Annotated in this window: 105 protein-coding genes and 2 pseudogenes (1 of these 107 running past the window's edge); 59 read left to right on the top strand and 48 right to left on the bottom strand. The window is 58.7% G+C overall.

From position 1 onward, the window contains the following. Nucleotides 1-946 carry the 5' portion of a glycerol-3-phosphate transporter gene (gene glpT / locus AB5Y97_RS05430; RefSeq protein WP_005337540.1) on the bottom strand. The gene continues 413 nt to the left of window position 1, outside the view, so 946 of the gene's 1,359 nt are visible here — the first part of the coding sequence; the start codon lies at nt 944-946; its stop codon lies off the left edge, out of view. A 489-nt stretch (nt 947-1,435) separates the two neighbouring features. On the opposite strand from glpT, the gene AB5Y97_RS05425 reads away from it, so the two are divergent. The 4 genes from AB5Y97_RS05425 (at nt 1,436) to AB5Y97_RS05410 (ending at nt 6,472) form a co-directional block, all read left to right on the top strand. Further along, nucleotides 1,436-2,284: an MIP/aquaporin family protein gene (locus AB5Y97_RS05425; protein WP_005350866.1), complete on the top strand. Its 849-nt coding sequence runs from the start codon at nt 1,436-1,438 to the stop codon at nt 2,282-2,284. A gap of 54 nt (nt 2,285-2,338) precedes the next feature. Further along, nucleotides 2,339-3,841 (top strand): glycerol kinase GlpK, encoded by a 1,503-nt coding sequence (gene glpK / locus AB5Y97_RS05420; RefSeq protein WP_005337546.1) that lies wholly within the window; start codon nt 2,339-2,341, stop codon nt 3,839-3,841. A 227-nt stretch (nt 3,842-4,068) separates the two neighbouring features. Then, nucleotides 4,069-6,045, top strand: coding sequence for a methyl-accepting chemotaxis protein (locus AB5Y97_RS05415; protein WP_274160253.1), 1,977 nt, complete (start codon nt 4,069-4,071; stop codon nt 6,043-6,045). Nucleotides 6,046-6,238: 193 nt separating this feature from the next. Then, on the top strand, nt 6,239-6,472 hold the full coding sequence (locus tag AB5Y97_RS05410; protein WP_019446771.1) for a hypothetical protein: 234 nt from the start codon (nt 6,239-6,241) through the stop codon (nt 6,470-6,472). A gap of 171 nt (nt 6,473-6,643) precedes the next feature. Here the strand turns inward: AB5Y97_RS05410 and AB5Y97_RS05405 are convergent, their stop codons facing one another. Then, nucleotides 6,644-7,546 (bottom strand): LysR substrate-binding domain-containing protein, encoded by a 903-nt coding sequence (locus tag AB5Y97_RS05405; RefSeq protein ID WP_274160254.1) that lies wholly within the window; start codon nt 7,544-7,546, stop codon nt 6,644-6,646. A 191-nt stretch (nt 7,547-7,737) separates the two neighbouring features. Here AB5Y97_RS05405 and AB5Y97_RS05400 point away from each other — a divergent pair, with 191 nt between their 5' ends. The 3 genes from AB5Y97_RS05400 (at nt 7,738) to dkgB (ending at nt 9,923) form a co-directional block, all read left to right on the top strand. After that, entirely contained in the window at nt 7,738-8,142 is a 405-nt protein-coding gene (locus AB5Y97_RS05400; RefSeq protein WP_368157329.1) for a DUF6404 family protein, read from the top strand. 615 nt (nt 8,143-8,757) lie between these two features. Further along, entirely contained in the window at nt 8,758-9,054 is a 297-nt protein-coding gene (locus AB5Y97_RS05395; protein WP_069526686.1) for a putative quinol monooxygenase, read from the top strand. Between the two features lie 65 nt (nt 9,055-9,119). Beyond that, a complete protein-coding gene (gene dkgB / locus AB5Y97_RS05390; RefSeq protein WP_274160256.1) occupies nt 9,120-9,923 on the top strand; it encodes a 2,5-didehydrogluconate reductase DkgB in 804 nt (267 codons plus the stop codon). A 141-nt stretch (nt 9,924-10,064) separates the two neighbouring features. Here dkgB and AB5Y97_RS05385 read toward each other — a convergent pair whose 3' ends face one another. Further along, the gene (locus AB5Y97_RS05385; protein ID WP_274160257.1) at nt 10,065-11,075 is read right to left on the bottom strand and encodes an HAD family phosphatase; all 1,011 of its coding nucleotides are present in this window, start codon (nt 11,073-11,075) and stop codon (nt 10,065-10,067) included. Nucleotides 11,076-11,426: 351 nt separating this feature from the next. Here AB5Y97_RS05385 and AB5Y97_RS05380 point away from each other — a divergent pair, with 351 nt between their 5' ends. Together AB5Y97_RS05380 and AB5Y97_RS05375 are read left to right on the top strand one after the other, a co-directional pair. Then, nucleotides 11,427-12,605: an MFS transporter gene (locus tag AB5Y97_RS05380; protein ID WP_201995468.1), complete on the top strand. Its 1,179-nt coding sequence runs from the start codon at nt 11,427-11,429 to the stop codon at nt 12,603-12,605. Between the two features lie 167 nt (nt 12,606-12,772). Next, the gene (locus tag AB5Y97_RS05375) at nt 12,773-13,444 is read left to right on the top strand and encodes an NAD(P)H-dependent oxidoreductase (protein WP_201995467.1); all 672 of its coding nucleotides are present in this window, start codon (nt 12,773-12,775) and stop codon (nt 13,442-13,444) included. Nucleotides 13,445-13,557: 113 nt separating this feature from the next. Here AB5Y97_RS05375 and AB5Y97_RS05370 read toward each other — a convergent pair whose 3' ends face one another. From AB5Y97_RS05370 to AB5Y97_RS05335, 8 genes are all read right to left on the bottom strand, one after another. Next, the gene (locus AB5Y97_RS05370) at nt 13,558-14,166 is read right to left on the bottom strand and encodes a DoxX family protein (RefSeq protein ID WP_064338242.1); all 609 of its coding nucleotides are present in this window, start codon (nt 14,164-14,166) and stop codon (nt 13,558-13,560) included. Then, nucleotides 14,163-14,957, bottom strand: a complete 795-nt coding sequence (locus AB5Y97_RS05365) for a putative DNA-binding domain-containing protein (protein ID WP_266135076.1) — start codon at nt 14,955-14,957, stop codon at nt 14,163-14,165. Before AB5Y97_RS05365 ends, AB5Y97_RS05370 begins: the two co-directional genes overlap by 4 nt. Continuing rightward, nucleotides 14,950-15,807: a DUF692 domain-containing protein gene (locus AB5Y97_RS05360; RefSeq protein WP_201995465.1), complete on the bottom strand. Its 858-nt coding sequence runs from the start codon at nt 15,805-15,807 to the stop codon at nt 14,950-14,952. The genes AB5Y97_RS05365 and AB5Y97_RS05360 overlap by 8 nt, the downstream gene beginning before the upstream one ends. After that, nucleotides 15,795-16,124, bottom strand: a complete 330-nt coding sequence (locus AB5Y97_RS05355) for a hypothetical protein (protein WP_201995464.1) — start codon at nt 16,122-16,124, stop codon at nt 15,795-15,797. The genes AB5Y97_RS05360 and AB5Y97_RS05355 overlap by 13 nt, the downstream gene beginning before the upstream one ends. Continuing rightward, entirely contained in the window at nt 16,117-17,076 is a 960-nt protein-coding gene (locus AB5Y97_RS05350) for an MBL fold metallo-hydrolase (protein ID WP_042081514.1), read from the bottom strand. The genes AB5Y97_RS05355 and AB5Y97_RS05350 overlap by 8 nt, the downstream gene beginning before the upstream one ends. A gap of 149 nt (nt 17,077-17,225) precedes the next feature. Next, complete coding sequence (gene cydX, locus AB5Y97_RS05345; protein ID WP_005337572.1) at nt 17,226-17,336, bottom strand: cytochrome bd-I oxidase subunit CydX; 111 nt, start codon at nt 17,334-17,336, stop codon at nt 17,226-17,228. Nucleotides 17,337-17,352: 16 nt separating this feature from the next. Beyond that, entirely contained in the window at nt 17,353-18,492 is a 1,140-nt protein-coding gene (gene cydB / locus AB5Y97_RS05340) for a cytochrome d ubiquinol oxidase subunit II (protein ID WP_201995462.1), read from the bottom strand. Then, a complete protein-coding gene (locus AB5Y97_RS05335) occupies nt 18,492-20,063 on the bottom strand; it encodes a cytochrome ubiquinol oxidase subunit I (RefSeq protein WP_368157328.1) in 1,572 nt (523 codons plus the stop codon). Before AB5Y97_RS05335 ends, cydB begins: the two co-directional genes overlap by 1 nt. A 122-nt stretch (nt 20,064-20,185) precedes the next feature. Here AB5Y97_RS05335 and AB5Y97_RS05330 point away from each other — a divergent pair, with 122 nt between their 5' ends. Then, complete coding sequence (locus AB5Y97_RS05330; protein WP_274160263.1) at nt 20,186-21,604, top strand: PLP-dependent aminotransferase family protein; 1,419 nt, start codon at nt 20,186-20,188, stop codon at nt 21,602-21,604. Nucleotides 21,605-21,674: 70 nt separating this feature from the next. Here AB5Y97_RS05330 and AB5Y97_RS05325 read toward each other — a convergent pair whose 3' ends face one another. Then, nucleotides 21,675-22,313: a tellurite resistance TerB family protein gene (locus tag AB5Y97_RS05325; RefSeq protein WP_368157327.1), complete on the bottom strand. Its 639-nt coding sequence runs from the start codon at nt 22,311-22,313 to the stop codon at nt 21,675-21,677. Between the two features lie 138 nt (nt 22,314-22,451). On the opposite strand from AB5Y97_RS05325, the gene AB5Y97_RS05320 reads away from it, so the two are divergent. Both AB5Y97_RS05320 and rsmS read left to right on the top strand, forming a co-directional pair. Continuing rightward, a complete protein-coding gene (locus AB5Y97_RS05320) occupies nt 22,452-22,919 on the top strand; it encodes an acyl-CoA thioesterase (protein WP_139410503.1) in 468 nt (155 codons plus the stop codon). Between the two features lie 94 nt (nt 22,920-23,013). Next, nucleotides 23,014-23,169 carry a pleiotropic regulatory protein RsmS gene (gene rsmS, locus AB5Y97_RS05315; RefSeq protein ID WP_005337582.1) on the top strand — a complete coding sequence of 52 codons (156 nt, stop codon included), beginning with the start codon at nt 23,014-23,016 and terminating at the stop codon, nt 23,167-23,169. A gap of 76 nt (nt 23,170-23,245) precedes the next feature. Here the strand turns inward: rsmS and AB5Y97_RS05310 are convergent, their stop codons facing one another. Further along, on the bottom strand, nt 23,246-24,088 hold the full coding sequence (locus tag AB5Y97_RS05310; RefSeq protein WP_368157326.1) for a LysR family transcriptional regulator: 843 nt from the start codon (nt 24,086-24,088) through the stop codon (nt 23,246-23,248). A gap of 176 nt (nt 24,089-24,264) precedes the next feature. Here AB5Y97_RS05310 and AB5Y97_RS05305 point away from each other — a divergent pair, with 176 nt between their 5' ends. Further along, a complete protein-coding gene (locus tag AB5Y97_RS05305; RefSeq protein ID WP_368157325.1) occupies nt 24,265-25,527 on the top strand; it encodes a cyanate transporter in 1,263 nt (420 codons plus the stop codon). A gap of 80 nt (nt 25,528-25,607) precedes the next feature. On the opposite strand, the gene rluF is transcribed toward AB5Y97_RS05305, so the two are convergent. After that, nucleotides 25,608-26,624 carry a 23S rRNA pseudouridine(2604) synthase RluF gene (gene rluF / locus AB5Y97_RS05300; RefSeq protein ID WP_368157324.1) on the bottom strand — a complete coding sequence of 339 codons (1,017 nt, stop codon included), beginning with the start codon at nt 26,622-26,624 and terminating at the stop codon, nt 25,608-25,610. Continuing rightward, complete coding sequence (locus tag AB5Y97_RS05295) at nt 26,614-26,736, bottom strand: hypothetical protein (RefSeq protein ID WP_265177348.1); 123 nt, start codon at nt 26,734-26,736, stop codon at nt 26,614-26,616. The genes rluF and AB5Y97_RS05295 overlap by 11 nt, the downstream gene beginning before the upstream one ends. A 343-nt stretch (nt 26,737-27,079) precedes the next feature. Between AB5Y97_RS05295 and AB5Y97_RS05290 the strand changes: the two genes are divergently transcribed. Further along, nucleotides 27,080-28,669 carry an alpha/beta hydrolase gene (locus AB5Y97_RS05290; protein WP_368157323.1) on the top strand — a complete coding sequence of 530 codons (1,590 nt, stop codon included), beginning with the start codon at nt 27,080-27,082 and terminating at the stop codon, nt 28,667-28,669. Between the two features lie 221 nt (nt 28,670-28,890). On the opposite strand, the gene AB5Y97_RS05285 is transcribed toward AB5Y97_RS05290, so the two are convergent. The 3 genes from AB5Y97_RS05285 to AB5Y97_RS05275 form a co-directional block, all read right to left on the bottom strand. Next, complete coding sequence (locus AB5Y97_RS05285) at nt 28,891-29,259, bottom strand: VOC family protein (RefSeq protein ID WP_005337594.1); 369 nt, start codon at nt 29,257-29,259, stop codon at nt 28,891-28,893. Between the two features lie 133 nt (nt 29,260-29,392). After that, the gene (locus tag AB5Y97_RS05280; protein WP_368157322.1) at nt 29,393-29,686 is read right to left on the bottom strand and encodes a hypothetical protein; all 294 of its coding nucleotides are present in this window, start codon (nt 29,684-29,686) and stop codon (nt 29,393-29,395) included. Between the two features lie 130 nt (nt 29,687-29,816). Then, nucleotides 29,817-30,293: a very short patch repair endonuclease gene (locus AB5Y97_RS05275; protein WP_021230647.1), complete on the bottom strand. Its 477-nt coding sequence runs from the start codon at nt 30,291-30,293 to the stop codon at nt 29,817-29,819. Between the two features lie 118 nt (nt 30,294-30,411). Between AB5Y97_RS05275 and AB5Y97_RS05270 the strand changes: the two genes are divergently transcribed. Further along, a complete protein-coding gene (locus AB5Y97_RS05270; RefSeq protein ID WP_080660189.1) occupies nt 30,412-31,821 on the top strand; it encodes a DNA cytosine methyltransferase in 1,410 nt (469 codons plus the stop codon). 40 nt (nt 31,822-31,861) lie between these two features. Here AB5Y97_RS05270 and AB5Y97_RS05265 read toward each other — a convergent pair whose 3' ends face one another. After that, entirely contained in the window at nt 31,862-33,085 is a 1,224-nt protein-coding gene (locus AB5Y97_RS05265) for a type II restriction endonuclease (RefSeq protein WP_368157321.1), read from the bottom strand. Nucleotides 33,086-33,394: 309 nt separating this feature from the next. Between AB5Y97_RS05265 and rsxA the strand changes: the two genes are divergently transcribed. From rsxA to gloA, 8 genes are read left to right on the top strand one after another with little or no spacing between them, the layout of a single operon-like run. Further along, nucleotides 33,395-33,976: an electron transport complex subunit RsxA gene (gene rsxA / locus AB5Y97_RS05260; RefSeq protein WP_005337600.1), complete on the top strand. Its 582-nt coding sequence runs from the start codon at nt 33,395-33,397 to the stop codon at nt 33,974-33,976. Nucleotides 33,977-33,978: 2 nt separating this feature from the next. Further along, nucleotides 33,979-34,557 carry an electron transport complex subunit RsxB gene (rsxB, locus tag AB5Y97_RS05255; RefSeq protein WP_139493998.1) on the top strand — a complete coding sequence of 193 codons (579 nt, stop codon included), beginning with the start codon at nt 33,979-33,981 and terminating at the stop codon, nt 34,555-34,557. A 14-nt stretch (nt 34,558-34,571) separates the two neighbouring features. After that, nucleotides 34,572-37,280 (top strand): electron transport complex subunit RsxC, encoded by a 2,709-nt coding sequence (rsxC, locus tag AB5Y97_RS05250; protein ID WP_368157320.1) that lies wholly within the window; start codon nt 34,572-34,574, stop codon nt 37,278-37,280. Between the two features lie 11 nt (nt 37,281-37,291). Further along, on the top strand, nt 37,292-38,344 hold the full coding sequence (rsxD, locus tag AB5Y97_RS05245; RefSeq protein ID WP_005337606.1) for an electron transport complex subunit RsxD: 1,053 nt from the start codon (nt 37,292-37,294) through the stop codon (nt 38,342-38,344). A gap of 43 nt (nt 38,345-38,387) precedes the next feature. After that, nucleotides 38,388-39,020 (top strand): electron transport complex subunit RsxG, encoded by a 633-nt coding sequence (gene rsxG, locus AB5Y97_RS05240; protein WP_159157190.1) that lies wholly within the window; start codon nt 38,388-38,390, stop codon nt 39,018-39,020. A gap of 24 nt (nt 39,021-39,044) precedes the next feature. Then, nucleotides 39,045-39,797, top strand: a complete 753-nt coding sequence (locus AB5Y97_RS05235; RefSeq protein WP_201298862.1) for an electron transport complex subunit E — start codon at nt 39,045-39,047, stop codon at nt 39,795-39,797. Between the two features lie 13 nt (nt 39,798-39,810). Further along, nucleotides 39,811-40,452, top strand: coding sequence for an endonuclease III (nth, locus tag AB5Y97_RS05230; protein WP_159157191.1), 642 nt, complete (start codon nt 39,811-39,813; stop codon nt 40,450-40,452). A 56-nt stretch (nt 40,453-40,508) separates the two neighbouring features. Further along, on the top strand, nt 40,509-40,922 hold the full coding sequence (gene gloA / locus AB5Y97_RS05225; protein ID WP_005347113.1) for a lactoylglutathione lyase: 414 nt from the start codon (nt 40,509-40,511) through the stop codon (nt 40,920-40,922). Between the two features lie 85 nt (nt 40,923-41,007). Here gloA and AB5Y97_RS05220 read toward each other — a convergent pair whose 3' ends face one another. Then, complete coding sequence (locus tag AB5Y97_RS05220; RefSeq protein ID WP_174218718.1) at nt 41,008-41,883, bottom strand: OmpA family protein; 876 nt, start codon at nt 41,881-41,883, stop codon at nt 41,008-41,010. A gap of 265 nt (nt 41,884-42,148) precedes the next feature. Here AB5Y97_RS05220 and AB5Y97_RS05215 point away from each other — a divergent pair, with 265 nt between their 5' ends. The 5 genes from AB5Y97_RS05215 to AB5Y97_RS05195 all read left to right on the top strand — a co-directional run bounded on the left by AB5Y97_RS05215 (nt 42,149) and on the right by AB5Y97_RS05195 (nt 46,627). Continuing rightward, a complete protein-coding gene (locus tag AB5Y97_RS05215; protein WP_368157358.1) occupies nt 42,149-43,072 on the top strand; it encodes an autotransporter domain-containing protein in 924 nt (307 codons plus the stop codon). 782 nt (nt 43,073-43,854) lie between these two features. Beyond that, nucleotides 43,855-44,241: a hypothetical protein gene (locus tag AB5Y97_RS05210; protein ID WP_274160272.1), complete on the top strand. Its 387-nt coding sequence runs from the start codon at nt 43,855-43,857 to the stop codon at nt 44,239-44,241. An 87-nt stretch (nt 44,242-44,328) separates the two neighbouring features. Beyond that, complete coding sequence (locus tag AB5Y97_RS05205; protein ID WP_274160273.1) at nt 44,329-44,712, top strand: hypothetical protein; 384 nt, start codon at nt 44,329-44,331, stop codon at nt 44,710-44,712. Between the two features lie 191 nt (nt 44,713-44,903). Next, the gene (locus AB5Y97_RS05200) at nt 44,904-45,731 is read left to right on the top strand and encodes a phospholipase D family protein (protein ID WP_274160274.1); all 828 of its coding nucleotides are present in this window, start codon (nt 44,904-44,906) and stop codon (nt 45,729-45,731) included. 23 nt (nt 45,732-45,754) lie between these two features. Further along, a complete protein-coding gene (locus AB5Y97_RS05195) occupies nt 45,755-46,627 on the top strand; it encodes an NERD domain-containing protein (protein WP_368157319.1) in 873 nt (290 codons plus the stop codon). Nucleotides 46,628-46,700: 73 nt separating this feature from the next. Here AB5Y97_RS05195 and AB5Y97_RS05190 read toward each other — a convergent pair whose 3' ends face one another. The 4 genes from AB5Y97_RS05190 to dapB all read right to left on the bottom strand — a co-directional run bounded on the left by AB5Y97_RS05190 (nt 46,701) and on the right by dapB (nt 54,013). After that, complete coding sequence (locus AB5Y97_RS05190) at nt 46,701-47,852, bottom strand: DUF1615 domain-containing protein (protein WP_040067843.1); 1,152 nt, start codon at nt 47,850-47,852, stop codon at nt 46,701-46,703. Between the two features lie 296 nt (nt 47,853-48,148). Next, nucleotides 48,149-51,373: a carbamoyl-phosphate synthase large subunit gene (carB, locus tag AB5Y97_RS05185; RefSeq protein ID WP_368157318.1), complete on the bottom strand. Its 3,225-nt coding sequence runs from the start codon at nt 51,371-51,373 to the stop codon at nt 48,149-48,151. Nucleotides 51,374-51,393: 20 nt separating this feature from the next. Next, a complete protein-coding gene (carA, locus tag AB5Y97_RS05180; RefSeq protein WP_368157317.1) occupies nt 51,394-52,530 on the bottom strand; it encodes a glutamine-hydrolyzing carbamoyl-phosphate synthase small subunit in 1,137 nt (378 codons plus the stop codon). Between the two features lie 670 nt (nt 52,531-53,200). Continuing rightward, nucleotides 53,201-54,013, bottom strand: a complete 813-nt coding sequence (gene dapB / locus AB5Y97_RS05175; RefSeq protein ID WP_005347132.1) for a 4-hydroxy-tetrahydrodipicolinate reductase — start codon at nt 54,011-54,013, stop codon at nt 53,201-53,203. A 273-nt stretch (nt 54,014-54,286) separates the two neighbouring features. Here dapB and AB5Y97_RS05170 point away from each other — a divergent pair, with 273 nt between their 5' ends. The 5 genes from AB5Y97_RS05170 to serA all read left to right on the top strand — a co-directional run bounded on the left by AB5Y97_RS05170 (nt 54,287) and on the right by serA (nt 60,313). Beyond that, nucleotides 54,287-55,267, top strand: coding sequence for an alpha/beta hydrolase (locus tag AB5Y97_RS05170; RefSeq protein WP_368157357.1), 981 nt, complete (start codon nt 54,287-54,289; stop codon nt 55,265-55,267). A gap of 423 nt (nt 55,268-55,690) precedes the next feature. Continuing rightward, a complete protein-coding gene (locus tag AB5Y97_RS05165; protein ID WP_368157316.1) occupies nt 55,691-57,025 on the top strand; it encodes a Na+/H+ antiporter NhaC family protein in 1,335 nt (444 codons plus the stop codon). Between the two features lie 319 nt (nt 57,026-57,344). Next, on the top strand, nt 57,345-57,941 hold the full coding sequence (locus AB5Y97_RS05160; RefSeq protein WP_005337635.1) for a 5-formyltetrahydrofolate cyclo-ligase: 597 nt from the start codon (nt 57,345-57,347) through the stop codon (nt 57,939-57,941). A gap of 161 nt (nt 57,942-58,102) precedes the next feature. After that, on the top strand, nt 58,103-58,756 hold the full coding sequence (rpiA, locus tag AB5Y97_RS05155) for a ribose-5-phosphate isomerase RpiA (protein ID WP_005353106.1): 654 nt from the start codon (nt 58,103-58,105) through the stop codon (nt 58,754-58,756). Nucleotides 58,757-59,080: 324 nt separating this feature from the next. Beyond that, the gene (gene serA / locus AB5Y97_RS05150) at nt 59,081-60,313 is read left to right on the top strand and encodes a phosphoglycerate dehydrogenase (RefSeq protein WP_005337639.1); all 1,233 of its coding nucleotides are present in this window, start codon (nt 59,081-59,083) and stop codon (nt 60,311-60,313) included. An 83-nt stretch (nt 60,314-60,396) separates the two neighbouring features. Here the strand turns inward: serA and AB5Y97_RS05145 are convergent, their stop codons facing one another. Then, nucleotides 60,397-60,777 (bottom strand): diacylglycerol kinase, encoded by a 381-nt coding sequence (locus tag AB5Y97_RS05145; protein WP_064341903.1) that lies wholly within the window; start codon nt 60,775-60,777, stop codon nt 60,397-60,399. A gap of 144 nt (nt 60,778-60,921) precedes the next feature. Here AB5Y97_RS05145 and AB5Y97_RS05140 point away from each other — a divergent pair, with 144 nt between their 5' ends. Beyond that, the gene (locus AB5Y97_RS05140) at nt 60,922-61,986 is read left to right on the top strand and encodes a 3-deoxy-7-phosphoheptulonate synthase (RefSeq protein ID WP_005353109.1); all 1,065 of its coding nucleotides are present in this window, start codon (nt 60,922-60,924) and stop codon (nt 61,984-61,986) included. Nucleotides 61,987-61,992: 6 nt separating this feature from the next. After that, on the top strand, nt 61,993-62,451 hold the full coding sequence (gene aac(6') / locus AB5Y97_RS05135) for an aminoglycoside 6'-N-acetyltransferase (protein ID WP_335837688.1): 459 nt from the start codon (nt 61,993-61,995) through the stop codon (nt 62,449-62,451). 22 nt (nt 62,452-62,473) lie between these two features. On the opposite strand, the gene AB5Y97_RS05130 is transcribed toward aac(6'), so the two are convergent. The 3 genes from AB5Y97_RS05130 to AB5Y97_RS05120 form a co-directional block, all read right to left on the bottom strand. Further along, the gene (locus tag AB5Y97_RS05130; RefSeq protein ID WP_335837706.1) at nt 62,474-63,271 is read right to left on the bottom strand and encodes an ATP-binding cassette domain-containing protein; all 798 of its coding nucleotides are present in this window, start codon (nt 63,269-63,271) and stop codon (nt 62,474-62,476) included. Between the two features lie 53 nt (nt 63,272-63,324). Then, a complete protein-coding gene (gene btuC / locus AB5Y97_RS05125) occupies nt 63,325-64,332 on the bottom strand; it encodes a vitamin B12 ABC transporter permease BtuC (protein WP_368157315.1) in 1,008 nt (335 codons plus the stop codon). A gap of 95 nt (nt 64,333-64,427) precedes the next feature. Then, nucleotides 64,428-65,159: a transporter substrate-binding domain-containing protein gene (locus tag AB5Y97_RS05120; RefSeq protein WP_335837686.1), complete on the bottom strand. Its 732-nt coding sequence runs from the start codon at nt 65,157-65,159 to the stop codon at nt 64,428-64,430. A 112-nt stretch (nt 65,160-65,271) separates the two neighbouring features. Here AB5Y97_RS05120 and AB5Y97_RS05115 point away from each other — a divergent pair, with 112 nt between their 5' ends. Beyond that, the gene (locus AB5Y97_RS05115; protein WP_005337656.1) at nt 65,272-65,628 is read left to right on the top strand and encodes a DMT family protein; all 357 of its coding nucleotides are present in this window, start codon (nt 65,272-65,274) and stop codon (nt 65,626-65,628) included. 58 nt (nt 65,629-65,686) lie between these two features. Continuing rightward, nucleotides 65,687-66,826 carry a type IVa pilus ATPase TapW gene (gene tapW / locus AB5Y97_RS05110; RefSeq protein WP_005353124.1) on the top strand — a complete coding sequence of 380 codons (1,140 nt, stop codon included), beginning with the start codon at nt 65,687-65,689 and terminating at the stop codon, nt 66,824-66,826. Nucleotides 66,827-66,919: 93 nt separating this feature from the next. On the opposite strand, the gene AB5Y97_RS05105 is transcribed toward tapW, so the two are convergent. Further along, on the bottom strand, nt 66,920-67,369 hold the full coding sequence (locus AB5Y97_RS05105) for an isoprenylcysteine carboxylmethyltransferase family protein (protein ID WP_335829123.1): 450 nt from the start codon (nt 67,367-67,369) through the stop codon (nt 66,920-66,922). Between the two features lie 173 nt (nt 67,370-67,542). On the opposite strand from AB5Y97_RS05105, the gene alr reads away from it, so the two are divergent. Further along, nucleotides 67,543-68,769: an alanine racemase gene (alr, locus tag AB5Y97_RS05100; RefSeq protein ID WP_021230622.1), complete on the top strand. Its 1,227-nt coding sequence runs from the start codon at nt 67,543-67,545 to the stop codon at nt 68,767-68,769. Between the two features lie 62 nt (nt 68,770-68,831). On the opposite strand, the gene AB5Y97_RS05095 is transcribed toward alr, so the two are convergent. The 7 genes from AB5Y97_RS05095 to AB5Y97_RS05065 form a co-directional block, all read right to left on the bottom strand. Beyond that, nucleotides 68,832-69,776 carry a TerC family protein gene (locus AB5Y97_RS05095; RefSeq protein ID WP_005353134.1) on the bottom strand — a complete coding sequence of 315 codons (945 nt, stop codon included), beginning with the start codon at nt 69,774-69,776 and terminating at the stop codon, nt 68,832-68,834. Nucleotides 69,777-70,078: 302 nt separating this feature from the next. Beyond that, the gene (oppF, locus tag AB5Y97_RS05090) at nt 70,079-71,074 is read right to left on the bottom strand and encodes a murein tripeptide/oligopeptide ABC transporter ATP binding protein OppF (protein ID WP_005337666.1); all 996 of its coding nucleotides are present in this window, start codon (nt 71,072-71,074) and stop codon (nt 70,079-70,081) included. After that, nucleotides 71,075-72,055, bottom strand: coding sequence for an ABC transporter ATP-binding protein (locus AB5Y97_RS05085; RefSeq protein WP_005337668.1), 981 nt, complete (start codon nt 72,053-72,055; stop codon nt 71,075-71,077). It abuts the gene before it with no gap. A gap of 54 nt (nt 72,056-72,109) precedes the next feature. Beyond that, nucleotides 72,110-73,021 carry an oligopeptide ABC transporter permease OppC gene (oppC, locus tag AB5Y97_RS05080; RefSeq protein ID WP_005337670.1) on the bottom strand — a complete coding sequence of 304 codons (912 nt, stop codon included), beginning with the start codon at nt 73,019-73,021 and terminating at the stop codon, nt 72,110-72,112. Nucleotides 73,022-73,035: 14 nt separating this feature from the next. Then, nucleotides 73,036-73,956, bottom strand: a complete 921-nt coding sequence (oppB, locus tag AB5Y97_RS05075; RefSeq protein WP_005337672.1) for an oligopeptide ABC transporter permease OppB — start codon at nt 73,954-73,956, stop codon at nt 73,036-73,038. A 98-nt stretch (nt 73,957-74,054) separates the two neighbouring features. After that, complete coding sequence (locus AB5Y97_RS05070; protein WP_368157314.1) at nt 74,055-75,674, bottom strand: ABC transporter substrate-binding protein; 1,620 nt, start codon at nt 75,672-75,674, stop codon at nt 74,055-74,057. Between the two features lie 279 nt (nt 75,675-75,953). Then, complete coding sequence (locus AB5Y97_RS05065; protein WP_005337678.1) at nt 75,954-76,589, bottom strand: YchE family NAAT transporter; 636 nt, start codon at nt 76,587-76,589, stop codon at nt 75,954-75,956. 840 nt (nt 76,590-77,429) lie between these two features. Here AB5Y97_RS05065 and adhE point away from each other — a divergent pair. From adhE to AB5Y97_RS05050, 3 genes and pseudogenes are all read left to right on the top strand, one after another. Beyond that, complete coding sequence (gene adhE / locus AB5Y97_RS05060; RefSeq protein WP_019446648.1) at nt 77,430-80,096, top strand: bifunctional acetaldehyde-CoA/alcohol dehydrogenase; 2,667 nt, start codon at nt 77,430-77,432, stop codon at nt 80,094-80,096. 49 nt (nt 80,097-80,145) lie between these two features. Next, nucleotides 80,146-80,289 (top strand): annotated as a pseudogene (locus AB5Y97_RS05055) (PT domain-containing protein); the annotation flags it as partial. Next, nucleotides 80,219-80,365, top strand: a pseudogene (locus tag AB5Y97_RS05050) (PT domain-containing protein); the annotation flags it as partial. The pseudogenes AB5Y97_RS05055 and AB5Y97_RS05050, both read left to right, overlap by 71 nt. A gap of 339 nt (nt 80,366-80,704) precedes the next feature. Here the strand turns inward: AB5Y97_RS05050 and AB5Y97_RS05045 are convergent. The 3 genes from AB5Y97_RS05045 to AB5Y97_RS05035 all read right to left on the bottom strand — a co-directional run bounded on the left by AB5Y97_RS05045 (nt 80,705) and on the right by AB5Y97_RS05035 (nt 83,598). Then, nucleotides 80,705-81,445 (bottom strand): YebC/PmpR family DNA-binding transcriptional regulator, encoded by a 741-nt coding sequence (locus AB5Y97_RS05045; RefSeq protein WP_005337681.1) that lies wholly within the window; start codon nt 81,443-81,445, stop codon nt 80,705-80,707. A 102-nt stretch (nt 81,446-81,547) separates the two neighbouring features. After that, nucleotides 81,548-83,314: an aspartate--tRNA ligase gene (gene aspS, locus AB5Y97_RS05040; protein ID WP_201904252.1), complete on the bottom strand. Its 1,767-nt coding sequence runs from the start codon at nt 83,312-83,314 to the stop codon at nt 81,548-81,550. 32 nt (nt 83,315-83,346) lie between these two features. Continuing rightward, nucleotides 83,347-83,598, bottom strand: a complete 252-nt coding sequence (locus AB5Y97_RS05035) for an FmdB family zinc ribbon protein (RefSeq protein WP_005337686.1) — start codon at nt 83,596-83,598, stop codon at nt 83,347-83,349. Nucleotides 83,599-83,760: 162 nt separating this feature from the next. Here AB5Y97_RS05035 and AB5Y97_RS05030 point away from each other — a divergent pair, with 162 nt between their 5' ends. The 6 genes from AB5Y97_RS05030 to AB5Y97_RS05005 all read left to right on the top strand — a co-directional run bounded on the left by AB5Y97_RS05030 (nt 83,761) and on the right by AB5Y97_RS05005 (nt 89,957). Then, nucleotides 83,761-84,609, top strand: coding sequence for a DUF72 domain-containing protein (locus tag AB5Y97_RS05030; RefSeq protein WP_201945955.1), 849 nt, complete (start codon nt 83,761-83,763; stop codon nt 84,607-84,609). A gap of 275 nt (nt 84,610-84,884) precedes the next feature. After that, nucleotides 84,885-85,631 carry a carboxy-S-adenosyl-L-methionine synthase CmoA gene (gene cmoA / locus AB5Y97_RS05025; RefSeq protein WP_005353159.1) on the top strand — a complete coding sequence of 249 codons (747 nt, stop codon included), beginning with the start codon at nt 84,885-84,887 and terminating at the stop codon, nt 85,629-85,631. Next, a complete protein-coding gene (cmoB, locus tag AB5Y97_RS05020) occupies nt 85,628-86,605 on the top strand; it encodes a tRNA 5-methoxyuridine(34)/uridine 5-oxyacetic acid(34) synthase CmoB (RefSeq protein WP_368157313.1) in 978 nt (325 codons plus the stop codon). The genes cmoA and cmoB overlap by 4 nt, the downstream gene beginning before the upstream one ends. Nucleotides 86,606-86,657: 52 nt before the next feature. After that, the gene (locus tag AB5Y97_RS05015; RefSeq protein WP_005337698.1) at nt 86,658-87,446 is read left to right on the top strand and encodes an ATP-dependent zinc protease; all 789 of its coding nucleotides are present in this window, start codon (nt 86,658-86,660) and stop codon (nt 87,444-87,446) included. 3 nt (nt 87,447-87,449) lie between these two features. Continuing rightward, nucleotides 87,450-88,988, top strand: coding sequence for an inactive transglutaminase family protein (locus AB5Y97_RS05010; protein ID WP_005337699.1), 1,539 nt, complete (start codon nt 87,450-87,452; stop codon nt 88,986-88,988). Between the two features lie 3 nt (nt 88,989-88,991). Beyond that, a complete protein-coding gene (locus AB5Y97_RS05005; protein WP_005353164.1) occupies nt 88,992-89,957 on the top strand; it encodes an alpha-L-glutamate ligase-like protein in 966 nt (321 codons plus the stop codon). A gap of 313 nt (nt 89,958-90,270) precedes the next feature. Here AB5Y97_RS05005 and AB5Y97_RS05000 read toward each other — a convergent pair whose 3' ends face one another. Beyond that, nucleotides 90,271-90,873, bottom strand: coding sequence for a peroxiredoxin C (locus AB5Y97_RS05000; protein WP_005337701.1), 603 nt, complete (start codon nt 90,871-90,873; stop codon nt 90,271-90,273). A gap of 146 nt (nt 90,874-91,019) precedes the next feature. On the opposite strand from AB5Y97_RS05000, the gene AB5Y97_RS04995 reads away from it, so the two are divergent. From AB5Y97_RS04995 to AB5Y97_RS04985, 3 genes are all read left to right on the top strand, one after another. Then, entirely contained in the window at nt 91,020-91,928 is a 909-nt protein-coding gene (locus AB5Y97_RS04995) for a hydrogen peroxide-inducible genes activator (RefSeq protein WP_005337702.1), read from the top strand. Between the two features lie 194 nt (nt 91,929-92,122). Further along, the gene (locus AB5Y97_RS04990) at nt 92,123-92,572 is read left to right on the top strand and encodes an NlpC/P60 family protein (RefSeq protein WP_201945952.1); all 450 of its coding nucleotides are present in this window, start codon (nt 92,123-92,125) and stop codon (nt 92,570-92,572) included. A 311-nt stretch (nt 92,573-92,883) separates the two neighbouring features. Next, on the top strand, nt 92,884-93,060 hold the full coding sequence (locus AB5Y97_RS04985) for a hypothetical protein (RefSeq protein ID WP_005337704.1): 177 nt from the start codon (nt 92,884-92,886) through the stop codon (nt 93,058-93,060). 168 nt (nt 93,061-93,228) lie between these two features. On the opposite strand, the gene dsdC is transcribed toward AB5Y97_RS04985, so the two are convergent. Continuing rightward, entirely contained in the window at nt 93,229-94,173 is a 945-nt protein-coding gene (gene dsdC, locus AB5Y97_RS04980; RefSeq protein WP_201945950.1) for a DNA-binding transcriptional regulator DsdC, read from the bottom strand. A 224-nt stretch (nt 94,174-94,397) separates the two neighbouring features. On the opposite strand from dsdC, the gene dsdX reads away from it, so the two are divergent. The 3 genes from dsdX to AB5Y97_RS04965 all read left to right on the top strand — a co-directional run bounded on the left by dsdX (nt 94,398) and on the right by AB5Y97_RS04965 (nt 97,568). After that, complete coding sequence (gene dsdX / locus AB5Y97_RS04975; RefSeq protein WP_368157312.1) at nt 94,398-95,735, top strand: D-serine transporter DsdX; 1,338 nt, start codon at nt 94,398-94,400, stop codon at nt 95,733-95,735. Nucleotides 95,736-95,751: 16 nt separating this feature from the next. Further along, nucleotides 95,752-97,083, top strand: a complete 1,332-nt coding sequence (locus tag AB5Y97_RS04970; RefSeq protein ID WP_201945946.1) for a D-serine ammonia-lyase — start codon at nt 95,752-95,754, stop codon at nt 97,081-97,083. Nucleotides 97,084-97,391: 308 nt separating this feature from the next. Next, complete coding sequence (locus AB5Y97_RS04965) at nt 97,392-97,568, top strand: hypothetical protein (RefSeq protein ID WP_005337712.1); 177 nt, start codon at nt 97,392-97,394, stop codon at nt 97,566-97,568. A 72-nt stretch (nt 97,569-97,640) separates the two neighbouring features. On the opposite strand, the gene icd is transcribed toward AB5Y97_RS04965, so the two are convergent. Together icd and AB5Y97_RS04955 are read right to left on the bottom strand one after the other, a co-directional pair. Then, nucleotides 97,641-98,894, bottom strand: coding sequence for an NADP-dependent isocitrate dehydrogenase (icd, locus tag AB5Y97_RS04960; protein WP_368157311.1), 1,254 nt, complete (start codon nt 98,892-98,894; stop codon nt 97,641-97,643). A gap of 156 nt (nt 98,895-99,050) precedes the next feature. Further along, nucleotides 99,051-99,926 (bottom strand): AraC family transcriptional regulator, encoded by an 876-nt coding sequence (locus AB5Y97_RS04955; protein WP_167566435.1) that lies wholly within the window; start codon nt 99,924-99,926, stop codon nt 99,051-99,053. A gap of 129 nt (nt 99,927-100,055) precedes the next feature. On the opposite strand from AB5Y97_RS04955, the gene manA reads away from it, so the two are divergent. From manA to AB5Y97_RS04935, 4 genes are all read left to right on the top strand, one after another. Then, a complete protein-coding gene (manA, locus tag AB5Y97_RS04950; protein WP_201945943.1) occupies nt 100,056-101,255 on the top strand; it encodes a mannose-6-phosphate isomerase, class I in 1,200 nt (399 codons plus the stop codon). A 503-nt stretch (nt 101,256-101,758) separates the two neighbouring features. Further along, nucleotides 101,759-103,651 carry a PTS fructose transporter subunit EIIC gene (locus tag AB5Y97_RS04945; RefSeq protein WP_201945942.1) on the top strand — a complete coding sequence of 631 codons (1,893 nt, stop codon included), beginning with the start codon at nt 101,759-101,761 and terminating at the stop codon, nt 103,649-103,651. A gap of 233 nt (nt 103,652-103,884) precedes the next feature. Further along, nucleotides 103,885-104,637, top strand: coding sequence for a DNA/RNA non-specific endonuclease (locus AB5Y97_RS04940; protein WP_075115225.1), 753 nt, complete (start codon nt 103,885-103,887; stop codon nt 104,635-104,637). 313 nt (nt 104,638-104,950) lie between these two features. Continuing rightward, nucleotides 104,951-106,054 carry a YdcF family protein gene (locus tag AB5Y97_RS04935; protein ID WP_058058856.1) on the top strand — a complete coding sequence of 368 codons (1,104 nt, stop codon included), beginning with the start codon at nt 104,951-104,953 and terminating at the stop codon, nt 106,052-106,054. An 82-nt stretch (nt 106,055-106,136) separates the two neighbouring features. On the opposite strand, the gene AB5Y97_RS04930 is transcribed toward AB5Y97_RS04935, so the two are convergent. Then, nucleotides 106,137-106,511 carry a DUF805 domain-containing protein gene (locus AB5Y97_RS04930; protein WP_005337730.1) on the bottom strand — a complete coding sequence of 125 codons (375 nt, stop codon included), beginning with the start codon at nt 106,509-106,511 and terminating at the stop codon, nt 106,137-106,139. A 367-nt stretch (nt 106,512-106,878) separates the two neighbouring features. Here AB5Y97_RS04930 and AB5Y97_RS04925 point away from each other — a divergent pair, with 367 nt between their 5' ends. Further along, nucleotides 106,879-108,804, top strand: coding sequence for an FAD/NAD(P)-binding protein (locus AB5Y97_RS04925; protein WP_201945940.1), 1,926 nt, complete (start codon nt 106,879-106,881; stop codon nt 108,802-108,804). Next, nucleotides 108,801-110,006, top strand: a complete 1,206-nt coding sequence (locus tag AB5Y97_RS04920) for a cytochrome c (protein ID WP_201945938.1) — start codon at nt 108,801-108,803, stop codon at nt 110,004-110,006. Before AB5Y97_RS04925 ends, AB5Y97_RS04920 begins: the two co-directional genes overlap by 4 nt. A gap of 87 nt (nt 110,007-110,093) precedes the next feature. On the opposite strand, the gene AB5Y97_RS04915 is transcribed toward AB5Y97_RS04920, so the two are convergent. The 4 genes from AB5Y97_RS04915 to AB5Y97_RS04900 form a co-directional block, all read right to left on the bottom strand. Then, nucleotides 110,094-110,429 carry a DUF3634 family protein gene (locus AB5Y97_RS04915; RefSeq protein ID WP_005353195.1) on the bottom strand — a complete coding sequence of 112 codons (336 nt, stop codon included), beginning with the start codon at nt 110,427-110,429 and terminating at the stop codon, nt 110,094-110,096. Nucleotides 110,430-110,535: 106 nt separating this feature from the next. Continuing rightward, a complete protein-coding gene (locus tag AB5Y97_RS04910; RefSeq protein WP_368157310.1) occupies nt 110,536-111,504 on the bottom strand; it encodes a nucleoside hydrolase in 969 nt (322 codons plus the stop codon). 222 nt (nt 111,505-111,726) lie between these two features. After that, the gene (locus AB5Y97_RS04905) at nt 111,727-112,020 is read right to left on the bottom strand and encodes a hypothetical protein (RefSeq protein ID WP_005353197.1); all 294 of its coding nucleotides are present in this window, start codon (nt 112,018-112,020) and stop codon (nt 111,727-111,729) included. A gap of 192 nt (nt 112,021-112,212) precedes the next feature. Beyond that, nucleotides 112,213-113,481 (bottom strand): IS4-like element ISAeme4 family transposase, encoded by a 1,269-nt coding sequence (locus AB5Y97_RS04900; protein ID WP_041206016.1) that lies wholly within the window; start codon nt 113,479-113,481, stop codon nt 112,213-112,215. Between the last annotated feature and the right edge of the window lie 101 nt (nt 113,482-113,582).

The following is a 113,582-nucleotide window of genomic DNA, read 5'->3' as shown; positions in this document are numbered from 1 at the left end:
TCTTGTCAGAGATCCAGCCACACAGCAGGGTGCCCGGAATACCGGCCCACTCGTAGAGGAAGTAAGCCCAGGAGGAGTTGTCGACGGTGAAGTGCTTGGCCTCTTTCAGGTAAGTTGGCGCCCAGTCCAGCACACCGTAACGAATGAGGTAAACGAAAGCGTTGGCGATCGCGATGTACCACAGCAGTTTGTTGTGCAGCACGTACTTGACGAAGATCTCCTTGGCGGAAAACTCCTGCTCGTGGCTCTCGTTGTAATCCTTCGGATAGTCGTTCTTGTACTCCTCGATGGGAGGCAGACCGACCGATTGCGGGGTATCACGCATCACGAAGAAGGCGATCACCGCGATGGCGGCCGCCGCTGCCGCAGGCACATAGAAAGCGCTGCGCCAGTCGTTGAACCAGCCCATCCCGAGGATAAACAGCGGGCCAATCATGCCGCCACCCACGTTGTGGGCCACGTTCCAGACCGCAACCACTTCACCGCGCTCTTTCTGTGACCACCAGTGCACCATGGTGCGACCGCAGGGCGGCCAGCCCATGCCCTGTGCCCAACCGTTCAGGAACAACAGCACAAACATGATGGCAATGCTGGAGGTGGCCCAGTGCATGGTACCCATCATGAACATGATGGCAGCCGAGAGCAGCAGACCGGCGGAGAGGAAGTAACGGGCGTTGGAACGGTCGGAGACGTTCCCCATCAGGAACTTGGACAAACCGTAAGCGATGGAGACCCCGGAGAGCGCGAAACCGAGATCACCACGGGAGAAGCCCTGCTCGATCAGATAGGGCATCGCCAGACTGAAGTTTTTCCGTACCAGATAGTAGCCGGCGTAACCGAAGAAGATCCCGAAAAACACCTGCCAACGCATGCGTTTGTAGAAGGGGTCGACCTTGTCAGCCGGGAGCCTGTCGATGTGCGCCGCAGGCCTGAAGAGACTAAGCATGTTCTGCTTCCTTATTGTTGTTATGGGCGGTTGAGGATGCCCTGACCATTCCGACGAATCATGTGAGTCCGCTGATTCGTAAGCGAGCCTATTGTGCTCATATGCGCTCATTTAATCTGTGATGCATGCTCAAATATTGCAGTTTTATTACAAATAAAAGCTCCAAATGAGAAATCACTCAGCAAGCGCCAGCCCTTGTGTGGCAAGGGCTGTGAGCTACCCCCTAAGTGGTAACTGGCGGTAATCAAGATGCTTTACGTCACATTTTCTTAGCAATGAGTGGGATCTTGTCCACATTTCCTATGGAGGGGGGATGGTGAAATTATTGGGAAGGGTTATTTTCTGTCACGACCGATAACGAGCGCAAACGAGCATAACGTTTGCGCAAGACGCAAAAACAACAAGGAAACGTTTTCGGCAGCAACGGATAGACACAAAAAGATAAAACGGAACATCAAACCTCTACGGGTGGATATAAGGAACAAAAGTATGAGCATACAAAGACCCAATACCCTGCTTGGCGAGTGCATCGCCGAGTTTATCGGAACCGGCCTGCTGATATTTTTCGGCGTCGGATGTGTGGCGGCACTGGTGCTGGCAGGCGCCAACTTCGGGCAGTGGGAAATCTCCATTACCTGGGGTCTGGGTGTGGCCATCGCCATCTATGTGACCGGCGGCATTTCAGGTGCCCACCTCAACCCGGCTGTAACCCTGGCGCTGATGACCTTCTGCGGGTTCGACAAGCGCAAAGTGGTACCCTACATCATCGCCCAGATGGCCGGTGCCTTCTGCTTCGCCGCCCTTGTCTATTTCCTTTATGGTAACCTTTTCACCCAGTGGGAAGTGACCCATAACGTGGTGCGCGGCAGCGTCGAGAGCCTCGGCACCGCCGGGATCTTCTCCACCTACCCCAATGCCCTGCTGACCAATATGCAAGCTTTTGCCGTCGAGTTGGTGATCACCGCCGTCCTGATGCTGGGCATCATGGCGCTGGGTGACAACAACAACGGCGCTCCCAAAGGTTTCGCAGCCGCTCTGCTGATCGGTATCCTGATCGCGGTGATCGGCGCCTCCCTTGGCCCGTTAACCGGTTTTGCCATGAACCCGGCCCGTGACTTTGGTCCGAAACTGTTCGCGTTCTTTGCTGGCTGGGGTGATGTTGCCCTGACCGGTGGTCGTGACAACCCCTACTTCTGGGTTCCGATCCTTGGCCCCATCGTTGGCGCCCAGATTGGTACCGCTCTGTATGTCAAAGTGCTGGCTCCCTGCGTCCCGGGCAACCGTGTCGTCACCACCGAGCAAGCGACCCAAACCGCCAAAGAAGAGGCTGCCGCATAAGAGCGGCCCCCTCCAACGTATAAAAACGTGGAAAATAGAAACGTGGAGAACATCATGTCTGCTGAAAAGAAATATGTCGTCGCTCTGGACCAGGGAACCACCTCTTCCCGCGCCATCGTGTTTGATCAGGATGCCAACATTGTCGGTACCTCCCAGCGCGAATTCACCCAGCACTACCCGAAAGCGGGCTGGGTAGAGCACGACCCGATGGAGATCTGGGCGACCCAATCCTCCGTCTTTACCGAAGTGCTGGCCAAGACCGGCCTGCGCAGCGAAGAGATCGCCGCCATCGGTATCACCAACCAGCGTGAAACCACAGTGGTATGGGAAAAGGCCACCGGCAAGCCCATCTACAACGCCATCGTCTGGCAGTGCCGCCGCACCGCCGCCATCTGCGAAGAGCTGAAAGCGCGCGGTCTGGAAGAGTACGTTCGCGAAAACACAGGTCTGGTGCTGGATGCCTACTTCTCCGGTACCAAGGTGAAGTGGATCCTCGACAATGTGGAAGGTGCCCGCGAGAAAGCGATGAACGGTGAGCTGCTGTTCGGCACCATCGATACCTGGCTGGTCTGGAAGATGACCAATGGCGAAGTGCACGTCACCGACCCGACCAACGCCTCCCGTACCATGCTCTACAACATCCGCGAGCTGAAGTGGGACGAGAAGATGCTGGACGAGCTGGGCATCCCCATGTCAATGCTGCCGGAAGTGAAACCATCTTCCGAGGTCTATGGCTACACCACCCGTGGCGGCGGCTCCCGCATCCCCATCGCCGGTATTGCCGGTGACCAGCAGTCTGCCCTGTTCGGCCAGCTCTGCTTTGAAAAAGGGATGGCCAAGAACACCTACGGCACCGGCTGCTTCATGCTGATGAACACCGGCACCGAGCCGGTTCGCTCCAGCAACGGCCTGCTGACTACCGTTGCCATCGGCCCGAAAGGGGAAGTGAACTACGCGCTGGAAGGTGCAGTGTTCATGGGCGGCGCCACCATCCAGTGGCTGCGTGACGAGCTGAAGATCATTCACGATGCCCGCGATACCGACTACTTCGCCTCCAAGGTGGGTGACACCAACGGCGTCTATCTGGTGCCTGCCTTCGTCGGTCTGGGTGCGCCCTACTGGGATCCGTATGCTCGCGGCACCATGGTCGGCCTGACCCGTGGCGCCAACCGCAACCACATCATCCGTGCAGCGCTGGAATCCATCGCCTATCAGAGCCGCGATGTGCTGGATGCCATGCAGCAGGACTCCGGCATCAAGCTGGCAGCGCTGAAAGTAGACGGCGGCGCCGTAGCCAACGACTTCCTGATGCAGTTCCAGGCTGACATGATGCACACCCCGGTGGTACGTCCGACCCGCATCGAGACTACCGCCATGGGCGCCGCCTTCCTGGCAGGTCTGGCAGTCGGCTTCTGGAAGAGCTCGGACGAGCTGGAAGACAAATTCAGCGTGGACCGCGAGTTCATCCCGCAGATGGACAGAGACGATCGCGCCAAACGTTACAGCGGCTGGCAAAAAGCGGTTGAGCGTTCACGCCGTTGGGCTGAAGAGGATTGATCGGGCACCCGACATTCCGTTGAGATAAACACCCAAGAGGCCGACCGCTATGTCGGCCTCTCTTTTTATGCTTTCCCTTGCCGCTTTCTGCCCCCCTTCCCCGCTCATTGCTCCCTCCTGTTTTTCTGCCGCCCTCTGTTGTCATCATCCACCACAACGCAATTGAGTTATCTATCTATAATCATCATCTGGGTCGCATATGCGACCTTATTTATGAGGAGAGCGATATGGAGAGGGCGATACACCGTTTTACACTGCACTCACTCTGGTCAGGGCTCGGGATCCGCACCCGGATCCTCGCTGGCGTAGCGATACTGATGGCCATCGCCATCAGCTGCATCACCTTGATCCTCGAGCAGATATCCCACAGTCAGGCCCAGCAGCGGGTCGAACGCTACGAGCTGCCAAGCAGTGTGGATCGCATTGCCAACCAGCTGACAGCGCAGCTTATCCAGCACCTGACCGAGGCGCAGGCGCTGGCCAGCAACCGTTTTGTCATCGACTGGCTGACCGCTGGCATGCCAGAACAAGAGTGGCCCGCCATGGAGCGCTACTTTGAGGATCTGCAACGGCGGATCGGCGGCAACGTCTTTATCGCCCCCCGCCAGAGCAACACCCTGATCAACTTCAGCGGCGGCCCCATCGCCCAGAAATCGCTGAGCGAATCAGACCCGAAAGATGGGTGGTTTTTCGGCTTTCTCAAACGCAGCAAACCCTATGAGCTGAACCTCGACATCTCGGATTTTGACAAGCGCGCCTCCCTCTATATCAACACCGCCGTCACCCACGAGGGCAAGACCCTGGCGGTGGCAGGTACCTCCATCGACATGAGTGCCCTGAGCAAGCTCATTAGCGGCTACCGGATCGGCAAGAGCGGTCAGGTCTATCTGGCGGACATGGAGGGCAATATCGAGATCCACCCCGAGCAGGAGGTGGAGGGGGCCGCCCACCACCAGCAATCCTTCCTCGATACCGTCAAACGGCTTATTCCCAATGCCCGGGAACAGGTGGCCGTAGAGGCGCTAACACTGGAGGGGCAAACCTACCTCATCGCGGTACGTTACATCCCCACCCTTAACCGGCTGCTGATTGGCGAGATCAACAGCGCCGAGCTGGAAGAGGGCCTGCAGGAATCCCGCCAGCTCATCATCATGGTATCGCTCGCCATCGGCGGGATCGCCATGCTGGCCTCCGCCTGGCTGGCTCACTCCATCAGTCGCCCGATTCGTCAGGCAGCCGATGGCATGCATCACATCACCGCCGATCGGGATCTGGCGACCCGCCTCGACTTCTCTGACGAGTCGGAGCTGGGCATGATGGCCCAGAGTTTCAATCAGCTGATCCTGAGCCTGAACCAGAGCTTCTCCCGCTTCCAGCAGTCAGGCAGCGCCCTCTCCGCGCAGTCGTCCCAATCCATGCAACAGGCCCAGGCACTGGCAGGAGAAGCATGCCAGCAGGCCCAGAGCATTCAGGAGCTGACCACTGTGGTCACCACCATCGGCGACAACGCCGAGCAGATCGCCAGCCGCTCTGAAGGGGTCAACGACGTAACCCAACGCATCGCCAACCATATGCTCAGCATCGAGCAGGATGTGACCCAGAGCGCCGCGCAACTCGACAGCTTGCGCAGCAGCATCGGCAGCTCCTCGGCGCTGCTCGATGAGGTGGTGAAAGACAGCAACAACATTACCCAGATCATGAATCTCATCCGCGATGTCTCGAACCAGACCAACCTGCTGGCCCTCAATGCGGCCATCGAAGCGGCCCGTGCGGGGGATATGGGACGGGGCTTTGCGGTGGTGGCCGACGAGGTACGCCAGCTGGCGGTGCGTACCCAGACCGCCACCAAGGATGTGCAGGATCTTATCTTGCGCCTGCAGGAGGGAACCCGGCAGGCCAGCAGCTCGATGGCAGACTCCCGCAACCTGAGCGAAGAGGGATACAACCGGATGCATCAGGCCAGAGAGGTGCTGGTGGATGCCACCAGCCAAATCAACCAGACCGCCCTCGAGATCAACGAGATCAGCTTACTGGCGCAGGCGCAGAATCAACAGATGGGGCAAGCCAGAACTGCGCTTGACGAGCTGGCCATGGTGGCCGAACACCAGCGGGAACACGCGCAGGAGAGCAATGCCGCCAGCCGCGAACTGTTCGAACTGGCCAAAGCCATCGACGAGCAGATCCGCCAATACCGGATTGGCTAGGCCCGGCGCTTCCCTCTCTCCCTCTCAATAACCAAGACGCCACCACAGGGTGGCGTTTTCATTTTGCAAATCATTTTGCCTGCGCTCTCGAAACGGGAATGACGACAAAAATCGCAAGGCATTGATAATTAACATGAAAAAATGTGGAATGGCCATTGCTTAGTGATATCAGACTCAACAGAGGGATATCGCCATGAAACCGACCACCAATCAAGCGCCCGTAGCCCACGTCGCCACTCAAAAAGAGACACTGACCCCCCGCGAAGGCACCTTCCTGATGATGGTGGCCCAACTGGTGGTGCTCACCTGCATCGTACTGGCCGCCACCGTCGGCGGCCTCTCCTGGCAGTGGACCCTGCTGCTGGCCATTCCACCGGTGATCGGCGGCGCCCTGCTCAGCCGGGTATGGGGCAAACTGCCCCGCTAACTGCGCTTCAGCTCACACACCTTCCCGAACCGGCGGCCGACCCTCAAGTCGGCCGTCTGTTTATCTGCCACCTAGCTAATGCTGATTGGCCGCAACGAAGGCTCGGCTTGTTCTTCGCCAAGCAAACCGCAGCGACGAACCGTTCAAACAAACCGCACAAACCAACCTGAACTACAGGGTATAGCTGCCCAACTGCTCTTTGAGAAAATCGAGCCAGACCCGCAGTCGGATATCCCGCTGGGCATCGGAGTAGAAGACTGCATTGATGGGGCGCGAGGCGCCGCTGTTACTGCGGGCCAGCACCTCCACCAGCGCGCCGCTCTCCCGATCCGGCCCGGTCATGAAATCTGACAGACAGACGATCCCCTGCCCCGCCAACGCCAGCTGACGCAAGGTTTCGCCGCTGCTGGCTCGCAGGCTGGGGGTAATGGCAAAGCGATCCCCCTGCTCGGCACTGAGCAGCGGCCAGTGGTTGAGGTGATCGGGATGCAAAAAGCCGAGCAGCTCGTGACCGCTCAGCAGATCCGCCGGTTGGCGCGGGGTGCCGCGCTCGCTCAAATAGCCGGGAGAGGCCAGCAGCCGCAGCCGCGAACGGCCAAGGGGCAGCGCGCGCAGGGAGGAGTCGGTCAGCTCGCCGATGCGGATGGCCATGTCCACCCGCCGCTCCATCAGATTGATAAAGCCCTCCGAGCTGTGCAGCTGCAACTCGATGGCAGGGTAGCGGCGGCGAAACTCGCCGATGATCGGCACCAGCCGGTGCAGGATAAAGGGGGTGGCCGCATCGACTCTCAACACCCCTTCGGGTTGTTCCCGGCGCATCAGCAGATGCCCCTCCGCCTCGCTCATCTCGGTCAGGATCTTCACCGCCCGCTGATAGAACCAGCTCCCCTCCTCGGTCAGGCTGACCCGGCGGGTGGTGCGATTGAGCAGCACGGTGGAGAGCTTCTCCTCCAGCCGCTTGATACCGCGACTCACCACAGAGTTATCCATGCCGAGGTTCTCCGCCGCCTGGCGAAAACTGCCCGCCTCCACCACCGCCACAAACAGGGTCAGCTCATCAGAATGGGTCTTCATTGCTGTTATCCGGACAAGAGTAATGGGTCTTTATAGGCGCAGCCGCTGTGGATTGGCAAGCGTGCTCAGAGAGACGATCTTGTTTTTCGAAGAGAAATAACCAGAGAGAATCACTATCTCTCATCCTGTTTAATCAGTAGAATGCAATCAAAAGGAATCGTATGAAGCCATGTTATCAAGGAGATACATTAATGGAGTTTGAAGAACGGCTGGCTATTGCCCATCAACTACTGGCTGACAGTGGCCTCAAGGAATTTCACTACAATCCGTGGCTGTTCAAATTGCTGCGTAAACTCGGCGTCCCCGTCAAGCCGCCTTATTACGCGGGCTGGCTTACCAATTTCCTCTGTTCCGGCCTCTCTATTGCGCCGTTATGGGGTCTGATTATGTGGACATTCGTCTGGCATCCAGAGGGAAGGGATCTTTTATCAGCCCTGTTCAACACAGCCATGTTCGCTGGCGTATTTGGTCTTTTCACCTTAATTGGACTCTGGCTCAAGCGCCGGCAGCTTGGATTGACCCCATGGGAGCAGTTGAAGCACCAGCACATCAGTGAAGGCACAGAGAAGAAGGTTAAAGCTCCTGCTGCCGATTGAAACTGGGTGCAATACAGGCTCTGAAGAGCACACTTTCACAGACTCGGACTCTCACCTTGCCAGATTTCGTTAAATTTTTTATCAGCTTTTCAATTAACTGCCTCATCCAAACCGCCATTGGCCTCTTGGTTCTCGCCTACAGGCTTTTCCGCCACCACAATGGCAACTGGCGCAGCTATCGACGAAGCTGGGATCCTCTCCCTCTATTTGCCTCCATTTTCCTTGGCATGGTGATCGCAAAAAAGCTTCATCCGGCCATCATGGCAGCCTTGTAGTGATTGGCCATAGCTTGGACGTTCAATCAAGTAGTTCACCAGATGATCTCACAGTTGTGCCCTCACTGTGAGATAAGCAGTGGATCAAAGCGTCCATACGGGCCAGTAATATCTCTTTGCGGGTTTTAGGTGGTTTGCCATTGAACGCGCAATCAGCGAAGGTGAGCTGGTGACTCATGCAGAAACAGGGGTGTTGACTACAAATTCAGACAATCATTCATAAAAATTTCTCACTACTGCTATTGCTGCTCTCCCCCCAATACTGTTTTGCGACCAGCGCCCTGTTTCCAGCAAGTCACGGCAGGCATACTGACCCTTCGTTTTTGCCAAGGAGGCTCAGATGTCATCACCCGTGATTGTGATTGCCCAGCTTGAAGCCAAACCCGAATTCGCCCCCCAGTTTCGCGCCGCCCTTGAGCCACTGATTGCGGCCACCTTGCAAGAGGCGGGCTGCCAACGCTATCAGCTGCATCAGGACTTGGACAATCCAAACAGCTGGATGCTCTACGAAGTGTGGGAGAGCGAAGCGGCCCTCACTGCCCATCAGGGGCAGCCCCACTTTACCGAATTTGTCGCCAAGGCCGAGCCCTGGTTTGCCAGCAGCACCATTCGCCGCTATCAGCCGCTGGGCGCCTGACTGGCCCTTACGCCGCTTACCATTCAGCCCGTCAAGGGCCAACCACCACCCCATTGAGGAACGAGATGATCAATATGCCACCCATGGGTCTGGGCACCTTCCGCCTGAAGGGCGAGCCGCTGCTTGCCACCCTGACCAACGGTCTGGAGCTGGGCTATCGCCATATCGATACCGCCCAGATCTATGACAACGAAGCCGAGGTCGGCGACGTGCTGACCCGCAGCACTGTTGCCCGTCACGAGATCTACCTGACCACCAAGGTGTGGACCAGCGAGTTTGGCCCGGGCAAGCTGATCCCGAGCCTTGAGGTGAGCCTGGAAAAACTGGGCACCGACTATCTGGATCTGGCGCTGATCCACTGGCCCTCCCCCAAGGATGAGGTGCCGATGGTAGTCTATCTGGAGCAGCTGGCCGAGGCCAAAACACAAGGCCTGACCCGGGAGATCGGGGTCTCCAACTTCACCGTGGCCCAGCTCAAACAGGCTATCGAGATTTTGGGGCCAGGGGCCATCGCTCACCAGCAGATCGAGGTTCATCCCCTGCTGCAAAACCGCAAGGTGGTCGAGTTCTGTAAAGCCCAGGGTATCGCCGTCACCGCCTATATGCCGCTCGCCTATGGCAAGGTGCTCGCCGAGCCGCTCTTGATGGAGATTGGCAAGCGCCACGGGGTATCGGCGGCGCAGGTGTCGCTGGCCTGGCTGCTGGCGCAGGAGATGACAGTGATCCCGAGCTCCACCAAGCGGGAGAATCAGGCCGCCAATCTGGCCGCTCTCGATATCACCTTGAGCAGCGAGGAGATGGCCGCCATCGCCACGCTGGATCGGGGCGAGCGCTGCGCCAATCCCGACTTTGCCCCCGCATGGGACTGACGCGAAAGAAAGGCTGGCTCGCCAGCAAGCCAGATAAAACAGGGAGAGCATCATGCTCTCCCTGTCTCTTTTCTTGCCTCACGCTTTGCAGCGCTTGCTGAACGTCCAACCGCCATATTGATGCCAGATGCAGCCCCGCAATCAGGGCGCGTTCTGGCAAAGGGCGGGATCGAACACTTGCTTCCAGTCTGATTTCATATCGACCACCACCCAACCCCGTGCTTTTGCCTGCACCAGCCCATCGATCAGTTTGCCACTGGCAGGCGGATGACTGTCGTAGGCATATTCGCGCTTGGCATCGGTGTGGTGCACCAGCAGACCAAAAGTGTGGTAATCCGGGTTAGTCGAGGTGTATTGCAGCATGGGCACGTCGCCATCGCTGTTACCAAAGGCGCCGACCGGACGCTGCCCCATAAAGAGGTGAATGGCGGCCGGTTTCGCCTTGCTGTCATCGAAATAGGCGCCGTTCATGGTCTTGCGGATCTCGCTGCCCTCCCCGGTCAGGGCAAACTCGCCGAGGGTAAAGGAGCCAATCACCTGCTGGGGTGGGATGCCATACATCTGCTCGGACATCACCCGCATAAAATCGACGCCGCCGCCGGAGACAATCCAAGTCTGAAAGCCATTGTCACGCAGATACCCCAGTAGTTGCTTCATCGGCAGATACCCGAGTTGATCGTAGTGGCAGCCAAAACGGGGATCCTTGCTGCTGTTGACCCAGCGAGTGACCCGCTCGGCAAACTCGGTGGTGGTCATGCCGCTGTGGGTCAGCCCCACCAGCTTGGCGAGCCCCTTCTCCCCCGATTTGGCCACGGCCTTGAGGTCGTTGTTCAGCACTGCCACGACGATGGGGTCGGCCTTCCACTCCGGGTGTTCCGGTGCCAGGCGCTTGATCTCGTCCATCGCAAACTGCAGCTGATAGGTCATGGGCGCTTCCGGCCAGAGGGTGCCGTCATTGTCAAACACCACATGGCGCTTCTCTGGCGGAATAAAAGTGGCCTGCTGCTGATCGGTGGCATTGGTCACCCAGCGGGTGATCGCCTGCTTGGCCGCCGTGTCATTCCAGGCAGAGAGGGGATCGCTCTGGCCAGCCTGTACCGCAAAGGCGACGCACAGCAGCAAAAGAGAGGAGAGTCGGTTCAATGTCATCATGTTACCTGTCAGCTGGATATTGCCTGTCTATTGCCTGTAGATGAAAGCGCACGGCCATCACAACACCGGCGCACATGGGTTCAACACACACGGGGTTCACAGGGAAAATCCTATGGCGGCCAGCTTGTACTGGAGCTTAAGCAAGCTCAGAAAAGGAGCAGCGGTCATCCCGTTCTGCGAGGCAGATCACTGCGTTGCGCTCACGCATCGGGCAACACAATCTCCTCCCACTCATTGCCATTGCTGCTTATTTGGCAAAAGTAATTTGATATCACCGTCATTTTTGCCAACAAAACCCATCGGCATACTGGCGCCATTCTCCCGTCGGGAGTCCCTAACCAAGGAGTTGTTATGCCACTGGCGTTATTTGCCCTTACCCTGAGTGCCTTTGCGATCGGCACCACCGAATTTGTGATCGTGGGGCTTATCCCCACCATTGCCGAGCAGCTCAATGTCTCGCTTCCCTCGGCGGGCCTTCTGGTCAGCCTCTATGCCCTTGGCGTAGCCATCGGCGCCCCCGTGCTCACAGCGCTGACCGGCAAGGTGCCGCGCAAGTGGCTGCTGGTAGGGCTGATGGCGCTCTTTACCGCCGGCAACCTGCTGGCCTGGCAGGCCCCCGGTTACGAGAGCCTGATTGTGGCCCGCATCCTGACCGGATTGGCGCACGGGGTCTTCTTTTCGGTAGGCAGCACCATCGCCACGGGTCTTGTGGCCAAAGAGAAGGCAGCGAGCGCCATCGCCATCATGTTCAGCGGCCTTACCGTGGCGCTGGTGACAGGCGTACCGCTCGGCACCTGGATTGGTCAGGTCTTTGGCTGGCGTGAAACCTTTCTGGTGGTAAGCCTGCTGGGCCTCATCGCCATGGTGGGTAGCCTGCTGCTGATCCCGGGCAACCTGCCCAAGGGAGCAGCCTCGACCATCCGCGAGCAACTCTCGGTACTGACCAAGAAGCCGCTGCTGCTGGTCTACGCCAAGACCGCCCTCGGTTATGGCGGCGCCTTCACCGCTTTCACCTTCCTCGCCCCCATCCTGCAGCAGGTGAGCGGCTTTAGCGCCGGTGCGGTGAGCCTGATCCTGCTGGTGTACGGGGTATCGGTCGCCATCGGCAATATCTGGGGTGGCAAGCTGGCCGACAAGATGGGTCCCCTGCCGGCGCTCAAGCTGCTGTTTGCCGGTCTGGCGCTGGTGCTGCTGGCCCTCACCTTCACCGCCCCCCATCCGGTGCTGGCCGTGCTGACCGTGCTGGTGTGGGGCGCCTTTGCCTTCGGCAACGTGCCGGGTCTGCAGGTGCTGGTGGTCAAACAGGCCGAGCTGCACACCCCCAAGGCGGTGGATGTGGCCTCCGGCCTCAATATCGCCGCCTTCAACGTTGGCATCGCGCTGGGCTCCGTCGTCGGTGGCCTGGTGGTGGAGCACCTCGGCCTGATGCACACCCCCTGGATCGGCGCCCTTATCGTACTGCTGGCCTACGGACTGACCCATGTCAGCGAGCGCCGCGAAGCCGTCCGGCTCGCCGCCTGTCAGGCATAAGCTGCGCCAGCAGGCGTCACGCAAGGGCGTGGCGCCTGCTGCAATCGGTGCGGCAGGCTTCTATGCTGTGACACAGCGTCAACCCGGCAACTATTTCAGCAACTGTTTCAGTCACTTTTTCAGTAACCAAGCCTGTCACCCTCGCATCATTTGCCACGGAGTCTGTTATGAAGGTGCTTATCGTCTATGCCCATCCCGAACCCAAAAGTTTCAACGGTGCCCTCTTCTGCCACGCCATCAGGGCGCTGGAGCAGGCGGGCCACACGGTGATGACCAGCGATCTCTATGCCATGGGCTTTGATCCCGTCTCGGATCGGCGCAACTTCACCGCCGCCAGCGATCCCGATTTTCTCAAGCTGCAGCTTGAAGAGCTGGCTGCCACCGAGCAGGGCAGCTTCGCCCCGCTGCTGGAGCAGGAGATGCAAAAGCTGGAGGCGGCCGATCTGCTGATCTTCCAGTTCCCGCTCTGGTGGTTTGGTCTGCCCGCCATCCTCAAGGGGTGGGTGGATAGAGTCTTTGCCATGGGGCGGGTCTACGGTCAGGGTCATATCTACGAGAGCGGCAAGTTTCGCGGCAAGCGGGCGTTGCTGAGCCTCACCACCGGCGGCCCTACCGAGACCTATCTGCCCGACGGCTTCAACGGCGATATCGACGGGGTGCTGCGCCCCATCCAGCGCGGGATCCTGCAATTTGTCGGCTTCGATGTGCAGCGCCCCCATATCTGTTATGCACCGGTGCGGGTCTCGCAAGAAGAGCGGGAAGCCTGGCTCGCTCAGTGGGCCGAGCGCCTTGGCCAGATTGAGCAGGAGTCCCCCATCGCAGTCGGCCGCTACCAGTAGCGGCTGACGCAGCTGACACTCTCCCCACACAGCACAAAAACAGCGAGCGGCCCTCGGCCGCTCGCTGTTTTTCACGCTCTGTCGTTATGGTTTTTGTTATCCGTGGGCAAGCCTTATGCCGCCTGTTGCACGCCTGCTTTGCCGGTCACGGCACGTTTGAGCCAGTAGTCGAGGCTGACGTAGCGGCCCCCGCCGTAAACCAGCAGCACCAGCAGCATCACGAAGTAGGTGGCGGCAAACTCCATCCCGTTGTTGAGCATCACGGGATCCCCGAGCTCCGTGATGTAGTTGTAACGACCGGGGAAGTTCGCCGCCAGCCACTCGATAAAGCCGTTGAGGCGCAAGGTGGCCTCCATGCTGCCGGTGGCGATGGCATCCCAGCCGTGCTTCCAGTGCACCATGGCACTCGCCACGCTCATCAGAAAGATGGTGGGAATGGCCATGATGCGGGTAAAGAGGCCAAGGGCGATGCAGATGCAACCCAGCACCTCGGTGCCCGCCGCCAGAAAGGCGAGCAGGGTCGGGAACGGCAGGTTGAGCCCTCCTTCCGAGACCGGGGCACCAAACCAGGCGACCGTGCCGGCAAACCCCATCACCTTGGAGTGGGCCCCCACATAGATGACCGGAATGAGATAGAGGCGAATGGCCAGCAGGGCCAGAAAATCGAGCCGCTTGCACTGGGCTACCGCCCGCTCGTACCACTGGATCAGGGTGTTGTTCATGGGAATTCTCCTTGGTGTTTGCTAAATGAGGGCAAGGGAGTGCCAGTCTGGCGCTCACCGACGGGCAAGGTCAGCAGACCCAGCCGGTGAAAATGGCGTGCCCACTCGCTCAGATCAAAGTCGCTGCGAACCTGTTGTACCTGTTGCAGGAACGCGGCTTGGGTGATCCCCGGTTGCTGTTGCAGCAACTGGATCAGCGCCACGTCCCATTCGCGCAACCGCTGGGTCACCACCTGATGCTCCGGGCTGCGAAACAGGCCATAGAAGTGGTTGCCCTGCCGGGTCGGCACCACGCCGCTGCGACGAATGGCAAAGGGGAGCTCAAGCAGTTGCAGGGTGGGATTGAGCACAAGCGGACTCTCCGCCGTCACCTCAACCCCCGATATAACTTGCGGCACCACCCCTTCATCAATCTCGACACAGAGGCAGGCCCACTCGTACTCCAGCAGCGCCAGCCGCTGCTTGGGCCAGTTGAGAGAGCCCTCACTGTGGCGATGCTGCACATAGCGGACAAACTCGGTGGCGATATGGTGAAACTCGGGGGTCTCGGCGCCGTGCTGGATAACAAAGCCCTCCACCAGCAGCCACCTGTCCACCGGCGCCCAATGAGCGTGGGTGAGCACAAAGGCACTCTCCAGCACCGACTCCACATTGGCACGCACGCTGCGGGCATAGTGGCTGGCGATGCCATCCTGCGGCAGCCGCACCCGGCTCGCCAGCCAGGCGGTCTGCAGCTGCATCCGCTGCGGCGCCGTTTTGGGCGCAGTGATCAGAGATAACCGTCTACCCATAACGCACCTCCCGCACCTGACTGTCGATCGCCTCGCAACAGGCGCCGTGCACCCGCGCCAGCTCGGCCTCCAGCTCTGCCAGCGGTGGCAGATGGTGATCCCGCTCCAGCAGCAGGGGGCGCAGGCCGTGGGTCTGCACCGTATAACGGGCCAGCGCTACCACCGCCTCGCACACCGGTTTGCCATGGGTATCCAGCAAGGTGCCATCCGCCTCTTCCAGATGACCGGCGATATGAAAATAGCTGATCGCACTGCTCGGCAGCCCGGCAATCATCCGCTTGGGGCAGTAACCGTGGTTGCGGCTGTTCACAAAGACGTTGTTGATATCGAGCAACAGCTCGCAGCCGCTGCGCGCCACCAGCTCGGCGAGAAAATCCTCCTCCGGCATCTCGTGGTCATAGCCGTGGTAGTAGGAGATATTTTCCAGCACCAGCGGGCGGGCCAGCGCCTCCTGCACCTGCGCGATCCGCTCGGCCAGATAGGGGATGTTCTCCCACTGGCGCGGCACCGGTAGCAGTTCGTAGAGATAACCCTGCTGGTCGCGGGAAAAGCTCAGGTGCTCGCTGTAGATCTCGATGCCGAACTCGTCCAGAAAGGTGCGGATCTGGCTGAGCAGGGTGCGATTGAGGGGCTGGCAATCGCCGAGGGAGAGGCTGAGGCCGTGGGCCACCAGCGGGTACCGCTCGGCGATCCGGTGCAACTGCTCGCGCCTGGCGCCGCCGATGGCCATCCAGTTCTCCGGCGCCAGCTCGAGAAAGTCGATGCCGGGGCGGACGGGGCCGGAGCAGAGCGCATCCAGATGCTCCTGACGCAGCCCGATCCCCCGACTGCGGGAGCTTATTGGCCGCATACCCCCTCCGTCATCTTGCTGCCCTGGCTGGATGTATTGCCATCAATCCCCTCTCCCACCACGCCACACTTGCCATCGCGAGCGCGCACCAGCCGCCCCTGCGGATCACTGTCGAGGGCCTGCTTCTCGAAGCGCTTCTCGGTGCCGCACTTGCCCGCCGCACACTTGCCGCCGTGCTGTTCGCTGGGGGCGGCCTTGACCGGCGCATCGCTCGGGGTGGCCGCCAGCGCCAGCCCCGGAGTGAGGGCAATCAGGCTGGTCATGGCGATGGAGAGGGTCAGTTTGCCGGTGGTTTTGTTGCTGCTTGAGTTACTCATGGGCGGACTCCTTGACGGATGAAACGGGGTAGCTGGAGAGATCGCGGGCGGCCACGATCTGGCCGTGGAACTGCTGTTTGACGATGGCCATCGCCTCTTTCTTGTGATTGAGGCCGACCCCCATCCAGTGGTTGAGCACCAGCAGCTTGGGGTTCACCTCGGCGGCAATCTTGGCCACCACCGACGGCTTGGCGTGAAGCGAGGCGGAGACAGGGTCGGCCCCTTCGTGGATGGCGAGCGGCATCACCAGAATGTCGGCCCCCTTGGCAAACGGCACAAAGGCCGGGTTGCTGCCGTTCTGATCTGCAGAGATAACGATGGTTCCCTCGGCGCTCTCGATGCGATAGGCCAGACAGGGCACGTCACCGTGAGGGATGCCGAGGGCGGTGATGGTCAGCCCATCCTGCTGATAGACGGTGTGGGGCTGCGGGCTCTGGTAGGGCACATCGTGCAAGGTGATGGGGAAGAGGCCATCGGTGCCATCCTTGAAGCCGCTCAGGTAGGCATAAGCGCCCTTGTCCTTGTTGAAGAGGGCATCAAAGTAGCCGCTCATGCTGGGGAAGGCCGAGCCGGCCTCTGGCCCCGCCAGATCCAGCGGATCGCTGCGCTCGAAGAAGTAGGCCCCCTTGAGCAGGGCGGGCAGGTCGGTCACATGATCGGTGTGAAAGTGGGTGATGCCGATAAAATCGACCTCTTCGAGCTTGGCCCCCGCCTGGCCGAAGCGCAGGTAGACGCCGCCACCGGCATCGATCAGGATGCGGGATTTCCCCTTCCACCAGATCACCTCGCTGGAGGAGGCACGCAGGTCGTCGGAGATGGGGCCGCCACTGCCGAGCACCTGCAGGGTGAAGGTTTTATCCAGTGGCGTCAGTTGTACCGGTTCGGCACAGGCCGGGGCGACGGTGAGCGCGCACCCGATGGCCAGCGCCACCGCTTTCAATCTCTGTTTCATCACAATTACCTGTCGGTTGGTTGTCGGTTGAAAGTGTGTCGTTTGTGTCGTTTGTGTCGTTTGTGTCGTTTAAAGAGGGGGGATAGAGGGGCCGATGGCGACGAGTGAACGCCAGCCACCGGCCATGGCGGGGCGCGAGCCCCCCGCCGTCAGTTACCGTCCCGTTCGTCCGCCTGCCAGCGCGCTTCCAGCCAGAGCAGGTTGCACAGGCCCAGCAGCAGGGCGAATCCGAGGCCCAAAATCCAGGTGAAGTACCACATAGCAGATCCCTTGAGGTCAGTAGAGTTGATGGCTATCGCGCTTGATGCGGGCACGGTCGAGCTTGCCGCGCACCACTCGATAGACCCAGCCGGTGTAGCCCAGATTGATCGGCATCAGCACCAGCACGAGGCCGAACATAATGGCCAGGGTCTTGTAGCTGGAGGTGCTGTCCCACAGGGTCAGGCTGCTGACCGCATCGAGGGATGAAGGCAGCACGAAGGGGAACAGGGCGATGGCTACCGAGCAGAGCATGGCGGCGCAGGCGATGGCGCTGGCCAGCAGCGCAATTCGGCCCCGCTCCAGCCAGGAGGCAATCCCGCTCACCAGCGGCGCCAGCGTCCCGATGATCGGCACCAGCCACAGCAGCGGATAGTCAAAGTAGTTGCGCAGCCAGCCTCCGGCGTGGGGGATCACCCCCTTCATCAGCGGGCTGATGGCGGCATTCGGGTCAAAGGGTTGCGTGCCCATACCGGTCAACTGAAACCCTTGCAGATCCACCAGATGCCAGCCGGCCAGCAGGTAGCAGAGGCTCACCAGCGGGGCCAGCAGGATGGCAATCCCCCGTGCGCGCAGCGCAGGGGTGCCGGTCACCTTGGCTTGCAGAAAACCGGCGCCATGCAGCAACAGCAAGGTGATGGCGGTGGCCAGCACCGAGAGCAGCCAGCCCCAGTGGAAGTCGAAGGCGCCATAGTGCAGACGCAGCGCCGTGTCGAAGCGAAACGGCAGCCCCTCCATCACCAGACCGATAGCCGCACCGAGGATGAGCGCCGGTATCAAGCCACCGGCCACCAGCGCCCGATCCCACCAGCGGCGCCACACCGGATCGGCCAGCTTGCTGCGATAGTCAAAGCCGACCGGACGCAGAAAGAGCCCGAGCAGCAGCACCACCATGGGGATATAAAGCCCCGAGAAGGCGGCGGCATAGACCAGCGGCCAGGCGGCGAACAGGGCACCGGCACCGGCAATCAGCCACACCTGATTACCCTCCCACACCGGCCCCACGCTGTTGATCACCAGACGGCGGTCGTCGTCATCTTTCGACACCACCGGCAGCAGCATGGCGATGCCGAGATCGAAGCCATCCATCACGATAAAACCGACCATCATAAAGAGCACCAGCGCCCACCAGATGAGTTTCAGGGTTGCGTAATCCATCAGGCGATCCTCGCAAGTTCGGGTTGTTCACCGCTGTAGCGGCCGGTATGGAGAATGGCTGGCCCCTTGCGGATCACATGTCGCAGCAGGAAGAGCTCCACCACCAGCAACAGGGTGTAGATGGAACAGATGGCAATCAGGCTGAACCAGAGTTGGCCCGGCTGAAGCAAAGAGACCGAGGCCGAGACCGGCAGCACGTCGCTGATGGTCCAGGGTTGACGGCCGAGTTCGGCCACCAGCCAGCCCGCCTCGATGGCAATCCAGGGCAGCGGAATGCTCCAGAGCAGGGTCTTGAGCAGCCGTGGCGAGTCTTGCAGCCGGTTGCGGCAGAGCTGAACAAAGCTCATCACCATCAGCCCCAGCATGGTGACACCAAGCCCCACCATCACCCGAAAGCCCCAGAACAGCGGCGCCACCGGCGGGATGGAGTCATCGACCGCTTTGGCGATCTCCGCCTCACCGGCCTTGGCGATATTGCTGGCATAGGGGGTCAGCAGCATGCCGTAGCCGAGATCCTTGCCGTGCTGCTCGAAGCGGGCGCGGTTGGCCGGGGTGTCATCGCCCTGCCGGATCTGGTCGAGGGCCTCGGCCGCCACCATGCCGCTACGAATGCGCGCCTCGTTCTGCACCTTGATATCCTTGAGGCCGGTCACCGCCTCGTCGATGGAGCGGGTAGCGATGATCCCCATCAGATACGGGATCTTGATGGCTGCGTGGGTGGTCTCGGCAGTCTGATCCGGGAAGCCGAACAGGGTAAAGGAAGCTGGCGCTGGCTCGGTCTCCCACTCCGCCTCGATGGCGGCGAGCTTGACCTTCTGCACCTCGCCGGTGCGATAGCCAGACTCATCCCCGAGCACAATGACCGAGAGGATGGCCGCCAGCCCGAAGCCGGAGGCAATGGCGAAGGAGCGCAGGGCAAACTGCACCTCGTTTTTGCGCAGCAGATACCAGCTGCTCACCCCCATCACGAACATGGAGGCCGCCACATAGCCCGCCGCGACGGTGTGAACGAACTTCACCTGCGCCACCGGGTTGAACAGCACGGCGGCGATATCCACCAGCTCCATGCGCTGGGTCAGCAGGTTGAACTCGGCCCCCACCGGGTTTTGCATCCAGCCGTTGCCGATCAGGATCCAGAGCGCGGAGAGATTGGAGCCGAGCGCCACCAGCATGGTCACCAGCAGGTGCTTGCCGCGGGAGAGCTTGTCCCAACCGAAGAAGAAGAGCCCCACCAGGGTCGATTCGAGGAAGAAGGCCATCAGCCCCTCGATGGCCAGCGGAGTACCGAAGATGTCCCCCACATAGTGGGAGTAGTAAGCCCAGTTGGTGCCGAACTGAAACTCCATGGTGATCCCCGTGGTGACCCCCATGACGAAGTTGATGCCAAACAGTTTGCCCCAGAAGCGGGTGATGTCCTGATAGATCACCTTGCCGGTCATCACATAAGCCGACTCGGCGATCACCAGGATCCAGGACAGCCCCAGCGTGAGGGGCACAAACAGGAAGTGGAACAGGGCCGTGGCGCCAAATTGCAGGCGAGACAGGCTGACCACGTCATCCGGATTGATCATGCGTCACTCTCTTTTGTTGTATTTGCCTTGCACGTTTCGTGCGTGACAAGTACATCACGGAGCATGACACCTATAACAGATGCAGTTATATTGAATTACACCTATAACAGTTGATCCAGATCATGTCCCTTTACCAGCAGTTGGCCGACCGCCTGCAAAGCCAGATCGACGATGGCATCTGGCAACCGGGGGAGCGCATCCCCTCCATTCGCCAGAGCTGCAAGACCCACGGGCTCAGCCCCATGACGGTGTTGCAGGCCTATCAACTGCTCGAAAGTCAGGGGCGGATCCTCGCCCGCCCCCAGTCCGGCTACTACGTCAAAGCCGCCTCACCACAGGTCGTGCAGCACACGCCGAGCCAGACCCACTACAGCGGCTCGGTGGATATCAACGATCTGGTGTTCGAGGTGTTGCAGGCGAGCAAATCGCGAGATCTGGTGCCCCTTGGCATGTCGGTAGCAGACCCGACCCTGTTCCCCCATCCCCAGCTCGGGCGGGCGCTGGCCAGCTGCATGCGCAAGCTCGATCCCTTCAGCACAGTGGCCGACCTGCCCCCCGGCAACGAGGCGCTGCGCCGCGCCATCGCCCAGCGTTACGCCAGCGACGGGGTGGCGGTCAATCCGCAGGAGATCATCATCACCACCGGCGCCATGGAGGCGCTCTCCCTCAGCCTGCAGGTGCTGACCGAGCCCGGTGACTGGGTGGTGGTGGAGTCCCCCACCTTCTATGGCGCCCTGCAGGCCATCGAGCGGCTGAAACTCAAGGCGGTGGAGATCCCGGTCATTCCGGGGGTAGGCATCGATCTCGACCTGCTGGCCGACGCCCTCAGCCAGATGCCGATCAAGGCGTGCTGGCTGATGGGCAATGTGCAGCACCCGCTGGGACACACCATGCCCGATGCACACAAACAGGGGCTGATGGCACTGCTCAACAGCCATGGGGTGCCGCTGGTGGAGGATGACGTCTATGCGGAGGTCTACTTCGGCCGCGAGCGCCCCAAGCCGATCCGCCACTGGGATCAGCGTGGCGACAGCCTGCTCTGCAGCTCCTTTTCCAAGTGTCTGGCGCCGGGCTTTCGGGTCGGCTGGGTGGTGGCGGGGCCCCATTCCGAGCGGGTGCAGCGGCTGCAGCTGATGTCCACCCTCTCCACCAATGTGCCGAGCCAGCTGGCGCTGGCCGAGATGCTGCGCCAGGGCGGGGTCGATGCCCACTTTCGCCGCCTGCGCCACACCCTGGCCCAGCGCCAGCAGCAGATGCGGGCGGCCCTGCAACGGCTGTTGCCGGACGAGGTACGGATCTCCTCCCCCGATGGCGGCTACTTTCTCTGGCTGGCGCTGCCTGCCCATTTCGACAGCCGAGCCCTGCATGCCAAGGCTCTGGGCAGCGGTTTTTCAGTAGCCCCCGGCGCCCTCTTTTCCAGTCAGGGGCAACACAACCACTGCCTGCGCCTCAACAGCTCCCATCCCTGGAGCGAGCAGCTGGAGCAGGCGCTCCACCAGCTTGCGGGCCTGATAAACCGGCAGCTGGCAACAGAGGGGTGATCGCCAAAGTGCAGAAACAACAACGCCCCTTGAGCGGGGCGTTATCGGCAATCCATGGCGATGAGGGATATCAAGCGGGGGCGTTAAGCTGGGCCACCTGCCGCTCGATGCTCCCCTTGAGGTTGTCATCGAGTTTGAGGGCGCGCGCCAGTTCGTCGAGATAGCCGCGCTCCATAAAGTGATCCACCTCGATGGCGAGCAGGGAGGCGAGATAGACCTCGGTGGCCAGCTCCATATCGGTCACTTCCCGCGCCAGCACGTGGGGATCGAGGGGACGGGCCAGCTCGGCGTCAATCCAGCGGGCGACATCGCTCTGGCCCTGTTCGGTCAGGTACTCCTGAATTTTCTGGCGCTCGGCACCATCGATATGGCCATCGGCTCGGGCTGCTGCCACCATGGCGCGCACCAAAAGCGCCGCGCGGGCATCCAGCGCATTGCCTTCCAGCCCACTGATGGGATAGGTGGGCTGGGCGGGCGCCACCTGCTGGGCCTGCCAATCCTGATAGAGCTTGTAGGCCAGCCCGCCAAGGGCTGCGGCGCCGCCCACGGCAGCGGCCTTGCCACCATATTTGCGCACTTTTTTATTGCCCAGCAACAGACCGAGCGCACCGCCGGCCAGCGCCCCCTGCATCTGCCCCTTGCGCTTGTCTCCGCCTTCGTTGAGCCAGCCTTTGCCAGCCCCCAGCAACTGTTCCAGCATCTGTTTCATGGTGTCACTCCTGCTGCTATGTTCCCGTCGATAGAGCAAGATAGTGACCCCGCCCCCCTGAATCGGGGATGAACCCTTGACCGGGCAGGCCGATGGGGCAAAGCTCAGGGAAACCCTTCAGGCAATAAGGATGTAACTGTGCCAAATCGCGAACTGACCCTGCAATTTCTGGCCGAACCCTCCGACGTCAATTTCGGCGGCAAGGTACACGGCGGCATGGTGATGAAGTGGATCGATCAGGCGGGCTATGCCTGCGCCGCTGGCTGGTGTGGCGGCTATGCGGTGACCGTCTATGTGGGGGGGATCCGCTTTTTGCGCCCCATCCAGATTGGCCAGCTGGTGGAGGTTCACGCCCAGGTGATCCACACCGGCACCACCAGCATGCATCTGGCGGTGGATGTCTACAGCCGCCACCCCACCGACACCGAGCGCCACAAGACCACCCACTGCATCATTATCTTTGTGGCGATGGATGAGCAGGGCAAGCCGACCCCGGTGCCCCAGTGGCAGCCGGTGAGCGACAGCGATCTGCAGTTGCAGCAGTACGCCAAAAAGCTGATCGCCCTGCGCGAGGAGATCGACAAGGAGATGCGCCAGCACCTCTGACCTTCATGCCTCACAGCCCGACAGAGTGGGCGCTTTCGGCCAACGGCGGCGCCCCTTTATAATCCCCCCTCTTCCCGCAACCGGAACCCTGCCTATGTCACTGGAAACTGCCCCGCCCGAGGTAAAACTCGCGGTGGATCTGATTGAACTGCTGGAAACCAATGAGCTTGCCCCCGAACTGGTGCTGGCGGCGCTGGCCATTGTAAAAAATGACTACGAGCGCAAGCTGGCGGAGGGGAAGGATCACTGATCCCTCACCGCACTTTTTCCGCCTTATCTTTCAGACTTCAGTTTTTCCCCACAGAAGTCTTTCCCCACAGAGCCACTCACTGCGGCCCCATCACCTCGTCACAAAGGGCGATCAGGGCCGAACTCAAGCGGGTGAGTGGCTCGCTCCCGCTTCCCCCGGCATGGAGGGCCAACTCCACCGGTGCCACCTTGGGCCACTGGGTCAGGGCCAGCTGATCGGCGGGCATCAACCGTTTGGGCAGCAAGCTCACCCCGATCCCCGCGCTCACCGCCCCCTGCAAACTGGCAAGGCTGGCGCTGACATAGGCAATACGCCAACGCCGACCGAGGCCATCGAGCGCCTCGGTCATCTGCCGCCGATAGAGCCCTTCGCTCGGGAACACCACCAGCGGCAGCGGATCCCGTTCCCGTGCGGGCCAGTCGCGGCTGTCGACCCACACCAGCGGCTCGCGCCAGCTGGCAAGGGGCGCCCCCTGCCCACGCGTCTGCTTGACCAGCGCCAGATCAAGCTCCCCTGCCTCGAAGCGCTGCCAGATCTCGTGGCTCAAGCCACTTTGCACCTCCAGCCGCACGTCGGGGTAGTCGCGGGCAAAGGCGGCCAGCACCGGAGTGATGGCCCCTGCGGCAAAATCCTCCGGCACCCCGAGGCTAAGTGCCACGCTCCCTTCCGTCACTTGTTCTTCGGCCTGCGCCAGCAGCGCCAGAATGCGGCGGGCCAGCCCCAGCAATTTTTCCCCCTCCGCCGTCGCCACCACCTGTCGGCCAGCGCGATCGAGCAGCGGGCAGCCGAGCTGCTGCTCAAGGCGGCGGATCTGCTGGCTGATGGTGGATTGGGTCAGATGGACCCGTTCACCGGCGCGGGTAAAGCTGCCGGTGTCGATAATGGCGACAAAACTGCGCAGTAACAGGGGATCCAGCATGGGGCACTCCATTTACAAAACCACTGAAGCCCATTCTATCATTTAATTTCCAAATGACTTTCGAGCCCGCTAGGCTGGCGCTTTTGCCTCCTTTGACGGTGATCTGCCATGTTCAGCCCCGATGACTCCGCGTCCCGAAAGCCCCCTGTCTCTCCCAGAACCGGAAACAGCACCCGATGAATCAACAAAATGCGGATCAACCCGCAGGCCAGACCGCCCTGCTGGTGCTGGTGATCCTGATTGGCCTTAACCTGCGCCCCTTTCTTACCGCCATCGGCCCGTTGAGCGGCGAGATTGGCCGCGCCCTGTCGCTGGGGATGGATACCCTCGCCTGGCTTACCCTGTTGCCGCTCTGGCTCATCGGGATTGGTGTGCTGCTCACCCCCAGCCTGCGTAGACGCGCCAGTGCGTGCCAACTGCTGGGGGCGGCCCTGCTGCTGCTCGGTATTGGCAGTGCCATGCGCTTCGATGCCCAAAGCGGCAGCTTGCTGATCGCCAGCGCCGCGCTCTGCGGCCTTGGGTCGGCACTGGTGCAGGGGGTACTGCCAGCACTGATCAAGCAGGCCTTCGCCCGCAAGGTACCGCTGGTGATGGGGATCTTCTCTGCCTGCATGATGGGGGGCGGGGCGCTGGGGGCCAGTCTTACGCCACGGCTGGCGGCGAGCCTCGACTGGTCGCGGGCGCTGGCGCTCTGGAGCCTGCCGGTGCTGCTGACCCTCGTCTGGCTGGTGTGGCAAGTACGTCTGCCACGGGCCGCCGCGGTCGCCATTCCCGATGGCGAACAGCGGCTGATCACCCTGCCCCGCAGCTGGTTGCTGATCGTCTGCTTTGGCATCATCAACAGCGGTTACGGCATAGTGGTCGCCTGGTTGGCCCCCGCCTATATGGCGCAAGGGTGGAGCGCCGCGCAGGCGGGCGAGCTGGTCGCCTGGCTGGCACTGGCCCAGACCGCCAGCGGCCTCGGCCTGCCGCTGCTGACGGCCCGCAAGATGGACCGACGACCCTGGATGGGCCTTGCCATCGCCATGCAACTAGCGGGATTTGGCGGCCTCTGGCTGGCGCCAGCCAGTGCCCCGATTCTCTGGTGCATGCTGTGCGGTGCCGGTCTTGGCGGCAGTTTTTCGCTGATCATGGTGATTGCGCTCGATCACCTGCCCGACCCACGCCGCGCCGGTACCCTGAGCGCCCTGATGCAGGGATTCGGCTTTATGCTGGCCGCCACCGGCCCCTGGGTGGCGGCGCGGCTCTATCACTATATGGGCGACTTTGCGGCCGCCTGGCAGTGGCAACTGGGAGGATTGCTGCTGATGAGCCTGCTGGTGCTGCGCCTCGACCCGCGCCACTACCCTCGCGTCATGGGGTTACCGACCGCCAGCGAGCCGTCCCTTTCGGCACCTCTCCCGGCCAGCTCTGCGGCCCAAAGCAACACACCGGCCTGAGGCCGGTGTGTTGGAGATAATAGTGTTGGGGATAACCGTATTGGAGATGACTGGCGGCTGATGCCACTCAGAGGGGCAACTCAGCGCCCCTTCTTCTGCCGTCCGGTGTTAGCGGTGCGCGGCTTGCCAGCGGCCGGTTTGCCCCCCTTGGGAGCCCCTTTGCCAGCACCGCCTTTATTGGCAGCACCTTTGCCAGCGCCACCCTTGCCCACCGGCAGCTTCTTCTCGAAGGCTTCCGGGCCCGGCACATTGGGGCGCCCGCCAATCTCGTGATCGTCATCGCGGCGCGGCTTCTTGCCCTGCCCCGGTTTGGTGCTTTGCGCCGCAGGAGCCTTGGCCGCCTTGGGCTTGTCGCCTTTGGCCGGTTTCACCTCGGAGGAGGAGTCCTCAATCAGCTTGAACAGATCGATCAGCTCATCGTCGGTGAGATCGCGCCACTCGCCCACCGGCAGCCCCTTGAGGCTGACGTTCATGATGCGGATGCGCTCCAGCTTGGTCACTTCAAAACCGAAGTGCTCGCACATGCGGCGGATCTGGCGGTTCAGTCCCTGCACCAGGGTGATGCGAAAGACAAACGGCGCCTCTTTCTTCACCTTGCACTTCTTGGTCACAGTACCGAGGATCGGCACCCCGGCCGCCATGCCGCGCACAAACTCGTCGGTCACCGGCTTGTCGACGGTCACCAGATACTCTTTCTCGTGATCGTTGCCTGCCCGCAGGATCTTGTTGACCAGAGCGCCGTGGTTGGTAAGGAAGATCAGACCCTGCGAATCCTTGTCGAGACGCCCGATGGGGAAGACCCGGGTGCTGTGGTTGACGAAATCAACGATGTTGTCCTTCTCGCCCGCCTCTGTGGTACTGACGATGCCCACCGGCTTGTTGAGGGCGATCAGCACCAGACTGTCCGCCTCGCGCGGCTCGATCACCTGACCGTTCACCTTGACCAGATCGCCAACCTGCACTTGATCGCCAATCCCGGCGCGCTTGCCGTTGATAAAGACATGGCCCTGCTCGATAAAGCGGTCGGCCTCGCGGCGCGAGCAGATACCGCTCTCGCTGATGTATTTGTTCAGGCGCATGGATTCGTTAGCCAGCATGGGTCACCTGCCACAGGGTCTGGGCCACGCCCGGTTGTGCCATCGCCTGTTCCGGCTGCGCCGGGGAGGCTGTCTGCTGCATCAGCCAATTCACTACGTCAAAGTTCTGCATACCATTCCATCTTCAAAAAAGGCCAATGCCAGCTTATCCATCAAAAAACGCCGCTACAGTAGCATAATTGCCCCCTTTCAGGGGCAGATAGTTGCAAGTTCGCAGCACCCAAGCGGGCATCCGCGGATAAGTTCACGCCGCCAGATGGCCCGCGATGCAACCTTCGAACGGCCAGCCTGATGCCAACGGCGGGATCAGGCGCCCACAGCCAGCGCGGACGAACGCCATCAACTATACATATCACCTTGTTTCCATTAGGCTTTAAGCCGGTTGGCAGCACCCAATGTGCTGCGCCAAACTTGCCCGCCCAGAGGCGGCCCCCCCTATCGCCAAGGATTGCACCATGCTGGCTCACACTCGCCGCCTTGTTCGCCGTGCTCTGCTAACCCTGTTGCTGCTGTTGCTGCTGTTGCTGACCGCGTGGGCGGTGATCGCCTACTTCGCCTGGCAGGCAGCGCCGCTGCAGCTGTGGCACACAGTGGTGCCCCCCGAACTCAGCGCCGATGAGCTCGATCGCAGCGACTGGCAAGCCTATCTGGCCCGCGAAGCAGAGCTGTTCGAGATGGTGGCCACCGAGGTAGTCGCCAAGACGCCGCCGGAGCAGCAACTGGCCAGCAATCGCTACTATCAGGACGCCCCCATCAATCCCGCCCGCTTTCAGCAAAACTGGAACCGCTCCTACCTGCTGCGCCCCGAGGGGGAAGTAAAAGGGGTGGCGGTGCTGCTGCACGGCCTGACCGACTCCCCCTACAGCCTGCGCCATCTGGCCAGTCGCTATCAGCAGCAGGGCTTTATCGCGCTGGGGCTGAGGATCCCCGGCCACGGCACCGTGCCCGCTGGCCTCGTGGATGTGGATTGGGAGACCTGGCTGGCCGCTACCCGACTGGCGGTGCGGGAGGCCAGATTGCTGGTACCGGGCAAGCGGCAGCTGCATCTGGTGGGCTTTTCCAACGGTGGCGCGCTGGCGGTGAAATATGCGCTCGATGCGCTGGCCGACCCGAGCGGTGCGCTGGCAAAACCGGATCGGCTGGTGCTGATCTCCCCGATGATCGGGGTGACCCGCTTTGCCCGCTTCGCCGGGCTCAAGGCTGTGCCTGCCCTGCTGCCCGCCTTTGCCAACGCCGCCTGGCTCGACACCATGCCGGAGTTCAACCCGTTCAAATACAACTCGTTCCCGGTCAACGGCGCGCGCCAGTCCTATCGCCTGACTCACGCCATCCAGCAGCAGGTGCGCCAGCTGGCCGCCAGTGGCGAGCTGGCGGCGTTTCCCCCCGCCCTCACCTTCCAGTCGGTGATGGACTACACCGTCAGCACCCGCTCCATCATTGCCGATCTCTACCACTACCTGCCGGCCAACGACAGCGAACTGGTGCTGTTTGATATCAACCGCAGCACCCTGTTTGGCCCGCTGATGAGCTCGGCCTCAGAGCTGGCGCTGCACCGCTTGCTGCCAAACGCCCCTCAGCACTATCGCCTCACCGTGGTGGGCAATGTGGACCCCGCCTCCCCCGCAACGCAGGCCAGAACGCTGGCCAGCGCCGACCAGCCTGAGCAGGTCCGCCCGCTGGGTATCGACTATCCCAAGGAGATCTACTCCCTCTCCCATGTGGCGCTCCCCTTCCCGATGGACGACCCCCTCTATGGCATGGCGGCGCGCCCGGAGCAGCGGGAGCAATACGGCATCAATCTCGGCGGTCTGGCCCTGCGTGGCGAGCGCGGAGTGCTGATCGTCAACCCCGGCGCCCTCACCCGCACCTCCTCCAACCCCTTCTACCCCTATCTGCAGCAGCGGGTAATGGAGACCCTCACCGCCCCTCCCGTCGCCCCGTCTGCCGCCGTCACCCCTGCCAGCAGTGGTCAACCTGATGCGGCCTATCAGGCAGAAGTGGAGCAGTTTTTACAGGAGAGCGACGAGAGCAGCGCGCCTTTCTAGGGCCCCTCTGCCACATCGGCCAAGCGGCCGACGTGCTTTGCGCGATAGCGATACAAGAAAGGGGCCGTCAATTGACGGCCCCTTTCTATTGATGATGGCGATGGGGGTGATGGCTTGGTGGACTCAGGGATTGATGCTCACTTCTATCAGATTCTGATCTAGGTCGAGGAAATAGAGTAACTCTGATAGGTGTTGCACCGTCAGGCGCCACGCCAACCCTGTCAGGGATAGATGCTCACTTCTATCAGGTTCTGGTCAGGGTCGAGGAAGTAGATGGATTCTATCGGCCCGCAGGCACCGCTTTTGGTCACCGGCCCCTCGACAATCTCCACCCCGTGGCAGGCAAGCTGGGCCATCACCTGCTCCAGCGGCCAGCGGGTGATAAGGCAGACATCTCCCGACCCCACCTGCGCCCGATTGCGCGGCTCCTGCCCCAGCAGTTGCAGATTGATCTTCTGGTTGCCAAACCCTACCGCCCGGCGCCCCGCACCGAAGGTAATGGCCTCCATATTGAGCACCGAGCTGTAAAACGCCACGGCCCGTTCGATATCGCTGACCGTCAATACCAGATGGTCGATATGGCTGATCATGGTTACCTCCTGGTGGTGATCTATCACTGCCCAACCACAAGAGATAAAACCATATTTGATCACCAAATAATGTTAGTGCTATCTCTTTTTAGAAAAGAAAATTTCAAGCACAACCGTTAGGTGTCAAGAAAGTCTATTCTCTGCAATCAATTCCTGCCGTTTCAATTACATTTGACAGAGAACCTGAAAATACCATCCTTGTAATTAAGTCTTCGTCATCATCATATGAAAATGATAGTAACTCATACGAACCGCTATCTTCATTTTCGAAGATTACCAGTCCGTTAGTTACATCACCGCTTATTAGCCATGTCTGATAAACCCAATCAGCAGACAAACCAATCATAGGGTAACGACGATTCAACACACCTATCAAAACATCAGAATTCATATCACCACCATTACCAGTCACATCATTTTTCAACATTCAGAATCATACCATCCACACATATAAATGGATAATAAAAAATAATATCCACCACATATTTAAATCATACAAATTGATATAAAAAGGGGGTTGGATAAATAGCATCCCTCAATATTAATGTGATTATTTTCTATTCATTCTGATAATTTAACTCACATCCACCAGCAATTTCACCATGACTTGTACCACTGGTCAGCCACCAGCTGATAACCAGGATCAAACGTTCTGGATCATGTCGCAAGCGCCCTTTCAGAGCACACTCCCAGATCGTCAAACGGCGGATCCCCAGCTGTTCAAGCTCGGCTAGGTGACGAGCATCACGCGCACGATTGCTGGCAATCTTGGTCTGCCAGAAGTCGGTTCTGGTCGATGGGAGTTTGAAGAGATGGCAGTCATGTCCGTGCCAGAAACAACCATTCACCTCGATCACCGCACGGTAGCGCGCCAGCCAAAGGTCAGGCTTACCCGGCAAGGCTGCATTGTGCAGACGGTAGCGAAATCCGGCATGATGCAGCAACTGGCGAATCTGTATCTCCGGCTTGGTATTGGCATTCTTAATCCCGGACATAAACCGGCTTCTGGTCTCTGGATTCACTATGTCGGGCATACAGATACTCGTTTGAAAGCGAATGATTGATACTGTATTTTTTTACAGTCTCGGGCGTTCTCTCTGGGTTAAATGAGTGATAAGATTCCGCGCAACTGCAACACGCCCAGATTTTGATATGACATACTCAACCACCTCTGCACACAACACACCTGAAGAAGATCAGGCATTCTCCAGCAAACGCCAAGCTGAAGATCGCCATCTGATGGATAAAGTCCTGGAAATCTACGACCAAAAGCAAGTCGCTGAAAAGTTGCGTGCATTGGGCGATGCCGACTGGACTCGTGAATCCCTGAACCGCTGGCTCAATGGCAAGATCGAACAAAAGCCGCTGACTCATCTCGAAACAGAGATGCTGAAAAGTCTCATCCCTTCGCCCCCCAAGCATCATGGCCATTACGATTTCAAATTTATTGACCTGTTTGCGGGTATTGGTGGCATTCGGAAAGGCTTTGAGGATATTGGTGGGCAATGTGTCTTTACCAGTGAATGGAACGAACAGGCTGTCAGAACTTACAAAGCCAACTGGTACTGTGATGAAACTGCACACAAATTCAATTCCGACATCCGTGAAATCACCATGCCGGACAATGACGATCGTGATTTTGTCTATGCCCACATAGATAAAGAAATTCCAGATCATGACGTACTGCTTGCCGGATTCCCGTGTCAGCCCTTCTCACTGGCAGGTGTATCCAAAAAGAACTCTCTTGGACGCGCTCATGGATTTGAGTGCGAAGCTCAGGGAACCTTGTTCTTTGATGTGGCTCGTATCATTGATGCCAAAAGGCCAACAGCTTTTGTGCTTGAGAATGTGAAAAACCTAAAGAGTCATGACAAAGGCAACACATTCCGGGTAATCAAGGAAGCATTGACCGAGTTGGGATATTGGGTTGCAGACCTGGATATCAACGGTTCAGATGACCCCAAAATCATCGATGGCAAACATTTCATCCCTCAGCACCGGGAACGTATTGTACTCGTCGGTTTCAGAAAAGATCTGAACCTGCATGAAGGTTTTACGCTAAGAGATGTTTCAACATTATTTCCTGAAAACAGGATTACTTTCGCAGATCTGCTTGAGCCAGTTGAAAAACTCGACTCGAAATATATTCTGACCCCCAAGTTGTGGTCTTATCTATATCAATATGCGAAAAAGCATCAAGCTAAAGGAAATGGCTTTGGCTATGGTCTTGTTGACCCCAAAAACCCGACAACTGTCGCCAGGACTTTGTCCGCACGTTATCACAAAGATGGTTCTGAGATTCTGATTGATCGTGGTTGGGATATGACTCTAGCGGAGACTGATTTCAATAATGAGCAAAATCAGCAAAACAGACCACGACGTCTTACCCCCAGAGAGTGTGCACGGCTGATGGGATTTGAACAACCGGGTGAATATAAATTCAGAATCCCTGTTTCAGATACACAAGCCTATCGTCAATTTGGTAACTCTGTCGTAGTTCCTGTATTTGCTGCCGTTGCCAAGTTGATGAAGCCATACATAATGAAAGCAAAGAAAAATTAATAAAAAAGCCCGTCATATATTCTATGACGGGCTTTTTTATCTACTGGCAGCCTTTTACCTCGTTAATGAAATCTCGAAATGACATTAATTGAGGTTGCTGCTGGGGCGTATAAGTTTGTTGAATAGTCGTAGGTACAACAAGTTGCAAGTTATTTGCTTGCATTTGCTCTGTCTGATTCTCACTGATTGCAGGCTCCATAGTAATCAGATGCTTACGCTCCACCCTCGCAGCCTCTGCCAAGACTTGACGCCATCTGTCTTTACAAGTGGTTTTAGCCCCTAATATTCTCAGCTTTTCGGAAGAGAAATTCTTATCTGCATAACAAGCAGAGCTTGGAAATATGAAATCCGGTTTCTGACGAGCCTCAGTCAAAGCACCTCGTTCAAAGTAAACACCAGACTTGTTTAAAATAAATTCAATATGATTTTCAAAAGCATGACCACTACGAGATTTCCGACGATTCTGCACACTCAGAGAAAAGCGAACAAACTCATCTACGTCATCACCATTTTCCCCAAAACCTGCTAACAGAGTCTTTTTTACAATATGCCTTTCCAATTGACGGAATGCAGACTCTTCTACCTCCATCCATTCAATCAGTGCACTATCGGGCTCTTCAACAGGACAAATATCTTTTCCCAATGTTCTGGTAAATGCAGAGAAGTCTTTTGTTTTAGGAAATGCCGCACCAAACTTTTCCAAAATAGTGTCTAGATAGTCTGGGCCATTATGACCAATTTCGATGCCGTAACGAGCAAGCATTAACCTGATGGGAACAGCCAACCCCCTTTCAATATTTAATCGTGTCAGACCCTTTTCATTGGCCTCCACACTCCTCGCCCCGAATAGTGACCGGATTTGCACTTCAAAATCGCTATGTGGAGGACAAAATATCATCAGGAGAGAACCTTCCCGAGTCAGGGCAATCAGGAAAAAATCACCGGGCTTGAAACGGTTGCTGACATCATTTGATTTGTAGTAAAGCCGCCACTCAGCCCCTCGGTCCTCTTTTTGATACCGAGCATCATACCAAGTAACAATATCTTCCGAGACCAGCGGCTCATCATAGCTTTCGCTCAAATAGACCATCGTCGCCCGGATAGTGAGTTGGCTCCCATCGTCAGGCATCCCCAATTTCCTACCAATACCGGCATTAACAAGGCCGCCGATTTCATGCTGGTGGGAGCTTTTGGGATCCGCATCAACAACGGACAGGTACTTGAATGCGGCAGAAGAAAAAACGTCAGCAAGCTGTTCGAACATGTTCATTACTCTGTCTACAGGCGAGGAAACCATAGAGTAACGTGGCTGATTGCGTTATGCATCAATATGTTATGAGCATGTAGCGCCATCACCACCCACAATCTATAAAACTGTGCGAGCATTCACACCCTTCCAGAATTGGCTACAGTCCTCTCCGCCCAAAAAGTGCGCAGAGCCTCCTGGAACTGTGTCGATATTGGCTATTTGACTAATAACCATGCGGCCTTGCGGTTGTTTAACTGGCCCTAACGTCAGATAATACCGCCCGCCTTCAACCCCCGATAACCCGACTTTCAGTGACGGTAATTGATGACTGAGTACCTGCTTTTATTGATCGGCACCGTGCTGGTTAACAACTTCGTGCTGGTGAAATTCCTAGGCCTCTGCCCCTTTATGGGGGTCTCCGGCAAGCTGGAAACCGCCATCGGCATGGGGCTGGCGACCACCTTCGTGATGACCCTCGCCAGTGCCAGCTCCTATCTGGTGGAGCACTATATCCTGCTGCCGCTGGATATCGCCTATCTGCGCACCCTCGCCTTTATTCTGGTGATCGCCGTGGTGGTGCAGTTTACCGAGATGGTGGTGCGCAAGAGCAGCCCGACCCTCTATCGCCTGCTGGGGATCTTCCTGCCGCTCATCACCACCAACTGCGCGGTGCTCGGGGTGGCGCTGCTCAGCATCAATGAGCGACACGACTTTATCCAGAGCGTGATCTACGGCTTTGGCGCCGCCACCGGCTTCTCGCTGGTGTTGATCCTGTTTGCCGCCATGCGCGAGCGTCTGGTCGCCGCCGATGTGCCCGCCCCGTTTCGCGGGGTGTCGATTGCCATGATCACCGCCGGTCTGATGTCGCTGGCCTTTATGGGCTTTACCGGCCTTATCAAGATATAACCATGATCCATATTCTCTTTGCCATTCTGGTGCTCACCCTGCTGGCGCTGGCGTTCGGGATTATCCTGGGCTTTGCCGCCGTCAAGTTTCATGTGGAAGCAGACCCCATCGTCGACCAGCTCGATGCCCTGCTGCCCCAGACCCAGTGTGGCCAGTGCGGCTATCCCGGCTGCAAACCCTACGCCGAGGCGCTCGCGGGCGGCGATCAGATCAACAAGTGCGTGCCCGGTGGCGAGGCCACCATGCGCAAGATTGCCGATCTGATGGGGGTCGAGCCCCAGCCGCTGGGGGGCAGTGACGAGGCTGCTGTGCCAGTCAAAAAGGTCGCCTTTATCCACGAAGATCAGTGCATCGGCTGCACCAAGTGCATTCAGGCCTGCCCGGTGGACGCCATCGTCGGCGCTACCAAGGCGATGCATACCGTGATTGCCAACGAGTGCACCGGTTGCGATCTCTGTGTCGATCCCTGCCCGACCGACTGCATCGAGATGATCCCGGTGCCTACCACGGTCGATAACTGGAAGTGGGATCTCAATAACGTGCATGTTCCGGGCAAGATTCCGGTCAAGATAGTGGAATAAACAGCGGAGCAACCATGCATTCCTTACTCGAACGTATCAAAGCCGGCACGCTCTGGGACTTTCACGGTGGCATTCACCCCGCCGATAACAAGCTGCAATCAAGCCAGAGCCCGGTGGTAGACGCCGGTCTGCCGCCGCGCCTCATCATTCCGCTGCGCCAGCACGCAGGCCCCGCCGGCGATCTACTGGTGCAGGTGGGCGACAAGGTCAAAAAAGGGCAGCCGCTGACCCGTTATGCCAAGGGGCGGGTCGTCCCTGTCCATGCCTCCACCTCCGGCACCATCACCGAGATTGGCAACCACACGGTCGCTCACCCTTCGGGGCTTGACGATCTCTGCGTCATCCTCACCCCCGATGGCGAGGATGAGTGGGGCGAGCTCGACGGCAAGCCCGATTACTGGAATCTTGAGCGGGGCGAACTGCTCGAGCGCATCCAGCAGGCGGGCATTGCCGGTCTTGGCGGCGCCGTGTTCCCCACCCACAGCAAGCTCGATGGCCGCGGCCAGCTCACCGAGATCCTGATCGTCAACGGGCTGGAGTGCGAACCCTATATCACCACCGACGATCGGTTGATGCAGCAGTACTCAGGCGAGATCATGGATGGCATCCGGGTGCTCAAGCACCTGCTCAAACCGAAACTCACCCTGATCGGGGTAGAAGACAACAAGCCCGAGGCGATCGAGCAGCTGACCCGCCACGCCACCGATGAAGATGTGCTGGTCAAGACGGTGCCGACCAAGTACCCCTCGGGCGGTGCCAAGCAGACCATCGAACTGCTCACCGGCCGTCAGGTGCCCAAAGGCGGCCGCGCGGTCGATATCGGCATCATGGTGCTTAACGTGGCCACCGTGTTTGCCATCAAGCGCGCCATTATCGACGGCGAGCCGCTGATCGAGCGGATCGTCACCCTCACCGGCGACAGCTTCAAGAAGCCCGGCAACGCCTGGGTGCGCCTCGGTACGCCGGTACGCTGGCTGTTGCAGCGTTTCGAGCTGCAACCGGAAGCGGAGCAACGGGTGATCATGGGTGGCCCCATGATGGGCTTTACCCTGCCCCACGCCATGGTGCCTGTGGTCAAGGCCACCAACTGCCTGCTGGCACCGACGCAGGCCGAACTGCCCGCCCCCGGCCCGGAGCAGCCCTGCATCCGTTGCAGCGCCTGTGCCGACGCCTGCCCGGCCACCCTGCTGCCGCAAGAGCTCTACTGGTACAGCCGGGCCAAGGAGTATGACAAGGCCGAGAAGCTCAACCTGATGGACTGCATCGAGTGCGGCGCCTGCGCCTGGGTCTGCCCGAGCGAGATCCCGCTGGTGCAGTACTACAAGATTGCCAAAGACGACATTCGCGAAGCCCGTGCCGAGGCCGAAAAAGCCGAACGCGCCAAGCAGCGATTCGAAGCCAAGCAGGCCCGTTTCGAGCGGGAGAAAGCGGCCCGCGAAGCGCGCCATGCCGAAGCTGCTGCCCAGCGCCGTCAAACCATGACGGCCGCAGGCGGGGAAGATCCGGTGGCAGCCGCCCTGGCTCGTATCAAGGCCAAACAGGATGCCCCCATCACAGCCATTGCCGCCACCGCCGAGGGCTTGCCTGACAATAGCGCAGTGATCGCCGCCCGCGAAGCCCGCAAACGGGAAGCGGAAGCGCGCCGCGCCGCCAAGCTGGCGGAGAGCGCAAACAGCGAAACAGCCGCTGCGGCGCAACCCGCTGAGGCGGTTGACCCCGCCAGCGATCCCAAGAAAGCAGCCATCGCCGCCGCACTGGCACGCGCCAAGGCCAAGAAAGCCGCTCAGGCTGGCGATAGCGCCGAGCCTGTGACTGCCGAAGCCGTTGCTGCGCCTGCGGTAGATGCTGATCAGCAAAAGGCAGAAGTTGATCCGAAAAAGGCAGCAATTGCCGCCGCCATTGCCCGTGCCAAAGCCAAAAAGGCCGAGGCGAATGGCGAGCCGGTAAGAGCAGATAACAGCGCGGTAGCCGACGCAGGCTCGCAAGGCGATGCACCATCTGCTGCCAGCGAAGCAGTTGATCCCAAGAAAGCGGCTATCGCTGCTGCCATCGCCCGGGCCAAAGCCAAAAAGGCGGCCCAGCAGGGTGACAGCGCTGAGGGCGATCTGACTGCCACTGCAGGCACCAGCGAAACGGCTGCAACCCAAAGCGATGCGCCATCTGCTGTCAGCGAAGCGGTTGATCCCAAGAAAGCTGCTATCGCCGCTGCCATTGCCCGTGCCAAGGCCAAAAAGCTGGCCCAGCAGGGCGAAAGTGCCGGTGCTGAAGGTGCGCAGAGTGAGCAAGCTGCCAGCGCGGAGACCCGCGACGATACAGTAGCCAAGAGCGAAGTAAACACCAGCCAAAGCGATACGGCAGCAAGTGAAGCGGTCGATCCCAAGAAGGCCGCTATCGCCGCAGCCATCGCCCGCGCCAAGGCCAAAAAGCTGGCCCAGCAGAGCGAGCGTATCAGTGCTGAGGTAGAGAGTGCCGGAGCTGAGGGTGAGCGCGCACCGGCCGAGCCGATGCAAAGGGATGCGGCCAGCAGTGAGCAACCACTTGCCGTCGCAGAGGCGCCTGAAGCGAGCGCCCCTGGGGCTGACGCCCCGGTTGATCCGAAAAAAGCGGCCATTGCAGCCGCGGTGGCCCGCGCCAAGGCGAAGAAGCTGGCGGCAGAGGCGGCCAGAGCCGCAGAGACCGCCGCTGAAGATGCCCCGTCAGCCGACCGAACAACCACAAGGTAATCGACAGACTCATGTTCAATATTGCGACTGCGCCGTTTGCCCATAACCGCAAACAGACCCGAACCCTGATGCTGCTGGTGATCCTGGCCTGCGTACCGGGCTTGCTGGCCCAGACCTGGTTCTTCGGCTGGGGCTCCTTTATCCAGATCCTGCTGGCGTTGGTGACCGCGCTGCTGTGCGAGGCGCTGGTGCTCAAGCTGCGGGGCCGCGCCATCAAGCCAGCCCTGATGGATGGCAGTGCGGCGCTCACCGCCGTGCTGATCGGTCTCTCCCTGCCGCCGCTGCTGCCGTGGTGGATGCTGGTGGTGGGCACAGCCTTTGCCATCATTGTCGCCAAACACCTTTACGGCGGACTGGGTCAGAACCTGTTCAACCCGGCCATGGTCGCCTATGTGCTGCTGCTGGTCTCATTCCCGGTGCAGATGACCAGCTGGCTGCCGCCGGAGAGCGTGCGCGCCTACAGTCTCGGCTTTGGTGATGCGGCGTCGGTGATCTTCACCGGCTTTAGCCTCGACGGCTACAGCATGGCCCAGCTCAAGCAGGGGGTGGATGGTCTCACCATGGCGACTCCCCTCGATACCCTGAAAACCGGTCTGACCCAGGGGCTCACCACCGGCGAGATCCTGAGCGGCCCGCTGTTCGAGGGTTGGGGCGGTATCGGCTGGAGCTGGGTCAACCTCGGCTATCTGCTGGGTGGCCTGTTCCTGCTGCAACAGAAGGTGATCAACTGGCGCATTCCGACCGCCATTCTCGGTGCCCTGCTGGCGGCCTCCACCATCGGCTATCTGGTGAGCCCGGATGCGACTGCCACACCCATGTTCCATCTATTCAGCGGCGCAACTATGCTGGGGGCCTTCTTTATCGCCACCGATCCGGTCAGCGCCTGCACCACGCCGCGCGGCCGACTGGTCTATGGCGTGCTGATCGGGGTGCTGGTCTACATCATCCGCCGCTTTGGCGGCTATCCCGATGCGTTCGCCTTCGCCGTGCTGCTGGCCAACCTTTGCGTACCCTTTATTGACAGCCTGACTCGCCCGAAAGTGTATGGAGCCCGTCGCCAATGATGTTTCTGCCCTTTTCCCCCATCACAGCTGACGGAGCCCGGACATGTTAAAGAGCATGCGCAAGAACGGCCTTATTCTGGCGATGTTCGCGCTGGGCTGTACCGCGCTGGTGGTACTGACCAACGAGTTGACCAAGGATAAAATCGCCCACCAGCAGCAGCTGGAGAAGCAGCAGACCCTCTCGGTATTGCTGCCGGAAGGGAGCTATGACAACGATCTGGTGGCCAGCTGCAAGCAGGTGTCCAGCAGGAAGTATCTCGGCAGCGATCAGCCGCAAGCCCTCTATACTGCCAGCAAAAATGGCGTGGTGACCGGCTATGCATTGGAGGCGATTGCGCCGGATGGTTACAGCGGGGCGATCCGCATCGTGGCGGGCTTTGATGCCAAGGGCACCATCACCGCTGTGCGCGTGCTCGCTCACAACGAGACCCCTGGCCTCGGTGACAAGATCGAGCTGAAGAAATCGGACTGGATCAACAGCTTTGCCGGAAAATTCCTGACCCATGACAACGAGCCCCAGTGGGCGGTGAAGAAGGATGGCGGCGAGTTTGATGCCTTTACCGGCGCCACCATCACCCCGCGAGCCGTGGTCAAGGCGGTGAAGAACCTGCTGAAACTGCAGCAGGAGCAACCCGAACTGCTCAGCAACGCCCCGGCTTGTCCGGCGGCGAACTAACGGAGTCGAGCCATCATGAACCAGATGGAACAGATTGAAACGGGCGCAACCCCGCTTGCCGAGCTGGAAAGCCGCAAGGGCGAGCTCAAGGAGCTGATGAGTCAGGGGCTGTGGAAGAACAACCCCTCGCTGGTGCAGGTGCTGGGCCTCTGCCCGACCCTCGCCGTCTCCTCCACTTTTACCAATGCGCTGGGGCTGGGCCTTGCCACCATGGCGGTGCTGGTCTGCTCCAACCTCGCCGTCTCGCTGGTGCGCAACTGGGTGCCGAAGGATATTCGCATCCCGGTCTATGTGATGATCATCGCCTCGCTGGTGACCAGTGTGCAGCTGCTGATGAACGCCTACACCTATGGCCTCTATCAGGCGCTCGGCATCTTTATCGCCCTCATCGTCACCAACTGCGTCATCATCGGCCGCGCCGAGGCCTATGCCTCCAAGAACCCGCCGCTGCTGGCGGCCCTCGATGGCCTGATGATGGGCCTTGGCTTTACTCTGGTGCTGCTGGTACTGGGCGGCATGCGCGAGATCATCGGCATGGGCACCCTGTTTGATGGCGCCGAGCTGCTGCTGGGCGAGTGGGCCAAATCCCTGCGCGTCGAGCTGTTCCACGCCGATGCCAGTCTGCTGCTGGCGATTTTGCCGCCGGGCGGTTTTATCGGGCTGGGACTGCTGATCGCCGCCAAGAACGCCATCAACGACTGGCGGGACCGCAAACAGGCCGCTACCGTAGCCCACTGCAACGTTGCCCCGGCTCGCGTCCGGGCGACCGAACTATGATCGGACGCAAGGCATGAACAACCAGAAACGCAGAGAGATCCTCGAGCGACTGCGGGCAAACAACCCCCACCCCACCACAGAGCTCAACTTCAACTCGCCGTTCGAGCTGCTGATTGCTGTGCTGCTCTCGGCGCAGGCGACCGATGTCAGCGTCAACAAGGCGACCGACAAGCTCTATCCGGTGGCCAACACCCCGCAAGCAATGCTGGATCTCGGGGTGGACGGGCTCAAGGAGTACATCAAGACCATTGGCCTCTTCAACACCAAGGCCGAGAACGTCATCAAGACCTGCACCATCTTGCTGGAGCGCCACGGCGGCGAGGTGCCGGAGAATCGCGAAGCGCTGGAAGCCCTGCCCGGCGTCGGCCGCAAGACCGCCAACGTGGTACTCAACACCGCCTTTGGCTGGCCCACCATCGCCGTCGATACCCATATCTTCCGGGTATCGAACCGCACTGGCTTTGCGGTAGGCAAGAACGTGGATCAGGTGGAGGAGAAACTGCTTAAAGTGGTGCCCGCCGAGTTCAAGCTGGATGTTCACCACTGGCTCATCCTGCACGGGCGTTACACCTGTCTGGCTCGCAAGCCCCGTTGTGGTTCCTGTATCATCGAGGACTTGTGCGAGTACAAAGAGAAGGTCTATCCCGAAAGCTGATGGCCTCGCAACCGAGATTGAAAGCAGTACACATCACCAACCCGGAGAACTGAGCAATGAGAATTCTGCATACCATGCTGCGTGTCGGCGATCTGCAACGCTCCATCGACTTCTACACCCGCGTCCTCGGCATGAAGCTGCTGCGCAAGAGCGAGAACAGCGAGTACAAGTACACCCTGGCCTTCGTCGGTTACGGTGACGAGAAAGATGAAGCGGTGATCGAGCTGACCTACAACTGGGGGGTGAGCGAGTACGAACTGGGCTCTGCCTATGGCCACATCGCGCTGGAAGCGGACGACATCTACGCCACCTGTGACGCCTTGCGCGCCGCCGGTGCCAAGATCACCCGTGAGCCGGGCCCGGTCAAGGGTGGCACCACCGTCATCGCCTTCGTCGAAGATCCGGACGGTTACAAGATTGAACTGATTGCCAAGAAAGATGCCGGTACCGGGCTGGGTGACAGCTTCTAAGCTGCCCTAATCTCACGGCCTAATGGCAGGATCAAAAAAGAGCGCAGATGCGCTCTTTTTTATGCTTCTCTGACCGGGGACGGCGCTAGATCTCGCCATTGCGCCCCATGCTGATCACCACCCGCCGGTTCTTGGCACGTCCCTGTTCGGTTTCGTTGGAGGAGACATGCTGCTTCTCGCCATGCCCCTCCACCGAGATCTTGCCGGGATCTATCCCCAGATCGACAAACACCTTCTTGATGGCATCGGCCCGCTTCTCGGAAAGTTTCAGGTTCGGCCAGCGGCCGCCGTAGCTGTCGCTGTAGGCATCGATCACCACCACGTCGATGCTCTTGTCCGCCTTGATAAACTCGCTGATCATCGCCAGCCGTCGCTTGGAGGGGATGGAGAGCTGATCGCTGTTCTTGTCATAGGTGAGCACGCTAAAGGCGATGTCGTTGAAGCTGTAGGGCAAGAGTCCGCTTAGACAGTCGATAAAAGCTTGATATTTGACCCGAAAGTTGACAGACGACAGCGACACTCGCACCGCGCGGTTCTGGCGATACCAGTCCCGATACTGGAAGGTCGGCATCCGCCCCCCCTCCAGCTCGTCGAGCATGGTCCAGGCAGTCTGCCCCTCCACCAGCCCATCGAACTGCTGATAGAAGCGTAGTTGACTCACTTCTCGCCCGGCTATCCCCGGGCGCCATACCGGCGGCATGATGCCAAGGCTCACCGTCTGGGTCTGGGCCTGTGGCCGCTTGCCCTTGAGCTCGAAATCGAGGTTGATCTTGCGCCCGGCGCGGCTGACAAAGGCCCCCGTTCCCCAGTTGGGAATAGGGTGCTCTAGGCGACACTCAATCTGGGTATCGGAGGTCAAACGCCAGACGGATTGATCCAGACCGGCACCAAATTCGGTGACCCCAGCCTGTAACTGCATACTCACGGATATGCTGACCAACCCCAACACCCAAGCGTTCAATTGCTTGTCCTCCACACGATCTCACAAGAGATATCGGCGGCAAGAGGCCAAGCTTTAGCGACAAACTGCAAAGGCGTGCCGTTGGTGTGGCAAAGGCTTGCCCCTCAGCGGCAACCGACCGCAAGCGGCGCTTGTTCCCCCCTCTTAGCTCCGTGCCAACCGGCAGGAAGCTCGCTACAGTAAAATCAGGGCAACCAGACGCCGCTTATCGGGAACCACACTCATGCACCGCTCTTGCTCCTCTTTATGGCAGATGTTGTTGCCAATGCTGCTGGCGCTATCCGGCAGCACCGTCAAGGCCGCAACACAGGATCAGGAGTGGGCACAGGAGCGCGCAAATGCGGTGCTCTCTCTGATGACCTTCACGGTGGTGCCCGACATCACCGCCAGCAACCTCGATATCGGCAGCGGCACCAATCAATCTGCCGCCCTCAACATGACCCAGATCGGTGGCGGCGCCACCATGAGTGAAGCCGTGCCCATCTATCTGGAAGGGGCGATCGGCTTTAGCCGCTACGATCCCCAGTTTGTGGTGAGCAACGGCACCGAGAGCCGCACCCTCCCGACCAAATGGAACAGCCTGACAGCGTCAGGCGGGATCGGCTGGGATATCGCCCTCCATGAAGACCCGCGCGGTGGCCACTGGGTACTGCGCCCCATCGCCAACGTCTCGCTCGGTACCATGGCCAGCGATCTGCGGATCGGCAACTGGCTGCTGGAGCGCACCAAGGGCTACTCGCTGGATTTTCTCGATGGTGGGCAGCTCAATATGTACGGACTGGGAGGCTCGCTGATGCTCGACTACGAGCTCTTTTCAAAGGCGCAGGATATCGATGTCGAAGTGCGTTACTCCTACCAGCACCTGCAGAGCTTTGGCGGCACCTCGACCAGCGTCCGTGGTCACGCCGAGGCGGAGAACCTCGGTCTCTATCTGCGTCGCCGGGCCCCGCTATTCCACTGGACACTGCTCGACAGACCGGTGCGCTATGTACTGGAGGGGGCTCATACCGCATATCTGGGGGAACAGCGGGGGTTGCTTGGCGTTGACTCCCTCAACTCGATCGGTGCCGGTCTGGAGCTGGACAGCAGCAAGTACGACATCATAGTCACCCGTACCCGGCTGGTTGCCCGCTATATGTTCAGCCACAACACCAGCGGTTATTCCATCGGGTTGGCCATGAGTTTCTGAGTCGTTATTTTTGCCTGCCAAGAGTGGGCAATCCTCAGGAAAAGTACATTAACACTCCATATAATCACGCCCTATTGACGGAGGGTTTATTTATTCTGTCCTTTTCATATGCCTCACCACCCAGTCATATCAGGTAAAAATATCCACCTGCTGGCAGGCCCACTTTGCCACCCTCGCACACCGAATATTGGAGTTTTTGTCTGTATATTTACGGCGCGCAATGGCTGATTGGTCCTGTGATGTCGCCAGCCTGTGCCCGCTTGCAACAGGAAAAATACCAAACGCCCGACATCACTGACCGATGGCCAACTTTATCGACACTCATAAGGAACCATCCCGGATGGTCCCCCCTCTTTTGAAAAGTTACCTAAGCCACACCTAACGTATTGTTTTAAATGATTAATAGTTTTTCATATTTTATGAATCCAATTAATCCTGTTTTATTTTACTTACATCACCCGACTGCTAAATTTGGCGTCATCCCGGCAGGACGAGGCGCACTGAAACGACTGACTGCGGGCTACCGATAACAGGTGTGCAATGGGCACAGAAATAACGTTAAGGCATAGCAACCGTTATTTTGACGACATCACACTTGCTGATCCTTGTTGATTTGAGGTTATCTGATGAAAAAAACGCTGCTTGCTCTCTCTGTATTGGTCATGACCGGAACCGCATATGCAGGGGTGCCTGATTTATCCGCCAGCTGTCCTGGACATATTAATCTTCGCATCGAAGATGGCACGGCTTATATCAATAACCAGCAAATTCCACTTAAAAAAGTGAATTCAAATTTCTACGAGGCGAGCAAGGGGCGCACCACCCTCTCCATGGTGAAAAATGGCGACTGGGGCATCACCTATTTTGTCAAAAATGGCGACAGCGGCGCCTGCCAGCTCAATGACGATGAGAACGATGACGACGGCGATGATGATGAGAGCGCCAGTAGCAGTGCCTACAACGGCAGCACTGCACAAACCAAGGTTGCCGAGAACGCCTGCATGAACGCCGTTGCCAGAAAAGCGGGCGTCAGCCGCAGCAAACTGACCCTCGACTATGTGGCCGACTCCCAGGCGGGGATGATGATTGATATCAAGGGGCCCCATGACCGGCTCTGGCACTGCCTCACCGACTCCCGCGACCATATTTCTGGCATCAATCAGGACTGATTTCGAGCCACGGCTCAGCGGGGCCCACACCTACTGTGGGGGCTCCACCCCTTATCCATTGCAATTATTTGATACAGGTAAATGAAGATGAAATCCAAACAGACTCTGCTCAATGTCACCCTCGGTTGCCTGCTGGCGGTCGGTATCTCCGGCTGTGCCGTGGCCAAAACCCATCACGGCCACAAGACCCATGCCCAAGCGCACACTCAGGAAGGGGCCGTGCAGTATGGCGACGAGAGCCCGTGGGCTGGCAACTATAAAGCAGTCACTGACGATGGCCGCACCGTGGCCGAAATTCACGTCGATACCACAGGGGAGACCTATATCGATGGCAATCAGGTCAAACCAAGCCACAGCGGCAGCGACTACCTGAAATTCAAGCAGGAGACCATCACTTACACCCTGCGCAAAAGCGGCGCCAGCTGGAAAGACAACGATGCCGGCACCAGCGGCCGCATCCTGTTCGATTGATAATCCCGACACCAGCCTTGCCAGACACCAAGCCCCGCCAAGGGGCTTTTTTGCACCTGCGATTTAGCATCAACCACAGCCCGTCCCGAAAAATCCAGCCTTGTCACAGAGTTAGTGCAATCTGTCACATATTCCTGTTGATGAAATTGTTAGGATGGTTCAGTTCGGCGCCCAATTGTCCGCATGAAACCATGATGTCGATTGCCAGCCGCACTGGCTGGGTGATCACTGCGCCCGGAATGAAAATGACCTGCCGAACGCCAGCCAAGTATTTGCGCCACCAGTTACACCACAGGGATAGAGATTTTTGCCATGGCCAAGTTTTTGAATACCAGCGCAACCAACTACTTTCTGGAAGAACTTATCAAAGATGCCAAAGAGCGTCTGATCCTGATCAGCCCCTCCTCAAGCTCAACGACAGGATCAAGGAGCTGCTCACCGACAAGAACCGCCTCAAGATCGATGTGCGGATCGTCTATGGCAAAAGCGAGCTGCAACCGGAAGAGATCAGCTGGCTCAAAGAGCTCACCTATATCCGCACCAGCTTTTGCAAAAACCTCCATGCCAAGTGCTATCTCAATGAAGAGATGTGCATTGTCACCAGCCTCAATCTCTACGAGTTCAGTCAGGTCAATAACAACGAGATGGGGGTATTGATCCAGCGCTCGGAAGATCATGACCTTTACCGTGATGCCTATGATGAGGCCCAACGAATTATTCGGGTCAGTGATGAAGTCCGCATATCACTTGAACGGGTTGTCAGTGAAGCTGAAACCCAACAGCCTTCTGCTAACGAAAATGAGTCAGCCACTGAAAAACTGACCTCATCCAAACTGGCGCAAAAGTGGGGGATCAAAACCAATGAGTTGTTGGAAAAAATGGTGACTCACGGCTTGCTTGAGCTGCGTGACAGCAAGCATTACCTCACAGCCAAAGGCAAGGAGGAAGGTGGGGAGTTTAGAATGAGCCCCAAATTTGGCCCCTATTTCCTCTGGCCAGAGGCCATGAATCCCCTCTAATTCACTGACTGGATAAATGTGAAATGGACTTCACTCCCGTTATTGCGGTTCTGCTGGGCCAGTTCTGGTATCTGCTGCCCCTGTTGTTGATTGCCACCCTGATCAAAACGCCCAGGTTCAAGGGGATTGTTGGGGAGACATTTATCAACTTGGGCATCCGGCTTTTTCTCGACAAGCGGGAGTACCACCTGCTCAAGAACGTGACCCTGCCGACCCCGCAGGGCACTACCCAGATCGATCATGTGATCGTCTCGCACTTCGGGCTGTTTGTGATCGAGACCAAGAACATCAAGGGGTGGATATTTGGCAATCCAGCCCACAAGAGCTGGACCCAGCAGCTCTATCGCCGCAGACATACCTTTCAAAATCCCCTGCGCCAAAACTATCTGCACCTGATGACGCTCAAATCCTTGCTGGGTCTTGCTGATCATCAGCTCCATTCGATTATCTACTTTATTGGCGACTGCACCTTTAAAACCCCCATGCCGGATAACGTGATGAACCGCGGGCTTATTCGCTATATCAAGAGTAAAACCACTCAGGTGCTGACCCCTGCCGAAGTCACCAGAGTGATCGACACCATCCAGCGAGGACGACTGGCCGCCAATTGGCAGACCCATAAACAGCATGTGGCGCAGTTGAAAGCCCGTCACAGCGAGGTTCCCCACCCACCTTTATCCGTAGCTGCAATGTCTGTCGTCAATCAGGTGGTGAACGCCGCACCAATCACCATCGAATCGCTCACCCAAGCAAATCCACTATGCCCCAGATGCGGCAATCTGATGGTATTGCGTGCCGCCAAACGTGGGGATAACCGAGGCAATCGGTTTTGGGGATGCAGTGGATACCCCAAATGCAGATTCATTGTAAATCTCACAGGGAACAGCAAGGCATGAACTGCCACACAAGGGCAAACGTCCCCTGACATCAAGGGCGGCCAATTGGCCGCCCTTGATGCTTCTTAGCGAATTAGCGAATAGTCGCCATCTGCCGCACGCAGCGTTGTTCTCTATCATCCACCCGCTTGGCAAACCAGGCGGTGGTGAGGTTGCGGGTAATTTTCGGGCTCTTTAGCTGAATGCCGGGCAGGATGGCACGGGGCAATCGCTTGCCCGCTTGCTTGTCGGCCAGGGTAAAGATGCGATGGTAGAGATCGGTCTCGGCAAATTCGGCGGTATCCCCTTTGCGCAGGCTCTGGTGGATCGCTTGCTTGCTCATATTGACCCGGTTGGCGAGGGTGTAGACGGCCAGTTCGGTGTTGCCCGGCAGATCCGAGTCATAGCGGATCAAATCCCCGTCCAGCGCCAGAGTTTTGCCACTCAGGCGGCTGACGGCGGCCTGAAAAGCGGCATTGCGGCTGGCGTACCAGCCGGCGTTGAAGTCGGCAAAGCGGTAGAGGGTATCCGGGTAGTCGACGGGATAACCGAAGATATGTTTGGTGCCAAACCAGATGCCGCCGCGACGGGTAAAGACTTCGTGGCGGATGGAATCCTTGATTGGATAGGGGTAGCCACGGGCGTTGGCCTCGGCAAAGGCGATGCTCACCTGCATCGGGCCACCAGTATGCACCGGGTTGAGGTTGCCAAACAGCGTCTTGCCCATCGGCAGCATGCTGATCATGTCTTCGAAGATTTCACTCATCTCCCGCTCGGTACGCAACTTGTCGATGCGCTCGGCATAGCTCTTGCCGGTGGGCGAGTTGATGGAGAGCGCGGCCCGCACCATAAATTCGGGGATCAGCAGCTTGGCTGCCCGTGAGTTGATCTCTTTCCAGGCAATCTTGCCAAGGCCCGGCACCACGGGGTCGGCCTGATAGGTGGCTTCCTGCTCTGCAACCGCCAGCACGCTACAGACGTTGTGATCATTGACCGTCACCCCCTGAGTGGTGAGCGCCGTCACCACATCGTTGGCCCACCCCTGTTTGTCAGGCACCTGACGGGGCAAGAAGCGCACGATGCGGCTCTTCATATCCGCCGGTTTGCGCGGCTGCATGGCAGGCGGCGTTTTGGGGTTGCTCACGCTCGCCTCTTTGGCAGGCGCGGAGGCGGGATCACTGGCACAACCAGCCAGCAACAAAGCAGAGCAGAAGGCAAGAAGACGACAGGAAGGCAAAGCGGTCATAAGCATGTCCATTTTTTGTTGGCCCTACAGGCAGCGCCGCTGGCACTGCACTGACAAGCAAAGTGGGGCCATTGTAGAGGATTGCCTGCTGCAGTTGAAACCCGCGCTCGCAGCATCCCCTCCCCTTGCCAGATTTTGCCGCCCCACGCGCCATCCGTTGTCTGCGATGCGGAAGACATGACCTTCCTCCATGACTCTCCCGAGCCGAACGGTGAGCGCCAGATAAAAAGAAACCCCCGCCATCGCTGGCGGGGGTTGGTCGTCTGGCAAGTCGGGCTGATACCCGATGCAAACTCTTAGCGGTTTTTCACCTTCTGGTGCAGCTCCTGTACCGAGTTGACGTTGGCGGTGGCATCCACGCTGATGGCCATGCAGGTGGCAAACGCCTCATTCATAGTGGTGGTATACGCCACCTTGTTCTGCAAGGCGGCGCGACGCAGCTGCTTGGAGTCCTGGATCGCCACCCGCCCTTCGGCGGTGTTGACGATGTAGGTGTACTCGCCATTCTTGATGCGGTCGAGAATGTGCGGGCGACCTTCGTGCACCTTGTTGACCAGGCGCGGGTTGATGCTCGCTTCACCCAGCGCGACCGCGGTGCCGTGAGTGGCATCCAGCTCGTAGCCCAGCTCCAGCAGCTTGGCGGCCAAGTCGACCACCTGTGCCTTGTCGCTGTGACGCACTGACAAGAGGGCACGACCCTCTTTCGGTACGGCGTGGTTGGCACCCAACTGCGCCTTGGCATAGGCCTCGGCAAAGCTGCTGCCCACACCCATTACCTCACCGGTAGAGCGCATCTCTGGCCCCAGCAGCGGGTCAACCCCCGGGAACTTAGCAAACGGCAGTACCACCTCTTTCACCGAGTAGTAGGGCGGGATGATCTCTTTGGTAAAGCCCTGTTCTTGCAGCGACTGACCGGCCATCACACGGGCGGCAATCTTGGCCAGCGGAGCACCGGTCGCCTTGGAGACAAACGGCACGGTACGGGCGGCACGCGGGTTCACCTCGATGAGGTAGATGTCATCGCCCTTGACCGCGAACTGCACGTTCATCAGGCCGATAACGCCGAGCTCCAGCGCCAGCTTGCGCACCTGCTCGCGGATCTCGTCCTGAATCTTCTTGGACAAGGTATAGGGAGGCAGGGAGCAACCGGAGTCACCGGAGTGAATACCGGCCTGCTCGATGTGCTCCATGATGCCGCCGATGACCACATCGGTGCCGTCGCAGATGGCATCCACGTCCAGCTCGGTCGCATCGTCCAGGAAGCGGTCCAGCAGCACCGGCGATTCGTTGGAGACGCTCACCGCCTCGGCGAAGTAGCGACGCAGATCCTGCTCGTCATAGACGATTTCCATGGCGCGGCCACCCAGCACGTAGGAGGGGCGAACCACCAGCGGGTAGGTGATCCGCTCGGCCAGCAGCACGGCCTGCTCCAGCGCGGTGACGGTGCCGTTTTCCGGCTGCTTGAGGCCGAGGCGCTCGACAGCAGACTGGAAGCGCTCGCGGTCTTCGGCGCGGTCGATGGCATCCGGGCTGGTACCGATGATCGGCACGCCGTTGGCTTCCAGTGCACGGGCCAGTTTCAACGGGGTCTGGCCACCGTACTGAACGATGACGCCCTTGGGTTTTTCGATGCGTACGATTTCCAGCACATCTTCCAGTGTGACCGGCTCGAAGTAGAGACGGTCGGAGGTGTCGTAATCGGTGGAGACGGTCTCCGGGTTGCAGTTGACCATGATGGTCTCGTAACCGTCTTCGCGCAGGGCCAGCGCCGCGTGCACGCAGCAGTAGTCGAACTCGATACCCTGACCGATACGGTTCGGGCCGCCGCCGATGATCATGATCTTGTCGCGGTTGCTCGGGGCCGCTTCGCACTCCTCGTCGTAGCTCGAATACATGTAGGCGGTGTTGGTGGCGAACTCGGCGGCGCAGGTATCGACCCGCTTGTAGACCGGGAAGATGTTGTGGCGGGCGCGCAGTTTGCGCACTTCCCCTTCGGCCACGCCGAGGATCTTGGCCAGACGGGCATCGGCAAAGCCTTTGCGCTTCAGGGCGCGCAGGAAGTCGGCATCGAGACCGGCCATGCCGCGCTCTTTCACCTCTTCTTCCAGCGTCACCAGCTCTTCAATCTGCACCAGGAACCAGGGGTCAATCTTGGTCAGCTTGAAGATGCCATCCATGGAGAGACCGGCGCGGAACGCATCGGCGATGTAGAAGATACGGTCGCTACCGGCGTCCTGCAGCTCGTGACGGATGCGGGTCAGGGAGTCCGGGGCATTGAGGTCAACCATGGGGTCGAAGCCGGTTTTGCCGGTTTCGAGGCTGCGCAGTGCCTTGTGCAGAGACTCCTGGAAGTTGCGGCCGATGGCCATCACTTCGCCGACCGACTTCATCTGGGTCGTCAGACGATCGTTGGCACCGGCGAATTTTTCGAAGTTGAAGCGCGGCACCTTGGTGACCACGTAGTCGATGGCCGGCTCGAAGGAGGCAGGAGTGCGACCGCCGGTGATGTCGTTCATCAGCTCGTCGAGGGTGTAACCGATGGCGAGCTTGGCAGCGATCTTGGCAATGGGGAAACCGGTCGCCTTGGAGGCCAGCGCGGAGGAGCGCGACACCCGCGGGTTCATCTCGATGATGACCATGCGGCCATCTTTCGGGTTGATACCGAACTGGACGTTGGAGCCGCCGGTCTCGACACCGATCTCGCGCAGTACCGCCATGGAGGCGTTGCGCATCAGCTGGTACTCCTTGTCGGTCAGCGTCTGGGCTGGCGCGACCGTGATGGAGTCACCGGTGTGGATACCCATGGGGTCGAAGTTTTCGATAGCGCAGACGATGATGCAGTTGTCGTTGCGATCCCGCACCACCTCCATCTCGTACTCTTTCCAGCCGATCAGCGACTCGTCGATGAGCAGCTCTTTGGTCGGTGAGAGATCCAGACCGCGCTCGCAGATCTCGACGAACTCTTCGGTGTTGTAGGCGATGCCGCCACCGGAGCCGCCCATGGTAAAGGAGGGACGGATGATGCAGGGGAAGCCGACCATCTGCTGCACGCCCCACGCCTCTTCCATGTTGTGGGCGATGCCGGCACGCGGGCACTCGAGGCCAATGCTGCGCATCGCCTTGTCAAAACGGGAGCGGTCTTCGGCCTTGTCGATGGCGTCGGCGGTGGCACCGATCATCTCGACACCGAACTCGGCCAGCACGCCATGCTTCTCCAGCGCCAGTGCGCAGTTAAGCGCAGTCTGGCCGCCCATGGTGGGCAGGATGGCGTCCGGGCGCTCTTTCTTGATGATTTCGCGCACTACTTCCCAGGTGATGGGCTCGATGTAGGTGGCGTCTGCCATCTCCGGGTCGGTCATGATGGTGGCCGGGTTGGAGTTGACCAGAATGACGCGGTAGCCCTCCTCGCGCAGGGCTTTGCACGCCTGGGCGCCGGAGTAGTCAAATTCGCAGGCTTGGCCGATGACGATGGGGCCGGCGCCGAGGATCAGGATGCTCTGAAGGTCATTACGTTTTGGCATGAAACTCTTTCCTCTATTTCTTAGGCGCGATACTGCTTAATCAATTCAATAAAGTGGTCAAAAAGACCGGCACAATCGTGCGGGCCCGGGCTCGCTTCGGGGTGTCCCTGGAAGCTGAAGGCCGGACGGTCGGTGCGATGGATACCTTGCAGGGAACCATCGAACAGGGAGACGTGGGTGGCGCGCAGGCAATCCGGCAGGCTGTTCTCGTCTACCGCAAAGCCGTGGTTCTGAGCGGTGATCATGACGGTGTTGTCATCGAGGCTCTTCACCGGATGGTTGGCGCCGTGGTGGCCAAACTTCATCTTGACGGTCTTGGCACCGGAGGCCAGACCCAGCAGCTGGTGGCCCAGACAGATGCCGAACACCGGCGTGTTGGTATTGAGGAAAGCCTTGATGGCCTCGATGGCGTAGTCGCACGGCTCGGGGTCGCCGGGGCCGTTGGAGAGGAAGATGCCATCCGGGTTCATCGCCAGTACCTCGGCGGCCGGGGTCTTGGCCGGTACAACAGTCAGGCGGCAGCCGCGGTCAACCAGCATCCGCAGGATGTTGCGCTTGACGCCAAAGTCATAGGCCACTACGTGATATTTCAGCTGGTCGGAATCCGGGGTGACGTGCCCCTTGCCAAGCTGCCAGCTCCCGGTCGTCCAGTTGTACGCCTCACCAACCGTCACCTCTTTGGCCAAGTCCATTCCCTTCAGACCGGGGAAGGCGCGGGCCTGTTCGAGAGCATAGGCTTCATCGACCTGTTTCCCGGCCAGAATGCAGCCAGCCTGAGCGCCTTTCTCGCGCAGGATGCGGGTCAGTTTACGGGTGTCGATGTCGGCGATGCCAACGATGTTGTGAGACTTGAGGTATTCGGAGAGGGATTGCTGATTGCGGAAATTGGAGGCAAGTATCGGAAGGTCCCGGATGATCAATCCCTGAGCATGGATCTGACTGGACTCTTCATCTTCGCTGTTGGTGCCGGTGTTGCCTATATGGGGGTAAGTGAGGGTGACTATCTGACGGGAATAAGAGGGATCGGTGAGGATTTCCTGATAGCCCGTCATCGACGTATTGAAAACCACTTCACCAACGGAACATCCCTCGGCGCCTATCGACACGCCTTTGAACACAGTTCCATCTTCCAGCACTAGCAATGCAGTGTGATTCAAGACAACCTCCAGTTATTTAGCTTTAAATTCAGCAATTTACCTGGGTGTTGCGGGCTCGGTTCCGGTCTTGGACAGGACTCGAACCCGGCAGATTTCTGGCAAATTGGGCGCATTCTACTTAAAAAAAGTGGCATTTCAACGTCTTTTCTCAGATGAAATGCATCTAAATTCAATAAAAAAGCAACATTACCCATTATCTATGCACTTAATCGCTTTGCAACCCCCTCCCGCGAAAGAAAAGGAAAAATCACCATCAAAAGATGCAATCAAGCCAGCAATAACGACAAAAACAAACAAAAAAACCAATTAAAACAATGGTTTTTATTTTTACACAAAAAACATTAATGACAAATTTAACGCTTTTATGATGACAAGATTGAACATGAAAAATGGAAAACGTTTTTCCATGTTTGAATTTTTAGTCTTTTCCAGTCCGTGTAAAAAAATGGCTTTATCCGCCATAAAGATGCTCAAATCTGTTACCTGGTGATGACATTCAGGAAGGGAAAATCTGGCGGATAACGCAATAGTGTGATTTATAAGGAGTTCAGTTAAAAATTGCAGGCAGCGTGTCTTTTTACACAAAATCTGGCTGACTGACAGCAAAAACCCCGGCAAGCCGGGGTTTTTCACTGGGGTAGCAGTAGTACGAAAGTGCCGCTCAGAGGCATCACTTGAGATTGAGCACATCCTGCATGTCATAAAGACCGGCCCCCTGCTGACCAAGCCACTTGCCCGCCCGCACAGCACCGTTGGCGAAGGTCAGGCGGCTGGAGGCCTTGTGGCTGATCTCCACCCGCTCGCCTATATCGGCAAACATGACGGTATGCTCCCCCACCAGATCGCCGGCGCGAATGGTGGCAAAGCCGATAGTGTTGCGATCCCGCTCGCCAGTGATCCCCTCGCGACCATAGACGGCGCACTCCTTGAGATCCCGACCCAGGGTTTTGGCGACCACTTCCCCCATGGAGAGCGCGGTACCGGATGGCGCATCCACCTTGTGGCGATGGTGGCCCTCGATGATCTCGATGTCGGTGTAATCCCCCATCACCTTGGCGGCCTGCTCCAGCAGCTTGAACACCAGGTTGACCCCGACCGAGTAGTTGGAGGCGAACACGATACCGATCTGCTTGCCAGCCTCTTTCAGAGCAGCCTTGCCTGCATCGTCAAAACCGGTGGTGCCGATCACCATCTGCTTGTGGTGGGCCAGCGCAAAAGCAAGATTGGCCAGCGTCACCTCGGGGCGGGTGAAGTCGATGATAAGATCAAACTCGTCGCGCACCTTGTCCAGACTATCGCTGATGGCCACACCCAGATGGCCCAGCCCATTGAGCTCACCGGCATCGAGACCTATCACCGCCGAACCCGGCCGCTCCAGCGCGGCGCCGACCACTACGCCATCGGTGTTGGTGATGGCCTCCAGCAGCACCTTGCCCATACGACCATTACAGCCCATCACGGCCACACGGATCGGATTGTCCATCTCCACCCTCTCATCTCTTTTAATTATGGAAAGAGACCGTTTTACCAGCCCGCGCCGGGTTTGAAAAGCCATGATGCCACCACTCCTTGCTGCACTCGCCAACGGCAGCGCCCGCTGGCTGGCCAAGAACTTCCTTTTGGTCACAGGCCGTTTTTCATCGTCTCATTCCATCATTTGGCAGACCGGGTGCCATCTGATAGGTTCGAACGAGTGAAATGCCAGCATAAGCAAAATCAGGGCAACGCCCGTGTCGATATCAAACGAGGTGCAATGATGAGCGCAGGATTGCTGTTTGCTGTGGGGTTGATATCACTGACCCTGGTCATGCTGGCCGCGGCTCTGCTGTTTGGCGGGCCGAGCTCGGCACCGGCGATGGCCAGCATCAACGACCCTTTCAAGGGGAGTGACTGGAGCAATATGCCACCCCTCTCAAGATACCCGGCGCGTGACGGCACGCAGCTGGCCTATCGGCACTATGGCGCAAAAGAGCACGCAGAGAACAACAAGGTCAAGGGCAGCGTGGTACTGGTTCACGGCTCTTCTGCCAGCAGTCAGAGCATGCACAAGATGGCGAACGCCTTTTCGCAAGCGGGATATGACGCCTACGCCCTCGATATTCGCGGCCATGGCGCATCGGGCGACAAAGGCACCATTGCCTACATCGGTCAGCTTGAAGACGATCTGGAAGATTTCATCAAGTCGGTGGCCCCCGGCAAGCCTGCAACACTCGTCGGCTTCTCGTCAGGGGGTGGCTTTGTGCTGCGCGTTGCTGGCTGCACGCGACAAACCCTGTTCGAGAGCTATCTGCTGCTCTCCCCCTATCTCGGCCCCACCGCCGCCAACTACCGGCCCAACAGCGGTGGCTGGGTGCGTGTCGGCTTGCCTCGCCTCATCGCCCTGAGCATCCTCAACGGTTTCCATATTTCCGCACTCAACCATCTGACCGTGCTGAACTTTGCCCTTAATGATGAGGCGAAATCCCTGCTGACCCCCTCCTACTCCTTCAACCTTGCTTCGAACTTTCAGCCGGAGCGTGACTACCAGCAGAACATGCGCAATGTGCAACGCCCCTGCGCCGTGATCGCGGGTGCAAATGACGAAGCCTTCCAAACAGATCAACTTGAACCTGAGTTAAGACGTCTCGGAATCTCCTGGCCTGTCACCCTGCTGCCCGGAATTGGCCACATTCCGCTGACGCTGGAACAGGACGCCATCACAACAGCCGTTCAGGCGGTGGAGAAATTGACACAGTAACCACACAGCCCAGGTCTTGTGTCCACGCGTTCTGGAAATATCCGTACCATGCTCACGTAGAGATAGAGAGAGGGCTGCGGGAGAAATCCCCAAGATGGCATGCAGAGATCTTATCGTTTACCTCTTTCCTTATTAAAGGCACGCGATACCCCCAGATACCCGCGGACTGCGCCAGAACAGTAATGAACAATAAACGGCACCAACTTATTTTTCCGAATATTCTTTGGATATCTCAATAACACCAGAATCATCAAACAAAAACACCTATCCATCTGGACGTCTATCTTGACCAAGCGAGGTTGACTCACTACTGTGGGCACCCCAATGCGGCAGGATGCCCGCCCTGTTTTCCCCCTATCCCTATCCGATACAGGTACAAAGCAGTTCATGACAGGAGGTCATTGTTCAATTTCAGAGGAACACATGATCCAGACTCAACCCAGTGCCAGGGCCTTGCTGCCACTTCTGGTTTTTCTCGCACTCTTTATCGGTACCGGTACCTGGCTGACCCTGCAGGGAGTCGAATTCGCCTTCTATCAGCTGCCCGCTCCGGTTGCTGCCCTGCCTGCGGTGATGCTCGCCCTGCTGCTTGGCAAAGAGAGCTTCAACAGCAATCTGGAGACCTTCTTCAAGGGGGTCGGCCACAGCAATATCATGGCGATGTGCCTTATCTATCTGCTAGCGGGCGCCTTTGCCAGCGTGGCCAAGGCCACCGGCGGGGTTGATGCTACTGTGGTGCTGGGCCTGTCGCTCATCCCTGGCTGGGCGCTGTTGCCCGGGCTGTTCCTCATCTCTGCCTTTATTGCTACCGCTATGGGCACCTCCATGGGCACCATAGGTGCCGTGGCGCCGGTCGCGCTGGGCGTGGCGCAGGCGGCCGGTATCGATCCGGTACTGATGGCAGGCACCATTCTCTCCGGCGCCATGTTTGGCGATAACCTCTCCATCATCTCCGACACCACCATAGCAGCAACCCGCAGTCAGGGGTGCGAGATGAAGGACAAGTTCCGCGAGAACTTCAAGATTGCGGCCCCTGCCGCCATCGCGGTGATCCTGCTCTATCTGACCCTGGGCTCTGTGGGTGAATCCCCTGCCAGCGGCAGCGCCATCGAGCTGTTCAAGGTGATGCCCTACCTGCTCATTCTTGGGCTGGCGCTCGCCGGGGTGAATGTGTTTGTGGTATTGGGGATCGGTATTCTGGCCGCCGGAGCGGTGGGCATGATCAACGGCTACGCCATCGGTCAGTTCAGCAAGGATATCTATCAGGGCTTTACCGGCATGCAGGAGATCTTCCTGCTCTCCATGCTGATCGGCGGCCTCGGCGCCCTGATGGAACGTCAGGGTGGACTGGCCTGGATCAGCGAGCGCATCAGCGCCCTGATTGCCCGTTTCACTCGCGAGCACAATGGTGAACAGAACGAGAAAGCCGCCGAGCTCGGCATCGCCGGGGTGGTGAGCCTCACCAACCTCTGCACCGCCAACAACACGGTGGCTATTATCGTCGCCAGCAAGGTAGCCCGGGATCTGGCCGAACACCACGGTGTCACCCCGCGCCGCGCCGCCTCCATGCTCGATATTTTCTCCTGCGTGGTACAGGGTCTGATCCCCTGGGGCGCACAGGCGCTGCTGCTGGGATCCATCTTCGCCCTGTCGCCGTTGGCGGTGGTGAGCATGAGTTTCTACCCGATGGCGCTCGCGGTAGCGGCACTCATTGCAGTGTTTGTGAAGCACCAGATGCGCGGCAAGGCTGACAAGTAACAGGATAACGTCCATGCGTTTCTACACAGGATTAGCGCTCGCGGTAGCGGCACTCATTGCAGTGTTTGTGAAGCACCAGATGCGCGGCAAGGCTGACAAGTAACAAACCAGAGGCTGGCGCGCCGACATGCTGTCAACAGGGGCCACCCCCTGGCCCTTGTTGACTCACTATCAGATCCGCCAGCATTTATCCCACCGCCCCTTGGCATCAGCCGTTCGGGGCGAGTGTTCCCCTGTCACCCCCCTTAACGTCCAGAGTGAATGTGCTAAGGTAGAGCGCGTTCACGCCATCGATGCGCAGCTATACCAGAGGTTCCCCATGCATGAGTCCCAACCCGAACGTCAATCCCTGCGCCAACTGGTTCGTCAACGCCGCAAAAATCTGAGTCCGGCCGAGCAGCAAGCGGCGGCCCAACAGCTGCTGGCCCAGTTCAAGCAACACCCCGAGATCCTCGCCGCCAAGCGCATTGCCCTCTATCTGGCCAATGACGGGGAGATCAATCCCCTGCCCACCATCCACTGGCTGTGGGCCCAGCACAAAGAGGTCTACCTGCCGGTGCTCCACCCCTTTACCCCGGGTCACCTGCTCTTTTTGCGCTACACCGCCACCAGCCCCATGGTGCGCAACCGATACGGCATCGAAGAGCCGGAGCTGGATATCCTGCAGGTGGTGCCCCACAGCACGCTCGATCTTATCTGCACCCCGCTGGTCGCCTTCGATGCCCAGGGTAATCGCCTTGGCATGGGGGGCGGCTACTATGATCGCACTCTCGCCATCTGGCATGAGCACAAGCTGGGCCCCAAGCCACTCGGCATTGCCCACGACTGCCAGCAGGTAGATGCCGTCCCGCAAGAGGAGTGGGATGTGCCGCTGCCCCAGATCATCACCCCGAGCCACTGCTGGCGCTTTGAATAGGCTGTTTTTGGTCGGCAGCCCCGGCTTTGTGCGCGCAAACGCAGAATAAACAGGCAAACGATTTACAAAGTCCCTCTTTTTGCCCCGGAACGTGAGCAACAAGGTCGCGACGGGGTACCGGGTTGGATATAATGCGCCCGCTTTTTTCTTAAGGAACGATCATGACTCAAGATGAAATGAAGAAGGCGGCCGGTTGGGCTGCGCTCAAGTATGTGGTTCCCGGCACCATCGTCGGGGTGGGCACCGGCTCTACCGTCAACCACTTTATCGACGCGCTGGCGACCATGAAGGACGAGATCAAGGGGGCGGTATCCAGCTCCGTGGCCTCTACCGAGCGCCTCAAGGGCTTCGGCATCACCGTATATGATCTCAACGAGATCGACGCCCTCTCCGTCTATGTGGATGGCGCCGACGAGATCAACGCAACCCGCGACATGATCAAGGGCGGTGGCGCAGCCCTGACCCGCGAGAAGATCGTTGCCGCCGTCGCTGACAAGTTCATCTGTATCATCGACAACACCAAGACCGTCGACGTGCTGGGCCAGTTCCCGCTGCCGGTGGAAGTGATCCCGATGGCCCGCGAATACGTGGCCCGCGAAATTCGCAAACTGGGTGGCAACCCGGTGTGGCGTGAAGGCGTGGTCACCGACAACGGCAACCACATTCTGGATGTGAAAGGCATGGCCATTACCGACGCCAAGGCGTTGGAAGTGCGACTGAACGCCATTGTTGGCGTGGTCACCAACGGCCTGTTCGCCGCGCGCGGCGCCGATGTGGTCCTGATCGGTACGCCGGACGGCGTGATTACCCAGTAATCCCGATACCGGCAGCACAGTGCAGCGGCATCCTCCCTCGCCCGCCAGCGCCACTCTGCCAGCCCTGACATAGCAGCGGCGTTGATTGAGCCCCGGGATGGGATATGACCCAAACATTGCACTGTGAATAAATGACGGCGCCTGATGGCGCCGTTTTTATTTATCCCTCAACAAGTTGCATACGGATGTTTACAACATTCGTTGATAACTTCAAAGAATTTGACTTTCGTCACAAATATTCCCTCTCCCAAACGTTTTTGCTACTTTACGGTTTTCTTCGCACACCAAATCTGCACTTACGTTTGCACATACAGAGGGATCGTCATGACTGCCAAGTTTTCGTTGGACAAGGATAAAATCAAGGTTCTGCTGCTGGAGGGGGTTCACCCCAACACCGTAGAGACCTTTCGTGCCGCAGGTTACACCAGTGTGGAGTATCTCAAGACCTCACTTTCCGAAGAGGAGCTGATCGAGCAGATCCGGGACGTGCATTTCATCGGGCTGCGCTCCCGCACCCAGATCACCGAGAAAGTCCTCGACGCCGCCAACAAGCTGGTCGCCATCGGCTGCTTCTGCATCGGTACCAACCAGGTCGAGCTGGAAGCAGCCCAGATCCGCGGTATTCCGGTCTTCAACGCACCCTTCTCCAACACCCGTTCGGTCGCCGAGCTGGTACTGGGCGAGATCCTGCTGTTGCTGCGCGGCATCCCCGAGAAAAACGCCAAGTGCCATCGCGGCGTGTGGGAAAAACTGGCCAACCGCTCGGTGGAAGCGCGCGGCAAGAAGCTCGGCATCATCGGCTACGGCCACATCGGTACCCAGCTTGGCATCATCGCCGAAAGCATCGGCATGAAGGTTTATTACTACGATATCGAGAATAAGCTCTCGCTGGGTAACGCCATCCAGGTGCCGAGCATGGTCGAGCTGCTCAATATGTCTGACGTCATCAGCCTGCACGTGCCGGAGACCGCCTCCACCAAGAACATGATCGGTGCCGAGCAGCTGCGGATGATGAAACCGGGCGCCATCTTCATCAACGCCGCCCGCGGTACCGTGGTGGATATCGATGCGCTGGCTGACGTCATCAAGAGCGGCCATATTGCCGGCGCCGCCATCGACGTCTTCCCGGTCGAGCCCAAGTCCAACGACGAAGAGTTCCAAAGCCCGCTGCGTGGGCTGGAGAACGTCATCCTGACCCCGCACATCGGTGGCACCACCCATGAAGCGCAGGAGAACATCGGGCTGGAAGTGGCCAACAAGCTGGTCAAATACTCCGACAACGGCTCCACTCTCTCCGCCGTCAACTTCCCGGAAGTGTCGCTGCCGGGCCACAAGGGCTCCAGCCGCCTGCTGCACATTCACCGCAACCAGCCGGGCGTGATGAACCAGATCAACCAGATCTTCGCCGAAGAGGGGATCAACATCGCCGGTCAATACCTGCAGACCAGCAGCCATATCGGTTACGTGGTGATCGACGTGGAGACAGAGCACAGCGAGAAGGCGCTCGCCAAGCTCAAGGAGATCAACGGCACCATCCGCGCCCGCATCCTCCACTGATAGATCCGTGTATCCAAGCAGCAAAAAGCCCGTCATGATGACGGGCTTTTTTACGTTTTGGAGCCTGATAGCTGCGTGATGGCTTACCACCACCCCAACAGGTTGCGGCCCACCAGCGCCCCCCATACCAGGGCGTTCAGGGCCAACGCGATAAAGACGGCGGCAGAGCCCAAATCCTTGGCGCGACCGGAGAGCTCATGATGCTCGGAGCCAACCCTGTCTACCACAGCTTCAATGGCGGAGTTAAGGATCTCGACGATCACCACCAGCCAACTGATGACGATAAGCAGCAGGATCTGGTTGAGAGAATCCCCCAGCCAGAAGGCCAGTGGCATCAGCAACAGGATCAGCATCAGCTCCTGCCGAAACGCCGCCTCGTTGATCCAGGCTGACCTGAGTCCTTTCATGCTGTAACCGGTTGCGTTGATGATGCGGGTGACCCCGGTTGCCCCTGGCTTTGCCACGCTATCTACCTCATTTGGAATCGATTTTGGCCTCACATCCTATCAGAGCCCCCCAAGGTTTCAATCAGGGGACTTTTGCTTTATTTTATCTCTTTGCTTTTTCGCCCCTTGCGGCTGACACCACCCACTCGAGACTTGAGTTGTATGTCCATTCACACAGATGAATTGCGCACCCGTCGCCTGGAGTCACTGATCACTCCGAGCGAGCTTGCACACGCGTTTCCGATCACCGATACCATTGCCCAGAATCTGCTGGATGCCCGTCGCGAAGTGGAAGCCATTCTGGCCGGAGACGATCAGCGCCTGCTGGTCATTGTCGGCCCCTGCTCTATTCATGATCCCGCTGCTGCTCGCGAGTATGCCCAGCGCCTCAACGCCCTGCGCGAGCAGTATAAAGAGAGCCTCTGCATCGTGATGCGCACCTATTTCGAGAAGCCGCGCACCATCGTCGGCTGGAAAGGGCTCATCAACGATCCGCGCCTCGATGGCAGCTTCGACGTCAACGAAGGGCTGAAACTGGCGCGCAAACTACTGGTCGACATCAACGAGATCGGCATGCCCACCGCCACCGAATTCCTCGATATGGTGACCGGCCAGTATATTGCCGACCTCATCACCTGGGGCGCCATCGGCGCTCGTACCACCGAATCCCAGGTACACCGCGAGATGGCTTCGGCCCTCTCCTGCCCGGTCGGCTTCAAGAACGGCACCGACGGCAATACCCGCATCGCCATCGATGCGGTGCGCGCCGCCCGTCACAGCCACATCTTCTATTCGCCGGACAAAGACGGCAAGATGACCATCTACCGTACCGCCGGTAACCCCTTTGGTCATGTGATCCTGCGTGGCGGCCACCGCCCCAACTACGACACCGCCAGTGTCGATGAAGCCTGTGAAGCGTTGGCCGATGTGGGCCTGCCGGAGCGTCTGGTGGTCGATTTCAGCCACGGCAACAGCATGAAGGATCACCGCCGTCAGCTGCTGGTGGCGCAAGATATCTGCGATCAGCTGCGCCGCGGCCGTACCGGCATCGCCGGCATCATGGCCGAAAGCTTCCTGGTGGAAGGGCGTCAGGATGTGGAGAACGGCTGCGCCGCCACCTTCGGCCAGAGCATCACCGATGCCTGCCTGTCATGGAGCGACACCGAAACCCTGCTGGCGATGCTGGCAGAGGCTGCTCTGGTACGCCTTGCCAAGCGGCAAGCCTGAGCCCCGATGACGAATATCGGCTGGCAGATAGTCCCCCTCAATGAGACGCTGCTGGCGCAGTGGGCAACCCTGCGCCAGCAGCTGTGGCCGCACCACGCACTTTCGGCCCACCTGCAGGAAGGCGTTGAGATGTTGGCCAATGCACATCTCAACGCCTTTCTGGCGCTGGATGAGCAGAGTCAGGCGGTAGGCTTTGCCGATGCAGCCCTGCGCCACGATTACGTGAATGGCTGCAACAGCAGCCCTGTGATGTATCTGGAAGGGGTCTATGTGCAACCGGCCTCGCGCCAGCGTGGGATGGCACAAGCCTTGATCGCTCAGGTAGCGCAGTGGGGCCGCGAGCTGGGTTGCCGGGAACTGGCCTCCGATGCCGCCATCGACAATCTTGACTCGCAGCAGATGCACCAACAACTCGGCTTTGCCGAAACGGAGCGAGTCGTATTCTTCAAAAAGGCCCTCGGCTGACGCCAAGGGCCTTTCTTGTTTCTCACAAACTGGGCATAAACCACACGCGCCCCGCAGCTTCGATGCGGTCGGTGCGGATCTGGAATACCTGCGCCAGCAGCGCCTCATCCACCAGCTCGACACCCCCTTCGCGCACCACCACGCCCCCTTGCAGGCAGAGAATGCGGTCGGCCCAGTCGATGGCCAGATTGATATCGTGGATGGCGAGCACCACCAGCAAGCCCTGCCCGGCCAGAGTTTTCAGCAACCGCAATAGCGCCAGCTGGTGATGCAGGTCGAGCCCCGCCAGCGGCTCGTCCAGCAGCAGCACCTTGCCGGTCGGATTGAGGCTCGGCCAAACCTGCAGCAGGGTGCGGGCGATCAGCACCCGCTGCTGCTCGCCCCCCGACAAACGGCTGAAGTCCCGGGCCAACAAGGCTTCCAGCTCCAATGCCTCGCACAGTGCATTTATCGCCTCGCTCTGCCTGGCGGGCGAAACCGCCTCATCGAGCCCCAGGCTCAACACCTGAAACACCGGAATATGAAACAGCTGGGGCTGACGCTGGGGCAACATAGCGCGCCGTTTGGCAAGCTCGGGCCAACTCAGGTCAGTAAACACTTCCCCCCCCAGCTGCACTGTGCCATCGGCGGGTAAAATCCCCGCCAGCGCCCCGAGCAGGGTCGACTTGCCGCTGCCATTGGGGCCAAGCAGCGCCACCAACTGGCCGCCATGCCAGCGGATATCCAGGGGAGAGAGCCGTCCGGCAATGGCGAGTGCGCGCGCCTCCAGCAGCGGCGCAGCAGCACCAGAAGAAACCGGCATGGGATCAGCGGGCGACATCGGCATCTTGCCTCAACAACGGGTAAATAAGGTGACTGCGCGCCCCGACCAAATCATGCAGAACCATCAGCAGTTTGCCTCAATAGCAGATAGATAAAGAGCGGCGCCCCCACCGAGGCGGTGATGACCCCGATAGGCAACTCCCCCGCGCTCAGGGTGGATCGAGCAACCAGATCGGCTGCCAGCAGCAGGGCCCCGCCACCGAGCGCCGAGGCAGGCAGCAGGAAACGCTGATCGCTACCGCCACAGAGCCGCAGCAGATGGGGCACCACCAGCCCGACAAAACCGATCACCCCGCACAGGGATACCGCCACCCCGGTCAGCAGACAGACCGCCAGCACCAGCCGCACCCGCATCTTGTCTACATCCATCCCCATCAGGCGGGCCTGGGTCTCCCCCAACAACAACTGTTGCAGCGCCTTGCCCTGCCAGCAGAGCCAACCCAAGGTGAGCGGCAGCACCAGCCACCACCAGCCGAACTGCTGGCTGCCGTAAGAGAGGCTGCCCATCATCCAGAACATGAATTCACGCAAGGAGCCATCGTCGGCAAAGTACATCAACCAGGTCATGGCGGCATTGGTAAGAATACCGATGGCGACGCCAAACAACAGCAAGCGGGCATGGCCGAGGCGTGCCCGGCGAGCCAGCCGAATGAGCAGCATGGTGACCAGCAGCGCGCCACCGAAGGCCGCCAGCGACAGCCCCCAGCCGGGCAGATAGAGGCCGAGGGATTTGGCCACCGCCATCGCCACCATGGCAGCCAGTCCTGCTCCGCTTGAAACGCCAAGCAGCCCGGGTTCGGCCACCGGGTTGTGCAGCATCACCTGCAATACGGCGCCGCCACAGGCAAGCGCTGCTCCAGCCAAGAGGGCCAGCAAGGCGCGCGGCAGGCGCAGCTCCCGCAGGATGCGCTGTTCGAGATCGCCAAGGGGCTGCCAGGGCAGCAGCACAAACTCGCCCCAGACGAGGGAGAAGAGAAACAGCAGCAGGGTCAGCAGCGTCAGGCCACAGAGCCAGCGCCGCTGCCAGCGCTGCTGGCGGGCGATAAGGGAGAGGTACAAGGATGATCCCCGAATAACAAGGCTCCCCCCGGCCCTGTCGCTGCGCCGGGGAGAAGCAGGAAAAGGGCATGATAACAGTGGCTTGCCACCCAAGGTCAAGGCTGGTAACGCTTTGCCATCACCCTTATCTCGCCGCTGGCCACCAGATTTTGCAGCGCCACCAGCAAGGGCTGGCGCAGCGACTGGTGAGGTGAGTGCTTGCTCATCCCCAGATAGAAGGTTACCGGCGTGGCGGGGCGGTAGTCCGCCTTGCCTATCCGGCTGGCATTTCCCTGACTCAGGGCATAGTCCACCTGACAGTCGGTGCCAATCATCAGCGGCAGGTGACCGCGCTGCACCATGCGCAGCAGCTGATCTTCGGTGGGTACTCCGTGCTTGTCGAGGCGGCTGTCACTGTTGAAGGGCTCAAAGTAGGCGGAGTTGAGCACATAGCCCACCTTCACCCCCTGCAGATCACGGTATTGGTGGATCCGGGCCACATTGACCGGCTGACCATAAAACGCGGGCCAGCACTGATAGTAGGCAGGCTGCAGATAGTCGATGAACTGCGCCCGCTCGGCAGTATAGGCGAGGCCAATCATCAGATCGACCTGACCGGTCTGCATCTGCTTGAGCGCCCTGCCCCACGGCATCCGCCGTACCTGCAACTCAATGCCGCTCGCCTGTTGCAACCGGCGCAGGATGTCCATGTCGAGCCCCTGCAACCGGCCATCCGCTTGCAGGATGCGAAATGGCGGCCACAGATCGGTGGCTACCGTCAGCGTCGGGGTCGCTCGCACCGGCATGGCAAATAACAGTAACAACACAATCCCGCATAACTTGCCCATCCCGTCGCATACCTCGCACGGCTTATCCTGTTGGTTAAAAATACCCTCCCGCACCACGTATGAAAACCCGTGGTTCAGGGATAAAATGCGCCGGATTTTCAAGGAGAACCCTATGAACCCGATTTTCACCAGTATCGGTCTGCTGCTCTGCAGCAACGTCTTTATGACCTTCGCCTGGTACGCTCACCTCAAGAGCATGAACCATAAACCCTGGATCATTGCCGCCCTGGTGAGCTGGGGTATCGCCCTGTTCGAATACCTGCTGCAAGTGCCTGCCAACCGCATCGGCCATACGGTGATGAGCGTGGGCCAGCTGAAAATCTTGCAAGAAGTGATCACACTCACCGTATTCGTCCCCTTCTCTATCTTCTATCTCAAGGAAGATCTGAAATGGGACTATCTCTGGGCAGGGCTCTGCATTCTCGGTGCGGTCTTTTTTGTCTTTCGCGAGAAACTGACCGGCGCCTGAGGCTGTACACTCAATATCATCCCGCTCATGGCATCTCATTGATCGACGAGGCAAAAAAATGGAATTGCGAGACATGTTACAGATCCTGGCCAAGCAGGATGGCTCAGACCTCTATCTGTCGACCGGCGCGCCCCCCTGCGCCAAATTTAACGGCGGCCTGCGCCCCCTCAACGAAACGCCGCTGGAACCGGGTGAAGTGGCGCGGATCGCCGCCGAGATCATGGATGGCGAGCAGAAGCAGCAGTTCGAGAAGGATCTGGAGATGAACCTCGCCATCTCCCTGCCCCAGATCGGCCGCTTTCGGGTCAACATCTTCAAGCAGCGCAACGAAGTCTCTCTGGTGGCCCGCAACATCAAGACCGAAATCCCCCGCTTTGAAGATCTCAAACTCCCGCCAGTGCTGCTCGACACCATCATGGAGAAACGCGGTCTGGTGCTGTTTGTCGGCGGTACCGGCTCGGGCAAATCCACTTCGCTGGCGGCGCTTATCGACCATCGCAACCGCAACAGCGGTGGCCACATCATTACCATCGAGGATCCGGTGGAGTTCGTTCATCGCCACCGCAAGAGCATCATCAACCAGCGGGAGGTTGGCGTGGATACCCGCAGCTTCCACGCTGCGCTGAAAAATACCCTGCGTCAGGCGCCGGACGTCATTCTTATCGGCGAAATTCGCGATCGCGAGACCATGGAACATGCGCTGGCCTTCTCCGAAACCGGCCACCTTGCCATCTCCACCCTGCACGCCAACAACGCCAACCAGGCGCTGGATCGCATCATCAACTTCTTCCCCGAGGAGCGCCGCCCCCAGCTGCTCAACGATCTGGGCAACAACCTCAAGGCTTTTGTCTCCCAGCGGCTGGTGAAAACCACCGATGGCGGCCGCCGGGCCGCAGTGGAGATCATGCTCGGCACCCACACCATCCGCGACATGATCAAGCGCGGCGAATTTGGCGGCCTCAAGGAGGTGATGGAGAAATCCAAGGCCCTCGGCATGGTCACCTTCGACAGTGCCCTGTTTGATCTGGTGGTGGAAGGGGTAATTGAGGAAGAAGAGGCGGTAAAGAACGCCGACTCGGCCAACAACCTGCGCCTCAAGATCAAGCTGTGGAAGGAGAAGGGACAGATTGCCAGCAGCAGCGATGCCACCGGCTGGAGCCTCGAACCCACCAAGGACGAGAAGGGCGATTTTTTCTAACCAGCCCCTCGAGAACCCCGGGCCCGCCCGGGGTTCTCTTTATCCAGCACGGCTGACCCGACTTATCCCTCCGCTCACGCAGAGCACAGCCAGTCAGCACCAACGGCGAACGCGCTGGCAATATGCCACATACTCGTCGCCGAAACGGGCGCGCAGCAGCCGCTCCTCCGGCATGATCTGAAAGCGGGTCAGCCAGGCCACCAGCACGATTGGCCCAACCCAGACCCAACTTCCACCGAGATAACAGCCCCAGGCGGCCAGCCAGCAGAGCAAGCCCAGATACATGGGATTGCGACTGACACGATAAACGCCGCAGGTTACCAGACGACTGGTGTGCTGCGGTTTGGTGGGGCTGACCGTGGTCTGGTGGTGACGAAATCGTTGCAGTGCCCCAAAGCCCATGATGGCCCCCGCCACGACCAGCACAGCCATCAGCGTCATTGCCCAGATGCCGGGCTGGCTCTCCCCTCTTAGCCACCACATGGCCCCGGCACAGAGCAGGAGGATCAGCGGTGGTGGCAAACGTAACTCAAGATTGACCATTTTCTTCCCCTGACGAGTGTCGGCCGAACCCGTGTTGCGGTAGACTCCCAACCAGTCAGCGCCTGTTGAGAGTGACAAAGATCATAATAATAACAACAAGTTGTGGTTAAACCACCACCAATGTGGCCGACCCCGTCCAAACTATCCAACGCGAATAACAAAAAGGAATCACCATGCACAAGAAAACTCTGCTGGCTACCCTGATCTTCGGCCTGCTCGCGGGCCAAGCCGTTGCGGCTCCCTATCTGCCCCTTGCGACGGATCATCGCAACGGCCAGGAGCAAACCGCCAGCAACGCCTGGTTGGAAGTGGATCTGGGCGCCTTTGAACACAATATCCAGACCCTCAAGGATCGCCTCGGCGACAAGGGCCCGCAGATCTGCGCCATCATGAAGGCCGACGCTTACGGTCATGGCATCGACCTGCTGGTCCCCTCCGTGGTCAAGGCCAATATCCCCTGCATCGGCATCGCCAGCAACGAAGAGGCCCGCGTCGCCCGCGAGAAGGGATTTACCGGCCGTCTGATGCGGGTGCGTGCCGCCACCCCGGACGAAGTAGAGCAGGCCCTGCCCTACAAGATGGAGGAGCTGATCGGCAGTCTGGTGAGTGCCCAGGGTATCGCCGATATCGCCCAGCGCCACCACACCACCATTCCGGTGCATATCGCGCTCAACTCCGCCGGCATGAGCCGCAACGGCATCGACCTGCGTCTGGCCGATGCCAAACAGGATGCGCTGGCCATGCTCAAGCTAAAGGGGATCACCCCGGTCGGCATCATGACCCACTTCCCGGTGGAGGAGAAAGAGGACGTCAAGATGGGGCTGGCCCAGTTCAAACTGGACTCCCAGTGGCTGCTGGAAGCGGGCAAGCTGGATCGCAGCAAGATCACCATCCACGCCGCCAACTCCTTCGCCACCCTGGCCGTGCCGGACGCCTACTTCGACATGGTGCGCCCGGGCGGCCTGCTCTACGGTGACTCCATCCCCTCCCACACCGAATACAAGCGGGTGATGGCATTCAAGACCCAGGTAGCCTCTGTCAACCACTATGCGGCAGGTAACACCGTCGGTTATGACCGCACCTTTACCCTCAAGCGTGACTCCTGGCTCGCCAACCTGCCGCTGGGCTACTCCGACGGTTATCGCCGCTCCCTGAGCAACAAGGCCTATGTGCTGATCCAGGGTCAGAAGGTGCCGGTGGTCGGCAAGACTTCCATGAACACCATCATGGTGGATGTGACTGACCTGAAAGGGGTGAAACCCGGCGACGAGGTGGTGCTGTTTGGCCGTCAGGGTGAAGCCGAAGTGAAACAGGCGGATCTGGAGGAGTACAACGGCGCCCTGCTGGCGGACATGTACACCATCTGGGGCTACACCAACCCCAAAAAGATCAAACGCTGATCACGCGATATGAAAAAGGGCTCCCGCGGGAGCCCTTGTTATTGATTCATCATCAACCGTATTCAAGCGGCCTTTTTTCGGGTCACAAACAGACTCAGCCCCATGGATGCCAGCAGGATCAGCGCAACTACGCCCAGTGCGATACCGGTCGGGATCTTGAAGATATCCAGCAGCAGCATCTTGACCCCGATAAACATCAGGATCAGCGCCAGACCGTATTTGAGCAGGGCGAAGCGATCAGCCACACCAGCCAGCAGGAAGTACATGGCACGCAGACCCATGATGGCGAAGATGTTGGAGGTCAGCACGATGAAGGGATCCGTGGTCACCGCAAAGATGGCCGGGATACTGTCCACCGCGAAGATGAGGTCGCTCACCTCCACCAGCACCAGGATCAACAGCAGCGGGGTGGCATAGCGCACACCGTCACGCCAGACGAAGAACTTCTCCCCTTCCAGGGTCTCGGTCACCTTGAAACGACGGCGCATCCAGCCCAGCAACGGGTTGTTGGCCAAGTCCGGCTCCTTGTCGGCCGCCCACAGCATTTTGGCACCGGTCAGCAGCAAGAAAGCGCCGAACAGATAGAGGATCCAGTGGAACTGCTCGATGAGCCAGCTGCCCGCGAACACCATACCGGCACGCATCACGATGGCACCCAGTACCCCGTACAGTAGCACCCGGCGCTGCAGCTCGGCTGGAATGGCAAAGTAGCCGAACAGCATCAGCCAGACGAAGACGTTGTCCACTGCCAGCGCTTTCTCGATGAGGTAGCCGGTAAGGAACTCCAACCCCTTCTGATTGGCGATTTCACGGCCCGCGCTGTGATCCAGCCAGAGCCAGATAGCCAGGTTGAAGAGCAGGGCAACACTGATCCAGATGAGGGACCAGACGCCCGCCTCTTTGAGAGATACCTTATGTGACTTGCCGCCACCGACAAAGCGTATGTCTATCCATAACAGGACCAGCACTATGCTGAAGAAACCGGTCCACATCCACCATTCACCCATTTTCACTTCTCCCAAAAACGACAAAACCCACGACCGAGAGGCGTGGGTTTGCGTTTGGAGCAGATACACCTTGCCTCTCGGCAAGGTCTCACTTACAGCTGATTTTCATCGACTGCCCGGCTGCCGGGTGCACTGCAGGAAATGGGTGCACCGTAATGACGACAAACCGGCGAGAAGTTACTCCCCTTGTTGCGCGGATAGTAGCAGCGGTAAAAGATAACGCCAAGAGGCATCTTCACTGCCGTCAAAAATAAATCGGGGCTCCATCAAGGAGCCCCGCAAGCAGGTTCAACACATCCCCATCAGAGCGGGTCGACCTTGAGGCAGGAGACCGCGTGATCGAAGTTCCCCTCCAGCACGGGGCGGGTCTTGGCGCACTCGGGGCCAGCCACCGGGCAGCGGGTGCGGAACACGCAACCGGACGGCGGATTCATCGGCGATGGCAAGTCCCCTTCCAAGATCTGGATCACCTTGTTGCGCTCCAGCTCAGGGTCCGGGATCGGCACAGCAGACATCAGCGCCTTGGTGTAGGGATGCAACGGGTTGGCGAAGATCTCCTTGCGGGTCCCCAGCTCAACGGCGTTGCCCAGATACATCACCAGCACCCGATCGGAGATATGCTTGACCACCGACAGGTCGTGGGCGATGAAGATAAGCGACAGCCCCATCTCCTTTTGCAGGGATTTGAGCAGGTTAACCACCTGCGCCTGAATGGATACGTCCAGTGCCGAGACCGGCTCGTCGCAGATGATCATCTTGGGCTCGAGGATCAGTGCCCGGGCAATCCCGATCCGCTGGCACTGGCCACCGGAGAACTCGTGCGGATAGCGGTTGACCAGGTTGGGCAAGAGCCCCACCTTGCTCATCATGGCGCGCACCTTCTCCTTCACCTCTTCCCGTGGCAGGTTGGGATAGAAGGTGATGAGCGGCTCGGCGATGATGTCGCCGATGGTCATGCGCGGGTTCAGAGAAGCCAGCGGGTCCTGGAAGATCATCTGGATCTCTTTGCGCTTCTCGCGCAGGGCATTCTGATCGAGCTTGGTAAGATCGTCACCCAGCCACACCACCTTGCCATCGGTGGCCGGTACCAGACCGATGATGGCGCGGGCAAAGGTCGATTTACCGCAGCCGGACTCCCCCACCACACCAAGGGTTTCACCCTCATAGAGACGCAAGGTCACCCCATCGACCGCCTTGAGATCGGACGGTTTGGCCCAGGGCCACGCCTTGCCACTCTTGATACTGAAGTGGACCTTGAGGTCAGACACTTCCAACAGCAATTTTTTGTCGGCACCCATTTAGTTGGCCCCCTTGTTCATGGCATCCGAAACCCAGTGGCAAGCCCGCTCCCGACCGTCGTTGAACGGGGTGAGGATCGGTGACTGCTGGCCGCAAATCTCGCTGACCCGGTGGCAACGCTCCTGGAAGGGGCAGCCGGTCGGCAGACGCAGCAGGTTGGGCGGATTGCCCGGGATGGTGGGCAGCACTTCCCCTTCGGTATCGAGACGAGGAATGGCGCGCAGCAGGCCTTCGGTGTAGGGGTGGCTCGGGCGATAGAAGATATCGTCTACCTTGCCGTACTCCATGGTACGACCGGCATACATCACCAGCACCTTGTTGCAGATACCGGCGACCACGCCAAGGTCATGGGTGATCATGATGATGGCGGTGTTGAACTCGCGCTTGAGCTCGTTCATCAGGGTCATGATCTGGGCCTGTACGGTCACGTCAAGGGCGGTGGTCGGCTCGTCGGCAATCAGCAGTTGCGGCCGGCAGAGCAGCGCCATGGCGATCATCACCCGCTGGCGCATGCCACCCGAGAACTCGTGGGGATACATCCCCATCCGCTTGCGCGCTTCAGGAATTTTCACCGCATCTAGCATCCGTACCGACTCTTCGAATGCTTCCGCCTTGCTGACGCCCTTATGCAACATCAGCACTTCCATCAGCTGATCCTGCACCTTCATGTAGGGGTTGAGCGAGGTCATGGGGTCCTGGAAGATCATGGCGATCTTCTCGGAGCGGATCTTGTTGAGCTTGGACTCCGGCAGGTTGAGGATCTCCTCACCCTGAAACTTGGCGGAACCGGTAATTATGCCGTTTTTGGCCAGCAGCCCCATGATGGCAAAGGCCGTCTGGGATTTGCCGGAGCCGGACTCGCCGACGATCCCCAGGGTTTCACCCGCAGAGAGAGAAAAGTTGAGGTCGTTGACCGCCACCACATTGCCGTCCGGGGTCTTGAACTCGACCCGCAGATCTTTCACATCCAGTAACTTCATATAAAAACTCCTTATCGATCTTTCGTGATGCTTTCCTGTCGCTCCGATGCTCGATTAACGATCTTTCGGATCGAGGGCGTCACGCAGACCATCCCCGAGGAAGTTGAAGCAAAACAGGGTCACCACCATAAAGCAGGCGGGGAACAGCAGTTGCCAGATGGCCACTTCCATCGACTTGGAGCCTTCATCCAGCAGGGCACCCCAGCTGGTCATCGGTTCCTGAACTCCAAGGCCCAGGAAACTCAGGAAGGATTCAAACATGATCATCCCCGGCACCAGCAAGGTGGCGTAGACGGCCACGATACCGAGTACGTTCGGTACGATGTGACGGGTGATGATCTTCCACTTGGAGACGCCACAGACGTGGGCTGCCTCGATAAACTCCTTGCTCTTGAGGCTGAGAGTCTGGCCCCGCACGATACGCGCCATGTCGAGCCAGCTCACCGCCCCGATGGCGATAAAGATGAGCGCCAGATTGCGGCCAAAGAAGGTGACCAGCATGATGACGAAGAACATGAAGGGGAAAGCGTTGAGGATCTCCAGTACCCGCATCATCAGGCTGTCGACCCGCCCGCCGATAAAACCGGAGGCAGCGCCATACAAAGTACCGATGATGACCGCCACCATGGCGCCCATGATGCCGACCATCAGGGAAATGCGACCGCCCAGCAGGGTGCGCACGAACAGATCGCGCCCCAGACTGTCGGTTCCGAAGTAGTGACCCGCTTCCATATCCGGCGGCGACTGCATGGCGCCCCAGTCCGGATCGTCAAAGGTGTATTGGGACAAATGGGGGCCAAAGATGACCGCCAGACCGATGATGGTCAGAATGATCAGGCTGGTCAGTGCAGCCTTGTTGCGCAGGAAACGGCGACGGGCATCCTTCCACAGGGAGCGCCCCTCCACCACTTCCACTTTTTGCGCGAACGCCTCGACGGCATCGCGTTTTTCAGTTGAAACAACCATGATGAACTCCCGAATTAGTAACGGATCTTGGGATCGATAAAGGCGTAGAGAATATCGACCACTGCGTTAAAGGTGATGGTGAGGGCGCCGACCAGAATGGTCAGACCGAGCACCATGGAGTAATCACGGTTAAGGGCACCGTTGACGAACAGCTGACCGATCCCCGGCAGGCCGAAGATGGTCTCGATCACCACGGAACCTGTGATGATGCCGACAAAGGCCGGGCCCAGATAGGAGACCACCGGCAGCATGGCCGGACGCAGCGCGTGTTTCAGGATGATGTGGCGCAGCGGCAAGCCCTTGGCACGGGCAGTACGGATGAAGTTGGAGTTCATGGTCTCGATCATGCTGCCCCGCATGATCCGCGAGATGGCAGAGATGTAGTACATCATCATGCCGAACACCGGCAGCACCATAAACTGGATGCCACCACCCTGCCATCCACCGGCAGGGAACCAGCCAAGATGAATACTGAAGAACAGCACCAGCAAGGGCGCCAGCACAAAGCCCGGGATCACCACCCCGGCCATGGCCGACGACATCAGCAGATAGTCGATGATGGTGTTCTGTTTCAGGGCCGCTATGGTGCCGAAGGTGACCCCCAGCAGCACGGCGAAGAAGAAGGCCGTGGTCCCGATCTTGGCGGAAACAGGCAGCGCCTGACTCACCAGATCATTAACGGTGAAATCCTTGTATTTGAAAGAGGGGCCCAAATCACCCTGCACCAGGTTGCCCAGGTAAGTGAGATATTGCATGCCAATGGGTTTGTCGAGCCCGTATTTGGCCTCGATATTGGCGATGACTTCGGGGGGCAGTGAACGCTCGCTGGTAAAGGGGTTACCGGGGGCGAAACGCATCATGAAGAAAGAGACGGTGATCAAGACCAGCAGAGTCGGGATCGCTTCCAATAGCCGTTTAAAAATGAATTTCAACATAGACATTTCCTGTCCTGTACTGCTTCCAAAGGGTCGCGGTTGTAATAAAGGCCCGCCGTCCGGCGGGCCCTGCTTGTTATGCGACTTGTTGCTTTAAATCAGTGAGCAATGATGTACATATCTTTGCTGTAGAGGTTATCCAGCGGGTTGGCCGGGTAGCCGCCTACATAGGATTTCACCATGCGCGGAGTAACGTATTGATAGATAGGGGCGATCGGCATGTCCTTGGCAAGGATGGCCTCAGCCTGGGCATAGATCTTGTTGCGGGCCACATCGTCAACCTGATCGCGAGACTCATCCATCAGCTTGTCATATTCCGGATTGGAGTACTTGCCGTCGTTGGTGCCGTGGGTGGTCTGCATCAGATCCAGCATGGAGGAGGCTTCGTTGTAGTCAGCGTTCCAGCCGGCACGAGCTACTTCAAACTGCCCCTGTTTCTTGGTTTCCAGGTAAGTTTTCCACTCCTGGTTGACCAGGCTCACCTGCACACCCAGCTTCTTCCACATGGAGGCCACGGCCACGGCCACTTTCTTGTGGTTGTCGTCGGTGTTGTAGAGCAGTTCGAGCTTGAGCGGCTTGCTGGCATCGAAACCGGCTTCTTTCAACATGGCTTTCGCTTTGGTATCACGCTCGGCCTGGGTCATCTTCGACCAATCGGCGACCACTGGCTTGAAACCATCCACATAGTCTGGGGTCAGACCGTAAGCCGGAGTCTGGCCCTGACCCATTACCTTGTCGGCGATCACATCACGATCGATGGCGTAGGAGAGCGCAGTACGGACACGCACATCGTCAAACGGTTTGTGCTTGAAGTTGAATTGGTAATAGTAAGTGGACACCAAGCCGGTCACCTTCAGCTCATTCGGGTAATCCTTCTTGAGCTGCTTGAAACGTTCGATAGGAGTGGTGTAAGTCAGATCCACCTCACCCGCCAGATAGCGGCTCAAGTCGGCGTTGGTAGACTGGATGGGCAGATAGACCACCTTGTTGATAACGGTCTTGCCATCGTTCCAGTAGTGCTTGTTGCGCACCACTTCGACGCGCTCGTTCACCACCCAGTTCTTCAGGGTATAGGCACCGTTGGATACCATATTTTCCGGCTGGGTCCACTTGTCACCGAACTTCTCGATCACCTTCTTCGGTACCGGATAGGTGGTGGTGTGGGAGAGCATGCTGACGAAGTAAGGGATCGCTTTCTCGAGCTGCACTTCGAAGGTGTAGTCGTCGGTCGCCTTCACGCCCAGCGTATCAGCCGACTTTTTACCTGCGATGATCTCGGAGGCATTGGCAATGGTCGGGATCTCCAGATACCAGGAGTAAGGAGAGGCGGTTTTCGGATCAACGGCACGCTGGAAAGCAAAAACGAAATCGTGGGCAGTGACCGGGTCACCGTTGGACCACTTGGCATCTTTGCGCAGGTGGAAGACGTAGTGCTTGTTATCCTTGGTTTCCCAGGATTCAGCCACCGCCGGGAGAATTTCCCCTTTCGGGCCGGATGCAACGAGACCTTCGAACAGGTCGCGCAGGATATTGGATTCGACCGTTCCTTCGGTCTTGTGCGGGTCAAGGGTCGCAGGCTCGGAGCCGTTGCCTTTTACCAGTTGCTGGACTTCAGCCAGCTTGGTTCCCGCCGGGACATCGGCAGCCTGAGCCACATTGACGCCACCAAACAGTGCAGCCACCAGCAATGTGTTAATCATTGTTTTTTTAAGAGTCATTTCCCTACTCCAACAAGAACATTCCATGCATTTTTTAAAGTGACGGGGTTAAAACCCGCTCCCAGCATAATTCCCTGCCAATTCCGATAATGCAACAGATATTGTCAGGGTAATCGTCATTTTCTGGTTAAAAAATCAGCTTACACGCGCTTTTTCAGTATTAAAACACCAACAAAACGCTCATTTTTCACACAAACGACCGATTCTAGAAAAGACCGGGCAAAAAGCAACCAATAAAAAGCCGGTCACGAGGACCGGCTTTCATAAAGCGGAGCTGGCTCACATCAGGCTGGGGAAAACCCCCTTGATACCGGCCACCATGATCTCGATACCCAGCGACATCATGATAAGACCCATGATACGGGTCACCACGTTGATGCCGGTGTTGCCCATGATCTTGAACAGCAGCGGCGCGGCGCGGAAGATGAGCCAGGAGCAGAAGGAGAAGACCACGACAACCACTGACATGCCGAGCAGCTGCTGCCAGTGGCTCTGGCTGGCATAGACAATCACCGAGGAGATGGCACCGGGGCCTGCCATCAGCGGCAGCGCCAGCGGTACTACGGCGATAGACTCGCGCACCGCCAGTTCGCCCTTTTCCTGTTTGTTGTGCTTTACCTCGCCCAGCTTGCCCTGCAACATCGACCAGGCAATCAGGGTAATCAGCGACCCACCGGCGATCCGGAACGATGCCAGCGAGATGCCAAACCCATCGAGGATCAGTTGCCCCATATACATGGAGACCAGCAGGATCACCATCACCGCGATATTGGCGGTGGTATTGGTTTTCATCCGCTCGGCCTGGGTATGGTGGCTGGTCAGGCTGACAAACACCGGCAACAAACCAAGCGGGTTGATAATTGCGAACAAACCGACAAAAAACTTCAGATACAACGAGACGTCAATTGCTGCCATAGGCGCCTTCCAATAGAGTTTCGGGCCCAGCGGGCCAGTCCATTAATTTCGTGCGTAAATTTACATCATAGCCAGAGCGGGCACCAATCAAATAATCTCACCATTTTGAGGGTTTTTTAGTTAGTTCATCTAATGCATCCGCGCTAGCTGGCATAAACCGATGCCAAAAGCCCTTTCTACCGCCCGACACGCGCCAGAAAAGTGAGCGCAAGCCTGCTTAATCATGACCAGAGAGTCCGACGATGACTGACCGAATGACCAAGCGACTCGAGAGAATCCAAGCTTTGCCTTCCCACTATTTCAGGCCAGACATCACTTCATTGACTCGGTAATAGAACCACAATGCAAAAACCGGGAAAGGGGGCAGAAATGGCCCCCTTGGGGAATAAAGCGGATTAGTCATGGATTAAAACAACAATCATTTTTGCAACAAACGCTGGAATAAAGTGCGTTTGTCGGTGATTTTGAAACCAATTCACTCATATTTGCTAACCTATACCGCCAAAATAGCTCTGTAACACTATGGCCGAGTGCAATTAACCACTTGATAAATGTGGTTTATTGCCCTGCATTAACAAGTCTCTCACCTTTCCCTTTGATGCACATTCCGATAACATCAGTCAAACAAGGATTGTGAAATAAAATTTCTTTTGTTCTTTTGTTACACATGATCCAGATCAAGTTTTTCTGAGTCAGCCCCGCTCTATAATCGACTCAGAAAGCGATTTAGTAAGGCATGTGAAAAAGCTGTTGCAACGATACCGTCTTGACAGGGCGACTATAATTGCCGGGCATTGCCAACGTCTTACTAAACAGTTTTCAAATAATCAGGAGATAAACATGGCAGTAACCAATTTGGCTGAACTGGATGCACTGGTCGCCCGCGTTAAGGAAGCCCAGCGTGAATTCGCCAGCTTCTCTCAAGAGCAGGTAGACAAGATCTTCCGTGCCGCCGCCCTGGCCGCCAACAACGCCCGTATCCCCCTGGCCCAGATGGCCGTGGAAGAATCCGGTATGGGTATCATCGAAGACAAGGTTATCAAGAACCACTTCGCCTCCGAATACATCTACAACAAGTACAAAGACGAGAAGACCTGCGGCATTCTGAGCGAAGATGATCAGATGGGTACCATCACCATCGCCGAGCCGGTAGGTATCATCTGTGGTATCGTTCCGACCACCAACCCGACCTCCACTGCGATCTTCAAATCCATGATCGCGCTCAAGACCCGCAACGCCATCATCTTCTCCCCGCACCCCCGTGCCAAGAACTCCACCAATACCGCTGCCAAGCTGGTACTGGATGCAGCTGTTGCCGCCGGTGCACCGAAAGACATCATCGGCTGGATCGACCAACCGTCTGTTGAGCTCTCCAACGCCCTGATGAAGCACGAAGACATCAACCTGATCCTGGCCACCGGTGGCCCGGGCATGGTGAAAGCAGCCTACTCCTCCGGTAAGCCTGCTATCGGTGTGGGTGCCGGTAACGTACCTATCGTTATCGACGAAACCGCCGATGTGAAGCGTGCCGTTGCCTCCATCCTGATGTCCAAGACTTTCGATAACGGCGTGGTCTGTGCTTCCGAGCAGGCAGTCATCGTTGTTGATGCCATCTACGACCAGGTTAAAGAGCGCTTTGCATCCCACAAGGGCCACGTGCTTTCCAAAGAAGATGCTGACAAGGTACGTAAAGTCATCCTGATCAACGGTGCCCTGAACGCCAACATCGTTGGCCAACCAGCCACCAAGATTGCCGAGATGGCAGGCGTGACTGTACCGGCTGATACCAAGATCCTGATCGGTGAAGGCGTCAAGCTGTGTGCAGAAGATGAGTTTGCTCACGAGAAATTGTCCCCGCTGCTCGGTATGTTCCGTGCAAGCAGCTTCGAGAACGCCGTTGATATGGCCTGTGACATGGTCAACATCGGTGGTATCGGCCACACCTCAGGTCTGTACACCGACCAGGACCGCAACGCTGACCGCATCAAGTACTTCGGCGACAAGATGAAGACCGCGCGTATCCTGATCAACACTCCGTCTACCCAAGGCGGTATCGGTGACCTGTACAACTTCGCAATGGCTCCGTCCCTGACCCTGGGTTGCGGCTCCTGGAGCGGTAACTCCATCTCCGAAAACGTGGGTCCGAAGCACCTGATCAACAAGAAGACAGTCGCAAAACGGGCAGAAAACATGCTGTGGCACAAACTTCCGAAATCCATCTACTTCCGTCGTGGTTCCCTGCCGATCGCTCTGAGCGACCTGGAAGGTAAAAAGCGTGCCATGGTCGTAACTGACCGCTTCCTGTTCAACAACGGCTACGCCGATGAACTGGTCAGCCTGCTGAAAGCACAGAATATGGAAGTGGAAGTGTTCTACGAAGTAGAAGCTGACCCGACCCTGGCTGTGGTTCGCAAGGGTGCCGAGATGGCCAACTCCTTCAAACCGGACGTTATCCTGGCGCTGGGCGGTGGTTCACCGATGGATGCGGCCAAGATCATGTGGGTGATGTACGAGCACCCGAACACTGCGTTCGAAGATCTGGCCATGCGCTTTATGGATATCCGCAAGCGTATCTACAAGTTCCCGAAAATGGGCGTGAAGGCCGAACTGGTCTGTATCACCACCACTTCCGGTACCGGCTCTGAAGTCACTCCGTTTGCAGTAGTAACCGATGAAGTGTCTGGTCAGAAGTATCCGCTGGCTGACTACGAGCTGACCCCGAACATGGCCATCGTTGATGCCAACCTGGTCATGGGTATGCCGAAGTCCCTGTGTGCATTCGGTGGTATCGATGCCGTGACTCACGCCATGGAAGCCTATGTTTCCGTACTGGCTAACGAGTACTCCGACGGCCAGGCGCTGCAAGCCCTGAAAATGCTGAAAGAGTACCTGCCGTCCAGCTACCAGAACGGTGCCAACGACCCGATCGCTCGTGAGAAGGTGCACAATGCTGCCACCATCGCCGGTATCGCGTTCGCCAACGCCTTCCTGGGTGTGTGCCACTCCATGGCTCATAAACTGGGTGCCGAGTTCCACATTCCGCACGGTCTGGCTAACGCTCTGCTGATCAGCAACGTCATCCGCTACAACGCGAACGACAACCCGACCAAGCAGACTGCGTTCTCCCAGTACGACCGTCCGCAGGCTCGTCGTCGTTACGCCGAAGTCGCTGACCACCTGGGTCTGACTGCTGCCGGTGACCGCACCGCAGCCAAGATCGAGAAGCTGCTGACCTGGCTGGACGAGCTGAAGGCTACCCTGGGTATCCCGGCCTCTATCCGCGAAGCTGGCGTGACTGAAGCTGACTTCCTGGCCAAGGTTGACCAGCTGGCTATCGAAGCTTTCGATGACCAGTGCACCGGCGCCAACCCGCGCTACCCGCTGATCAGCGAGCTGAAGCAGGTTCTGCTGGACTCCTACTACGGTCGTCCGTTCACCGAAGCCGCTCCGGTAACTGCTGCCCCGGTTGAAGCCAAGGTTGAAGGCAAGAAGAAATCCAAGGCCTGATAACCAGTCCTGAGATAACAAGCCCGCGCACTGCGCGGGCTTTTTTTATCTGCCACTTATCACAGCGATCCTCTCTCCAGCCGATTGCGGTAGTGCAGCCCCTAACGTCCCAACCAACCAACCAACCAACCAACCAACCAACCAACCAACCAACCAACCAACCAACCAACCAACCAACCAACCAACCAACCAACCAACCAACCAACTCGCCCCAGCCAATCCGTTATCGACATCCCAACCTGTCACTCTGTATTGATGGGCACCTGTGATAACAAGAGTACGCTCCATCACCTCCTATCCCCTACCCCCAACGAATTACCCTGACGGGCAGATGTGAACAGTCAACGTCATCTACAGAGCTAAAGGTGTGATAAACAGGATAAGCGGAGCCTCGCTAACGCAACGCAGCAGAACTGCCGACTGGCATACGTGCAGGGCCAACCGACTGGCAGGGACAGATCAATGATAATTCGCGGAGAAAGCGGGAAAGATTGTAAGTGAAGAGAGTTGTAGCAGCGCTTGCGCAACCGACACATCAGCAGTTGCCACGATGCAAAGATAAAAAATGGCAGCCATCAGGCTGCCATCGGGAGAGCACAATTCAGCGATCAGAGGGTCGCAGCGACTTCATCGGAGATTGAGCCGTTGTGGTAAACCTCTTGCACGTCGTCCAGATCTTCCAGCATGTCGATCAGACGCATCAGCTTGGGTGCAGTTTCTGCATCCAGCTCCGCTTCGGTGGAGGGGATCATGGTCACTTCGGCGCTCTGGGCCTTGAAGCCGGCAGCTTCCAGACCGTCCAGCACGGTACCGAAGTCGTTCGGGGTGGTGTACACCTCGATGGTGCCATCCTCTTCAGTGACCACGTCATCGGCGCCCGCTTCCAGCGCGGCATCCATCAGGGCATCTTCGTCTACGCCCACGAAGGTCAGCAGACCTTTCTTGCTGAACAGATAGGCGACGGAGCCGTCGGTACCCAGGTTGCCACCGCACTTGCTGAAGGCGTGGCGCACTTCGGCTACGGTACGGTTACGGTTATCGGTCAGGCACTCTACCATCACGGCAGAGCCAGCCGGGCCGTAACCTTCGTAAACGATGGTCTCGAGCTGTTCACCATCGCCACCACCAGCGCCACGCTGAATGGCACGGTTGATGGTGTCGCGGGTCATGTTGTTGGTCAGGGCGGCAGTCACCGCAGCACGCAGACGCGGGTTGTTGGCCGGATCGGCATCACCCAGACGCGCGGAGGTAGTGATTTCGCGGATCAGTTTGGTGAAGATCTTGCCACGCTTGGCGTCCTGAGCGGCCTTGCGGTGTTTGATGTTGGCCCATTTACTGTGACCTGCCATAGAGACTCTCCGTTATTTTTTAAATGTCAGTAACACTGATCATGACTAACCCAAGGGAAACACAGAGGCCGCACGGCGGCGGCCTCCGGTGCCGGTATCGGCTTACTCGTCGCCCTTGACGGTGGTTGCAATCGCCAGCTCACCCAGTTGGGCGGCATTGGCAAGGCTGGGGGCGTCTGTCATCAGACAGGCAGCCGCGGTCGTTTTCGGGAAGGCGATGACGTCCCGAATGTTTTCGGTGCCGGTCAGCAGCATGCTGAGACGGTCCAGACCGAAGGCCAGACCGGCGTGCGGCGGGGTACCGTACTTCAGCGCATCTAGCAGGAAGCCGAACTTCAGGCGCTGCTCGGCCGGGGTGATACCCAGGATGTCGAACACGGTGGATTGCATCTCGCTGTTGTGGATACGGACAGAGCCGCCACCCACTTCGTAGCCGTTGATCACCATGTCGTAGGCGTTGGCGTAAGCACCCACCGGGTTGGCTTTCAGCTCGGCCGGGCTCATGTTGCTCGGCGCGGTGAACGGGTGGTGCATGGCGGCCAGACCACCTTCACCATCTTCCTCGAACATCGGGAAGTCGATGACCCACAGCGGTTTCCAGCTGTTCTCCAGCAGGCCCAGATCGCGACCTACTTTCAGACGCAGGGCGCCCATGGCATCGCAGACCACTTTCTTGCTGTCAGCACCAAAGAAGATGATGTCGCCGTCGGCAGCGCCGGTACGGGCCAGGATCTCGCGCACGATAGCGTCAGAGAGGAACTTGGCAACCGGAGACTGCACGCCTTCGATACCATTGGCGACTTCGTTGACCTTCATCCAGGCCAGGCCCTTGGCACCGTAGATGCCGACAAACTTGGTGTATTCGTCGATCTGCTTGCGAGAGAGCTCGGCACCGCCCGGGACTTTCAGGGCAGCCACACGGCCTTTCGGATCGTTGGCGGGGCCCGCGAACACGGCGAACTCGACAGCAGTCAGCAGATCAGCCACATCAACCAGCTCCATTGGCAGACGCAGGTCCGGCTTGTCGGAGCCGTAGCGACGCATGGCTTCGTCGAAGGTCATGATCGGGAAGTCGCCCAGATCCACGTTCAGGATGTGCAGCCACAGTTTGCGGATCATCTCTTCCATCACTTCACGCACCTGCGGCGCGGTCATGAAGGAGGTCTCCACATCGATCTGGGTGAATTCCGGCTGGCGGTCGGCACGCAGGTCTTCGTCACGGAAGCACTTGACGATCTGGTAGTAGCGATCGAAGCCGGACATCATCAGCAACTGCTTGAACAGCTGGGGTGATTGCGGCAGAGCGTAGAACTTGCCCTTGTGCACGCGGCTCGGCACCAGATAGTCACGGGCACCTTCCGGGGTGGCCTTGGTCAGCATCGGGGTCTCGATATCGAGGAAGCCGTGCTCGTCCATGAAGCGGCGTACGAAGGCACTGGCCTTGGCACGGGTCTTCAGGTACTTGGCCATCTCGGGGCGACGCAGATCCAGGTAGCGATACTTGAGGCTGATCTCTTCGCTGTTGACCTGATTGAAGTCCAGCGGCAGCGGCTCGGCACGGTTGATGATGTTGAGCTCGTGGGCGAACACTTCGATGGCGCCAGTGGCCATGTCGCTGTTGCGCTGGGACTCGGGACGGGTGCGCACCACGCCGGTCACCTGGATGCAGAACTCGCCGCGCAGCTCGGAGGCCAGGGCGAACGCCTCCGGCTTGTCCGGATCGAAGAACACCTGAACGATCCCTTCCCGGTCGCGCATATCGATAAAGATCAGACCGCCGAGATCACGACGACGATGAACCCAACCGCACAATGTAATGGTCTGCCCTGCATGGGCCTCATTGACCTGTCCGCAATAGATAGAGCGCATGGACTTCTTCCTTCGAAATTGTAGAGAGACGGTTAACCTTGGGCCGCCGGGCACGACTGGCAAGCACCGTCTGTCTCACAGCTGGCCAGATTCTTTTTCTTACCCGGTTTGAAATCAGTCTCGTACCATCCGGTTCCCTTGAGCCGGAAGCCTGCCGCCGATATCAGCTTGACCAGATTCGGCTTGCTACAGGCCGGACAGTCGGTCAGGGGGGCATCGGAAAGCTTTTGCAGTTTTGCCAATTCATGGCCACAGACGTCGCAACGATATTCGTAGATAGGCATGGGTCACAAGAAATTGAAAAACAAAAGGGCTGGCATTATAGAGGAAAACCCCCTTTTGGGTAAAATGGCCAGCAGCCTCCTTTCGCCAGTTTTTTGCACTCGATGGCAAAAAGCGGGCAAAAAATCGGCACGAATGCACCAAGAGCAAAGAGAATAGCCATCATGAGCCTCTATTTGGGCCTGCCACAGTGGTCCCACCCCAGCTGGCCCGGCCAGTTGCTGGGCCTTGGCGCCAAGCCTGCCGAACACCTCGCCCACTACGCGGCCGTCTTCAACTCGGTGGAGGGTAACACCACCTTCTACGCCCTGCCGACGCCGGACACGGTACAGCGCTGGGCCGATGCGGTGCCCGATCACTTTCGTTTCAACTTCAAATTTCCGCAAACCATCAGCCACCAGAGCGATCTGGTGAGCGCAGACAAACAGGTTGCCGACTTTATCCACCTGCTTGCGCCGCTACACGACAAGTTGGGACTGCTCACCCTGCAACTGCCTGCCCGCTTCGGCCCGGAAGGGCTGCCCCGGCTTGCGGCCTTTATCGAACGGCTGCCGCGGGCGTTTCGCTACGCCTTCGAGGTGCGCCACCCCGACTTCTTCGCCAAGGGGGAGGCCGAGCGGGCATTGAACCGACTGCTGATGGAACAGGGTGTGAACCGGGTGATGCTCGACAGTCGGCCACTCTTCTCGGTGCAAGCAACCACGCCAGCCCTTGTCGATGCCCAGGGCAAGAAACCGCGCCTGCCGGTGCATCTGCTGGCCACCGCCAACGCCCCCATGGTGCGCTTTATCGGCCTGCCGGATCCGGCGGCCAATCACCCCTTCCTGCCCAGCTGGCTCCCCCATTGGCGCCAATGGCTTTCCGAGGGCAAGGATCTCTACCTCTATATACATACTGCCGACAACGCCCAGGCACCTGAGCTGGCCCGTCAGATCACCCGCTTGCTGGAGCAGGAGATGGCCCCCTGGCCGGGGGAAAACGATCGCGCACGGCAGGGAGTGCTGCGCTTTTAGCCAACCCATTCTGCGGCCATCGTTTCGCTGCAAAAAAAGTGCTTTTTTGTGGCGTGGCAAGCCCTGGCGTCAAGACAAACGGCCATCAATCCTCTACACTACCGCCCCAAGTAAGGGTCCGGAACATGGCCCGTACGAACAGGAACGGTCCAAAGGATTTCACGACCAGCCACCCCGTTCGTAAACAGGTGATAAATCTACTCTGATGGGTGTCACCCAACGACTCAATTGAACAATACAGCCGGGTGATGTCCCGACTGTCAGGTTGCGCCAGCATGCATACCAAAGATCAAATTTTTGCCGCCCCGATCGCCCGATTGGGAGACTTCTGTTTTGACGAACAGGTCGTCGACGTGTTTCCTGATATGATCCAGCGCTCGGTGCCGGGTTACAGCAACATCATCTCTGCCATCGGCATGATGGCCGCCCGCTACGCCCAACCCGAGAGCCGACTCTATGATCTCGGCTGCTCACTGGGCGCCGCGACCCAGGCGATGCGTCGCCATGTCAGCCAGCCCGGCTGCCGCATCACCGCGGTGGATCTCTCCCATCCGATGATCGAGCGCGCTCGCGCCCACCTCTCCGGTTTCAAATCCGAGGTGCCGGTGGAGCTGGTAGAGGCGGATATCTGCGACATCGAGATCGAGAACGCCTCCGTGGTGGTACTCAACTTCACTCTGCAGTTTGTCGAGCCAGAGAAACGGGCCGCCCTGATCCAGCGCATTCACGATGGTCTGCGCCCGGGCGGGATCCTGATCCTGAGCGAAAAGTTCCGCTTCGAAGATGAACCGGTCAACGAGCTGCTGATCGATCTGCACCTCGACTTCAAGCGGGCCAATGGCTACAGCGAGCTGGAGATCAGCCAGAAACGCACTGCCCTTGAGAACGTGATGCGCACCGACAGCCTGCCGGTGCATCAGGCCCGTCTGCGGGATGCCGGTTTCGTCCATCAGGATCTCTGGTTCCAGTGTTTCAACTTCGGCTCCATGATTGCCATCAAATCCAGCGACGCCCAGCCATGATCGACTTTGCCAATTTCTATCAACTGATTGCCAAAAACCGGCTGAGCCACTGGCTGCATACCCTGCCCGCCCAGCTGCACGCCTGGCAACATGACAACCAGCATGGCGACCTGCCGCGCTGGAACCGTGCCCTCAACAAGCTGCCGGTGGTCTCCCCCGGCAACATCGAGCTGAAAAGCCGGGTCGAGATTGGCTCGCCCGAGAGCCTTGGCGAAGGGGAACGCAAGAAGGTCGAGAGCCTGCTGCGCCACTTCATGCCCTGGCGCAAAGGGCCGTTCACCGTACACGGCATCCATATCGATACCGAGTGGCGCTCTGACTGGAAGTGGGATCGGGTGCTGCCCCATATCAGCCAGCTCGAAGGCCGTTACGTGCTGGATGTGGGTTGCGGCAGCGGCTACCACCTCTGGCGTATGGTGGGTGAAGGGGCCAAGCTGGCGGTCGGCATCGACCCTAGCCCGCTGTTTCTCTGCCAGTTCGAGGCCATTCGCCACTTCGCGGGCAATGATCAGCGCGCCCACCTGTTGCCGCTCGGCATTCAGGAGCTGCCGGAGCTGCGGGCCTTTGACACCGTCTTCTCCATGGGGGTGCTCTATCACCGCAAATCCCCCATCGAGCACATCGAGCAGTTGCGCAATCAATTGAAAGATGATGGCGAGCTGGTGCTGGAGACGCTAGTGATCGATGGCGGGGTCAACGACGTGCTGATGCCCACCGACCGTTACGGCAAGATGCGCAACGTCTGGTTTATTCCCTCAAGCCGCGCCCTCAAGCTGTGGGTCGAGCGCTGCGGCTTCACCGACGTGCGGATAGTAGACGAGAATATGACCAGCACCGACGAACAGCGTCGTACCGACTGGATGATTAATGAATCCCTGAGTGACTATCTGGATCCAGACAATCCGGCACTCACGGTAGAAGGACACCCGGCGCCGAAACGTGCCGTACTGATTGCCCGCAAGGCCAAAGACTAGCCGGTGGCGCTTGTGGAAGTTACACTGACCCAATTCCAGGAAGCACAGTTAAATGAATGACATGAAAAGCAAATTAAAAGGAATGACCCTGCTCTCCCTGCTTAGTCTCGGCGGGTGTGTCAATATGGAAAAAGCGCCTCAGGTCCCTGCTCTGACGCTGGCCGAGCTTCGTAGCGAGCTGAGCCAGAGCGAGCAACGCCTGCAAACATCCATGGAACAGCAACAGAAGCAGTATGTGCAGCAACAGCACCTGCTGGTTCAGCTCAACACAGATGTCACCAATATGAAAGAGTCCGTCAAGCAAGTAGACCACAAGCTCGCCACCCTCCCCTCCGAGCCGCCCAAGCCGATGGCCATCCCCACCGAGAAGTGCCCGGCCCCCAATCAGGGTCACACCATTGATGGCAAGCTGATGGTCGGTGAAGCCGAGTGGATCTGGGTTGATGCGGCCAACGATGCCTTCCAGGCGCGGGTCGATACCGGTGCGACCACCTCCTCCATCAGTGCGCAGGAGATCACCATTTTCGAGCGCAACGGCAAAAACTGGGTGCGCTTCTTCCTGAGCCATCAGGAAGTGGACGACAAGATCCAGATCGAAGCGCCGCTGGTACGCCATGTGCGGGTGCGTCAGGCCTCTGCCGACGATCTGGACCGCCGTCCGGTAGTGCGTCTGGCCGTGCGCATTGGCGACATGACCGAGAAAGCCGAATTTACCCTGAAAGACCGTAGCGACATGACCTTCCCTGTGCTGCTGGGTCGCGAATTTTTGAAAGACATCGCCGTGGTTGATGTGGCCCGCGAATATATCCAACCCAAACCCAAGCTCAAGGATGTGAAATAATCCATGGTTTCCCGTAAGCCGTTCTATTTGCTGGTAGCCCTGCTGTACATTGTCGGCCTGGGGATGACGATCTATCACCATATCGCGTTGGATGTGCCGCTGACGCCCGGTGAAAAGCGCCAGATCTGGTCCATCGAAGCCAAGCTGGAGTTTGAGGCGACCGGTGAGCCGGTGATCGCCTCCCTGGCCATTCCGGGCACCCAGCCCGGTTTCACCCTGATGAACGAGAACGCCGCCAGCCCCGGCTACGGCCTCTCCTTCGTCGAGAAAGATGGCGATGCCCGCGCCGAGTGGTCCATCCGCACCGCCTCCGGCCGTCAGGAGCTCTACTACCGCGTCGACATGATGGCGGATGCCCACGCCAAACCGGCCGCCAATCCGCAGCCGCCTGCCATCGAGAAGCAGATCGAGAGTGAGCCTTATGCCACCGCGATGAAGCAGATCCTCGAGCGGGCACAGGAGCGCTCTGCCGACGGCTACACCCTGACTCGCGAGATCATCAAGGAGATCGAGAAGCAGGAGCAGAACGCCGAGCTGCTGAAAAAGCACAAGAGCCGCGCCAACCTGATCGCAGAGCTGCTCAACAATGCTGACGTCCCCACCCGCGTGGTGCATGCCCTGAATCTGGAAGATGGCCGCCGTCGTCAGGAGCTGGTGGATTACCTGCAGGTATTCAACAGCCCGACCGACTACAAGCTGTTCAACCCGCAAACCGGTGAACAGGGCCGTCCGGCCAACCTGCTGCTGTGGGAATACAACTCCGGCGCCCTGCTGGACGTGACCGGTGGTCACAACTCCCGTGTCAGCTTCTCGATGATCGAGCAAGAGCAGCCGGTGAGCGTGGCACTGGCGCAGAAGTTCGAAAAATCAGAGATGATGAACTTCTCCATCCACAGCCTGCCGCTGGAAGAGCAGACCCTGTTCAAGGGCTTGCTGCTGATCCCGATCGGCGTGCTGATGGTAGTGTTCCTGCGGGTTCTGGTGGGGATCAAGACCTCAGGTACCTTTATGCCGGTGCTGATCGCGGTCGCCTTTATCCAGACCTCGCTGGTCACCGGTCTCATCGGCTTCCTGCTGATCGTCGGCACCGGTCTCATCATTCGCTCCTATCTGTCTCGGCTTAACCTGCTGCTGGTCGCCCGAATATCGGCCATCATCATCATGGTTATCTCGATGATCGGTATCTTCTCCGCGTTCGCCTTCAAGCTGGGGCTGACCGACGGTATGAAGATCACCTTCTTCCCGATGATCATCCTGTCCTGGACCATCGAACGGATGTCCATTCTGTGGGAAGAAGAGGGCCCGAAAGAGGTGTTCCGCCAGGGTGGTGGCTCTCTGCTGGTTGCCGTCATCGCCTATCTGGCCATGGATAATGAACTGATCCGTCACCTCACCTTCAACTTCCTCGGCCTGCAGCTGGTGCTGATGGCGACCGTGCTGTTGATGGGTAACTACACCGGCTACAAGCTGAGCGAACTGAAGCGCTTCAAGCCGCTGGTGGACGAGATGAAATCTGGCGTCACCCCGGGTAAGGACAAGTAACCGATGTGGTTCTGGGAAAAATACACCACCCCGTGGAGCCTGTCCCAATCAGGCATCCTCGGCATGAACAAGCGCAACCACTCCTACATCAGCCGCTACAATCCGCGCAGCCTCTATCCGCTGGTGGATGACAAGCTGCAGACCAAGCAAATTGCGCTGGATGCAGGGGTTACCGTGCCTGAGCTGATCGGTACCATCCGTGCCCAGCACGATGTGGGTCGCATCACCGAGCTGGTAAAAGATTGGCCGGGCTTCTGCATCAAGCCGGCTCGTGGCTCGGGCGGCAAGGGTATCCTGGTGATCCTGCGTCAGGAAGATGGCCTCTTCTACAAGCCCAACGGCAGCGCCTCTACCGGTCAGGATCTGGAGCGCCATGTATCCAACATTCTGGCGGGGCTCTATTCGCTTGGCGGCAAGCCCGACGTGGCACTGGTGGAAGGCCTCATCAACTTTGATGATGTGTTCGACGGCTACTCTTTTGAAGGGGTACCCGATGCCCGGGTCATCATCTTCAAGGGGTTCCCGGTGATGGCGATGATGCGCCTCTCTACCGCCGCCTCCGATGGCAAGGCGAACCTGCACCAGGGCGCCGTGGGGGTGGGTCTGTGCCTGCGTACCGGTCGTGCCCTGCGGGCAGTGCAGTTTGGCAATCCGCTGCGCCACCACCCGGACACCGGCCTCGACCTCTATGAGCTCAAGGTCCCACACTGGGATACCCTGCTCACCCTGGCGGCCTCCTGCTATGAGATGTCGGGTCTGGGCTATATCGGTACCGATATGGTGCTGGACAAGTTCCGTGGCCCCATGCTGCTGGAGCTCAACGCCCGTCCTGGTCTTGCCATCCAGATCGCCAACGGTCGCGGCCTGGTGCCCAACCTCAAGACCATCGAGAAGCTGGGGCAGGTGAAGATGAACGTGGAGCAGCGGGTCAATTTCGCCAAGGATCACTTCGGGATCTTTGAGGAATAGCGCCTCTGCTTGTGAACTGAGCGCGCCTATGGCGCGCTTTTTTTATGGCGATTGTCTGTCGGCATATCCCCCCACCCAGCCATTCGGATCAGCATCTCATTTCGAAACAACGAGTACGCCAGCGAACGGCTGCTTGGAATAGCGAGGAGAGCGATGGAACGATGGAACGATGGAACGATGGAACGATGGAACGATGGAACGATGGAACGATGGAACGAGAAGAGTGTGGCCACTATGTCAGAGGATGGATAAATCTCAGGTATAAAAAAAACCGGCGCCAAGACGCCGGTTTTTCAAGGAGAGTACGACCCGATTACAGGGAGTCAGCATTCTCGGACAGGTACTTGGCAACCCCGTCCGGAGAGGCTTGCATACCTTTTTTGCCTTTTTCCCACTGAGCCGGGCACACTTCGCCGTGCTCTTCGTGGAATTGCAGGGCATCGACCATGCGCAGCATCTCGTCGATGTTGCGGCCCAGCGGCAGATCGTTGACAACCTGATGGCGAACGACACCGTTCTTGTCGATCAGGAAGGAGCCACGGAACGCCACACCGGCTTCCGGATGCTCAACGTCATAGGCTTTGCAGATTTCGTGTTTCACGTCGGCGATCAGCGGGTACTTGACCTGACCGATACCGCCATCTTCCACTTTGGTGTTGCGCCATGCGTTGTGGGAGAACTGGGAATCGATGGAAACACCGATCACTTCCACGCCACGCTTCTGGAACTCTTCATAACGGTGATCGAAGGCAATCAGCTCAGACGGGCAGACGAAGGTGAAATCGAGCGGGTAGAAGAAGACAACGGCAGCTTTGCCTTTGATGTGGGATGACAGGTTGAATGAATCAACGATCTCGCCATTACCCAGAACAGCTGCGGCGGTAAAATCGGGTGCGGGACGGCCTACCAATACCATATTCAATTCCTCTTTATGTGAAGTGAACAATCCGGTGAGGATTGGGCTACCTAGAGCCAAGTCCATCTAATTCAAGCGACAAACTATAGACCCGGTGGTAGATTAGTTAAATCAAATTAAATAGATAGCATTAATCGGGTTTTTCTATGCAACGTTGGCCCAGCCTCAAACAACTGCAATATCTGGTCGCTCTCGATGAGCACAAGAACTTCAACCGCGCCGCCAAGGCCTGTCATGTCAGCCAGTCGACCCTGAGTACCGGGATCCAGACGCTGGAGGACATGATGAACCTGCAACTGGTGGAGCGGGACCACAAGAGCTTCATTATGACCCCGGTCGGCATGGAAATCGTCGAGCGCGCTCGCAATTTGCTCTCCGATGCGCGGGATCTCATGGAGCTCGGGCAACATCAGGGCGGCGTGATGCAGGGGACGGTACGTCTTGGCTGCATTCCCACCATCGCCCCCTTCCTGCTGAGCAAGCTACTGAAAGAGTGCAGCAAAACCTATCCTGACCTCGAATTGTTGCTGCGTGAAGACACCACCAGCAATCTGCTCAAGCAGCTGGAACAGGGTCAACTCGACTTGCTGATCCTCGCCCTGCCCATCGAGATCGGTGGATTTCACTGCAAGACCGTCGGTCAGGATCCGTTCCACATGGTGATGCCCGCCAGCATGGCGGCCGGTCTGCATACCCCGTTCGACTACAAGGAGTTGCCCAACCAGAGCATCTTCCTGCTGGAGCGGGAGCACTGCCTCACCGAGCACGCAGTGAGCGCCTGCCGCCTGCGGGACAAGAGCAAGATCAACCCGTTTGCCGCCACCAGCCTGCACACACTGGTGCAGATGGTGGAAGCGGGTCTTGGCACCACCTTCCTGCCGCAGATGGCCATCGATGCCGGCATTCTTGCCAACTCCGATCTGGTGGCCATCCCGCTGCCGGGAGAGACCTCCTATCGCGAGATTGGGCTGGTCTGGCGCCCTAGCACCACCCGGGTACAGACCTTCTACAAACTGGCCGAGCTGCTTAAACCGCTGATCAGCCACAACGAGTGACAACAAACGCCAGCCCTCGGGTTGGCGTTTTTCAGTTCCCCACCACATTTTTCCTCTCAGAGACTAGGTCTGAAGCCAGATCCCTGTTTATGATGGAAAAGTTGTCGAGTGCCCTCCTGCCGCCAGAACGATTTGGCAGGATATGGCGTTCGATAAATGTCTCGTTTGGTAGACCCGTCCGTGGAGAGAGCCCGATGTATCGCAAGCTGCTGCTATCCCTGCTGACTCTGCTGCTGGCCGCCTGTTCCAGCACGCCGGAGCCGCCTCCGGCCCCCCGGCAGAGCAGTGCCTTTGATGGCTTCTACCAACAGTGGCGCGGTGTCCCTTACCGCATGGGCGGCGCCAGCCGCGCCGGGCTAGACTGCTCCGCCTTCACCCAGCTCGCCTATAGTCAGGTGCTGGGCTTCAACCTGCCAAGAACCACCGAATCTCAGGCCACCATTGGCAAACCGGTGGATCGCTACCGGCTGCAACACGGGGATCTGGTCTTCTTCAAAACCGGCTGGCAACAATACCATGTGGGGGTCTACACAGGTGCCGGCGAGTTTATTCACGCCTCCACCAGCAAGGGAGTGATCAGCTCCCGCCTCGACAACGTCTACTGGAACAGTCGCTACTGGCAGGCACGTCGGGTGACCCAGTAGCCGCTCAAACGCCTGCTTGCGGCACAAGTCGCGTGCCGATACTCTCCGTCAATCCCTGTCGCTATGTCGGGACACACAACCCGCGCTTATAACTCAATTGGCCCCAAATCCTGCATATCACACCATTTTGTGATAAGGTGGTGGCCAATTTTTAACACTTTCGCCTTTTTCTCATACGCTCTCTGTCCTGATTGACAACACGCGCGGCGATAACAAGCAATGCGCGGCGAAAGTGGAGTGTGGCGCGACACTGCCGGACGGGTGTCCCACAGCTGCAGTATCAAGGGTTAAATAGATAAGGAGATCGTGCAATGAAACAGTATCAAAGCTGGCTGGGGCAATACCTGATGAGTCGCCGTGACGGTGACCACGCCATGGCATGCGAGATGGCGAGTTCCATCTGCGAGTTCTGGCAGCAGCAGGGTGATGAAAACGAACTGGACAAGTGGCAGCAGATTTACCAGAACCATCTGGAAAAGACCACCTGATCCCGACCGTTGCCTTGCTGCTAGCCACCCGGTGTTGGCAGCAAGGCCACTCGCGACCAACCACCATCAGCCAACCCCTCTCCCCCAATTTTCCCGCTACGTTAAACCGCTACCTTCGTTCACTCGCGCTTTACCATCTTCATTTTGCTCTTGCGCACCGGCCTCTGTTCATTCCATCTCGGCAGCCATTTTCTGCGCCCAGTCGATAAAGGCCTGGATCTTGGGACACGCCCGATTGGGCAGGGTCGCCATGTAATAACGCTGCTCGCACTTGATCTCCAAGCCGGGGAAAGGGGCCACCAGCTCGTTGCGTGCCAGTCGCTTGCTCACCAAATTCTTGCGCCCCATGGCGATCCCGGCGTGATTCATGGCGGCGATGATGGCGAGATCCGAGCGATCAAAACCCATGCTCAGCTGACATGCCTCGAGGCTGACCCCGGCGTGGCGAGCCCAGCAGCTCCATTCATCGGTATCCGAGTCAAATCCCCATGCCTGCCGATCATGGAGCAAACGGCACAAGGACAAGTTGGCGGGATTGCCAACAAGCCCGTGCTGCTCGGCATATTCCGGGCTGCAGACCGGCAGCATGAACTCATCCATCAGCGGGTGGATGGCAAGCCGCTCCGGGCTCTTCTCATCGAAATAGAGGGTCAAATCGATGCCATAACCATGCAGGTTGATGTTCTCGTTGCCGGTGATGATATTGAGCTCGATCTGCGGATGCAGGCGGGAGAAATCAGCCAACCTGGGCACCAGCCAGCACTGGGCGATGGAGGGACGCGAATAGATGGTCAGGGTACCGGAGAGCTCCTGATTCTTGATCTCCAGGATCTCCTGATTGATGAACTCCAGCGAAGATTTGAGCGCCCAGAACACCCGCTGCCCATCCGCCGTCAGTACCACCTTGCGGTGAAAACGCTCAAAGAGCTTGAAGCCCAGCTCCTCTTCCAGCGCGCTGATCCGGTGACTCACGGCACTGGGACTCAGCGACAATTCATCAGCTGCCATGGCAAAGGATCCGTGGCGGGCGGCCGCCTCGAAGGTGTGCAACTTGGCCAGCTGGTAGCCACTCAGCAGCTTGTTGCGCGATATGTAATTATCCCCGTTATACATTCACCCCCCCTCTTCGCGATGGCCGCCAATGATACACCCACAGGCCACCTTCAGGATGAAGCCAAAAGACCCAAAGAGTGTAATTTAGATAAATTGTGACCAATATAGCGTCTTTGCATCACTTCAGCTCACCCAAGTGGTCGATTTCATCATTTGTCAGCCCCGCCTCATTTTCATTCAATAAGCGCATAAACAATCACAAACAACAGATGTCGAGGCGCAGTATGAGTTCAGAGGTATGGGTCATCGCTACCTTGCTAAGTAGCATCGTTCTTATCGTGGTCACCATAGTGAAGGGCAAGATCCACCCCTTTCTTGCCCTGCTGCTGGCCAGCTTCTATGTGGGCACCCTGATGGGGATGGAGCCCCTCAAGATGGTCAGCGCCATGGAAGAGGGCATTGGCGGCACGCTCGGCTTTCTCGCCGCCGTCATCGGCCTTGGCACCATACTCGGCAAGATGATGGAGGTGTCGGGCGCGGCGGAGCGCATCGGCCTCGCCCTGCAGAGATGCCGCTGGCTTTCGCCGGATGTCATCATGGTGCTGGTTGGTCTGGTATGTGGCATCACCCTGTTTGTCGAAGTCGGGGTGGTGCTGCTGATCCCGCTGGCCTTCTCCATCGCCCGCAAGACCAACACCTCGCTGCTCAAGCTGGCCATTCCGCTCTGTACCGCCCTGATGGCCGTGCATTGCATAGTGCCACCTCACCCTGCCGCCCTCTATGTCACCAATCAGCTGGGCGCCGATGTGGGATCCGTCATCGTCTATGGTCTGGCAGTCGGCCTCTTTGCCTCGCTTATCGGCGGCCCGCTGTTTCTGAAGCTGCTGGGCAACCGGCTCCCGTTCAAGGTGGTACCCGATGCCTTTGCCGACATCAAGGCCCGCGATGAGGCAACTCTCCCGACCTTAAGCGCCTCGCTCTTTACCGTGCTGCTGCCCATCCTGCTGATGCTGGCCAAGACGGTCGCTGAGCTCAATATGGATCACGCCAGCCACCTCTACACCGTGCTGGAGTTTATCGGCAACCCTATCACCGCCATGTTTATCGCGGCCTTCACTGCCTACTACGTGCTGGGGATCCGCCAGCAGATGACGATGGAGGGACTGCTTAACAAGACCGAGGAGTGCTTCTCCTCCATCGCCAACATTTTGCTCATCATCGGTGCGGGTGGCGCCTTCAACGGGGTGCTCAAGTCAAGCGGCCTGGGCGATAGCCTGGCCACCATCCTCTCCCAGCTGGATATGCACCCCATTCTGCTGGCCTGGCTGGTTGCCATCGTGCTGCACGCCGCCGTGGGCTCCGCTACCGTTGCCATGATGGGCGCCACCGCTATCGTCTCCCCCATCATGGTGCACTACCCGGATATCAGCCCGGAGATCATGACCCTGGCCATCGGCTCCGGTGCCATTGGCTGCACCATGGTGACCGATTCCCTGTTCTGGCTGGTCAAGCAGTATTGCGGCGCCACCCTGAACGAAACGCTCAAGTACTACACCACCGCCACCTTTGTTGCCTCCCTGATGGCGCTGGCCGGTACCTTCCTGCTCTCCTTTATCGTGTAACAAGACCGAGAACACTATGAAAAACATCGACGTCCAACAGCTCACAGCGCAATTTCCACTGGTGCAATCCCTGATCGCGCTTGAGCCAGTCACCTGGTTCAACCCCAACACCACCACTCTGGCTGCCGGTCTGCCCTATGTGGGGCTCGATAACAACAATGTGGCGGACGCTTCCGCTCGGCTGGCCCGCTTCGCCCCCTACATGTGCGAAGCCTTCCCCGAGACCCGCACCAGCAACGGTATTCTGGAGTCCGAGATCGCCGCTATTCCGGCGATGCAGGCTACGCTCAACCAGCGCTACGGGGTCGAGGTCACCGGTCGACTGCTGCTGAAAAAAGACAGTCACCTGCCCATCTCCGGCTCCATCAAGGCGCGAGGCGGTATCTACGAGGTGCTGACTCACGCCGAACAGTTGGCGATCAAGGCTGGTCTGCTGCGGGAAGAGGATGACTACCGCAAACTGTTCAGCGACGAGTTTCGCCAGTTCTTCAGCCAGTACAGCATCGCAGTGGGCTCCACCGGCAACCTTGGCATGTCCATCGGCATCATGAGCGCCAAGCTCGGCTTTACCGTCACCGTCCACATGTCTGCCGATGCGCGGGAGTGGAAAAAGCGCAAGCTGCGCGAGCACGGGGTGATCGTGGTCGAATATGCCGAGGATTACGGTGTGGCGGTGGAACAGGGGCGCAAAGAGGCCGAACGCGACCCCAACTGTTTCTTTATCGACGACGAGAACTCCCGCACCCTGTTCCTCGGCTACTCGGTGGCGGGCGAGCGGGTGAAAGCGCAGTTCGACCAGATGGGCATCAAGGTGGATGCCGACCACCCGCTGTTCGTCTACCTGCCCTGCGGCGTAGGTGGCGGCCCGGGCGGGGTGGCCTTTGGTCTCAAGCTCGCGTTTGGTGACCATGTTCACTGCCTGTTTGCCGAACCGACCCACTCCCCCTGCATGCTGCTGGGGGTACACACCGGGCTGCACGATGCCATTGCGGTGCAGGATCTGGGCATCGATAACCTCACTGCAGCCGATGGCCTCGCGGTAGGACGCGCCTCCGGCTTCGTCGGCCGCGCCATGGAACGGCTGCTTGATGGCTTCTACACCCTGAGCGATCAGGAGATGTATGACCTGCTGGGACTGCTGGCGCGCGATGAGCAGATCAAACTCGAACCCTCCGCTCTGGCAGGTATGGTCGGCCCGTGGCGGGTGGCTGCCAATCCCGAGTGGCTAACCGGGCGCGGTTGCGATGCAGCAACCATGGCACAGGCCACCCATCTGGTGTGGGCCACCGGCGGTGGCATGGTGCCCGCCGAAGAGATGGAAAAGTACCTGGCCAGCGCCAAGATCTAGGCTGTTTTGCCACATTTATCTGCAAATAAACCCGCCATCACGGCGGGTTTTCTGTTTTGGGAACAAGGGGATGGGGCTGTTCTGTCGCAATCCATGGCGACAATTTCCCCAAGTTGGTCAGTTTGTGCTAAAATGGCGCTCATTTTTTGACATCTCGCGTCACGTTCGCCGCCAGATTGCCCATCGGGCTCTCTGCCCGGGTCGTGACTTTGCACCATCATGCCTGATGATGTTCCCCCCAGGATGAGCCGACAGGCTCCCGTCAAGGTGGGCACCCTCAAGGGCACATGAGATAAGGAGATCGGGTAATGAAACAATATCAAAGCTGGCTGGGAGATTATCTGATGAGTCGACGTGACGGAGATCACGCGATGGCTTCGGAACTTGCCAACACCATCTGCGCCTTCTGGAAGGCCCAGGGTGATGAAGCAGAAACCAGCAAATGGCAGCAACGCTATCAGCAACACGTAGAGCAGGCGCAATAAGCCCCTTCACTCTTTCGCGATAAAAAAACCGGCGCACATGGCGCCGGTTTTGCGTTTCTGGCAAGCAGCAGATTACATCTGGTCGATCATGTCCTGAGCAAACTGGGAGCAGGAGCGCATGGTGGCCCCTTCCATCAGACGCTCGAAGTCATAGGTGACGGTCTTGTTTCGGATCGCCGCTTCCATGCCCTTGATGATGAGATCGGCCGCTTCAACCCAACCCATGTGGCGCAGCATCATCTCGGCGGAGAGGATGAGGGAGCCCGGGTTGACCTTGTCCTGACCGGCATACTTAGGTGCAGTGCCGTGGGTCGCTTCGAACAGGGCCACGCCGTCACCGATGTTGGCACCCGGCGCGATACCGATACCGCCAACCTGAGCAGCCAGCGCATCGGAGATGTAGTCACCGTTGAGGTTCATACAGGCGATGACGTCGTACTCGGCCGGACGCAGCAGGATCTGCTGCAAGAAGGCATCGGCGATGACATCCTTGATGACGATGCTCTTGCCGGTTTTCGGGTTCTTGAAGGAGCACCAGGGGCCGCCGTCAATCAGCTGGGCACCGTACTCGTTCTGAGCCAGAGCATAACCCCAATCCTTGAAGGCACCTTCGGTGAACTTCATGATGTTGCCCTTGTGCACCAGAGTCACGGAGTCGCGATCGTTGTCGATGGCATACTCGATGGCGGCACGCACCAGACGCTCGGTACCGGCTTTGGACATCGGCTTGATGCCGATCCCGCAGGACTCGGGGAAGCGAATTTTCTTCACGCCCATTTCGTTTTGCAGGAAGGCGATCACCTTGTTCGCTTCGGCACTGTCGGCCTTCCATTCGATGCCGGCGTAGATGTCTTCGGCGTTTTCGCGGAAGATCACCATGTCGGTCAGATCAGGACGCTTGACCGGGCTCGGGGTGCCGTCGTAGTAACGCACCGGACGCAGGCAGATGTAGAGATCCAGCTCCTGACGCAGGGCTACGTTGAGGGAGCGAATACCGCCACCGACCGGAGTAGTCAGCGGGCCCTTGATGGCCACGCAATATTCACGAATGAAATCCAGGGTTTCGGCCGGCAGCCAGGCACCTTCGCCATAGACATGAGTCGATTTCTCGCCGGTATAGATCTCCATCCAGGCGATCTTGCGCTCGCCCTTGTAGGCTTTCTCGACCGCAGCATTCACCACATTCAACATGGCCGGGGTTACGTCAACACCGATGCCATCCCCTTCAATAAACGGAATGATCGGATGGTTGGGAACCTGCAGCTTGCCGTTGGCATCGACTGTGATTTTCTGACCTTGGGTCGGGATTACTACTTTGCTTTCCATCGGCATCTCCTAACTTCCGTTTGTTATCAACTTGTTTGTTGCGCGCGGCCATCTTAGCCCATTCATTTTCATAATAAAACGACAAGAAAGCATGTCAGACCAAAGAGGTAGCCACCCGCCAGTACGCCGTCACCACGCCTTCCCGACACAGCCCCGTTATCCCTCCAGCTCGCTGGCCGCCGCCTGCGGCTGACTCAGGGAACGGTACTGGGAAGGGGTCAAGCCAGTCTTCTGTTTGAACACCCGGCAGAAGTAGTTCACGTCACTGTAACCGCAGCGACTGGCCACCTCTTCAAGCCGGAAGCGGTACTTTTTCAGCATGAATTTGGCCCGATCGATCCGCACCCAGCTGATGTAATCGGCAAGGCGCATATGACCCTGCTCGCGGAACAGGTGGGAGAGATGGCTCGCTGAAACGTTGAAGCGGTGGGCAATGGAGTCACGGGTGATGGGACGGTGAAAGTTCTCCTGGATATAGATGCAGATCCCGTGAAAGAGCTCTGCCCCCCGCGGCCGATCCGTGGCGGACTCCAGCAACAGCTGACGGGCACTCGCCAGCAGAGCCTGCAGCAGGTGATCATCGGTGGGGGAGCGACCGGGATCCTCGGTCAGTACGTTCAGCGCCGCCAAAATGTGTTCGATCACATGGCCCGCCCGCGCCATGATGCTGTGCTTTTGCACATCGAAAAAGTCCGGATCTTCACTGCGCTTGCTCACCAGACTGAACCCCAGCTGGCGTTTGCCAAACAGCAGGCTCAGCACCGAGCAGTCGGTGGTCCAGAGCGGCTTGTTCCAGCCGTTGGGAGGGATATAGAGCGCCTGTCCCGGCAATACACTGATCTCTCTGACCCCCTCCTCCCTGTCCCAAATTTGGTTGAGATACTCGCCGCTAAAGACCAGCTCGAGGCGGGGAAAGTTGACCTGATAGCTGAAACTGGGTGGCACCCCCTGTTCACTGGCAAACCAGATTTGGTCAAATGGAACCTGTTCGCTCAGGGCTCCGTCGAGCAGTTGGCTGAAGATGAGAGACATGGTGATCCTGATCAAGAGAGAGGCAAGCGGTTGCGGCGCGCGCGACCGCCCATGTTATAGTCCGGTCCACAGCAGTAATGCCACCCTTTTCTGCACCCGATTTTCTTCAAACTAGACGAGGCGTCCCTTATGAGCAGTAGCGATCTGCCCTCCTTTCTGTTGATGCAAAACCCGATTCAAGGCTATGACTGGGGCAGTCATGACTCCCTCACCACCCTGTTTGGCATTCCCAATCCGCAAGGCAAACCCCAGGCCGAACTCTGGATGGGGGCTCACCCCAACGGCTGCTCCGAGGTAACGCTGGCGGGCAGTGTGCAAAAGCTTTCTACGGTGATCGACCGGGCCCCGACCGCCGCGCTGGGTGAGGCCACCTTCGCCCGTTTTGGCAGCCTGCCGTTCCTGTTCAAGGTGTTGTGTGCCGAGAAGGCTCTCTCCATTCAGGTGCACCCGAGCAAGGCTCAGGCCGAAGCGGGCTTTGCCAAAGAGGAGGCCGCAGGCATCGATATCAAGGCGAGCAATCGCAACTACAAGGACCCGAACCATAAGCCGGAGCTGGTCTTTGCCCTCACCCCCTATCAGGCGATGAACGGCTTTCGCGCCATTCCCGCCATTCTGGCACTGTTCGAGCGGGTCAATCTGGCGGCCATCGCCGATCTGACCGCAGCCCTTGCCGCCAGCCAGAATGAAGCGGGCCTGCAGCACTTCTTCCACCAGCTGCTGGTACTGAAAGGGGCGCGCAAGGACGAGGCGCTGGCAGGGCTGCTGGCCTATGCCGCCGCCCATCAGGATGAGGAGACGTTTGCCCTCATCACCAGTCTGGCGGCCCAGTACCCGGGAGATGTGGGCCTCTTCTCGCCGCTGCTGTTGAACGTGGTGACCCTCAAACCCGGTCAGGCGATGTTCCTCGATGCCTGTACCCCGCACGCCTATGTGCGCGGCACGGGTCTCGAGATCATGGCCAACTCCGACAACGTGCTGCGCGCCGGCCTCACCCCCAAATACATCGATGTGGCAGAGCTTTTGGATTGCACCCGCTGCTTGCCCAAGCCGGACGACCAGATCCTGCTGTCCCCCCGCTGTGATGGTGCGGTACAGCACTTCGACGTGCCGGTACCTGACTTCACTTTCAGCATCTACCCGGCAGGCGAGCACCAGCTCACCACCGCCAGCGCCGAGATCCTGTTTGCCATCGATGCAACCGTGCTCCTCAAGCGCGGCGATGAGACGCTGCGTCTCGAGAAGGGCAAGTCCGCCTTTATCCCGGCCACCACCGGCAGCTACCAGCTGCTGGCCGAAGGGCGGGTCGCCCGCGCCGGCAACCGCTGCTAACGAGCACATCCCGGGCGATGCCCCCACCCGAACATGCGCAAGGGCCATCAATGATGGCCCTTGTTTTTTATCCCCATCCATCCCCTTTCATCGCTTCACAACACGGTTGACCAGACTCTCAGAGTTATCTCCCTCCCAATTAATGACAATAAAATCACTTGAGGCGCCTGCTATTTGCCAACCAGCTCACACTATTGACCCATAACAAATCACACAAATATCCATTCCATCACAGAAAACTCATCATCGACTTGGACACTCAGATAAGATTTTGCACGAACAAAACCAAAATAAGCGATTGATATTAAATGATTAAATTCATGTTCACATAGAGTTTAATCATCACACCAAAACGAGATGAGAGTCACAGCTCATTCTTGCCAGCACAAAAATCCAGTAAACGGCACATTTGTCCGATTTCGGCACCGCGCCAACGGGAGAACAATATCCAGGTCAATTGTTCCCCCCATCATGCGGCTCGGCAACGGAGCCAGGAGAGTAATATGTTACCCACCATGACCAACGGCAGACTCATCTGCCTGGAGTTGAAGGCCACCAGCAAGGAGGCCCTGTTCGACGAGATGGCACAGATGCTGGCTCGCGATGGCGCCGTGTCTGATCAACAGCAATTCGTCAAGGATATCTGGGCCCGCGAACAGCTGGACTGCACCGGCTTCGAGCAGGGTGTCGCCCTGCCCCACGCCAAGAGCAAGGCGGTCAGTCGTCCGGCCATTGCCATCGGTGTCAGCCGCCAAGGTATCGAGTACGGCGCCGAAGATGGCAAACCGACCCAGCTGATCTTCATGATTGCCTCCCCGGATGGCGGCGCCAACCACCACATCGAAGTGCTGGCGGAGCTCTCTACCCGTCTGCTGGAACCCGGTTTTATCGAGCAGATGAAGGCGGCCACCACTGTCGAGCAAGCCCTGACCCTGCTCAAGCAAGGCCCGAAAATGGAAAAACCGGCGGCAGCCGCCAAATCGGCTGCCACTGCTCCGGTTGAACCCACCGATCGCACCTTCAAGGATCGCCTCAATACCATGAAGCAGCACCTACTGTTTGGTACTTCCCACATGATCCCCTTCATCGTGGCGGGCGGTGTGCTGCTCTCCCTGTCAGTGATGATGAGCGGCAAGGGCGCCGTGCCGGAAGCGGGCTTCCTCAAAGACATGGCCACCATGGGTATCGCCGGTCTGACTCTGTTTACTGCCGTACTGGGTGGCTACATCGCCTACTCGCTGGCTGACAAGCCGGGCCTGGCCCCGGGCATGATCGGCTCCTGGATTGCCGTTCAGCACTATCAAACCGGTTTCCTCGGCGCCATTCTGGTGGGCTTTATCGCAGGTTTCGTGGTCAATCAGCTCAAACGGATCAAGCTGCCTGACTCAATGACCTCCCTTGGTTCGATCTTCATCTATCCGCTGATCGGTACCTTCCTGGTGTGTGGCATCGTGATGTGGGGGATCGGTGCCCCGATCGCCGCCATGATGGAAGGGATGAACCACTGGCTCTCCAGCATGGCGGGCTCAGGTAAAGTGATGCTAGGTGCCATTCTGGGTGGTATGACCGCCTTCGATATGGGCGGCCCGGTCAACAAGGTTGCTACCCTGTTTGCCCAGACTCAGGTCAACACCCAGCCCTGGCTGATGGGCGGTGTCGGCATCGCCATCTGTGTGCCGCCGCTCGGTATGGCACTGGCGACCTTTATGTCTCCGAAGCGTTACAAGAAAGAGGAGCGTGAATCCGGCAAAGCGGCCGCCATCATGGGCATGATCGGTATCAGTGAAGGTGCCATCCCGTTTGCCGCTGCTGACCCCATGCGTGTTATCCCGGCCATCGTCGCAGGCGGCATCGTCGGCAACATCACCGGCTTCATGATGCACAGTATCAACCACGCCCCCTGGGGTGGCTGGATTGTCCTGCCGGTTGTTGAAGGCAAGATGGGCTACATCCTGGGTACCATCCTCGGCGCCCTGACCACTGCCATCATCGTCAACCTGCTGAAAAAGCCAGTGAGCGAAGAAGATGACGTCACTACCACCCAAACCAGCTTCGAAGTCATTGAAGCGGAAGGGGAAGCAGACGTACTGGCCATCACTGCCTGCCCGTCTGGCGTGGCCCACACCTTCCTCGCCGCCAAGAGCCTGCAGAAGGCTGCCGCCAAGCAGGGGATCAAGCTCAAGGTCGAGACCCAGGGCGCCAACGGCATCATCAACCGCATTACCGCCAAGGATGTCGCCAACGCCCGCTGCGTCATCTTCGCCCACGACGTGGCTATCAAGAACCGCGAGCGCTTCACCGATATCGAGGTCATCGACGTGAAGACCAAGGAGGCGATCCACAATCCGGAAGCACTGCTGGCCCGCACGCTGGGCAACAAGGCAAACGCCGCCTGATAGCAGTCAGACCAACCAGCACCAGGGGCCCATCGCGGGCCCCTTTTCGTTGTCTGCCGAGCAACCGCACATCATCCCACCGACCAAGCCACTGATTTAAAACATATTAACCAGTCACATCACGGATCTTGGCGAGCCGTCACAGAACGGTGACGTGTAAAAAAACAGCAATTGAAGCGCTGGTCAGATCTCATGTCAAATGGCTCCGCCTACTAAACTGGAGCATCACAAAAATGATAAAAATCAATAAATTGGTTCTGGCTGTTACCCTCACCCTCACTGCCACCCCCTTGCTGGCCGCCCATTGGGAGTGCGGTGAGCACGTGCGCTTCGGCCTGCCCTCCGAATCGGATCAGAAGCTCTGCCGTGAAGGGTATGCGGTCGGCTACAACTACGACTACAAGGTGGCGGACTGGGTCTCCTACCGAATGACAGCCCAGAGCGCACAGGGCACTGTGCCGCGCAAGGATGCCTTCGCCGAGGACAGGGAGATCCCGGTTGCCTACCGCGCCACCCTCTCCGACTACAAGGGCTCGGGCTACGACCGTGGCCATCAGGCCCCGGCGGGGGACATGAAATCGAACAAGAACACCATGAAAGAGAGCTTCCTGCTGAGCAACATGACGCCGCAGATCGGGGTGCTCAACCAGAAGGCGTGGCGCGTGCTGGAGGACAAGGTGAACAAGTGGGCGGTCTCCCGCAAGGATGTGCAGGTGATCACCGGCCCCATCTTTACCGGCTCTGAAGAGTCCATCGGTCAGGGTGTGGCGATCCCGAGCGCCTACTACAAGATCGTGATGGACCCAGCCAGACTGCAGGCCATCGCCTTTATCATGCCGCAGGAAGAGGTGCCCATCAGCCAGATCGCCGACTACCGGGTCTCGGTACGCGAGGTGGAAGAGCAGACCCAGCTCAACTTCTTCAGCGATATGCCCGAAGAGCAGCAAGAGACGCTGGAAGCCCGCGTCTCCCAGATGTGGAACTGACCGCGAATACTCATCAGCAGATAGATTGACACCCCATCTATCTTGAATCGCGAGAGATAGAGGGAGGGGCCAGCGCCCCTCCCAGCAGGGGGAGTCACGCTCCCCCTGCCCTTTTCAGATGGCAGCTGATCCGTTGCGGCCACAGGTGTGGCATCACCCGACGACCCGCCCCGACTCACAGTTTGCCACGCCGTTAGCTGCTATATTGCCCTCTCTTTGGCACTAACAGACTGAATTGACGCACATTTGCCTCGTCGCATCGGCCCGCAAACCGGAGCCCACGGCGCGATTCAGCCCGACAGAGGACCTTTTGATGAAACAGACCCTTCTTGCCCTCACCCTCGGCGGCCTGCTGGCGCTCTCGCCCCTCGCCCTGCAAGCGGCCGAGAGCTCGATGCAAATGGAGCACGACCTCAATACCCTGGTCAGCAAACGCCAGGCGGTGGACATGTTGCTCGGCGAAGCGCTGCAAATCTACAAGTCGCCAGCCAAAATCTCCCACGCCGGTTTTACCGCCAAGATGCCGAGCAATATGGAGCTGGTGACCGAGCGGCTGCTGGCCGCCTACCAGCTTGAACCCTACCGCACCGACCTGCTCATCTCGGCGGCCAACGCCCAGATCTACAACGGCAACCTGAGCCGCGCCATCACCTTGCTGGAGCAGGCGCAAGCCGTCGCCCCCGATGATCTCGACATCAACAGCTATCTCGCCATCTGGCAGCTGGTAAAGGGTAACAAGGAGGCTTCCCGCAGCTATCTGGCGAAAGTGGCGGATCGCAACGGCGGCCGCGCCGCCGATCTGGAGGAGATCATCGCCCGGGTGCAGCGGATCACCGCCGCCCCGCTGCAGACCGAACTGACCGAGGATCAGGTCAAGGCCAGCAGGGAGGGCAAACGCGCCATCGTCACCCTGGGCTACGCCCTCAATCCCGACGGCAGCATGGACAAGATCCTGCTGGGCCGTCTGCAAACCACCCTTGATCTGGCCAAAGCCGACCCGGAAGCGCTGCTCATCCTGACCGGCGGCGTGCCCCAGAACCGCCAGACCGAGGGCAAGCTGATGGCTGACTGGCTGGCCAACCACGGCATCGACCGCAGCCGCCTGATTGAAGAGAACTACGCCACCAGCACGGTGGACAACGCCCTCTACAGCGCCTATGCCCTCGCCCGCCACCAGATTGACTATGCGGTGCTGGTAAGCTCCGCCAGCCATGTACGCCGCGGCCAGACGGTGCTGGAAATCGCCTGCGACCAGATTGGTCCGGCCAACATCAAGGTGGCGAGCGTCAGCTACCCCGACAAACCCCTCGAGGAGCTGGCCACCCCGAGCGAGAGCGAGCTGCTCGGCATCTACCGCGACGCCCTGCGCACCTACGGCATGTGGAGCTACCGCTCCGCCCCGCTGATTGAGCGTTGATCGGCCATCAACACGAAAAAGAGAGGGAGGCGTGATGCCTCCCTCTCTTTTTATTGACCGATGATTGGCCAAGCCGCGCCCGTTAGCTGACGATAAAGCCCTGCGAGGGGGCCGCTTTGGGATCGTCACCGAAGCGGTTTGGCCCCTGCTGACCGTTGCAAACCATAAAGTAGATAAGCACCAGGGTGCCGATAATGGGGATAAGCCCGAGCAGCAGCCACCAAGCGCTGCGGTCGGTATCGTGCAGACGACGGGCCGCCACCGCCAGCGATGGCAGCAGCACCGCCAGCGAATAGATGGAGCTGATCAGCTCATTGTCGCCGCCGATCAGCTTGTCCACCATGCCGAGCAGCAGCATGACGATGACGTTGCACAGCACGAACATCCAGTATTCGGTGCGACGGGCCCGCCCGCTGAATACCGCATATTGCTTGAGGACCGAGATGTACCAGTTCATTGCGCCTCCTGAGTGGCCTTTATGCCTATGAATAAAAAAGAGAGTCGATAAAACAAGTAGTTAAGAGCTTAGCGCGATCATCCCCCCGAGTCGACAATGATGCCCGAACGTCTCCCAAACTAATCAGCTGCGGCAATCATTGACCGACCGAGCCGGAAGATAATTTGCCCTGCGACAGGGCAAATCCCCCCCATCAGCGCATCACTCTCGTCACAAGCAGGAAAATGGTGCTTAATAATCCATTAGCAATCGTATGGACTCAGCGTGAGGATAGCGGTAGATTCGGCGCCCAATCCTGAACAGGATCTGTGTCTCCCCCCCATAATGAATCCACTTATTCATTACTTCTCCTAACACAGGGATAGCCATGAGTATTACACGCAGAGATTTTCTCAACGGCGTTGCCATCACCATTGCGGCAGGCGTAGCCCCCATCAATCTGCTCAAGGCTGCCGAAGGCGGCAGCACGCTGGCGGATAAAACCCTGGCCTACCCGCCCGCCCTCACCGGCCTGCGCGGCAACCACCCGGGCTCTTTCGAACCGGCCCACAGCATCGCCCGTGACGGCAAGCAATATGATTTTGCCAATATTCCCCTTGAGGGGGAGTACGATCTGGTGATCGTCGGCGCCGGGATCAGCGGTCTGGCCGCCGCCTGCTTCTATCAGCAACTGCTCGGCGCGGATAAGAAGATCCTGCTACTCGACAACCACGATGACTTCGGCGGCCACGCCAAGCGCAACGAGTTCACCACCCCCGATGGCCTGCGTCTGGGTTACGGCGGCAGTGAATCCCTGCAATCACCGCGTTCGGTCTACAGCCCGGTAGCGCTCGGGCTGCTCAAGGCGCTGGAGGTCAACATCGACGAGCTGGCCGCCGGTTTCCAGCAGACCTTCTATCCGGATCTGGGGCTGAGCCGCGGCGTTTATTTCGACGAGAAGCACTTTGGCGTCAACAAGATAGTGAACGGGGATCCGGGCCACAACGTAGCGGATGACATCCCCCGCGATCGCCTGAACGGCCGGCCACTGGCAGAGTTTATCGGTGACTTCCCCCTCGATGATGCCGACAAGGCCGCCCTGTTGGCCCTGCACGAATCGAAGATCGACTACCTGAGCGGCATGACCCGCGAGCAGCAGGACGAGTGGGTGACCCGCAACAGCTACACCACCTTCCTGCGCGATAAAGTGGGCCTCAGCGAGCGGGCGATCACTTACTTCCAGCAGCGCACCAACGATTTCCAGGCGGTCGGCATCGACGCCACCGCCTGCGCCGATGCGCGCCTCTGCGCCTTGCCGGGGTTCGACGGCCTCAATCTGACGCCGCTGGATGCCGAGGAGCAGGCAGAGCTGGACGATCCCTACATCTTCCACTTCCCCGATGGCAACGCTGGTCTCACCCGCCTGATGGTGCGCAAGCTCATTCCGCAGGTGGCGCCGGGTCACACCATGCAGGATGTGGTGCTGGCCAAGTTTGACTATGGCAAGCTCGACCTGCCGGAGCACAAGGTGCAACTGCGCCTTGGCAGCACGGCGTTGCAGGCCAAAAACGTGCGCCTCGCCGACGGCAAGCTGGTGGTGGATGTCACCTACATCAAGGAGGGGAAACTGCACCGGGTGCGGGCCAAGCAGTCGATCATGGCTGGCTACAACATGATGATCCCCTACATGGTGCCCGAGATGCCGGAGCCTCAGAAGGAGGCGCTGCGCCAAAACGTCAAAGCGCCGCTGGTCTACACCAAAGTGGTGATCAAAAACTGGCAAGCCTTCGTCAAGCTCGGGGTGCACGAGGTCTACTCCCCGGCAGCCCCTTACAGCCGGGTCAAGCTCGACTATCCGGTCAGCATGGGTGGCTATGAGCATCCCAAGAGCCCGGATCAGCCGATGTGCCTGCACATGGTCTATGTACCAACCCTGCCGGGCAGCGGCCTGTCGGCCCGCGAACAGTCCCGCAAGGGGCGCGCTATGATCCTCGGCATGCCGTTCGAGCAGCATGAACAGATGATCCGCGAACAGTTGCAGGGGATGCTCGGCAGCGCCGGTTTCAACCATGAGCAGGATATCCTTGCCATCACGGTCAACCGCTGGTCCCACGGCTACTCCTATGTCACCAACACCCTGTTTGATGACGAAGCGCAGTGCGAAAAATGGATTGAACTGGGTCGCCAGCCGATCGGCAACATCACCATCGCCAACTCGGATGCAGGCTGGAGCCCCTACGCCCACGCCGCCATCGACGAAGCGTGGCGCGCCGTCAACGAGCTGGTTGCCATGAGCAAGGGAGGTGCCCAATGAGCCGCGCCCTGTCACTGACCGCCAGCGCCCTGCTGCTGGCTCTGCCCGCCCTTGCCGCCAACGCAGCCCCCGCCATGTCGGCGGGGGAATACGTGGCCAAGCTCGGCGATTGCGCCGCCTGCCACACCAGCGAAACCAGCAAGCCACTGGCAGGCGGCAAAGGGTTCCCGACCCCCATCGGTACCGTATTTGCCACCAACATCACCCCCGACAAGGCACACGGTATCGGCAACTACAGCCTGCCGGAGTTCATCAAGGTGATGCGCGAAGGGGTAGCCCGCGATGGTCATCGCCTCTATCCGGCCATGCCCTACACCGCCTACGCCAAGATGAGCGATAAGGATCTCGAAGATCTCTATCACTACCTGATGAAGGAGGTGCAGCCGCTGGCCATCGCCAACAAGGAGAGCGACATCCCCTGGCCGCTCAACATGCGCTGGCCGCTGATGGGCTGGAACTGGGTCTATCACGATGACAGCCGCTTCACCCCGGTCGCAGGCAAGAGCGAAGAGTGGAACCGCGGCGCCTATCTGGTGCAGGGTGCCGGTCACTGCGGCAGCTGCCACACCCCACGCGGATTGGGGATGCAGGAGAAAGCGCTGACCGAGGCGGATCCCGTCTACCTGAGCGGGGCGGCGCTGGATGGCTGGTATGCCCCCGACATTCGCGGCAGCCGTTACAGCAAGCAGGAGCTGATCGATCTGCTGAAAACCGGCCGCAGCCAGCATGAAGCGGTCGCGGGCCCCATGGGGGAAGTGATCACTCACAGCAGCCAGTATTTCAGCGACGCCGATCTGGCCAGCATCGCCACCTATCTCACCGATCTGAAAGATGAACCGGTGGCGGAGAAAGGGGCCCGCGCCTACGCCAGTGCCAGCGGCAAGGCGGACTACGCCATGTACTGCTCCACCTGTCACGGGGTCAACGGCCAGGGCAATGACCACGTCATCCCCTCGCTGGTGAACAACCGCACCGTGCTGGCGAGCGATCCGTCGAGCCTGATCAACGTGTTGCTGCACGGTGCCGAAACACCGGTCACCCACGGCCATCTGGGTTACCACATGCCGGGCTATGGCTGGACCATGGATGATGAGCGGCTCGCCGAGCTGGTCAACACCCTGCGCGCCTCCTGGGGCAATGAAGGCACCGCCGTCAAGGCGGCGGCGGTCAAGACCCAGCGCGAGCTGAACGGCAAGGAGTAAGGGCTGTCAGCTCTCTCTTGGCCAAGTGCCATAAAAACGGGCCTCCACTGGAGGCCCGTTTGCTATTGATGAACCAGGTTCCGGTGCTTATCCCTTTCGGGATTTGGGCCCCGGCAGTGGCGCCGTTGGCTGGCGGTAATCGCCATAGGGGAAGATATTACGAAAACGCTGGGCCACCGGCTCGGGGATGGAGCGGGAGAAGATCAGCTTGACGCCATCGCCATCGCGCTGCCCCACAATGCGACCGCGCACCGTGTCGTGACGCAGGATCTGCTTGGCATGCTCAATAAAGGCGGGTGACACCTTGCCCTGCTTGACCACTACCTTGCCGGGAGCAAGGCGGATCTCGAACAGGGCGCCACGCCCCAGCTTCATCAACCACCAGATCAGCGCAATCGCCACTATCAAGGAAATCCAGGCCATCTTCATCCCTCCCAAGCTCTTGATATCAGGCAGTATAAGCGGCCGTGCGTTCCGATTGTTTGGCGCCGATCACAGCCCCCGCCTCAACGCAATAGCGCCTCTTTGCTCAGCAATCCTTGCCCCAGCCCACCAGCGTCTCGCGATAGAGCGCCAGCAAGGCTTCATCGCGCACCGCCACCCCGACCTGCTGCGGACGATAGGCTGCCCAATCATCGTGGGAGTGGCGTTTGCCATCGAACTTTTGCAGGGTGTGGCCGATGGCCGGGCCGCTGGTAATCACCCGCACCGGCCCCTCGCGCAGGGTAAAGAGGGTCGGGTCAATGACATAGGCGATGGCGGATGGATCGTGAACGTGGCAACCAGAGAGCCCCAGCTTCTCGGAGTAGAAGCGCAGGTAGAAGCGGCTGACATCCCACAGGAAGCGGCCCGGCTCCCCCGCCTTGTCCCTGAGCTCATCCAGATAGGCGCTGCTGAAGAAGCTCTGCTGAGTCACATCCAGCCCGATGATCACTACCGGCCAATCGGCGGTAAAGACCCGGTCGGCGCCATCGGGATCGTCGTGGATATTGGCTTCGGCATAGGGGGTGACGTTGCCGCGATGGCCGTTGACGCCAAAGGCTCCTCCCATCACTACCACCTGTTTCACCAGCGAGACAATCTCGGGCGCCTGTTGTAGCGCCAGCGCCAGATTGGTCAGCGGGCCGATAGTGACGAGGGTGATCTCCCCCGGCGCGGCTTTCACCGCCTCGACTATGTACTGCCATGCGGGACGGGGATCCGGAGCGATAGTCACCTCCCCCGCCTCCATGTCGCCAAAGCCGCTCGGGCCGTGGACTATGGTGGTGGGGCCGACCGGCTCGCGCAGCAGCGGGGCGGCAGCGCCTTTGGCCACATCCGCCTTCATGCCGTACTTCTGCTTGAGCCAGAGGGCGTTGCGGGTGCCATTGTCGATAGTGGCGTTACCAAAAACAGTGGTGATGGCGAGCAGCTCGATGGCGGGATGGGCCTCGGCAAACAGGATGGCCATGGCATCGTCGATACCCGGGTCGGTATCCAGAATGATTTTATGGGTCATGAGAAATTCCTACGGTGACAAACCCTGCGACAAAAGGGAGAGTCTACCCGGCTAACGGCCCCGTATCCCGGCATGGGATCACAGAGCGGGCCTTTGCTCTCGGCAACGACACGCTGCTGGCGACAATCTGCACAAGAAACGGCGCGGCCCTGTTGCCAGCGCCGCGCCCTTTATCGTTGTTCGTTATCTGCTATCTGGCAGTGATCTGCCTTACTCCGACCCTCAGTGCTTGCGGTGCCAGCGCGGTGAGGTCGCCTTCTCCCCCCAGGGGGTGACGCAGGGGAGCAGCGCCCCTTCAATCACCATCTCGCTGCCTGCCAGCGCCTCGGCGATCTTCTGGTGCAGCACCCGCAGTACCTTGCCCTCGTGCTCGGCCAGAGAGTGGCCCGCGGCAAAGAATTCCGGCTGATATTGCAGTGCCAGCTTCTGGGCGAATTCGTAGGTGTTGAAGCAATCCGGCATCCGCTCAACCACATCTTCAAGCCGGGCCAACAAGCTGTTCAGTTCCCTGGTCATAGTGCTCTCTCCGTGTAGGTTAATAGCCAAAAACTACCCCTTATTAGATAAGTCACCAACGAGCAAACCACAAAAGTGTGGGGAGACACACAGTTCTCTCTTGCGTCCGGCTCATGGTGAACGGCAGACAGCTTGCCAGCTTTACATTCCGGTAACAAACGGCTAGATTTAGACCGACTCATATACAGGACCTTAAGAAAACACTTCATTTGAAATTCCTTCTAAGGTCCTGTTCTGTATCGATTTTCGCTGCTTGGTTCGACGGGCATTTTTCGCCAAGTAAACGGCAGCCCATTCCAGACGCTCTCTTATTTCCACCAACACCCGATGAGCCACCGCTTCCAATAACGGGAACCACCAGGTTCCGCTATTTTTCGCCGCTTTCAGTGTGGATAAACCGTCCCCCATCAGCGTCTGAGCTACCCGTCTTTTCATCACCAGCGACAACAGGCTGGCCCACACCAGCCCCTCGGCAATGGCTTTCTGACCTGTCACAAAGCCCTTGAGCCGGTTGTGCGACTTCCACTCCTTAAACAGCAGCTCCACCTGCCAACGACAGCGGTACAGGCTCATCACCCGCTCTGCTGGCCATGCCTCTCGTGGCAGATTGGTCATCCAGATACAGAACCGTTTCTCCTCGGCAAACCAGCGTCGGATCAGCCGATACTCGAACTTGCCCGATTTCACCACCATATCCAGTACCTCTGCCCGACAGTGCCGCCGTCCAGCATCCTTGAGTGACAGGCCCGCCAGCTTCGGCACTTCCCGTTCGTCACCGCGCCATGCCCGGATAATCTTCGGGTTCAGGCTCTTACTACCCCTGACCAGATAGAAACCGCCCGCCTCGTTTAGTTTCGCAAAGTAGGCCATATCGATGTAACCCGCGTCCGCCAACAGCAGGCTGTTATTGAGCCGCTCGGGCTCAGGCAGGAACTGGCGCTCTGACGCCGTATCGGCAGAGACCTGCATGCAAACTGGACTTTGCTCCAATAGAGACATGAGCATATGACACTCGATTGCCGCCGGGCTAATGGTCTTGAACCTTCCCGGAAACACTTCGGCCAGGCTTTTGTGGACGGCAAAGGAAGTACCATCCTGCAACAACACCTGTTTGAATGCGCCAAGGGATGCAGTCTTCATCTGTTGGCCGATACGCAAGGCGATAGCCCGTTCAACCAGCGCCTTCATGAACAGGGCGAACGACGCTTTGCGCAACTGGTTGTGAAAGGGCTTGTAGGAAACCTGATGGGCATCAACCAGTTGCAAGGCATTGAAATGATGGTGCAATCCAGCGATACCATCGACCTGGTCGCAGCCAAGTGCCCGCAAGAGTGCAGTCACCAGCATGGCAGGCGTAATGGCTCGTTTGCGCAAGCAAAATTGGCAGTCACGGGCAATGCGGTCGAGTTCGGCAGGAGAGAGAAGTTGCTCAAGATAGTGGTTGGCATCGATAATGGTCATGGCTTCGTGCGTGGCGGTTTTGTTTGGCGATAAAATCAGATCACAATCGAAGCCATTTTTATATCTATTTCAATTGGTTGCTGCTAAAGATCCTGTACATG

Origin of the sequence: Aeromonas sp. R10-2, assembly GCF_040908445.1 — a bacterium.
GTDB lineage: Bacteria > Pseudomonadota > Gammaproteobacteria > Enterobacterales > Aeromonadaceae > Aeromonas > Aeromonas veronii.
The sequence above is the reverse complement of the archived record's forward strand: the minus strand, read 5'-3'. Positions and strand labels throughout refer to the sequence as shown.

What these genes read in the sequence shown, in the direction of transcription:
- AB5Y97_RS05425 (WP_005350866.1), top strand. Translation starts at nt 1,436, where the DNA reads ATGAGCATACAAAGACCCAATACCCTGCTTGGCGAGTGCATCGCCGAG.
- glpK (WP_005337546.1), top strand. Translation starts at nt 2,339, where the DNA reads ATGTCTGCTGAAAAGAAATATGTCGTCGCTCTGGACCAGGGAACCACC.
- AB5Y97_RS05415 (WP_274160253.1), top strand. Translation starts at nt 4,069, where the DNA reads ATGGAGAGGGCGATACACCGTTTTACACTGCACTCACTCTGGTCAGGG.
- AB5Y97_RS05410 (WP_019446771.1), top strand. Translation starts at nt 6,239, where the DNA reads ATGAAACCGACCACCAATCAAGCGCCCGTAGCCCACGTCGCCACTCAA.
- AB5Y97_RS05405 (WP_274160254.1), bottom strand. Translation starts at nt 7,546, where the DNA reads ATGAAGACCCATTCTGATGAGCTGACCCTGTTTGTGGCGGTGGTGGAG.
- AB5Y97_RS05400 (WP_368157329.1), top strand. Translation starts at nt 7,738, where the DNA reads ATGGAGTTTGAAGAACGGCTGGCTATTGCCCATCAACTACTGGCTGAC.
- AB5Y97_RS05395 (WP_069526686.1), top strand. Translation starts at nt 8,758, where the DNA reads ATGTCATCACCCGTGATTGTGATTGCCCAGCTTGAAGCCAAACCCGAA.
- dkgB (WP_274160256.1), top strand. Translation starts at nt 9,120, where the DNA reads ATGATCAATATGCCACCCATGGGTCTGGGCACCTTCCGCCTGAAGGGC.
- AB5Y97_RS05385 (WP_274160257.1), bottom strand. Translation starts at nt 11,075, where the DNA reads ATGATGACATTGAACCGACTCTCCTCTCTTTTGCTGCTGTGCGTCGCC.
- AB5Y97_RS05380 (WP_201995468.1), top strand. Translation starts at nt 11,427, where the DNA reads ATGCCACTGGCGTTATTTGCCCTTACCCTGAGTGCCTTTGCGATCGGC.
- AB5Y97_RS05375 (WP_201995467.1), top strand. Translation starts at nt 12,773, where the DNA reads ATGAAGGTGCTTATCGTCTATGCCCATCCCGAACCCAAAAGTTTCAAC.
- AB5Y97_RS05370 (WP_064338242.1), bottom strand. Translation starts at nt 14,166, where the DNA reads ATGAACAACACCCTGATCCAGTGGTACGAGCGGGCGGTAGCCCAGTGC.
- AB5Y97_RS05365 (WP_266135076.1), bottom strand. Translation starts at nt 14,957, where the DNA reads ATGGGTAGACGGTTATCTCTGATCACTGCGCCCAAAACGGCGCCGCAG.
- AB5Y97_RS05360 (WP_201995465.1), bottom strand. Translation starts at nt 15,807, where the DNA reads ATGCGGCCAATAAGCTCCCGCAGTCGGGGGATCGGGCTGCGTCAGGAG.
- AB5Y97_RS05355 (WP_201995464.1), bottom strand. Translation starts at nt 16,124, where the DNA reads ATGAGTAACTCAAGCAGCAACAAAACCACCGGCAAACTGACCCTCTCC.
- AB5Y97_RS05350 (WP_042081514.1), bottom strand. Translation starts at nt 17,076, where the DNA reads ATGAAACAGAGATTGAAAGCGGTGGCGCTGGCCATCGGGTGCGCGCTC.
- cydX (WP_005337572.1), bottom strand. Translation starts at nt 17,336, where the DNA reads ATGTGGTACTTCACCTGGATTTTGGGCCTCGGATTCGCCCTGCTGCTG.
- cydB (WP_201995462.1), bottom strand. Translation starts at nt 18,492, where the DNA reads ATGGATTACGCAACCCTGAAACTCATCTGGTGGGCGCTGGTGCTCTTT.
- AB5Y97_RS05335 (WP_368157328.1), bottom strand. Translation starts at nt 20,063, where the DNA reads ATGATCAATCCGGATGACGTGGTCAGCCTGTCTCGCCTGCAATTTGGC.
- AB5Y97_RS05330 (WP_274160263.1), top strand. Translation starts at nt 20,186, where the DNA reads ATGTCCCTTTACCAGCAGTTGGCCGACCGCCTGCAAAGCCAGATCGAC.
- AB5Y97_RS05325 (WP_368157327.1), bottom strand. Translation starts at nt 22,313, where the DNA reads ATGAAACAGATGCTGGAACAGTTGCTGGGGGCTGGCAAAGGCTGGCTC.
- rsmS (WP_005337582.1), top strand. Translation starts at nt 23,014, where the DNA reads ATGTCACTGGAAACTGCCCCGCCCGAGGTAAAACTCGCGGTGGATCTG.
- AB5Y97_RS05310 (WP_368157326.1), bottom strand. Translation starts at nt 24,088, where the DNA reads ATGCTGGATCCCCTGTTACTGCGCAGTTTTGTCGCCATTATCGACACC.
- AB5Y97_RS05305 (WP_368157325.1), top strand. Translation starts at nt 24,265, where the DNA reads ATGAATCAACAAAATGCGGATCAACCCGCAGGCCAGACCGCCCTGCTG.
- rluF (WP_368157324.1), bottom strand. Translation starts at nt 26,624, where the DNA reads ATGCTGGCTAACGAATCCATGCGCCTGAACAAATACATCAGCGAGAGC.
- AB5Y97_RS05295 (WP_265177348.1), bottom strand. Translation starts at nt 26,736, where the DNA reads ATGCAGAACTTTGACGTAGTGAATTGGCTGATGCAGCAGACAGCCTCC.
- AB5Y97_RS05290 (WP_368157323.1), top strand. Translation starts at nt 27,080, where the DNA reads ATGCTGGCTCACACTCGCCGCCTTGTTCGCCGTGCTCTGCTAACCCTG.
- AB5Y97_RS05285 (WP_005337594.1), bottom strand. Translation starts at nt 29,259, where the DNA reads ATGATCAGCCATATCGACCATCTGGTATTGACGGTCAGCGATATCGAA.
- AB5Y97_RS05280 (WP_368157322.1), bottom strand. Translation starts at nt 29,686, where the DNA reads ATGTTGAAAAATGATGTGACTGGTAATGGTGGTGATATGAATTCTGAT.
- AB5Y97_RS05275 (WP_021230647.1), bottom strand. Translation starts at nt 30,293, where the DNA reads ATGCCCGACATAGTGAATCCAGAGACCAGAAGCCGGTTTATGTCCGGG.
- AB5Y97_RS05270 (WP_080660189.1), top strand. Translation starts at nt 30,412, where the DNA reads ATGACATACTCAACCACCTCTGCACACAACACACCTGAAGAAGATCAG.
- AB5Y97_RS05265 (WP_368157321.1), bottom strand. Translation starts at nt 33,085, where the DNA reads ATGTTCGAACAGCTTGCTGACGTTTTTTCTTCTGCCGCATTCAAGTAC.
- rsxA (WP_005337600.1), top strand. Translation starts at nt 33,395, where the DNA reads ATGACTGAGTACCTGCTTTTATTGATCGGCACCGTGCTGGTTAACAAC.
- rsxB (WP_139493998.1), top strand. Translation starts at nt 33,979, where the DNA reads ATGATCCATATTCTCTTTGCCATTCTGGTGCTCACCCTGCTGGCGCTG.
- rsxC (WP_368157320.1), top strand. Translation starts at nt 34,572, where the DNA reads ATGCATTCCTTACTCGAACGTATCAAAGCCGGCACGCTCTGGGACTTT.
- rsxD (WP_005337606.1), top strand. Translation starts at nt 37,292, where the DNA reads ATGTTCAATATTGCGACTGCGCCGTTTGCCCATAACCGCAAACAGACC.
- rsxG (WP_159157190.1), top strand. Translation starts at nt 38,388, where the DNA reads ATGTTAAAGAGCATGCGCAAGAACGGCCTTATTCTGGCGATGTTCGCG.
- AB5Y97_RS05235 (WP_201298862.1), top strand. Translation starts at nt 39,045, where the DNA reads ATGGAACAGATTGAAACGGGCGCAACCCCGCTTGCCGAGCTGGAAAGC.
- nth (WP_159157191.1), top strand. Translation starts at nt 39,811, where the DNA reads ATGAACAACCAGAAACGCAGAGAGATCCTCGAGCGACTGCGGGCAAAC.
- gloA (WP_005347113.1), top strand. Translation starts at nt 40,509, where the DNA reads ATGAGAATTCTGCATACCATGCTGCGTGTCGGCGATCTGCAACGCTCC.
- AB5Y97_RS05215 (WP_368157358.1), top strand. Translation starts at nt 42,149, where the DNA reads ATGCTGCTGGCGCTATCCGGCAGCACCGTCAAGGCCGCAACACAGGAT.
- AB5Y97_RS05205 (WP_274160273.1), top strand. Translation starts at nt 44,329, where the DNA reads ATGAAATCCAAACAGACTCTGCTCAATGTCACCCTCGGTTGCCTGCTG.
- AB5Y97_RS05200 (WP_274160274.1), top strand. Translation starts at nt 44,904, where the DNA reads ATGATGTCGATTGCCAGCCGCACTGGCTGGGTGATCACTGCGCCCGGA.
- AB5Y97_RS05195 (WP_368157319.1), top strand. Translation starts at nt 45,755, where the DNA reads ATGGACTTCACTCCCGTTATTGCGGTTCTGCTGGGCCAGTTCTGGTAT.
- AB5Y97_RS05190 (WP_040067843.1), bottom strand. Translation starts at nt 47,852, where the DNA reads ATGACCGCTTTGCCTTCCTGTCGTCTTCTTGCCTTCTGCTCTGCTTTG.
- carB (WP_368157318.1), bottom strand. Translation starts at nt 51,373, where the DNA reads ATGCCAAAACGTAATGACCTTCAGAGCATCCTGATCCTCGGCGCCGGC.
- dapB (WP_005347132.1), bottom strand. Translation starts at nt 54,013, where the DNA reads ATGGACAATCCGATCCGTGTGGCCGTGATGGGCTGTAATGGTCGTATG.
- AB5Y97_RS05170 (WP_368157357.1), top strand. Translation starts at nt 54,287, where the DNA reads ATGAGCGCAGGATTGCTGTTTGCTGTGGGGTTGATATCACTGACCCTG.
- AB5Y97_RS05165 (WP_368157316.1), top strand. Translation starts at nt 55,691, where the DNA reads ATGATCCAGACTCAACCCAGTGCCAGGGCCTTGCTGCCACTTCTGGTT.
- AB5Y97_RS05160 (WP_005337635.1), top strand. Translation starts at nt 57,345, where the DNA reads ATGCATGAGTCCCAACCCGAACGTCAATCCCTGCGCCAACTGGTTCGT.
- rpiA (WP_005353106.1), top strand. Translation starts at nt 58,103, where the DNA reads ATGACTCAAGATGAAATGAAGAAGGCGGCCGGTTGGGCTGCGCTCAAG.
- serA (WP_005337639.1), top strand. Translation starts at nt 59,081, where the DNA reads ATGACTGCCAAGTTTTCGTTGGACAAGGATAAAATCAAGGTTCTGCTG.
- AB5Y97_RS05140 (WP_005353109.1), top strand. Translation starts at nt 60,922, where the DNA reads ATGTCCATTCACACAGATGAATTGCGCACCCGTCGCCTGGAGTCACTG.
- AB5Y97_RS05130 (WP_335837706.1), bottom strand. Translation starts at nt 63,271, where the DNA reads ATGTCGCCCGCTGATCCCATGCCGGTTTCTTCTGGTGCTGCTGCGCCG.
- AB5Y97_RS05120 (WP_335837686.1), bottom strand. Translation starts at nt 65,159, where the DNA reads ATGGGCAAGTTATGCGGGATTGTGTTGTTACTGTTATTTGCCATGCCG.
- AB5Y97_RS05115 (WP_005337656.1), top strand. Translation starts at nt 65,272, where the DNA reads ATGAACCCGATTTTCACCAGTATCGGTCTGCTGCTCTGCAGCAACGTC.
- tapW (WP_005353124.1), top strand. Translation starts at nt 65,687, where the DNA reads ATGGAATTGCGAGACATGTTACAGATCCTGGCCAAGCAGGATGGCTCA.
- AB5Y97_RS05105 (WP_335829123.1), bottom strand. Translation starts at nt 67,369, where the DNA reads ATGGTCAATCTTGAGTTACGTTTGCCACCACCGCTGATCCTCCTGCTC.
- alr (WP_021230622.1), top strand. Translation starts at nt 67,543, where the DNA reads ATGCACAAGAAAACTCTGCTGGCTACCCTGATCTTCGGCCTGCTCGCG.
- AB5Y97_RS05095 (WP_005353134.1), bottom strand. Translation starts at nt 69,776, where the DNA reads ATGGGTGAATGGTGGATGTGGACCGGTTTCTTCAGCATAGTGCTGGTC.
- oppF (WP_005337666.1), bottom strand. Translation starts at nt 71,074, where the DNA reads ATGGGTGCCGACAAAAAATTGCTGTTGGAAGTGTCTGACCTCAAGGTC.
- AB5Y97_RS05085 (WP_005337668.1), bottom strand. Translation starts at nt 72,055, where the DNA reads ATGAAGTTACTGGATGTGAAAGATCTGCGGGTCGAGTTCAAGACCCCG.
- oppC (WP_005337670.1), bottom strand. Translation starts at nt 73,021, where the DNA reads ATGGTTGTTTCAACTGAAAAACGCGATGCCGTCGAGGCGTTCGCGCAA.
- oppB (WP_005337672.1), bottom strand. Translation starts at nt 73,956, where the DNA reads ATGTTGAAATTCATTTTTAAACGGCTATTGGAAGCGATCCCGACTCTG.
- AB5Y97_RS05070 (WP_368157314.1), bottom strand. Translation starts at nt 75,674, where the DNA reads ATGACTCTTAAAAAAACAATGATTAACACATTGCTGGTGGCTGCACTG.
- AB5Y97_RS05065 (WP_005337678.1), bottom strand. Translation starts at nt 76,589, where the DNA reads ATGGCAGCAATTGACGTCTCGTTGTATCTGAAGTTTTTTGTCGGTTTG.
- adhE (WP_019446648.1), top strand. Translation starts at nt 77,430, where the DNA reads ATGGCAGTAACCAATTTGGCTGAACTGGATGCACTGGTCGCCCGCGTT.
- AB5Y97_RS05045 (WP_005337681.1), bottom strand. Translation starts at nt 81,445, where the DNA reads ATGGCAGGTCACAGTAAATGGGCCAACATCAAACACCGCAAGGCCGCT.
- aspS (WP_201904252.1), bottom strand. Translation starts at nt 83,314, where the DNA reads ATGCGCTCTATCTATTGCGGACAGGTCAATGAGGCCCATGCAGGGCAG.
- AB5Y97_RS05035 (WP_005337686.1), bottom strand. Translation starts at nt 83,598, where the DNA reads ATGCCTATCTACGAATATCGTTGCGACGTCTGTGGCCATGAATTGGCA.
- AB5Y97_RS05030 (WP_201945955.1), top strand. Translation starts at nt 83,761, where the DNA reads ATGAGCCTCTATTTGGGCCTGCCACAGTGGTCCCACCCCAGCTGGCCC.
- cmoA (WP_005353159.1), top strand. Translation starts at nt 84,885, where the DNA reads ATGCATACCAAAGATCAAATTTTTGCCGCCCCGATCGCCCGATTGGGA.
- cmoB (WP_368157313.1), top strand. Translation starts at nt 85,628, where the DNA reads ATGATCGACTTTGCCAATTTCTATCAACTGATTGCCAAAAACCGGCTG.
- AB5Y97_RS05015 (WP_005337698.1), top strand. Translation starts at nt 86,658, where the DNA reads ATGAATGACATGAAAAGCAAATTAAAAGGAATGACCCTGCTCTCCCTG.
- AB5Y97_RS05010 (WP_005337699.1), top strand. Translation starts at nt 87,450, where the DNA reads ATGGTTTCCCGTAAGCCGTTCTATTTGCTGGTAGCCCTGCTGTACATT.
- AB5Y97_RS05005 (WP_005353164.1), top strand. Translation starts at nt 88,992, where the DNA reads ATGTGGTTCTGGGAAAAATACACCACCCCGTGGAGCCTGTCCCAATCA.
- AB5Y97_RS05000 (WP_005337701.1), bottom strand. Translation starts at nt 90,873, where the DNA reads ATGGTATTGGTAGGCCGTCCCGCACCCGATTTTACCGCCGCAGCTGTT.
- AB5Y97_RS04995 (WP_005337702.1), top strand. Translation starts at nt 91,020, where the DNA reads ATGCAACGTTGGCCCAGCCTCAAACAACTGCAATATCTGGTCGCTCTC.
- AB5Y97_RS04990 (WP_201945952.1), top strand. Translation starts at nt 92,123, where the DNA reads ATGTATCGCAAGCTGCTGCTATCCCTGCTGACTCTGCTGCTGGCCGCC.
- AB5Y97_RS04985 (WP_005337704.1), top strand. Translation starts at nt 92,884, where the DNA reads ATGAAACAGTATCAAAGCTGGCTGGGGCAATACCTGATGAGTCGCCGT.
- dsdC (WP_201945950.1), bottom strand. Translation starts at nt 94,173, where the DNA reads ATGTATAACGGGGATAATTACATATCGCGCAACAAGCTGCTGAGTGGC.
- dsdX (WP_368157312.1), top strand. Translation starts at nt 94,398, where the DNA reads ATGAGTTCAGAGGTATGGGTCATCGCTACCTTGCTAAGTAGCATCGTT.
- AB5Y97_RS04970 (WP_201945946.1), top strand. Translation starts at nt 95,752, where the DNA reads ATGAAAAACATCGACGTCCAACAGCTCACAGCGCAATTTCCACTGGTG.
- AB5Y97_RS04965 (WP_005337712.1), top strand. Translation starts at nt 97,392, where the DNA reads ATGAAACAATATCAAAGCTGGCTGGGAGATTATCTGATGAGTCGACGT.
- icd (WP_368157311.1), bottom strand. Translation starts at nt 98,894, where the DNA reads ATGGAAAGCAAAGTAGTAATCCCGACCCAAGGTCAGAAAATCACAGTC.
- AB5Y97_RS04955 (WP_167566435.1), bottom strand. Translation starts at nt 99,926, where the DNA reads ATGTCTCTCATCTTCAGCCAACTGCTCGACGGAGCCCTGAGCGAACAG.
- manA (WP_201945943.1), top strand. Translation starts at nt 100,056, where the DNA reads ATGAGCAGTAGCGATCTGCCCTCCTTTCTGTTGATGCAAAACCCGATT.
- AB5Y97_RS04945 (WP_201945942.1), top strand. Translation starts at nt 101,759, where the DNA reads ATGTTACCCACCATGACCAACGGCAGACTCATCTGCCTGGAGTTGAAG.
- AB5Y97_RS04940 (WP_075115225.1), top strand. Translation starts at nt 103,885, where the DNA reads ATGATAAAAATCAATAAATTGGTTCTGGCTGTTACCCTCACCCTCACT.
- AB5Y97_RS04935 (WP_058058856.1), top strand. Translation starts at nt 104,951, where the DNA reads ATGAAACAGACCCTTCTTGCCCTCACCCTCGGCGGCCTGCTGGCGCTC.
- AB5Y97_RS04930 (WP_005337730.1), bottom strand. Translation starts at nt 106,511, where the DNA reads ATGAACTGGTACATCTCGGTCCTCAAGCAATATGCGGTATTCAGCGGG.
- AB5Y97_RS04925 (WP_201945940.1), top strand. Translation starts at nt 106,879, where the DNA reads ATGAGTATTACACGCAGAGATTTTCTCAACGGCGTTGCCATCACCATT.
- AB5Y97_RS04920 (WP_201945938.1), top strand. Translation starts at nt 108,801, where the DNA reads ATGAGCCGCGCCCTGTCACTGACCGCCAGCGCCCTGCTGCTGGCTCTG.
- AB5Y97_RS04915 (WP_005353195.1), bottom strand. Translation starts at nt 110,429, where the DNA reads ATGGCCTGGATTTCCTTGATAGTGGCGATTGCGCTGATCTGGTGGTTG.
- AB5Y97_RS04910 (WP_368157310.1), bottom strand. Translation starts at nt 111,504, where the DNA reads ATGACCCATAAAATCATTCTGGATACCGACCCGGGTATCGACGATGCC.
- AB5Y97_RS04905 (WP_005353197.1), bottom strand. Translation starts at nt 112,020, where the DNA reads ATGACCAGGGAACTGAACAGCTTGTTGGCCCGGCTTGAAGATGTGGTT.
- AB5Y97_RS04900 (WP_041206016.1), bottom strand. Translation starts at nt 113,481, where the DNA reads ATGACCATTATCGATGCCAACCACTATCTTGAGCAACTTCTCTCTCCT.